This is a genomic window from Streptomyces sp. NPDC001880 (genome assembly GCF_053594575.1).
On sequence record NZ_JBSFET010000001.1, the window covers coordinates 225,787 to 323,277 of the forward strand.

Annotated in this window: 86 protein-coding genes and 3 pseudogenes (1 of these 89 only partly in view); 33 read left to right on the top strand and 56 right to left on the bottom strand. The window is 71.4% G+C overall.

What is annotated here, in order from left to right:
* Both ACWCQ6_RS01065 and ACWCQ6_RS01070 read left to right on the top strand, forming a co-directional pair.
* Positions 1–52, top strand: the 3' end of a protein-coding gene (locus tag ACWCQ6_RS01065) for an acyl-CoA dehydrogenase family protein (protein ID WP_451084650.1). Its footprint begins 1,094 nt before the window's first position; only the last 52 of its 1,146 coding nucleotides appear in the window; the start codon falls outside the window, past its left edge; its stop codon occupies positions 50–52.
* Positions 52–1,041, top strand: a complete 990-nt coding sequence (locus ACWCQ6_RS01070; protein WP_451084651.1) for an acyl-CoA dehydrogenase family protein — start codon at positions 52–54, stop codon at positions 1,039–1,041. The genes ACWCQ6_RS01065 and ACWCQ6_RS01070 overlap by 1 nt, the downstream gene beginning before the upstream one ends.
* An 8-nt stretch (positions 1,042–1,049) precedes the next feature.
* Here ACWCQ6_RS01070 and ACWCQ6_RS01075 read toward each other — a convergent pair whose 3' ends face one another.
* Together ACWCQ6_RS01075 and ACWCQ6_RS01080 are read right to left on the bottom strand one after the other, a co-directional pair.
* Positions 1,050–1,550 (bottom strand): pyridoxamine 5'-phosphate oxidase family protein, encoded by a 501-nt coding sequence (locus ACWCQ6_RS01075; protein ID WP_451084652.1) that lies wholly within the window; start codon positions 1,548–1,550, stop codon positions 1,050–1,052.
* Positions 1,551–1,652: 102 nt separating this feature from the next.
* Positions 1,653–2,216, bottom strand: a complete 564-nt coding sequence (locus tag ACWCQ6_RS01080; RefSeq protein WP_451084653.1) for a HutD/Ves family protein — start codon at positions 2,214–2,216, stop codon at positions 1,653–1,655.
* 246 nt (positions 2,217–2,462) lie between these two features.
* Here ACWCQ6_RS01080 and ACWCQ6_RS01085 point away from each other — a divergent pair, with 246 nt between their 5' ends.
* Positions 2,463–3,386, top strand: coding sequence for a rhomboid family intramembrane serine protease (locus ACWCQ6_RS01085; RefSeq protein WP_451084654.1), 924 nt, complete (start codon positions 2,463–2,465; stop codon positions 3,384–3,386).
* Positions 3,387–3,509: 123 nt separating this feature from the next.
* On the opposite strand, the gene ACWCQ6_RS01090 is transcribed toward ACWCQ6_RS01085, so the two are convergent.
* The 3 genes from ACWCQ6_RS01090 to ACWCQ6_RS01100 all read right to left on the bottom strand — a co-directional run bounded on the left by ACWCQ6_RS01090 (position 3,510) and on the right by ACWCQ6_RS01100 (position 10,688).
* Positions 3,510–4,970: a glutamate synthase subunit beta gene (locus ACWCQ6_RS01090; protein WP_451084655.1), complete on the bottom strand. Its 1,461-nt coding sequence runs from the start codon at positions 4,968–4,970 to the stop codon at positions 3,510–3,512.
* Complete coding sequence (gene gltB, locus ACWCQ6_RS01095; RefSeq protein ID WP_451084656.1) at positions 4,963–9,540, bottom strand: glutamate synthase large subunit; 4,578 nt, start codon at positions 9,538–9,540, stop codon at positions 4,963–4,965. The genes ACWCQ6_RS01090 and gltB overlap by 8 nt, the downstream gene beginning before the upstream one ends.
* Positions 9,541–9,953: 413 nt before the next feature.
* Complete coding sequence (locus tag ACWCQ6_RS01100) at positions 9,954–10,688, bottom strand: VIT1/CCC1 transporter family protein (RefSeq protein ID WP_451084657.1); 735 nt, start codon at positions 10,686–10,688, stop codon at positions 9,954–9,956.
* 280 nt (positions 10,689–10,968) lie between these two features.
* Here ACWCQ6_RS01100 and ACWCQ6_RS01105 point away from each other — a divergent pair.
* The 7 genes and pseudogenes from ACWCQ6_RS01105 to ACWCQ6_RS01135 form a co-directional block, all read left to right on the top strand.
* Positions 10,969–12,019 (top strand): annotated as a pseudogene (locus ACWCQ6_RS01105) (ADP-ribosylglycohydrolase family protein); the annotation flags it as partial.
* A 5-nt stretch (positions 12,020–12,024) separates the two neighbouring features.
* The gene (locus tag ACWCQ6_RS01110) at positions 12,025–13,404 is read left to right on the top strand and encodes an ADP-ribosylglycohydrolase family protein (protein ID WP_451084738.1); all 1,380 of its coding nucleotides are present in this window, start codon (positions 12,025–12,027) and stop codon (positions 13,402–13,404) included.
* A complete protein-coding gene (locus tag ACWCQ6_RS01115) occupies positions 13,346–14,533 on the top strand; it encodes an ADP-ribosylglycohydrolase family protein (RefSeq protein WP_451084658.1) in 1,188 nt (395 codons plus the stop codon). Before ACWCQ6_RS01110 ends, ACWCQ6_RS01115 begins: the two co-directional genes overlap by 59 nt.
* Positions 14,530–15,903 carry an ADP-ribosylglycohydrolase family protein gene (locus ACWCQ6_RS01120; RefSeq protein ID WP_451084659.1) on the top strand — a complete coding sequence of 458 codons (1,374 nt, stop codon included), beginning with the start codon at positions 14,530–14,532 and terminating at the stop codon, positions 15,901–15,903. The genes ACWCQ6_RS01115 and ACWCQ6_RS01120 overlap by 4 nt, the downstream gene beginning before the upstream one ends.
* Entirely contained in the window at positions 15,900–16,784 is an 885-nt protein-coding gene (gene rbsK, locus ACWCQ6_RS01125; RefSeq protein ID WP_451084660.1) for a ribokinase, read from the top strand. Before ACWCQ6_RS01120 ends, rbsK begins: the two co-directional genes overlap by 4 nt.
* Entirely contained in the window at positions 16,781–17,980 is a 1,200-nt protein-coding gene (locus ACWCQ6_RS01130; RefSeq protein WP_451084661.1) for a CaiB/BaiF CoA transferase family protein, read from the top strand. The genes rbsK and ACWCQ6_RS01130 overlap by 4 nt, the downstream gene beginning before the upstream one ends.
* Positions 17,977–18,783, top strand: a complete 807-nt coding sequence (locus tag ACWCQ6_RS01135; RefSeq protein WP_451084662.1) for an HpcH/HpaI aldolase/citrate lyase family protein — start codon at positions 17,977–17,979, stop codon at positions 18,781–18,783. The genes ACWCQ6_RS01130 and ACWCQ6_RS01135 overlap by 4 nt, the downstream gene beginning before the upstream one ends.
* Before the next feature lie 58 nt (positions 18,784–18,841).
* Here ACWCQ6_RS01135 and lgt read toward each other — a convergent pair whose 3' ends face one another.
* From lgt to hisI, 10 genes are all read right to left on the bottom strand, one after another.
* Complete coding sequence (lgt, locus tag ACWCQ6_RS01140; protein WP_451084663.1) at positions 18,842–19,855, bottom strand: prolipoprotein diacylglyceryl transferase; 1,014 nt, start codon at positions 19,853–19,855, stop codon at positions 18,842–18,844.
* A gap of 129 nt (positions 19,856–19,984) precedes the next feature.
* Positions 19,985–20,809, bottom strand: coding sequence for a DsbA family protein (locus ACWCQ6_RS01145; protein ID WP_451084664.1), 825 nt, complete (start codon positions 20,807–20,809; stop codon positions 19,985–19,987).
* Positions 20,810–20,883: 74 nt separating this feature from the next.
* Positions 20,884–21,696 carry a tryptophan synthase subunit alpha gene (gene trpA / locus ACWCQ6_RS01150; RefSeq protein WP_451084665.1) on the bottom strand — a complete coding sequence of 271 codons (813 nt, stop codon included), beginning with the start codon at positions 21,694–21,696 and terminating at the stop codon, positions 20,884–20,886.
* The gene (trpB, locus tag ACWCQ6_RS01155) at positions 21,693–22,973 is read right to left on the bottom strand and encodes a tryptophan synthase subunit beta (protein WP_451084666.1); all 1,281 of its coding nucleotides are present in this window, start codon (positions 22,971–22,973) and stop codon (positions 21,693–21,695) included. The genes trpA and trpB overlap by 4 nt, the downstream gene beginning before the upstream one ends.
* 414 nt (positions 22,974–23,387) lie before the next feature.
* Positions 23,388–24,197 (bottom strand): indole-3-glycerol phosphate synthase TrpC, encoded by an 810-nt coding sequence (trpC, locus tag ACWCQ6_RS01160; protein WP_451084667.1) that lies wholly within the window; start codon positions 24,195–24,197, stop codon positions 23,388–23,390.
* 114 nt (positions 24,198–24,311) lie between these two features.
* On the bottom strand, positions 24,312–24,767 hold the full coding sequence (locus ACWCQ6_RS01165) for a DUF2752 domain-containing protein (RefSeq protein ID WP_451084668.1): 456 nt from the start codon (positions 24,765–24,767) through the stop codon (positions 24,312–24,314).
* 79 nt (positions 24,768–24,846) lie between these two features.
* Complete coding sequence (locus tag ACWCQ6_RS01170) at positions 24,847–25,095, bottom strand: HGxxPAAW family protein (protein ID WP_451084669.1); 249 nt, start codon at positions 25,093–25,095, stop codon at positions 24,847–24,849.
* A 284-nt stretch (positions 25,096–25,379) separates the two neighbouring features.
* Positions 25,380–26,033, bottom strand: a complete 654-nt coding sequence (locus ACWCQ6_RS01175; protein ID WP_451084670.1) for a TIGR02234 family membrane protein — start codon at positions 26,031–26,033, stop codon at positions 25,380–25,382.
* A gap of 14 nt (positions 26,034–26,047) precedes the next feature.
* Entirely contained in the window at positions 26,048–27,541 is a 1,494-nt protein-coding gene (locus tag ACWCQ6_RS01180) for an anthranilate synthase component I (protein ID WP_451084671.1), read from the bottom strand.
* Between the two features lie 11 nt (positions 27,542–27,552).
* The gene (hisI, locus tag ACWCQ6_RS01185) at positions 27,553–27,936 is read right to left on the bottom strand and encodes a phosphoribosyl-AMP cyclohydrolase (RefSeq protein ID WP_451084672.1); all 384 of its coding nucleotides are present in this window, start codon (positions 27,934–27,936) and stop codon (positions 27,553–27,555) included.
* A gap of 84 nt (positions 27,937–28,020) precedes the next feature.
* On the opposite strand from hisI, the gene ACWCQ6_RS01190 reads away from it, so the two are divergent.
* The gene (locus ACWCQ6_RS01190) at positions 28,021–28,653 is read left to right on the top strand and encodes a TIGR03085 family metal-binding protein (RefSeq protein ID WP_451084673.1); all 633 of its coding nucleotides are present in this window, start codon (positions 28,021–28,023) and stop codon (positions 28,651–28,653) included.
* A gap of 17 nt (positions 28,654–28,670) precedes the next feature.
* Here ACWCQ6_RS01190 and ACWCQ6_RS01195 read toward each other — a convergent pair.
* From ACWCQ6_RS01195 to hisD, 9 genes and pseudogenes are all read right to left on the bottom strand, one after another.
* Positions 28,671–29,498 (bottom strand): annotated as a pseudogene (locus ACWCQ6_RS01195) (MFS transporter); the annotation flags it as partial.
* 79 nt (positions 29,499–29,577) lie between these two features.
* Positions 29,578–30,333: an imidazole glycerol phosphate synthase subunit HisF gene (hisF, locus tag ACWCQ6_RS01200; RefSeq protein WP_451084674.1), complete on the bottom strand. Its 756-nt coding sequence runs from the start codon at positions 30,331–30,333 to the stop codon at positions 29,578–29,580.
* Complete coding sequence (locus ACWCQ6_RS01205; RefSeq protein WP_451084675.1) at positions 30,330–30,728, bottom strand: RidA family protein; 399 nt, start codon at positions 30,726–30,728, stop codon at positions 30,330–30,332. Before ACWCQ6_RS01205 ends, hisF begins: the two co-directional genes overlap by 4 nt.
* A complete protein-coding gene (gene priA / locus ACWCQ6_RS01210) occupies positions 30,725–31,450 on the bottom strand; it encodes a bifunctional 1-(5-phosphoribosyl)-5-((5-phosphoribosylamino)methylideneamino)imidazole-4-carboxamide isomerase/phosphoribosylanthranilate isomerase PriA (protein ID WP_072483180.1) in 726 nt (241 codons plus the stop codon). The genes ACWCQ6_RS01205 and priA overlap by 4 nt, the downstream gene beginning before the upstream one ends.
* The gene (gene hisH, locus ACWCQ6_RS01215; RefSeq protein ID WP_259931117.1) at positions 31,450–32,091 is read right to left on the bottom strand and encodes an imidazole glycerol phosphate synthase subunit HisH; all 642 of its coding nucleotides are present in this window, start codon (positions 32,089–32,091) and stop codon (positions 31,450–31,452) included. The genes priA and hisH overlap by 1 nt, the downstream gene beginning before the upstream one ends.
* Positions 32,092–32,102: 11 nt before the next feature.
* Positions 32,103–32,270: a hypothetical protein gene (locus ACWCQ6_RS01220; RefSeq protein ID WP_451084676.1), complete on the bottom strand. Its 168-nt coding sequence runs from the start codon at positions 32,268–32,270 to the stop codon at positions 32,103–32,105.
* Entirely contained in the window at positions 32,267–32,863 is a 597-nt protein-coding gene (hisB, locus tag ACWCQ6_RS01225) for an imidazoleglycerol-phosphate dehydratase HisB (RefSeq protein WP_451084677.1), read from the bottom strand. Before hisB ends, ACWCQ6_RS01220 begins: the two co-directional genes overlap by 4 nt.
* A 115-nt stretch (positions 32,864–32,978) precedes the next feature.
* Positions 32,979–34,106 (bottom strand): histidinol-phosphate transaminase, encoded by a 1,128-nt coding sequence (locus ACWCQ6_RS01230; protein ID WP_451084678.1) that lies wholly within the window; start codon positions 34,104–34,106, stop codon positions 32,979–32,981.
* Positions 34,103–35,425 carry a histidinol dehydrogenase gene (gene hisD / locus ACWCQ6_RS01235; protein ID WP_451084679.1) on the bottom strand — a complete coding sequence of 441 codons (1,323 nt, stop codon included), beginning with the start codon at positions 35,423–35,425 and terminating at the stop codon, positions 34,103–34,105. Before hisD ends, ACWCQ6_RS01230 begins: the two co-directional genes overlap by 4 nt.
* A 138-nt stretch (positions 35,426–35,563) precedes the next feature.
* Here hisD and ACWCQ6_RS01240 point away from each other — a divergent pair, with 138 nt between their 5' ends.
* The 4 genes from ACWCQ6_RS01240 to ybaK all read left to right on the top strand — a co-directional run bounded on the left by ACWCQ6_RS01240 (position 35,564) and on the right by ybaK (position 39,758).
* Positions 35,564–37,165, top strand: a complete 1,602-nt coding sequence (locus tag ACWCQ6_RS01240) for an oxidoreductase (RefSeq protein ID WP_451084680.1) — start codon at positions 35,564–35,566, stop codon at positions 37,163–37,165.
* Between the two features lie 269 nt (positions 37,166–37,434).
* The gene (locus ACWCQ6_RS01245) at positions 37,435–38,472 is read left to right on the top strand and encodes a hypothetical protein (RefSeq protein WP_451084681.1); all 1,038 of its coding nucleotides are present in this window, start codon (positions 37,435–37,437) and stop codon (positions 38,470–38,472) included.
* 5 nt (positions 38,473–38,477) lie between these two features.
* Positions 38,478–39,221: an LON peptidase substrate-binding domain-containing protein gene (locus ACWCQ6_RS01250; protein WP_451084682.1), complete on the top strand. Its 744-nt coding sequence runs from the start codon at positions 38,478–38,480 to the stop codon at positions 39,219–39,221.
* A gap of 30 nt (positions 39,222–39,251) precedes the next feature.
* A complete protein-coding gene (gene ybaK / locus ACWCQ6_RS01255) occupies positions 39,252–39,758 on the top strand; it encodes a Cys-tRNA(Pro) deacylase (protein WP_451084683.1) in 507 nt (168 codons plus the stop codon).
* A 282-nt stretch (positions 39,759–40,040) separates the two neighbouring features.
* Here the strand turns inward: ybaK and ACWCQ6_RS01260 are convergent, their stop codons facing one another.
* The 4 genes from ACWCQ6_RS01260 to ACWCQ6_RS01275 all read right to left on the bottom strand — a co-directional run bounded on the left by ACWCQ6_RS01260 (position 40,041) and on the right by ACWCQ6_RS01275 (position 44,166).
* The gene (locus ACWCQ6_RS01260; protein WP_451084684.1) at positions 40,041–40,808 is read right to left on the bottom strand and encodes an ABC transporter permease; all 768 of its coding nucleotides are present in this window, start codon (positions 40,806–40,808) and stop codon (positions 40,041–40,043) included.
* Positions 40,809–40,842: 34 nt separating this feature from the next.
* Entirely contained in the window at positions 40,843–41,694 is an 852-nt protein-coding gene (locus ACWCQ6_RS01265) for an ABC transporter permease (RefSeq protein ID WP_451084685.1), read from the bottom strand.
* A gap of 67 nt (positions 41,695–41,761) precedes the next feature.
* Positions 41,762–42,736: an ABC transporter ATP-binding protein gene (locus ACWCQ6_RS01270; protein ID WP_451084739.1), complete on the bottom strand. Its 975-nt coding sequence runs from the start codon at positions 42,734–42,736 to the stop codon at positions 41,762–41,764.
* Between the two features lie 155 nt (positions 42,737–42,891).
* Positions 42,892–44,166, bottom strand: a complete 1,275-nt coding sequence (locus ACWCQ6_RS01275) for an NYN domain-containing protein (RefSeq protein WP_451084686.1) — start codon at positions 44,164–44,166, stop codon at positions 42,892–42,894.
* A 226-nt stretch (positions 44,167–44,392) separates the two neighbouring features.
* On the opposite strand from ACWCQ6_RS01275, the gene ACWCQ6_RS01280 reads away from it, so the two are divergent.
* On the top strand, positions 44,393–44,572 hold the full coding sequence (locus tag ACWCQ6_RS01280; RefSeq protein WP_451084687.1) for a hypothetical protein: 180 nt from the start codon (positions 44,393–44,395) through the stop codon (positions 44,570–44,572).
* A 97-nt stretch (positions 44,573–44,669) separates the two neighbouring features.
* On the opposite strand, the gene dnaE is transcribed toward ACWCQ6_RS01280, so the two are convergent.
* On the bottom strand, positions 44,670–48,209 hold the full coding sequence (gene dnaE / locus ACWCQ6_RS01285; RefSeq protein ID WP_451084688.1) for a DNA polymerase III subunit alpha: 3,540 nt from the start codon (positions 48,207–48,209) through the stop codon (positions 44,670–44,672).
* A gap of 229 nt (positions 48,210–48,438) precedes the next feature.
* Between dnaE and ACWCQ6_RS01290 the strand changes: the two genes are divergently transcribed.
* The 6 genes and pseudogenes from ACWCQ6_RS01290 (at position 48,439) to ACWCQ6_RS01315 (ending at position 53,454) form a co-directional block, all read left to right on the top strand.
* Positions 48,439–49,764: a DUF2252 domain-containing protein gene (locus ACWCQ6_RS01290; RefSeq protein ID WP_451084689.1), complete on the top strand. Its 1,326-nt coding sequence runs from the start codon at positions 48,439–48,441 to the stop codon at positions 49,762–49,764.
* A gap of 81 nt (positions 49,765–49,845) precedes the next feature.
* Complete coding sequence (locus ACWCQ6_RS01295; RefSeq protein ID WP_451084690.1) at positions 49,846–50,565, top strand: hypothetical protein; 720 nt, start codon at positions 49,846–49,848, stop codon at positions 50,563–50,565.
* 48 nt (positions 50,566–50,613) lie between these two features.
* Positions 50,614–51,429, top strand: a complete 816-nt coding sequence (locus ACWCQ6_RS01300) for a thioredoxin domain-containing protein (protein WP_451084691.1) — start codon at positions 50,614–50,616, stop codon at positions 51,427–51,429.
* Between the two features lie 99 nt (positions 51,430–51,528).
* Positions 51,529–51,959: pseudogene (locus ACWCQ6_RS01305) on the top strand (PhoD-like phosphatase N-terminal domain-containing protein); the annotation flags it as partial.
* 4 nt (positions 51,960–51,963) lie between these two features.
* The gene (locus tag ACWCQ6_RS01310) at positions 51,964–52,170 is read left to right on the top strand and encodes a hypothetical protein (protein ID WP_451084741.1); all 207 of its coding nucleotides are present in this window, start codon (positions 51,964–51,966) and stop codon (positions 52,168–52,170) included.
* Between the two features lie 315 nt (positions 52,171–52,485).
* The gene (locus tag ACWCQ6_RS01315) at positions 52,486–53,454 is read left to right on the top strand and encodes a zinc metalloprotease (protein WP_451084692.1); all 969 of its coding nucleotides are present in this window, start codon (positions 52,486–52,488) and stop codon (positions 53,452–53,454) included.
* A 51-nt stretch (positions 53,455–53,505) separates the two neighbouring features.
* On the opposite strand, the gene ACWCQ6_RS01320 is transcribed toward ACWCQ6_RS01315, so the two are convergent.
* Positions 53,506–54,084 (bottom strand): dienelactone hydrolase family protein, encoded by a 579-nt coding sequence (locus tag ACWCQ6_RS01320; RefSeq protein WP_451084693.1) that lies wholly within the window; start codon positions 54,082–54,084, stop codon positions 53,506–53,508.
* A 37-nt stretch (positions 54,085–54,121) separates the two neighbouring features.
* Between ACWCQ6_RS01320 and ACWCQ6_RS01325 the strand changes: the two genes are divergently transcribed.
* Complete coding sequence (locus ACWCQ6_RS01325; protein ID WP_451084740.1) at positions 54,122–55,246, top strand: mechanosensitive ion channel family protein; 1,125 nt, start codon at positions 54,122–54,124, stop codon at positions 55,244–55,246.
* Positions 55,247–55,490: 244 nt separating this feature from the next.
* Here ACWCQ6_RS01325 and ACWCQ6_RS01330 read toward each other — a convergent pair whose 3' ends face one another.
* From ACWCQ6_RS01330 to ACWCQ6_RS01345, 4 genes are read right to left on the bottom strand one after another with little or no spacing between them, the layout of a single operon-like run.
* The gene (locus ACWCQ6_RS01330; protein ID WP_451084694.1) at positions 55,491–55,973 is read right to left on the bottom strand and encodes a GNAT family N-acetyltransferase; all 483 of its coding nucleotides are present in this window, start codon (positions 55,971–55,973) and stop codon (positions 55,491–55,493) included.
* Complete coding sequence (locus ACWCQ6_RS01335; protein WP_451084695.1) at positions 55,970–56,911, bottom strand: RluA family pseudouridine synthase; 942 nt, start codon at positions 56,909–56,911, stop codon at positions 55,970–55,972. The genes ACWCQ6_RS01330 and ACWCQ6_RS01335 overlap by 4 nt, the downstream gene beginning before the upstream one ends.
* A gap of 23 nt (positions 56,912–56,934) precedes the next feature.
* Positions 56,935–57,525 (bottom strand): signal peptidase II, encoded by a 591-nt coding sequence (lspA, locus tag ACWCQ6_RS01340; protein ID WP_451084696.1) that lies wholly within the window; start codon positions 57,523–57,525, stop codon positions 56,935–56,937.
* Positions 57,526–57,583: 58 nt separating this feature from the next.
* The gene (locus ACWCQ6_RS01345) at positions 57,584–58,375 is read right to left on the bottom strand and encodes a TraR/DksA family transcriptional regulator (RefSeq protein WP_451084697.1); all 792 of its coding nucleotides are present in this window, start codon (positions 58,373–58,375) and stop codon (positions 57,584–57,586) included.
* A gap of 540 nt (positions 58,376–58,915) precedes the next feature.
* Here ACWCQ6_RS01345 and ileS point away from each other — a divergent pair.
* Positions 58,916–62,098, top strand: coding sequence for an isoleucine--tRNA ligase (gene ileS / locus ACWCQ6_RS01350; protein ID WP_451084698.1), 3,183 nt, complete (start codon positions 58,916–58,918; stop codon positions 62,096–62,098).
* A gap of 270 nt (positions 62,099–62,368) precedes the next feature.
* On the opposite strand, the gene ACWCQ6_RS01355 is transcribed toward ileS, so the two are convergent.
* The 16 genes from ACWCQ6_RS01355 to rsmH all read right to left on the bottom strand — a co-directional run bounded on the left by ACWCQ6_RS01355 (position 62,369) and on the right by rsmH (position 80,231).
* Positions 62,369–63,499 (bottom strand): DivIVA domain-containing protein, encoded by a 1,131-nt coding sequence (locus ACWCQ6_RS01355; RefSeq protein ID WP_451084699.1) that lies wholly within the window; start codon positions 63,497–63,499, stop codon positions 62,369–62,371.
* A gap of 49 nt (positions 63,500–63,548) precedes the next feature.
* Entirely contained in the window at positions 63,549–63,833 is a 285-nt protein-coding gene (locus ACWCQ6_RS01360) for a YggT family protein (protein WP_114244063.1), read from the bottom strand.
* A gap of 70 nt (positions 63,834–63,903) precedes the next feature.
* Entirely contained in the window at positions 63,904–64,521 is a 618-nt protein-coding gene (locus ACWCQ6_RS01365) for a cell division protein SepF (protein ID WP_451084700.1), read from the bottom strand.
* Between the two features lie 125 nt (positions 64,522–64,646).
* The gene (locus tag ACWCQ6_RS01370) at positions 64,647–65,366 is read right to left on the bottom strand and encodes a YggS family pyridoxal phosphate-dependent enzyme (protein ID WP_451084701.1); all 720 of its coding nucleotides are present in this window, start codon (positions 65,364–65,366) and stop codon (positions 64,647–64,649) included.
* Between the two features lie 6 nt (positions 65,367–65,372).
* On the bottom strand, positions 65,373–66,113 hold the full coding sequence (pgeF, locus tag ACWCQ6_RS01375; protein WP_451084702.1) for a peptidoglycan editing factor PgeF: 741 nt from the start codon (positions 66,111–66,113) through the stop codon (positions 65,373–65,375).
* Positions 66,110–67,327 (bottom strand): cell division protein FtsZ, encoded by a 1,218-nt coding sequence (ftsZ, locus tag ACWCQ6_RS01380; protein ID WP_451084703.1) that lies wholly within the window; start codon positions 67,325–67,327, stop codon positions 66,110–66,112. The genes pgeF and ftsZ overlap by 4 nt, the downstream gene beginning before the upstream one ends.
* A gap of 277 nt (positions 67,328–67,604) precedes the next feature.
* A complete protein-coding gene (locus ACWCQ6_RS01385) occupies positions 67,605–68,399 on the bottom strand; it encodes a cell division protein FtsQ/DivIB (protein WP_451084704.1) in 795 nt (264 codons plus the stop codon).
* 50 nt (positions 68,400–68,449) lie between these two features.
* The gene (gene murG, locus ACWCQ6_RS01390) at positions 68,450–69,544 is read right to left on the bottom strand and encodes an undecaprenyldiphospho-muramoylpentapeptide beta-N-acetylglucosaminyltransferase (RefSeq protein WP_451084705.1); all 1,095 of its coding nucleotides are present in this window, start codon (positions 69,542–69,544) and stop codon (positions 68,450–68,452) included.
* A gap of 6 nt (positions 69,545–69,550) precedes the next feature.
* Complete coding sequence (ftsW, locus tag ACWCQ6_RS01395; protein ID WP_451084706.1) at positions 69,551–71,011, bottom strand: putative lipid II flippase FtsW; 1,461 nt, start codon at positions 71,009–71,011, stop codon at positions 69,551–69,553.
* Between the two features lie 84 nt (positions 71,012–71,095).
* Entirely contained in the window at positions 71,096–72,529 is a 1,434-nt protein-coding gene (murD, locus tag ACWCQ6_RS01400) for a UDP-N-acetylmuramoyl-L-alanine--D-glutamate ligase (RefSeq protein ID WP_451084707.1), read from the bottom strand.
* Entirely contained in the window at positions 72,511–73,581 is a 1,071-nt protein-coding gene (mraY, locus tag ACWCQ6_RS01405) for a phospho-N-acetylmuramoyl-pentapeptide-transferase (RefSeq protein ID WP_451084708.1), read from the bottom strand. The genes murD and mraY overlap by 19 nt, the downstream gene beginning before the upstream one ends.
* Positions 73,578–74,984, bottom strand: coding sequence for a UDP-N-acetylmuramoyl-tripeptide--D-alanyl-D-alanine ligase (locus tag ACWCQ6_RS01410; RefSeq protein WP_451084709.1), 1,407 nt, complete (start codon positions 74,982–74,984; stop codon positions 73,578–73,580). Before ACWCQ6_RS01410 ends, mraY begins: the two co-directional genes overlap by 4 nt.
* Before the next feature lie 4 nt (positions 74,985–74,988).
* Positions 74,989–76,716: a UDP-N-acetylmuramoyl-L-alanyl-D-glutamate--2,6-diaminopimelate ligase gene (locus ACWCQ6_RS01415; RefSeq protein ID WP_451084710.1), complete on the bottom strand. Its 1,728-nt coding sequence runs from the start codon at positions 76,714–76,716 to the stop codon at positions 74,989–74,991.
* A gap of 18 nt (positions 76,717–76,734) precedes the next feature.
* On the bottom strand, positions 76,735–78,717 hold the full coding sequence (locus ACWCQ6_RS01420) for a penicillin-binding transpeptidase domain-containing protein (protein ID WP_451084711.1): 1,983 nt from the start codon (positions 78,715–78,717) through the stop codon (positions 76,735–76,737).
* Positions 78,718–78,721: 4 nt separating this feature from the next.
* A complete protein-coding gene (locus ACWCQ6_RS01425; RefSeq protein ID WP_451084712.1) occupies positions 78,722–79,216 on the bottom strand; it encodes an FtsB family cell division protein in 495 nt (164 codons plus the stop codon).
* Between the two features lie 49 nt (positions 79,217–79,265).
* Positions 79,266–80,231: a 16S rRNA (cytosine(1402)-N(4))-methyltransferase RsmH gene (gene rsmH / locus ACWCQ6_RS01430; RefSeq protein WP_451084713.1), complete on the bottom strand. Its 966-nt coding sequence runs from the start codon at positions 80,229–80,231 to the stop codon at positions 79,266–79,268.
* A 381-nt stretch (positions 80,232–80,612) separates the two neighbouring features.
* Here rsmH and ACWCQ6_RS01435 point away from each other — a divergent pair, with 381 nt between their 5' ends.
* From ACWCQ6_RS01435 to ACWCQ6_RS01450, 4 genes are all read left to right on the top strand, one after another.
* Positions 80,613–81,164: a beta-class carbonic anhydrase gene (locus tag ACWCQ6_RS01435; RefSeq protein WP_451084714.1), complete on the top strand. Its 552-nt coding sequence runs from the start codon at positions 80,613–80,615 to the stop codon at positions 81,162–81,164.
* A gap of 243 nt (positions 81,165–81,407) precedes the next feature.
* Entirely contained in the window at positions 81,408–82,457 is a 1,050-nt protein-coding gene (locus tag ACWCQ6_RS01440) for an AAA family ATPase (RefSeq protein ID WP_451084715.1), read from the top strand.
* Positions 82,457–83,833, top strand: a complete 1,377-nt coding sequence (locus ACWCQ6_RS01445; protein WP_451084716.1) for a DUF58 domain-containing protein — start codon at positions 82,457–82,459, stop codon at positions 83,831–83,833. Before ACWCQ6_RS01440 ends, ACWCQ6_RS01445 begins: the two co-directional genes overlap by 1 nt.
* Positions 83,830–86,319 (top strand): transglutaminase TgpA family protein, encoded by a 2,490-nt coding sequence (locus ACWCQ6_RS01450; protein WP_451084717.1) that lies wholly within the window; start codon positions 83,830–83,832, stop codon positions 86,317–86,319. The genes ACWCQ6_RS01445 and ACWCQ6_RS01450 overlap by 4 nt, the downstream gene beginning before the upstream one ends.
* 164 nt (positions 86,320–86,483) lie before the next feature.
* Here the strand turns inward: ACWCQ6_RS01450 and ACWCQ6_RS01455 are convergent, their stop codons facing one another.
* The 3 genes from ACWCQ6_RS01455 to ACWCQ6_RS01465 form a co-directional block, all read right to left on the bottom strand.
* Entirely contained in the window at positions 86,484–86,876 is a 393-nt protein-coding gene (locus ACWCQ6_RS01455) for a DUF3040 domain-containing protein (protein ID WP_451084718.1), read from the bottom strand.
* 293 nt (positions 86,877–87,169) lie between these two features.
* Positions 87,170–87,928, bottom strand: coding sequence for a class I SAM-dependent methyltransferase (locus tag ACWCQ6_RS01460; RefSeq protein ID WP_451084719.1), 759 nt, complete (start codon positions 87,926–87,928; stop codon positions 87,170–87,172).
* A 102-nt stretch (positions 87,929–88,030) separates the two neighbouring features.
* Positions 88,031–88,558 (bottom strand): SAV_6107 family HEPN domain-containing protein, encoded by a 528-nt coding sequence (locus ACWCQ6_RS01465; RefSeq protein ID WP_451084720.1) that lies wholly within the window; start codon positions 88,556–88,558, stop codon positions 88,031–88,033.
* Between the two features lie 167 nt (positions 88,559–88,725).
* On the opposite strand from ACWCQ6_RS01465, the gene ACWCQ6_RS01470 reads away from it, so the two are divergent.
* The 5 genes from ACWCQ6_RS01470 to ACWCQ6_RS01490 all read left to right on the top strand — a co-directional run bounded on the left by ACWCQ6_RS01470 (position 88,726) and on the right by ACWCQ6_RS01490 (position 94,749).
* Positions 88,726–89,517 (top strand): ATP-binding cassette domain-containing protein, encoded by a 792-nt coding sequence (locus ACWCQ6_RS01470; RefSeq protein WP_451084721.1) that lies wholly within the window; start codon positions 88,726–88,728, stop codon positions 89,515–89,517.
* Entirely contained in the window at positions 89,489–91,576 is a 2,088-nt protein-coding gene (locus ACWCQ6_RS01475) for a YhgE/Pip family protein (RefSeq protein ID WP_451084722.1), read from the top strand. Before ACWCQ6_RS01470 ends, ACWCQ6_RS01475 begins: the two co-directional genes overlap by 29 nt.
* Before the next feature lie 29 nt (positions 91,577–91,605).
* On the top strand, positions 91,606–92,217 hold the full coding sequence (locus ACWCQ6_RS01480) for a TetR/AcrR family transcriptional regulator (RefSeq protein WP_329815393.1): 612 nt from the start codon (positions 91,606–91,608) through the stop codon (positions 92,215–92,217).
* A gap of 366 nt (positions 92,218–92,583) precedes the next feature.
* Positions 92,584–93,201: a DUF4126 domain-containing protein gene (locus ACWCQ6_RS01485; RefSeq protein WP_451084723.1), complete on the top strand. Its 618-nt coding sequence runs from the start codon at positions 92,584–92,586 to the stop codon at positions 93,199–93,201.
* Between the two features lie 30 nt (positions 93,202–93,231).
* Positions 93,232–94,749 carry a phytoene desaturase family protein gene (locus ACWCQ6_RS01490; RefSeq protein ID WP_451084724.1) on the top strand — a complete coding sequence of 506 codons (1,518 nt, stop codon included), beginning with the start codon at positions 93,232–93,234 and terminating at the stop codon, positions 94,747–94,749.
* A gap of 40 nt (positions 94,750–94,789) precedes the next feature.
* On the opposite strand, the gene ACWCQ6_RS01495 is transcribed toward ACWCQ6_RS01490, so the two are convergent.
* The 3 genes from ACWCQ6_RS01495 to thiE form a co-directional block, all read right to left on the bottom strand.
* Complete coding sequence (locus ACWCQ6_RS01495) at positions 94,790–95,698, bottom strand: hypothetical protein (RefSeq protein WP_451084725.1); 909 nt, start codon at positions 95,696–95,698, stop codon at positions 94,790–94,792.
* Between the two features lie 50 nt (positions 95,699–95,748).
* Positions 95,749–96,666 carry a methylenetetrahydrofolate reductase [NAD(P)H] gene (metF, locus tag ACWCQ6_RS01500; RefSeq protein WP_451084726.1) on the bottom strand — a complete coding sequence of 306 codons (918 nt, stop codon included), beginning with the start codon at positions 96,664–96,666 and terminating at the stop codon, positions 95,749–95,751.
* A gap of 101 nt (positions 96,667–96,767) precedes the next feature.
* Entirely contained in the window at positions 96,768–97,421 is a 654-nt protein-coding gene (gene thiE, locus ACWCQ6_RS01505) for a thiamine phosphate synthase (protein WP_451084727.1), read from the bottom strand.
* Between the last annotated feature and the right edge of the window lie 70 nt (positions 97,422–97,491).

Genomic DNA, 97,491 nt, shown 5'->3' on the forward strand with positions numbered 1-97,491 from the left:
GCGCGACATCATCGCCGAGCGGCTGCTCGGCCTGCCGAAGGGACGGCGCTGATGCGTTTCCTCCTCGACGACGAGCAGCGGGAGTTCGCCCGTTCGCTGGACGCGATGCTGACCGCCGCGGACACTCCTTCGGTGGTACGGGCCTGGGCCGCCGGGGACCACGGACCGGGCATGGACCTGTGGGCACGACTGGCGGGGGCGGGGGTCTTCGCCCTCGCGGTGCCGGAGGCGTACGAGGGCGTCGGCCCGCTGCCGGTCGAACTCGCGGTTGCTTTCACCGAGTTGGGTCGGCACGCGGTGCCGGGGCCGGTGGTGGAGACGGTCGCCGCCGCGGTGCTGCTGGCGGACGTGGGGGGTCCGGCGGCCAGGGAGTGGCTGCCCCGGCTGGCGTCCGGCGCGGCGTCGGCGACGCTGCGGATGGCGGGGTACGGACCGTACGCGCTGGACGCGGACGCGGTGGACGCCGTGTTCACGGTGAGCGGCGACGAGTTGCGGCTGGCGCCGGGCCCCGGAGAGCTGAGCGTCTCGTCCGACCCGGCCCGTCGGCTGCTGCGCCCCGGGCCGGGCGGTGAACTGCTCGCGTCGGGGGTCCGGGTGACGCGGGCGGCGGTGCGGGCGGCCCGGTGGGCGGCGTTCGCGACAGCCGCCCAGGCGCTCGGCACGGGCGAGGCGCTGCTGCGGACCACGGTTTCGTACGTGGGGCAGCGCACCCAGTTCGGTACGGCCATCGGTTCCTTCCAGGCGGTCAAGCACCGCCTCGCGGACACCCTGATCGGGCTGGAGTTCGCCCGCCCGCTGCTGTACGGGGCGGCGCTCGCGCTCGCCGAGGGGTCGCCGGACGCCGGGGCGGAGGTGGCGGCGGCCAAGGTGACGGCGGGCGAAGCGGGGTACGCGGCGGCGCGGACCGCGCTGCAGCTGCACGGGGCGGTGGGTTACACGCAGGAGCTGGACCTGTCGCTCTGGCTGCGCAAGGCACGCCCCCTGCGCGATGCGTGGGGGACACCGGGGGCGTGCCGGGCGCGGGTGCTGGCCGGGCCCTGACGGGAGACCTACTTCTCGTACGGGGGACTGTCGTCCCCGGACCGGCGGATCTCGCGCACCAGCTCGCCGGGCCGCCACACCTGAAGCACCACTTCCTCCGCGTCCACGGAGGTGCGGACCACCTCCTGGAGGTGCGCGCGGAAGAGGTGGAAGGGCTCCGGCGGCTTCGCCTCCTTGATGAAGCGGGCCAGGACCGCGGGGTCGGTCTCCTCCACGGCGCGGCCGGAGATCCGTACATCGCCGTCGGCCATCTCGGCATCCGGACCGGGGTTGGCCTGCACCGCGAACCGCGGATCGCGACGCAGGTCCAGCGCCTTGCGCGAGTTCGGCATCGTGCCGAGCCACAGTTCACCGAAGTGGAAGTCCACCTCCAGCCCGGTCACGCGCGGCGATCCGTCCTTGCGCAGGGTCGCGAGGACGTGGTGCCTGTACTGCTGGAAGCGGGTCCGGACGGTGTCGGCGAAGGCCGGCTCCGCCGAGCGGAAGTCTTCCCAGGAACTCGATGTCATGCATCCATGGGATCCTGGAAATCCGACATCTCCTGTCTGCTTTTCCCGGCCGCGTCCGATCGGCCGCGGCCGGGCCTGGATCCCGCCACCCGCGGGGGCCCGTCAGCCGTCCGACAGGGTGATCAGCAGGGCCCAGCCGTGGGTCCGGAGCACGTCCGGCTCCTCCCCCTGCGTCAACAGCGCGTCGTAGCGGTCGAGTTCGATTTCCGTGCCGTCGAGCACCGCACCGTCCTCCAGCGCGATGGCCAGGACCGCCCCGCCCGGGGGCGCCGCGAGCCGGACGGTGCCGCGCACCACCGCGACCGCCGCACTGGTCCGCCCCCTGCGGCACATCACATTGACGTTCACGACCGGGCCTCCGAGGAGTCTGCCGTCGGTCTCCGGGTCACCGGGGAAGTCGTGCGGCCAGTACGGCTCGTCGACGATGTGGTGCTCGCCGCCCACCATGAGGTCCATGCCGGCGCCCTCGACCACGGTCAGGGTGCGGTCGACGCCGGGGAACGAGGAGAACGGCCCGTCCTCGGTCACATCGGCGAGGCTGACCCGCCAGTCGAAGGCGTCCAGCGGCGCACCCTCGGGGTGTGCCGCGATCTCCCGGGTGACTCCCCCGCCGTTCTTCCAGTCCGTGGCCGTTCGGCCGGCCGCCCGCAGCACCCGCGCCGTCACTTGACGGTCCCCTGGGCCCTGGCCGCGGCCGGCCACTGCGGGAATTCGGCGACGAGCAGGTCGGCCGCACCTGCTGCGGCGGCGGCTGAACCGGCCATGCGGATTCTCCGATCCTCGATGTTTCGGAACCTGCCAGAGCCTTGAGCGTAGGCCACCCGGGTATGCCCGCGGCGGGCGGCGTTCGCTATCTTGATCTGCCGCCGACCCCACCGGCCGCTCGTGTCCGCCCGTGTGAAGGAGCCTGCCGTGGAAGCAGCGGCCACCACCTGTTATCGCCATCCGTCGTACGAGACGTATGTCAGCTGCATCCGCTGTGAACGGTTCATCTGCCCCGACTGCATGCGCGAGGCCGCGGTCGGCCACCACTGCGTGGAGTGTGTGAAGGAGGGGCAGCGTTCGGTCCGCCAGGCGCGCACGGCGTTCGGCGGCACGGTCGCGCGGTCCGCGGTGCCGCTCGTCACCTATGTGCTGATGGGCCTCAACATCGCGGCGTACCTGGGTGAGTTGATCCGTCCGGGGATCATCGACCGGTTCGCGATGCTCGGTGCGGGGCTGACCGGCCCGGACGGCGGCCAGTATGTCTACGAGGCCGGGGACTTCCCCGGTTTCGAGGTGGTCGGGGTGGTGGGCGGCGAGTGGTACCGGCTGCTGACCGGCGCCTTTCTCCATCTTCCGCCGGACGGGTCGTCCTTCGGTCCGCTGCCGTTCGGGGTGCTGCACATCGTGTTCAACATGTACGCGCTGTGGAACCTGGGCCGGGTCGTGGAGGAGCAGCTGGGCCGGGCCCGTTATCTCGCGCTGTATCTGCTGTCCGCGCTGGGCGGTTCGGTGCTGGTGTACCTGATCGCGCCGTCGGACGGCACGGTGGGCGCCTCGGGTGCGATCTTCGGTCTCGGGGCGGCGTTCTACGTCATCAACCGACGGCTGGGCCGTGACATGCGGGCGGTGAACCGGTTCATGGCCGGCTTCCTGATCTGGATGCTGATCTCGGCCGGATTCGCCTCGTGGCAGGGCCACTTGGGCGGGCTGCTGACGGGCGGCATCGTCACCGTCGCGTACGCCTACGCCCCGGCGAAGCGCCGTACGACGGTCCAGGCCGCCGCGGGTGTGGTGGTGTTCGCCGTGCTGGTGCTGCTGGTGGTGCTCAAGACGTCCGCGCTGACGGGCTGAGCCGGGGCCGGCGGGACCGGCCCCGAACGCACCGCGGCGCCTGCCGAATCGTCCGGTCGGGGACGGGCAGGCGCCGCGTTCGGTTCCGCACGCCGTTGTGCGGGACGTCTCCGTGTGCCGTGATCAGACCGTCAGTGCTCGGTCCGTCGGGCGGATCGGGGCCGGCAGCGCGCTGGCTCCGGTCAGGTAGCGGTCCACCCCGCGTGCCGCGGAGCGGCCCTCGGCGATGGCCCACACGATGAGGGACTGGCCGCGGCCGGCGTCGCCGGCGACGAAGACCCCGCCGACGTTGGTGGCGAAGTCCGCGTCGCGCGCTACGTTGCCGCGCTCGTCGAGCTCCAGGCCGAACTGCTGGACCAGACCGTTGGCCTGGTCGGTGCCGGTGAAGCCCATGGCGAGGGTGACCAGCTGCGCGGGGATGGACCGCTCGGTGCCGGGCTTCTGTTCCAGTTTGCCGTCCTTGAACTCCACCTCGACCAGGTGCAGCGACTGGACGTCGCCGTTCTCGTCGCCCTCGAAGTGGGTGGTGGAGACGGAGTACACCCGCTCGCCGCCCTCCTCGTGGGCGGAGGTGACCTTGTAGAGCATCGGGAAGGTCGGCCAGGGCTGGTTGGCGTTCCGGTCCTCGCCGGGCCTGGGCATGATCTCCAGCTGGGTGACGGAGAGCGCGCCCTGGCGGTGGGCGGTGCCGACGCAGTCGGCTCCGGTGTCACCGCCGCCGATCACGACGACGTGCTTGCCCTCGGCGGTGATCGGGGAGACCGTCAGGTCGCCCTCCTGCACCTTGTTGGCCAGCGGCAGGTACTCCATGGCGAAGTGCACGCCGTTCAGCTCGCGGCCCGGGACGGGCAGATCGCGCGAGACGGTGGCACCCGCGGCGATGACGACGGCGTCGTACCGGCGGCGGAGCCTGGCGGCGTCGACGTCCCTGCCGATCTCCGTCTCGGTGCGGAACTTGGTGCCTTCCGCGCGCATCTGCTCGATGCGGCGGTTGATGTGCGACTTCTCCATCTTGAACTCGGGGATGCCGTACCGGAGAAGACCTCCGATGCGGTCCGCGCGCTCGTAGACGGCGACCGTGTGGCCGGCCCGGGTCAGCTGCTGGGCCGCGGCGAGACCGGCCGGACCCGAGCCGATCACGGCGACGGTCTTGCCGGAGAGCCGCTCGGGCGGCTGCGGGGTGACGTCACCGCTGCCCCACGCCTTGTCGATGATGGAGACCTCGACGTTCTTGATGGTGACGGCCGGCTGGTTGATGCCGAGCACGCACGCCGACTCGCACGGGGCCGGGCAGAGCCGCCCGGTGAACTCCGGGAAGTTGTTCGTGGCGTGCAGCCGTTCGGACGCGGCCGACCAGTCCTCGCGGTAGGCGTAGTCGTTCCACTCGGGGATGAGGTTTCCGAGCGGGCAGCCGTTGTGGCAGAACGGGATGCCGCAGTCCATGCAGCGGCCGGCCTGCTTGCTGATGATCGGGAGCAGCGAGCCCGGAACGTAGACCTCGTTCCAGTCCTTGACGCGCTCGCCCACGGGGCGGGTCTCGGCGACCTCGCGCCCGGTGGTCAAAAAGCCCTTGGGGTCAGCCATTGATCGCCGCCTCCATCATCTTCTCGGTGGTCTCCTGCTCGGAGAGACCGGCGAGCTCAGCGGCGTCCTTGGCGGCGAGCACTGCCTTGTAGGCGGACGGGATGATCTTGCTGAAGCGGGAGACACCGCCGTCGGCACCGTCCCACTCGGCGAGCAGCTTCTCGGCCACCGTGGAACCGGTCTCCTCCCGGTGGCGGCGCACCACGTCGTGCAGCCACTGCTTGTCGGCCTCCGAGAGCTCCTCGATCGCGCCGAGATTCCCGGCGTTGACGTTGTCACGGTTCAGATCGACGACGTACGCGACGCCGCCCGACATGCCGGCCGCGAAGTTGCGTCCGGTCTCGCCGAGCACGACGGCGTGACCGCCGGTCATGTATTCGCAGCCGTGGTCGCCCACACCCTCCGAGACGACCGTCGCGCCGGAGTTGCGGACGCAGAACCGCTCACCGGTGCTGCCGCGCAGGAACAGCTCGCCGCCGGTGGCGCCGTAGGCGATGGTGTTGCCCGCGATGGTGGAGTACTCGGCGAGGTGGTCGGCGCCGCGGTCCGGGCGGACGACGACCCGGCCGCCGGAGAGGCCCTTGCCGACGTAGTCGTTGGCGTCGCCCTCCAGGCGCAGCGTCACACCGCTCGGCACGAACGCGCCGAAGGACTGGCCGGCGGAACCGGTGAAGGTGATGTCGATGGTGTCCTGCGGCAGACCTTCGCCGCCGAACTTCTTCGTCACCTCGTGGCCGAGCATGGTGCCGACGGTGCGGTTGATGTTGCGGATCGCGATCTGGGCCCGGACCGGCTGGGCGGTCTCGGCACTGTCCGCGTTCAGGGCGTCGGCGGCGAGCCTGATCAGCTCGTTGTCGAGGGCCTTGGCCAGGCCGTGGTCCTGCTCGATCCGCTGGTGGCGGACCGCGCCCTCGGGCAGCTCGGGGACGTGGAACAGTGGCTCCAGGTCGAGGCCCTGTGCCTTCCAGTGCGTGATCGCACGGTCGGTGTCGAGCAGCTCGGCGTGGCCGACGGCCTCTTCGATCGTACGGAAGCCCAGCTCGGCGAGGATCTCGCGGACCTCCTGGGCGATGAACTCGAAGAAGTTGACGACGTACTCGGCCTTGCCGGAGAAGCGGTCCCGCAGGACCGGGTTCTGGGTGGCGATGCCGACCGGGCAGGTGTCCAGGTGGCAGACGCGCATCATGACGCAGCCGGAGACGACGAGCGGCGCGGTGGCGAAACCGAACTCCTCGGCGCCCAGCAGCGCGGCGACGACCACGTCGCGGCCGGTCTTCAGCTGGCCGTCGGTCTGGACGACGATGCGGTCGCGCAGGCCGTTGAGCAGCAGCGTCTGCTGGGTCTCGGCGAGGCCGAGCTCCCAGGGGCCGCCCGCGTGCTTCAGGCTCGTCAGGGGGGAAGCGCCGGTGCCGCCGTCGTGGCCGGAGATCAGGACGACGTCCGCGTGCGCCTTGGAGACACCGGCGGCTACCGTGCCGACCCCGACCTCGGAGACCAGCTTCACGTGGATGCGGGCCGCCGGGTTGGCGTTCTTGAGGTCGTGGATCAGCTGGGCCAGATCCTCGATGGAGTAGATGTCGTGGTGCGGCGGCGGCGAGATCAGACCGACACCCGGGGTGGAGTGCCGGGTCTTCGCGACCCACGGGTAGACCTTGTGGCCGGGCAGCTGCCCGCCCTCGCCGGGCTTGGCGCCCTGCGCCATCTTGATCTGGATGTCGTCCGCGTTGACCAGGTACTCGCTGGTCACACCGAAGCGGCCGGAGGCGACCTGCTTGATGGACGAGCGGCGCGCCGGGTCGTAGAGCCGGTCGGCGTCCTCGCCGCCCTCACCGGTGTTGGACTTGCCGCCCAGCTGGTTCATGGCGATGGCGAGGGTCTCGTGCGCCTCGCGGGAGATCGAGCCGTACGACATGGCGCCGGTGGAGAAGCGCTTGACGATGTCGGAGACGGACTCGACCTCGTCGACGGAGACCGGCTCGCGGTCACTCCTGAAGCCGAACAGGCCGCGGAGCGTCATCAGCCGCTCGGACTGCTCGTTCACCCGGTCCGTGTACTTCTTGAAGATGTCGTAGCGCTTGTTGCGCGTGGCGTGCTGGAGGCGGAAGACCGTCTCCGGGTCGAACAGGTGCGGCTCGCCCTCGCGGCGCCACTGGTACTCGCCGCCGATCTCCAGCGCGCGGTGCGAGGCGGCGATGCCGGAAGCGGGGTAGGCCTTGGCGTGCCGGGCCTCGACCTCCCTGGCGATGACGTCGAGGCCGGCGCCGCCGATCTTGGTGGCGGTGCCGTTGAAGTACTTCGCGACGAATTCCTCGTCCAGGCCGACGGCCTCGAAGACCTGGGCGCCCCGGTAGGAGGCGACCGTCGAGATGCCCATCTTGGACATGACCTTCAGGACGCCCTTGCCGAGCGCGTGGATCAGGTTCCGGATGGCGTTCTCGGGCTCGATGCCCTCGATGAACGTACCGGCGCGGACCAGGTCCTCGACGGACTCCATCGCGAGGTACGGGTTGACCGCGGCGGCGCCGTAGCCGATGAGCAGCGCGACGTGGTGGACCTCGCGGACGTCCCCTGCCTCGACCAGCAGACCCACCTGGGTGCGCTGCTTGGTGCGGATGAGGTGGTGGTGGACGGACGAGGTGAGCAGCAGCGACGGGATCGGGGCGTGCTCGGCGTCGGAGTGCCGGTCGGAGAGGACGACCAGGCGTGCGCCGTCCTCCATGGCGGCGTCGACCTCGGCGCAGATCTGCTCGATCCGGGCGGCGAGGGCTTCGCCGCCACCGCCGACCCGGTAGAGGCCGGAGAGAGTGGCGGCCTTCATGCCCGGCATGTCGCCGTCGGCGTTGATGTGTATCAGCTTGGCCAGCTCGTCGTTGTCGATCACCGGGAACGGCAGCGTGACACTGCGGCACGACGCGGTGGTCGGCGCCAGCAGGTTGCCCTGCGGGCCGACCGTGGAGCGCAGCGAGGTGACGAGCTCCTCGCGGATGGCGTCCAGCGGCGGGTTGGTGACCTGCGCGAACAGCTGGGTGAAGTAGTCGAAGAGCAGCCTGGGGCGTTCGGAGAGCGCGGCGATCGGCGAGTCCGTGCCCATGGAGCCGAGCGGCTCGCCGGCGGTGCGGGCCATCGGCGCGAGGATGACGCGGAGCTCTTCCTCGGTGTAGCCGAAGGTCTGCTGGCGGCGGGTGACGGAGGCGTGCGTGTGCACGATGTGCTCCCGCTCGGGGAGGTCCTCCAGCTCGATCTCGCCGGTCTCCAGCCACTCCTCGTACGGCTGCTCCGCGGCGAGGGCGGCCTTGATCTCGTCGTCCTCGATGATGCGGCCCTCGGCCGTGTCGACGAGGAACATCTTCCCGGGCTGGAGGCGGCCCTTGCGGACGACCTCGGCGGGGTCGATGTCCAGGACACCGACCTCGGAGGAGAGTACGACGAGGCCGTCGCCGGTGACCCAGTAACGGCCGGGGCGCAGGCCGTTGCGGTCCAGGACCGCGCCGACCTGGGTGCCGTCGGTGAAGGTGACGCAGGCCGGGCCGTCCCAGGGCTCCATCATCGTGGAGTGGTACCGGTAGAAGGCGCGGCGGGCTGCGTCCATGGAGTTCATCGATTCGGGGCTCTCCCACGCCTCGGGAACCATCATCAGCACCGAGTGCGGCAGCGAACGGCCACCGAGGTGGAGCAGCTCCAGGACCTCGTCGAAGGAGGCGGAGTCGGAGGCGTCGGGGGTGCAGACGGGGAAGATCCGGTCGAGCTGGGCCTCACCGAACAGGCTGGAGGCGAGCTGGGACTCGCGGGCCTTCATCCAGTTGCGGTTGCCCTTGACCGTGTTGATCTCGCCGTTGTGTGCGACGAAGCGGTACGGGTGGGCGAGCGGCCAGCTCGGGAAGGTGTTGGTGGAGAACCGTGAGTGGACCAGGGCGACCGCGGTGGCGAAGCGGCGGTCGGAGAGGTCCGGGAAGAACGGCTCCAGCTGCCCGGTGGTGAGCATGCCCTTGTAGACGATCGTGCGGGCGGAGAGCGAGGGGAAGTACACCCCGGCCTCCCGCTCGGCGCGCTTGCGCAGCACGAAGGCCTTGCGGTCGAGGGCGATGCCGGTGTTCTCGCCGTCCGCCACGAAGAGCTGCCGGAACTCGGGCATGGTGGCGTGGGCGCCCTTGCCGAGGATGCCGGGGGTGACGGGGACCTGGCGCCAGCCGAGGACCTTCAGGCCCTCCTCGGTGGCGATCTTCTCCAGCTTGCGGACGGCCTCGGTGGAGTCGTCGGCGGGCAGGAAGGCGATTCCGACGGCGTAGCGGCCGGCCTCGGGTAGGTCGAAGGCGGCCTCTTCGCGCAGGAAGGCGTCCGGCACCTGGAGGAGGATCCCGGCGCCGTCGCCGGAGTCGGGCTCGGATCCGGTGGCACCGCGGTGTTCGAGATTGCGCAGTACGGTCAGCGCCTGCTCGACCAGCTCATGGCTGGCCACACCGGTCAGAGTGGCCACGAACCCGACACCACAGGCGTCGTGCTCGTTACGGGGGTCGTACATCCCCTGCTGGGCGGGGCGACCGTCCATGGGCGACCAGGCGTGGATGCGCATCGGCTCTCCCGTCGTCGTCGTGGCATGTGCAGTGCCGAGGGACGACGTTGGCCCTCTGCGAAATTTCGTGCAGGTTACATAATGGGGCGCTTCTCAAGAAGCGGATAGTTCGTTCCAACATGCGGACACCGCCCGAAACGGTGGGGGTGGGTCGCATTCGGAGGATCGGCGCCCTGGGGGACCGCAGAGAGCAGGCGTCGTTGCCCGCGGTGTCTACGGATTGCCCGGCGGTGAAGGAAATGAAACCGCCGGATAGTGGCTACTTATGTGCAGCCCTGCATAAGGACTCATTTTATGCCCGCGGGAGCCGCTCCGCCCAGAGTCAGTCACCAAGACGTACATCACACGGATGGCGGACGCGTTACGGGCACCCACGCCCGCCTGCCGGAATGGGTGCCCGGACCTTCGAGGGATCAGCCCCCGACGGCCACACCGAACAGCGTGCCCAGACCGTAGGTGATGGCCGCCGCGGCCCCGCCGAGCGCCAGCTGACGCAGTCCGCTGTACAGCCAGCTGCGGGCCGTCACCCTGGCCACCACCGCGCCGCAGGCGAACAGCCCGAGCAGCGCGAGCAGCACGGCCGGCCACAGGGCGCTCGCCCCGAGCAGATACGGCAGCACGGGCAGCAGGGCGCCCAGCGCGAAGGCGCCGAACGACGACATCGCGGCGACGAGCGGCGAGGGCAGATCGCCCGGATCGATGCCCAGCTCCTCGCGGGCGTGTATCTCCAGGGCCTGCTCCGGGTCGCGCGACAGCTGCCGAGCGACCTCGCGGGCGAGCCCGGACTCCACACCGCGGGACTCGTAGAGCTCGGCGAGCTCCCGCTCCTCGTCCTTGGGGTGCTTGCGCAACTCACGCCGCTCGACATCGAGTTCGGCCTCGACGAGTTCGCGCTGCGAGGCCACTGAGGTGTATTCGCCGGCCGCCATGGAGAACGCACCGGCGGCCAGGCCCGCCAGACCGGTGATCACGATCGTCTGCTGGGAGACCGAGCCGCCCGCGACGCCGGTCATCAGCGCGAGGTTGGAGACCAGCCCGTCCATGGCACCGAACACCGCCGGACGCAGCCAGCCGCCGTTCACATCACGGTGGGTGTGGTTGTCACGGTGTGCTTCGTGCAGTACGGCGTCGGTCTCGATGATGGACACAGCTCTCCCCTTCTCCGGCGGCGGAATCCGCTCGCCCCGACCCCGCTCGACACCATCGAAAGTACGCACGAAAAACGGCCCCCGCCAGCAAGGCAGGCCGTACTTACCACCCTCCGTGAGCAGCTGCCGGGAGGCCCGGGTACGGCCTGCCCCGCCGCATCCGGCTCTTCATCCGACTGGCCCTTTTGTTGTGATGGTCGGCCTCCGAACGGGCTCCGCGTGGCACAGATCGAACGAGGGGGTACGAGAACTGGCTCGGCGCGAGCGAAGGGTCGACGCGATGGAGTTGATCACAGGAGATCCGGCGGAGCCGCGGACGGGCGGCACCGGCCGGCCCGAGGTGCCCCGGGGAGACCTCGCCGGCCGGGCCCGCGGCTGCTTGCTCGGTCTCGCGGTCGGGGACGCGCTGGGCGCACCGGCGGAGAATCTGCGGCCGTCGGAGATCCGCCGCCGCTGGGGCCGGATCGAGGGCTTCGTGAGCGACGACCCCGCGGGCACGGACGACACGGAGTACGCGATCTTCTCCGGGCTGCTGCTCGCCCGGCACGGCTCCGCGCTGACCGTCACGCATGTGGAGCGGGCCTGGCATCTGTGGATCGCCGATCTCGACGAGGTGCAGTTCCGCGGTGCCGGGTTCAGCGAACGGGGGACGCTGGAGAATCTGCGCCGGGGTCTCGCCGCCCCGATCTCCGCCCAGCACCGGCACGCCTGGAGCGACGGCCTGGCGATGAGAGCGGCGCCGTTCGGGGTCTTCGCGGCCGGCCGGCCGGACGAGGCGGCGCGGCTGGTCGCGGTGGACGGGCGGGTCAGCCATGACGGGGAGGGCATCTACGGCGGCCAGGCGGTGGCGGCCGGGGTGGCCGCCGCGATGACGGGTGCCGGGGTCGCGGCGGTGATCGCCGCCGCGCTGTCGGTCGTCCCCATGGACTCCTGGACGGCGCGTTCGCTGCGGCGCGCGGTGGCCGCGGCGCAGCGCGCCCACCCCGACCGGCTCACCATGGAACGCGCGGTGCGCTCCGCGGTGGTGATCGGCGGCTACCCGTGGACGGACCTGGCGCCCGAGGCGGTGGGCCTGGCCTTCGGGGCGTTCGCGGCGGCGCGCGGCGACTTCCGTACGGCGGTGCTGACGGCGGTCAACATGGGCCGCGACGCGGACACCACGGCCGCGGTGGCGGGTGCCCTGGCCGGTGCCCTGAACGGGGAGTCGGCGATCCCGCCGCAGTGGGGGGACGCGATCGGCCCGGTCCGGGGCAGCTGTCTGCCGGCCATGCGGGGCCATCACGTGCTGGACGTCGCGGAGTTGCTCACCCCGGACGAGGCCGACGACGCGGGCGGGGTGTACGCGGCGGGCGGAACGCACAAGAACGCCACGCCGCGCGGCGGCGGCCGCACCGACGACGAGGCCCCGGCCCGGCACCGTTCACGTACGGACGCGGGAGCGCGGCAGGCGCGGCCCTCGGACGCCGGCACCCCCCGCACCCCCGCGTCCCCGGCCGCCCGCCCCCGTACCCGCTCCGCCGCCGGGCACCGGGCCCGGATCGAGGGGCTGTTGCTCGGGCTCGCCGCCGGGGACGCCGCCGGGTGGCCCGCCGCACGGCACCGGGCGGCCCGGATGCCCGAGTGGACCCGGCGGCTCACCCGGGAGCTCGACACCTTTGCCGAGCAGAACGCCACGACCACGCTGCCCGTGCCCATCGCACTCAACCAGCCGCCCGAGCCGCTGCGGCTGGGGCCCTCCGACGACGCCGAATGGGCGGCCTTCGCCGCCGGGACCGTGCTCGCATCGGCGGCCGGTCCGCTGCACGGGCTCTCCCCCCAACGCCGGGTGCGGGCCGCCGTCGACGTCGCCTGGAACGCCCTGGCGGCCGAGGTCGCCGCGGCCGCCGCCCGTGCCCCCGAGGTCGAATCCGCGGTGCTCCCGCTGCGCGCCCGGATCTCGGTACGGGCCGGGCTCGGCAATCTCGCCGCCGGGCTGCGCCCGCCCGCCACCGGCCACGACAACCCGCACTATTTCGACGACGCGGCCTGCGTACGGGCCGCCGTGCTCGCCGTCGCCCACCCCGCGGACCCGGCCGCCGCCGCCGACCTCGCCGAGTTCGACGCGCGCTACACCCAGGACGGCGACGGGGTGCACGGGGCCCGCGCGATGGCGGCGGCGATCGCCGAGGCGCTCGGCGGCGCGGACGTGGACACCGCGGTGAACGCCGCGCTCGCACAGCTCCCCGACGGCACCGAGATCGCGCGCAACGCCGCCCACGCCGTCCGGATCGCCCGCGACTTCGTCGGGGAGGCGACGGGCGCCTTCGCCCTGGTGCCGGTGCTGGAGCATCAGATCGTCGACCATGTCTACAGCTACGGGATCGCCGCCGCCGAGACCGTCCCGGTCGCCCTCGCCCTGGCCACCGCCGCCCGCGGCCGGATCGCCCAGGCCGTTCCCGCGGCTGCCTGCCTGTCCCGGGTGGCCGACTCCGCGCCCGCCCTGGCCGGCGCGCTGACCGGTGCGCTCGGCGGAATCGGCGCTGTCCCGGACGGCTGGCGCGAGGCCTGCCGCACCCTCGCGGGCTGTGCGCTGCCCCGGCTCGCGGGGACCGACCTCGTCGAACTCGCCGGGCTGCTGGCAGACACGGAACCGAAGCCCCTGGGTGGACAATTCGGACATGACATCCACGATGCCCCTACGGCCCGAGGCCGGACCCACGACACTCACACTCGATGAACGGATCACGGGCGCACTCGTCGGCTCCGCGGTCGGCGACGCGCTCGGCGGTCCGGTGGAGGGCCGGTCCCCCGAGCAGATCGTGGCCCGCCACGGCGGGCGGATCGACGGCATCGTGGGCCCGTGGGACGGCGAGAACTGGCGCACCGCGCGCCCCATCGCCCCGTACCACAAGGGCGACGGACACGTCACCGACGACACCTTGATGACCCACGCGCTGGTGCGGGTGTACGGCGCCGTGCGCGACCATCTCGACGCCTACGCGGTCGCCGGGCATCTCGTGCCCGAGCTGATCTCGGGCCCCCGCTGGATCCCGGAGCTGGAGGCCGAGGCGCTGCCGCTCCAGCGGATCTTCCTCGCCGAGAAGTGGATCGTCGCCCGGCTGCACTACGGCCATGTCGATCCGCGCGAGGCGGGCAACGGGAACATCGTCAACTGCGGTGCGGCGATGTACATGGCCCCGGTCGGCCTGGTCAACGCCGCCCACCCGGAGGCCGCTTACGCCGAGGCGCTGGATGTCGCCGGTGCCCACCAGTCGAGCTACGGCAGGGAGGCAGCCGGGGTCTTCGCGGCGGCCGTCGCCGCCGCCTGCGTCCCGGGCGCGACCCCGACGAGCGTCGTCGACACCTGTCTGGCGCTCGCCAAGGACGGCACCCGCTCCGCGATCGAGGCGGTGTGCGAAGTGGCCTGTGGACACAGCGACTTCGAGTCGGCGCTGACCCCGCTGCGTGCCGCGGTCGCCCCCTTCGACACGGTCGGACCCGACTACCGCGAGCCGTCCCTCGGTGCCCGCCGGCCGTCACGGCTGCATGCCATCGAGGAGCTGCCGATCGCGCTCGGGATGCTGCTCGTCGCGGACGGCGACTACCGGCACACGGTCCTCGGCTCGGTCAACTACGGCCGGGACTGCGACTCGATCGCCACGATGAGCGGCGCCGTCGCGGGCGCGCTCCACGGCGAACGGGCGATCCCCGCCACCTGGGTGAAAACGGTCGCCGAGGCCAGCCGTCTCGATCTGCGCACACCCGCACGGACCCTGGCGGACGTCGCCCGCGAGGTGTTCGTACGGGACACGGCCCGGCGCCGCGCGCACGAATCGGCGTTCACCGCGCTGGCGGGTACGCCATGACCGTACGGGTGACATGGGTGCAGCCCGAGGACCTCGTCGGGCACGAGTTGCGGCAGGCGGCCGAGGACGGTCGGGACGCACGAGCCGTCGCGCGCCGGTGGTACGAAGCGGGCGGCGCCCCCGCCCCGGAGCGCGCGGGCGCCTCCACCCCTCCGGCGCCGGAGCTGCGTGCGCTGGCCGAGCGGCTGCTCGACGAACTGGCTCTGCTGGAGTCGCCGTTGGCGATCGACGAGCCGACGGAGTTCGCCGCGATCCGGGCCGCCTGCCCGGACTGGCCGGCGCCCCGCCCCCACGCGCCGCCGGTGAGCCGGGACCGGCTGCACGCCGCCTGGCTGGGCCGGGCGGCCGGCTGCCTGCTCGGCAAGCCCGTCGAGAAGCTGCCGCTGGACGGCATCCGCGCCCTGGCCCGCGCCACCGGCAACTGGCCGCTCGCCACCTGGTTCACCGCCGAGAACCTGCCCGCCGCACTGGCCGCCACCTACCCCTGGAACCGCCGCTCCGCACCCAACTCGCTGGCCGAGAACATCGACGGCATGCCCGAGGACGACGACCTCAACTACCCCTTGCTCACTGTGCTGTTGCTCCAGCGGTACGGCCCGTCCTTCAGCACCGGAGATCTCGCGAGGCTCTGGCTCGACGAACTGCCGGCCGGCCGGACCTTCACCGCCGAGCGGGTCGCGTACCGCAACCTGCTGGACGGCATCGAACCCCCGTGCACCGCCCGCTACCGCAACCCCTTCCGGGAATGGATCGGCGCGCAGATCCGGGCCGATGTGCACGGCTGGACCCATCCGGGCGACCCGTCGGCCGCCGCCGAGCAGGCGCACCGGGACGCCGCGCTCAGCCACACCGCCAACGGGGTGTACGGGGCGATGTTCACCGCAGCGGCGCTCGCCGAGGCGGCCGGGGGCGAGAGGGATGTGCACGGGTGCCTCGCCGCCGGGCTGCGGGTCGTACCGCCGCGTTCGCGGTTCGCCCACGCGGTGCTCTTCGGTGTCGAGGCGGCCCGGAGCGGCGCCGGTTTCGACGCGGTGGCCGACCGGCTGCACGCCGAGTACGGCAGGTACCACTGGGTCCATGTGCTGCCCAACGCCGCACTGCTCGCCGCCGCCCTCACCCATGCCGACGGCGACTTCTCGCTCTCCATCTGCCGCACGGTGTCGGGCGGCTGGGACACCGACTCCAACGGCGCGACCGCCGGTTCGCTCACCGGGCTGCTGGCCGGGGCCCCTTCCCTGCTGCCCGGCCGCTGGACCACCCCGCTGAAGAACCGTCTCGCCTCGTCCGTCCCCGGCTTCGACTCCATCGGCTTCGACGAACTGGCAGAACAGACCCACCGACTCACCCAGAAGGAGGCGTTGTGCCCATGACCCGCATCGCGGTGCTCGGCAGCACCAATATGGACCTCGTCGCATACGTCGCACGGGCTCCGGAGCCCGGAGAGACCGTCACCGGGCGGGAATTCCGCACCGTCCCCGGCGGCAAGGGCGCCAACCAGGCCGTCGCCGCCGCCCGCGCGGGCGGCGATGTGACGATGATCGGCGCGGTGGGCGACGACGTCTACGGCTCGCAGCTCCGGGCCGGTCTGGAGCATGCGGGCGTCGACACCGATCTGCTGCACACCGCCGAGGGCCCCAGCGGCACCGCGCACATCGTCGTCGACGACACGGGCGCCAACTCCATCGTGGTGATCCCCGGCGCCAACGGCACCGTCACCGCCCTCGGCCCCGGCGAGATGGCCGCCGTCGCGGGCGCCGATCTGCTGCTGCTCCAGCTGGAGCTGCCGCTGTCCGCGGTGATCGAGGGCGCACGGGTGGCGCACGCCCAGGGCGTACGGACCATCCTCACCCCCTCCCCCGTGCAGCCCTTGCCCACCGAACTCCTGGACTGTGTCGATCTGTTGATCCCCAATGAGCACGAGGCGGCCGCGCTGACCGGCTTCGCCGATCCCCATGCGGCGGCGCGCCATCTGCTCAGCCAGGTCCCCGCGGTGATCGTCACGCTCGGCGCGAAGGGCTGCCTGTACGCGGCCCGGGGCGGGGAGCCCGTCGTCTTCCCGGCCCCCGAGGTCACCGCCGTCGACACCACGGGGGCGGGCGACACCTTCGTCGGCACGCTCGCCGTCGCGCTCGGCGAGCGACGGCCCGTACCGGAGTCGCTGGCCTGGGCTTCGTCGGCCGCCGCGCTCTGCGTTCAGCGGCCGGGCGCCTCGACCTCCATGCCGTACCGCACCGAGATCGACGCCGCATGACCGCGCCCGCGCAGGCCCCCCTGACCGGGCTGCGGGTCGTCGACCTCGCCACGCTCTTCGCCGGTCCGCTCTCCGCCACCCTGCTCGGCGACTTCGGCGCCGAGGTGATCAAGGTCGAGCATCCGCGCAGGCCCGACCCCTCGCGCGGGCACGGTCCCACGAAGGACGGCGTCGGCCTGTGGTGGAAGCTGCTCGGCCGCAACAAGCGCAATCTGGCCCTCGACCTGTCCACCCCCGGCGGCCGTGACGTCCTGCTCCGGCTCGCCGCCGAGACCGATGTGATCATCGAGAACTTCCGGCCGGGGACGCTGGAGCGCTGGGGGCTGGGCTGGCCGGAGCTGCACGCGGTCAACCCGCGGCTGGTCCTGGTCAGGGTCACCGGTTTCGGACAGTTCGGCCCGTACGCGAACCGCCCCGGCTTCGGCACCCTGGCCGAGGCGATGAGCGGGTTCGCCGCGATCACCGGGGAGCCGGACGGGCCGCCCACGCTGCCGCCGTTCGGGCTCGCCGACTCGATCGCCGCGCTGGCCACCGCGTATGCCGTGATGGCCGCGCTCGCCGGGCGCGAGCGCACCGGTCAGGGGCAGATCGTCGACATGGCGATCATCGAGCCGATCCTGACCGTGCTCGGCCCGCAGCCCATCTGGTACGACCAGCTCGGCTACGTACAGCCGCGCACCGGCAACCGCTCCCGCAACAACGCCCCGCGCAACACCTACCGCACCTCGGACGGGCGCTGGGTGGCGGTCTCCACCTCCGCGCAGTCGATCGCGGAACGGGTGATGCACCTGGTCGGCCGGGCCGAGCTGATCGACAAGCCCTGGTTCACCTCCGGCACCACCCGCGCCGAACACGCCGACGAACTCGACGAGGCGGTCGGCAACTGGATCGCCCGGCACACCCGGGACGAGGCGGTCTCGGCCTTCGAGAAGGCGGAGGCGGCCATCGCACCGATCCACGACATCCAGGACGTGATGGAGGACCCGCAGTACCGGGCGCTGGACTCCGTCACCGAGGTCGACGATCCGGAGCTGGGTCCGCTGAGGATGCAGAACGTGCTCTTCCGGCTCTCGGCGACGCCGGGCGCGATCCGCTGGGCGGGCCGGCCGCACGGCGCGGACACCGAGGAGATCCTGACCGGGCTGGGCCTGTCGGCCCCGGAGATCGCCGCGCTGCGGGCCCAGGAGGTGCTGTGACGGCTGCGGTCCCGCTCACCTGGCTGTACGTCCCCGGGGACCGGCCGGAGGTGGTGCGCAAGGCGCGGGAATCGGGCGCGGACGTGGTGATCGTGGATCTGGAGGACGCGGTGGCGCCGGACCGCAAGGAGTACGCGCGGTCGGCCACCGCCGAGCTGCTGTCCGAAGCGGCCGGGGACGGAGCCGTGCCGATCCATGTCCGGGTCCACACCGAGGCGGACATCCTCGCTCTGGCCGGGCTGCCGGGCCTCGCCGAACTGCGGCTGCCCAAGATCACGCATGCGGCGTCCGTCCATCACATCGCGGCCGTGGCGCCGGGCGTCGCGCTCTGTCCGCTGCTGGAGTCGGCGCTCGGCATCGAGCACGCGTACTCGGTCGCAGCCGCCCATCCCCAGGTGCGCTCCATCGCCCTCGGCGAGGCGGACCTCCGGGCCGACCTGGGGGTACGGGAGGACGCCGGGCTCGACTGGTCGCGCAGCCGGGTGGTGGTCGCCGCCCGCGCGGCCGGACTGGCCCCGCCCGCCCAGTCGGTGTTCCCGGACGTCCGGGACCTGGACGGCCTGTGGATGTCCTGCGCACACGGCCGTGCGCTGGGCTTCCTGGGCCGGGCGGCGATCCATCCCCGCCAGCTCCCGGTGATCGAGCGGGCGTTCCGCCCGACGCCGAAGGAGATCGCGGCGGCACAGGAGATCGTGGCGGCGGCCGTGACGGAGGAGGGCGCGCTGGCCCTGCCGGACGGCCGGTTCGTCGATGCGGCGGTGGTGGCCTCGGCCCGCAGGACGTTGGCGCTGGCCGATGCGTGAACAAGTGCGCGGGCCCCGGACCGGGTCGGTCCGGGGCCCGCGCACGGGTTCACACGGCTCAGCCGTTCTTGGCCGCCTCCGCGGTGTCGCTCTTCTCCAGGGTCTTGGCGGCGGCCGCGGGCCCGGCGTCGCCGTCGGCCTCCGGGGCCCTGTCCGCGTCACCCCCGGCAGCCTTGGAGCTCTTGGAACCCTCGGCGTCCTCGACGCCGTCGGTGTCACCGGCCTTCGCCGCCTCCGCTGCCTCCGCCGCTTCCTCGGCGGCGCCCGGCTCCACGACTTCCTCGCGCCCCGGCCGTACCTTCGCCGAGATCACCATGTACGTCACCGCCAGCACGAACACGATCAGCGCGGTCCACACATTCAGGCGCAGCCCCAGGATGTGGTGGGCCTCGTCGACCCGCATGTACTCGATCCAGGCCCGCCCCGAGCAGTACGCGGCGACGTACAGCGCGAACGCCCTGCCGTGTCCGAGCTTGAAGCGGCGGTCCGCCCAGATCACCAGCACGGCGACGCCGATGCACCACAGCGACTCGTACAGGAACGTCGGGTGGTACGTACCGGCGACCCGGTTGGGGCCTTCACTGATCTCCAGCCCCCACGGCAGATCGGTCGGCTTGCCGTACAGCTCCTGGTTGAACCAGTTGCCCCAGCGGCCGCAGGCCTGGGCCAGGACGATGCCGGGAGCGAGCGCGTCGGCCAGGGCCGGCAGCGGGATCCCGCGGCGGCGGCAGCCGATCCAGGCACCCACGGCGCCGAGCGCGATCGCGCCCCAGATACCGAGGCCGCCCTCCCAGATCTTGAAGGCGTCGACCCAGTTCTGGCCCTCGCCGAAGTACAGCTGGTAGTCGGTGATGACGTGATAGAGCCGGCCGCCGACGAGGCCGAAGGGCACGGCCCAGACGGCGATGTCGGCAACGGTGCCGGGTCTGCCGCCCCGGGCGACCCAGCGCTTGTTGCCGAGCCAGACGGCGAGGAAGACACCGATGATGATGCAGAAGGCGTAGCCGCGGAGCGGGATCGGGCCGAGATAGATCACGCCGGTCGACGGGCTGGGAATGAAGGCAAGGTCCATGGCAGGGTCGACGCTACCTTGCCGGGTGGGGCGTACGGCAACCCACCCGGCAACGTGTGGGTAACGGGCAGGTCATTTCCCCTGCCTGGCTCCGCGCGCCCCCTGCCGGAATCGGCGCGCGGGTACCGGTCAGGACCCGGACGGGGCGGGGGTGACCGTGCCCGGCTTCTTGCCCTTGTTGGCCTCGGCCACCCACTTCTTGAGGTTCGCCTCGGTGATCGGCTCGTTCCCCTTCTTCGGGAAGATCGGCTCGCCGTTGAGCAGCACGGTCGGTGTGCCCTGGAATCCGCCGTTCTGGAACGCCGTGTTGGACTTCTTGACCCAGCTGTCGTGCGTGCCGTCCTCCACGCAGCTGCGGAATCCGGGGGTGTCGAGCCCCGGGACCTTCCCCGAGAGCTCGATCAGCTTGGCGTTGTCACCGAAGGCGTCGTCGGTCTCCTGCGGCTGGTTGCGGTAGAGCACGTCGTGGTAGGCGGAGAACTTGCCGGCGTCCTGGGCACAGGCCGCGGCGTTGGCCGCGCGCAGCGAGCCGCTGCCGCCGAGATTGCCGTCGATGAGCGTGGCGAGGTGGTACTCGATCTTGATCTGCCCGCTGCTCTCCAGCTGGTGGAACGTGTCGCGGAACGCGTTCTCGAGCTGGGCGCAGACCGGGCAGCGGAAGTCCTCCCAGATGGTGAGCGTGGACGGGGCGTTGTCCGCGCCGGCCTGGATGGCCAGGCTGTCCTTCCCGGTCGCGCCGGACGGTGCGACGAGGGGGCCCGCCTCGCTCTTGTCGCTCTTGCCGCCCGAATTCGCGGCGATCACGCCGACGACGGCGGCCAGCCCCAGCACACCCACCACCGCACTGGCGACGATCAGCGTGCGCCTGCGGCGCTCGCTCGCCTTCTGGCGCTCACGCTGCTGGACGAGCCGGTCTCGCGCGGCCCTTTTTCCCTGTTCGTTCTTCTCGCTCACACCCGCAGCAACGAACCGGGGAGGCACACGCGTGCCTCCCCGGTCCAGGTCCACCCGTTTGGGTTACACCCGATTCAGCGCTTTCGAACGCCTTCGGCGAGCTCGCCCGCCAGGGAGCGGACGGCGGCCAGGCCGGCCGCCTCGCCGGGGGCGTCCAGCATCGCCTTGACGAAGGCGGAGCCGACGATCACGCCGTCCGCGAAGCCCGCCACCTCGGCGGCCTGCCGGGCGTTGGAGACGCCGAGGCCGACGCAGACCGGCAGGGCCGTCGTGGCGCGGGTGCGCCGGACCAGGTCCTGGGCCTGGTCGCCGACCGACTCGCGGGTGCCGGTGACACCCATCAGCGAGGCCGCGTAGACGAAGCCGGAGCCGGCCGCGGTGATGGTGGCGAGGCGCGCGTCCTTGCTGCTGGGCGCGACGACGAAGACGGTCGCGAGACCGTGCTTGTCGGCGTGCTCGCGCCACAGCGCGGACTCCTGGACCGGCAGGTCGGGCAGGATGCACCCGGCGCCGCCCGCCTCGGCGAGCTCCGCGGTGAAGCGCTCGACGCCGTACCGGTCGATCGGGTTCCAGTACGTCATGACGAGGATCGGGACACCGGTCGCCTCGTACGCCTCACGGACCGTGCGCATGACATCGGCGATCTTCACACCGCCGCGCAGGGCGATGTCGTCGGCGGTCTGGATGACCGGTCCGTCGAGCACCGGGTCGCTGTGCGGCAGCCCCACCTCGACGATGTCGGCGCCGCCCGCCACGACCGCCTTCACGGCCTCGATCGCGCCGTCTACGGTCGGGAAGCCGGCCGGGAGGTACGCGATGAGTGCGGCCCTGTTCTCCGCCTTCGCCTGTGCGAGGGAGGAACTCAACAGCTCCACATTGCCGCTCACTTGGTGATCTCCTCTTCCCCATCGGCCACATCGGGCTCGACGACCCCGTCGGTCGCGTCGTACAGCCCGAAGTAGCGGGCTGCCGTGTCCATGTCCTTGTCGCCGCGGCCGGACAGATTGACCACGAGCAGTCCGTCCTTGCCGAGCTCCTTCCCGACCTCCAGGGCTCCGGCCAGCGCGTGGGCGCTCTCGATGGCCGGAATGATCCCTTCGGTACGGGAGAGGAGTCGCAGCGACTGCATGGCGGCGTCGTCGGTGACCGCGCGGTATTCACCGCGGCCGATGTCCTTGAGGTACGCGTGTTCCGGGCCGATGCCCGGGTAGTCGAGACCGGCCGAGATGGAGTACGGCTCGGTGATCTGGCCCTCGTCGTCCTGGAGGACGTAGCTGCGCGAGCCGTGCAGGATGCCGGGCTCGCCCGCGGTCAGGGTCGCCGCGTGCTCGCCGGTCTCCACGCCGTGTCCGGCGGGCTCGCAGCCGATCAGCCGTACGTGCGCGTCCGGGATGAAGGCGTGGAAGAGCCCGATGGCGTTGGAGCCGCCGCCGACGCAGGCGATGGCGGCGTCCGGCAGCCGGCCGGTCCGCTCCAGGATCTGGCGGCGGGCCTCGACACCGATGACCCGGTGGAAGTCGCGGACCATGGCCGGGAAGGGGTGCGGTCCCGCGACGGTGCCGAAGAGGTAGTGCGTGCGGTCCACATTGGCGACCCAGTCGCGGAACGCCTCGTTGATCGCGTCCTTCAGGGTCCTGGAGCCGGACTTCACGGCGATGACCTCGGCGCCGAGCATCCGCATCCGCGCCACGTTCAGCGCCTGCCGCTCGGTGTCGATCTCACCCATGTAAATGGTGCATTCGAGGCCGAAGAGCGCGCAGGCGGTCGCGGTGGCGACGCCGTGCTGGCCGGCGCCGGTCTCGGCGATGACCCGGGTCTTGCCCATGCGTTTGGTCAGCAGCGCCTGGCCCAGCACGTTGTTGATCTTGTGTGAGCCGGTGTGGTTGAGGTCCTCGCGCTTGAGGAAGATCCGGGCGCCGCCCGCGTGCTCCGCGAAGCGCGGGACCTCGGTCAGGGCGCTGGGCCGGCCGGTGTAGTTGACCATGAGCTCGTTGAGCTCGGCGGCGAAGGCCGGGTCGGCCTTGGCCTTGTCGTACTCGACGGCGACCTCGTCCACGGCGGCGACGAGCGCCTCCGGGATGAACTTGCCGCCGAACGCACCGAAGTACCCCTCGGCGCTGGGGATCAGACCCTCCGGGTCCGGGATGAAGAAGTCAGATGACATCCGACGTGCTCCTCGACATCGCAATGGGTGGATTCACCGTATGCGCCGTGAGCGGAGCGCCACCGCGACCGTTGATCGGTCGGGCGGTGCGGTCGTACGTACGAAGGGAGTGGTGCGGTACGTCGGCCGGGGCTCGCTACAGCGCGTTCCCCGTGCGCCATCGCATGCCGTTGACCTGGCCGGGCTCGTCGCCGATCACGTACCGCACCCGCCGGCCGTGCACGCGGCGCGCCGGGGCGCGGCAGCCGCGATGCCAGAAGGGCGGCGCGCAGCGCCTCGCCTGAGGGTGGTGGCGGGCGTCGGGCGGGAGGCAGCCGCGCGCCGGCGGCGCGTACGGAACCCGGGCCGTGGCTCCGGTGGAGCACAGGCCCCGTCGGAGACGGGACGCGGGACGGTCGGCGGACACGGGCCGGGTCAGCTCCGTCCGTGCCGGAGCGCCGGGTGGGCGCCGGCGGCGACCAGGTCGGCGACGGCGGCCCGCGGGTCGCGGCCGGTGACCAGCGACTCGCCCACGAGCACCGCGTCGGCGCCCGCGTTGGCATACGCGATCAGGTCGTGCGGGCCCCGGACGCCGGACTCGGCGACCTTGACGATGTGGGCCGGGATCTCGGGGGCGACGCGCTCGAAGGTGGACCGGTCGACCTTGAGGTCCTTCAGGTTGCGCGCGTTGACACCGATGACCTTCGCCCCGGCGTCCACGGCGCGCTCGGCCTCCTCCTCGTCGTGCACCTCGACCAGCGGCGTCAGTCCGATGGACTCGGCGCGCTCGATCAGGGAGACCAGGGCCTCCTGGTCGAGGGCGGCGACGATCAGCAGGGCGAGGTCGGCACCGTAGGCGCGGGCCTCCCAGAGCTGGTACGAGGTGACGATGAAGTCCTTGCGCAGGACCGGGATGTCGACCTTGGCGCGGACGGCCTCCAGGTCGGCGAGCGAGCCGCCGAAGCGGCGCTCCTCGGTGAGGACCGAGATGACGGACGCGCCGCCCGCCTCGTAGTCCGCGGCGAGCGCGGCCGGGTCTGCGATCGCGGCCAGGGCACCCTTGGAGGGGCTGGAACGCTTGACCTCGCAGATGACGGTGACGCCCTCGCCGCGCAGGGCGGCGGCTCCGTCCTTGGCTCCGGGAGCGCGCGCGGCGCGCTTCTTCAGCTCGTCGAGGCTGACGCGCGCCTGCCGCTCTGCGAGGTCGGCGCGTACGCCGTCGATGATCTCGTCGAGCACACTCACGCGAGCGGCCCCCTTCCTGGAGGTGATGAGGGAACAGGATCAGCCATGTCAATGCTATCCGCAGGAGGGCGAAGGGCCCGAATCCGGCGGGTGAATGTCCCACTACCTGGGCATTCAAGGTGCCAGAAACGAACCGATCGGTAGATTCCGGACGACCGAGAAGACCAGCAGCACGGCCCCGATTCCCCACCAGACAACGGGTTTCGCGGCGAGACTCATGGGCCTGCCCCGGACTGCGCGGACCATCCAGACGGCCCACAGCACGGCGAGGGCCCCGTAGCCGGCGACGGCGAGCGCGTTGGAGCCGAGGGCGGCGGCGATGTCGCCGTGCGCGACGGCGTGGGCGCTGCGCAGTCCGCCGCAGCCCGGACAGTAGAGCCCGGTGAACCTCAGCAGCGGGCAGAGCGGGTAGTGGCCGGGCTCGTTGGGATCGACGGCACCGACGTAGCCGAACGCGCCGACGACGACGGCCATGACGCCGACCGGCGTGGCCAGCCGCCGGATGCGCGAGGCGGGTACGGGGGCCGGGGGGAAGACCGGCGGGGCGACGGGGGTAGGCGATGCGTCCACCCGCTGATTGTCCCCGCTGACGCGGAAAGGCGCAGCCCGGCCGGGCTGCGCCTCGCATTCGTACGGGTGCCGCGTGGCGTCAGGAGACCTGGGCCTGTGCAGCGCGGGCCCGTGCCTGGGCCATCTCCGCGGATTCCTTCGGCATACCGAGACCAGCGGCCTTCATCGCGAGGCCGACGATCCCGCCGAGGAAGACGACGGCGATTCCGGCCCAGAAGCCGACGGGGTTGGCCGCGACCATGAAGAGGCCTGCGACGCAGAAGCCGATGAAGGAGATGATGACACCGGTCCAGGCGGCCGGGGTGTGTCCGTGGCTGCTGCCCGCCATGAGTTGCTCCTTGTTGGTGATGCGCTGTTGGTATCGCTGTACGCAAAGCTGGTGCCGCTGTTGGTGCCGCTGTGCTGAAAGCTCAGCTTCATTGTCCCGTACGTGCGGGTAGGACGTGAGCTGGGGGTCACACCCCGATAGGGCGCTGGAGGCATCGGCCGGGCTCGCGACGCCCGGCACGCACATCTGCGTTGCCGAATCAGCCTAGTAGCTCCGCCAAGAGGCCGCTTCGGCAACTCGCAGCAGCACGCACCGGACGCCGCTCCCTGATCCCGGCCGATGCCTTAGCGCGTCGGGTCCTCACCGCGGTCCAGGGCCTTCCAGAGGTCCTCGGGCCGGTCCGGGTCCGGGGCGGTGCGGGCGGCATTGCGGGGGCGGGGGGTGCCGTCCCGTTCGTACCGTCCCGACATGGTGGGCCAGCGCTTCCCGTAGCGCAGGGCGAGCAGCCCGGCGAGCAGGATCAGCAGGCCGCCTGCCGCAGTGACGTAGGGCCACCCGGTGTGAACGAGCGCGCCGACGGTCGCCGAGGCGTCGCCGGTGGACTGGGCGGCCTTCTCGTCGAGCGCCGTGCTGTCGGAGGCGCCGAGGCAGGCGCTCAGGCCGGCGCCGAGGCCACTGAGGGCGAGGAGCCCGGCGACGACCAGCCGGCCGGTGCCGCGGACCGCGAAGACGGCGACGAGGGCGGCCAGGCCGACTATGGCGAGGGCCGCCGGGAGGCCGGTGACGTCCTGGCCGTCGGCGGTCAGGGGCAGCACGCCGCCGACGGCGGACGCCTCGCCCTCGGCCCAGGTCTGGCCGGAGGCGAGCAGCACGACGGTGGCGCCGACCGCCCCGAGGAGCAGACTGGCGGCCAGGCTGCGACGGCTTCCCGGGGCGTCGGGCGCGGCGACGGCCTGGGCGCGGGGCTGGGGTACGGGGACAGCAGTCACGTACTCCACTATCCCCTACCGCTTCAGGCGCCGTGGAGCCGGTTGGCCGTATGCACCGCGCGGAGCACCGCCGCGGCCTTGTTGCGGCATTCGGTGTCCTCGGCGACCGGGTCGGAGTCGGCGACGACGCCCGCCCCGGCCTGGACGTACGCCGTGCCGTCGCGGAGCAGGGCGGTGCGGATGGCGATGGCGGTGTCGGAGTCCCCGGCGAAGTCGAGATAGCCGACGCAGCCTCCGTACAGTCCGCGGCGGGTCGGTTCCAGCTCCTCGATGATCTGCATCGCGCGGGGCTTGGGGGCGCCGGAGAGGGTGCCCGCGGGGAAGCAGGCGGTGAGGACGTCGAAGGCGGTGCGGCCCTCGGCGACGCGGCCGGTGACGGTGGAGACGATGTGCATCACGTGCGAGTACCGCTCGATCGACATGAAGTCGACCACCTCGACGGTGCCGGGTGCGCAGACCCGCCCCAGGTCGTTGCGGCCGAGGTCGACCAGCATCAGGTGCTCGGCGCGTTCCTTCGGGTCGGCGAGGAGTTCGTCGGCGAGCGCCTGGTCCTCCTGCGGGGTGGCGCCGCGGTGCCTGGTCCCGGCGATCGGGTGGACCATGGCGCGTCCGTCCTCGACCTTGACGAGGGCCTCCGGGCTGGAGCCGGCGACGTCGAAGCCGTCGAAGCGGAAGAGGTACATGTACGGCGAGGGGTTGGTGGCGCGCAGTACCCGGTAGACGTCCAGCGCGCTTGCCGTGCACGGGGTTTCGAAGCGCTGGGAGGGGACGACCTGGAAGGCCTCACCGGCCCTGATGCGCTCCTTCACGTCCTCGACGGCGTCCTGGTACGCCGTGCCGCCCCACAGCGCGGTGTACGGCGGCAGTTCGGACGGGGGGAGGGTGGCGGGGGCGTTCTCGACGGGGCGTGAGAGGTCGCGTTCCATGGCGTCGAGGCGGGCGACGGCGTCCGCGTACGCCTCGTCGACGCCGGTCGAGAGGTCGTTGTGGTTGATCGCGTTGGCGATCAGCAGGACACTGCCGTCCCAGTGGTCCAGCACGGCCAGGTCCGAGGTGAGCAGCATGGTCAGCTCGGGTACGTGCAGGTCGTCCTCGACGCTGTCGCCGATCTTCTCCAGGCGGCGGACGACGTCGTAGCCGAGGTAGCCGACCATGCCGCCGGTGAACGGGGGCAGTCCGTCGTCGACGACCAGGTCGTGCGGGGTGTGCAGGGTCTCGATGGTGGCGCGCAGGGCCTCCAGGGGGTCGCCGTCGACGGGGACGCCGACGGGCGGGTCGCCCAGCCAGTGGGCGCGTCCGTCGCGTGCGGTGAGGGTGGCGGCGCTGCGTACCCCGATGAAGGAGTAGCGCGACCAGGTGCGCCCGTTCTCTGCGGATTCCAGGAGGAAGGTGCCGGTGCGCTCACCTGCGAGCTTGCGGTAGAGGCCGACCGGGGTGTCGCCGTCCGCGAGGAGCCGGCGGCTGACGGGGATGACGCGGCGGTCGACGGCCAGCTTGCGGAACGTATCGAGATCCATGGCGGCTGACCCTACTGCGCGAGTGGGAGGACATCGGCGTCGAAGCAGGTGCGGTCGCCGGTGTGGCAGGCGGCACCCGTCTGGTCGACCTTGACGAGGACGGTGTCGGCGTCGCAGTCGAGGGCGACGGACTTGACCCGCTGGATGTGGCCCGAGGTGTCGCCCTTGACCCAGTACTCCTGGCGACTGCGGGACCAGTAGGTGCAGCGGCCGGTGGTGAGGGTGCGGTGCAGGGCCTCGTCGTCCATCCAGCCGAGCATCAGCACCTCGCCGGTGTCGTACTGCTGGGCGATGGCCGGCATGAGTCCGTCGGCACCGCGCTTGAGGCGGGCCGCGATGGCCGGGTCGAGGTTGCCGGACGGCGGCGGAGTGCTGGGCGTGGGCGCGCTGGTCATGCGCCCATTGTGCCGTGGCCGCGGGGCCGTTCCGGTGCGGCGTCCACTGGGCGGACCGGGTGCGGCGGTCGTACGCTGGCGACCATGTCGACCCATGCGAAGCGCGAACGACTTCTGCTCGCCGACCTGTTGGAGGCGGCGGGGCCTCAGGCACCGACCCTGTGCCATGGTTGGACGACCCGGGACCTGGCCGCCCATGTGGTGGTCCGCGAGCGCCGGCCGGACGCGGCGGGCGGGATCCTGCTGGGCGCGCTGAAGAACCGGCTCGAACGGGTGCAGGCCGAGTTCGCCGCGAAGCCGTACGAGGAGCTGATCCAGCTGATCCGTACGGGGCCGCCGAGGTTCTCCCCCTACGCCGTGAAGCAGGTCGACGAGGCCGCCAACACCGTCGAGTTCTACATCCATGCGGAGGACGTCCGCCGGGCGCAGCCGGACTGGTCGCGGCGCGAGCTGGACCCGGTCTTCGCCGATCTGCTGTGGTCGCGCGCCGAGAAGACGGCCCGGCTGCTGGGCCGCAGGTCCCCGGTGGGGCTGGTGCTGCGCCGCCCGGACGGCCAGACGGCGGTGGCGCACAAGGGCACCCCGGTGGTGACGGTCACCGGCGAGCCGGGCGAGCTGCTGCTCTTCGCGTTCGGGCGGCAGGACTCGGCGACGGTGACGCTCGAGGGCGACAAGGAGGCGGTGGACCGGCTGCACACGGCGGAGCTGGGGATGTAGGGCGTACGGGGGCGGGTTCAGCGCGGGAGTTCCGCGCGGCGCAGCCCGGCGATGGCCAGTCCCGTCACCGCCCCCGAGGCGCACACCGAGGCGCTGGCGACGAAGACCGGGCCGGTCCCCCAGACCGCGACGGCGGCTCCCGTGACCGGGTAGCCGAGCGGGGCGATCGCGTGGGTGAAGAGCGTCGAGACCGAGGTGACCCGGCCGAGGTAGGCGGGTTCGGTGACGGTCTGGATCAGTGCCCCGCACAGGGAGCCGCCGAGGCCGGCGAAGAGCCCGACGCAGACCGCCGCGGCGGCGGCGAGGGCCATCGAGGGCAGGTACGCCAGGGCTCCGATGGCGACCGCGCCGCTCAGCACCGTCAGGCACATCACCAGCCCGGCGCGCGGCACCCGGCCGCGCACGGCGAGCAGCAGCGCCGACGCGCCGGCGCCGATGCCGAAGGCGGCGATGATCCAGCCCATGCCGGACGCGCCCCAGTCACGCTCCCGGGCGAGCAGGACCAGTCCGAGGTTGAGCGGCCCGACGAAGCCCGGCTCGCTGACGGCGACGACGAGCATCAGCGGCCCGAGCAGCAGGTGGCGGCGCAGCCCGTCGGCCAGGTCGTGCCAGGCGGTGCCGGACGGTTCGGCGCCCTTCTGGCCGGGCAGCGGGCGGATCCGCAGGGACAGCAGCAGCGGCAGCGACACGGCGAAGAGCACCCCGGCCGCGGCGAAGGCGAGCGCCGGTCCGCCGAGGGCCACCGCGACGCCGCCGAGCGGGGCTCCGACGACATTGGCGGCCCGGGTGGCGAGCCCGCGCATCCCCTGGACGCGGGCCAGCTCACCGGCGGCGGTAATCCGGGGGACAGCGGAAAGCCCGTCGCCGGGCGGGGCCGATGGAGCGGCTCCGCCCGGCGACGGGCTCGGTGGGTGCTGCCGCGGGTCAGCGGACCGGGTGTCCGGCCTCCCTGAGCGCGTCCTTGACCTCGGAGATCCGCAGATCGCCGAAGTGGAAGACGGAGGCGGCGAGCACCGCGTCGGCGCCCGCCGCGATGGCGGGTGCGAAGTCCGCGAGCCGGCCGGCGCCGCCGGAGGCGATGACGGGGACGGTCACGTGCTTCCGTACCGCCGTGATCATCTCGGTGTCGTAGCCGTCCTTGGTGCCGTCCGCGTCCATCGAGTTGAGCAGGATCTCGCCCGCGCCCAGCTCGGCGGCGCGGTGCGCCCATTCGACGGCGTCGATGCCGGTGCCCCTGCGGCCGCCGTGCGTGGTGACCTCGAAGGTGCCCGCGGGGGTGCGCCGGGCGTCCACGGAGAGCACCAGGACCTGACGGCCGAAGCGCTCGGCGATCTCCCGGATGAGGTCGGGGCGGGCGATGGCGGCAGTGTTGACGCCGACCTTGTCCGCGCCGGCCCGCAGCAGTTTGTCGACGTCGTCGGCGGTGCGGACGCCGCCGCCGACCGTGAGCGGGATGAAGACCTGCTCGGCGGTGCGGCGCACCACGTCGTAGGTGGTCTCCCGGTCGCCGCTGGAGGCTGTGATGTCCAGGAAGGTCAGCTCGTCGGCGCCCTCGGCGTCGTACAGCTTCGCCATCTCGACGGGGTCGCCGGCGTCGCGCAGGTTCTGGAAGTTCACGCCCTTGACGACCCGGCCGTTGTCGACGTCCAGGCAGGGAATGACGCGTACCGCGAGGCTCATCGCGCACCTGCCCGGTAGGCCTCGACCTCGACCTCGACGACCAGGCTCGGGTCCGCGAAACCGGACACGATGATCATCGAGGCGGCGGGGCGCACGTCGTCGAAGATCTCCTTGTGGGCGCGGCCGACCTCGTCCACGTCCCGGGCGTGCGTGAGGTACAGCCTGGTACGGACGACGTCCTCGCGGCCCAGGCCGAACTGCTTCAGCGCGTCGAAGGCGACCTTGAAGGAGGTGACGGTCTGCTCGTACGGGCCGCCCGCGGAGATCTGGCCGTTCTCCACCGAGGTGCAGCCGGCGACCAGGACGAGGCCGTTCGGCAGCTCCACCGCGCGGGAGTAGCCGAACTTCTCCTCCCACGGGGCGCCGGAGGAGACACGGTTGACGGAGTCGCTCATCCGGAGACCACCTGCAGCGCTTCTTCGAGGGTGAACGCCTTCGCGTACAGCGCCTTGCCGACGATCGCGCCCTCGACGCCGTCCGGGACGAGCGAGGCGATGGCGCGCAGGTCGTCCAGGGAGGAGACGCCGCCGGAGGCGACGACGGGCTTGTCGGTGGCGGCGCAGACGTTTTTCAGGAGCTCCAGGTTGGGGCCCTGGAGCGTGCCGTCCTTGGCGATGTCGGTGACGACGTAGCGGGCGCAGCCCTCGGAGTCGAGGCGGGCGAGCGTCTCGTAGAGGTCGCCGCCGTCGCGGGTCCAGCCGCGGCCGCGCAGCGTGGTGCCGCGGACGTCGAGGCCGACGGCGATCCGGTCGCCGTGCTCGGCGATGACCTTGGCGACCCACTGAGGGGTCTCCAGGGCGGCGGTGCCGAGGTTGACCCGGCGGCAGCCGGTGGCGAGGGCGGCGGCCAGCGAGGCGTCGTCGCGGATGCCGCCGGAGAGCTCGACCTTGATGTCCATGGCGCCGGCCACCTCGGCGATCAGCGCCCGGTTGTCCCCGGTGCCGAAGGCGGCGTCCAGGTCGACGAGGTGCAGCCATTCGGCCCCGGCGCGCTGCCAGGCGAGGGCGGCCTCCAGCGGGGAACCGTAGGAGGTCTCGGAGCCGGACTCGCCATGGACGAGGCGGACGGCCTGGCCGTCGCGGACGTCGACGGCGGGGAGCAGTTCAAGCTTCGGCATCAGAGTGTCTCGATCCAGTTGGTCAGCAGCTGGGCGCCGGCATCGCCGGACTTCTCGGGGTGGAACTGAGTGGCCCACAGGGCACCGTTCTCCACGGCGGCGACGAACGGCTCGCCATGGGTGGCCCAGGTGACCCGGGGGGCGCGGATCTTGGGGTTGGTGACTTCCAGGCTCCAGTCGTGCACCGCGTAGGAGTGCACGAAGTAGAACCGGGCCTCGGGGTCGAGACCGGCGAAGAGCTGGGAGTCCTCGGGGGCCCGCACGGTGTTCCAGCCCATGTGCGGGACGACCGGGGCCTTCAGCGGGGCGACGGTGCCGGGCCATTCGTCCAGGCCCTCCGTCTCCACGCCGTGCTCGATGCCGCGCTCGAAGAGGATCTGCATACCGACGCAGATGCCCATGACGGGGCGGCCTCCGGAGAGCCTGCGGCCGATGATCCATTCGCCGCGGGCCTTCTTCAGCCCGTCCATGCAGGCGGAGAACGCACCGACGCCGGGCACCAGCAGCCCGTCGGCGTTCATCGCCTTCTCGTAGTCGCGGGTGATCTCGACGTCCGCGCCGACGTGGGCAAGGGCCCGCTCGGCGGAGCGGACGTTGCCGAAGCCGTAGTCGAAGACGACGACCTTCTTGTTGTCGCTCACAGCTCGTTTCCTCAGTCCCAGAGTCCCTGGATCCGCAGAACGCCTGCCACCAGGCACATCACGGAGGAGATCGAGAGCAGGACTATGACGCCCTTGGGCATGCCCTGCTTCGCGAAGGAGTAGACGCCCCCGGCCAGGAAGAGGCCGAGGACGATCAGGATGGTGTTGAGGCCGGTCACAGCGCACCCTTCGTGGAGGGAATGATCCCGGCGGCGCGCGGGTCGTGCTCACTGGCGTAGCGCAGGGCGCGGGCGAGCGCCTTGAACTGGCACTCCACGATGTGGTGGGCGTTGCGCCCGTACGGCACGTGGACGTGCAGCGCGATCTGTGCCTGTGCGACGAAGGACTCCAGGATGTGCCGGGTCATCGTCGTGTCGTACGCGCCGATCATGGGCGCCATGTTCTCCGGCTCGGTGTGCACCAGGTAGGGCCGGCCGGACAGGTCGACGGTGACCTGGGCGAGCGACTCGTCCAGCGGGACGGTGCAGTTGCCGAAGCGGTAGATCCCGACCTTGTCGCCGAGGGCCTGCCTGAACGCGGCACCGAGGGCGAGTGCGGTGTCCTCGATGGTGTGGTGCGAGTCGATGTGCAGATCGCCGTCGGTCTTGACCGTGAGGTCGAAGAGCCCGTGCCGGCCGAGCTGGTCGAGCATGTGGTCGTAGAAGCCGACCCCGGTCGACACATCGACCTTGCCGGTGCCGTCGAGGTTTATCTCGACCAGTACCGAGGTTTCCTTGGTGGTGCGTTCCACGCGGCCTGTGCGGGGGCTCATGCGCTTGCTCCTTGGTTGTGCTCGACTCGCCGGGCCGGATCGCGGTAGGCCCCGCGTCGGCCGGGGGTCCGGGGGTCGTCCCCCGGACCATGCGGTACGCGGCCTGCGCGGGGGCTCATGCGTCGTGCTCCTTCTTCAGTTCGCGTACCGCATCGAGGAACGCGTCGTTCTCTGCCGGGGTGCCCGCGGAGACCCGCAGCCATCCCGGTACGCCGTTGTCCCGGACCAGGACGCCCCGGTCGAGGATCCGCTGCCAGGCGGTGTGGCTGTCGGCGAAGCGGCCGAACTGGACGAAGTTGGCATCCGAGTCGGTGACGTCGTAACCGAGAGCGCGCAGCCCGGTGACGATCCGGTCGCGCTCGTTCTTGAGCTGCGCGACGTATCCGAGCAGCGTATCGGTGTGCTCCAGGGCGGCGAGCGCTGTGGCCTGGGTGACGGAGGACAGGTGGTACGGCAGTCGCACCAGCTGGACCGCGTCCACCACGGCCGGGTCGGCGGCGAGGTAGCCCAGGCGCAGTCCGGCGGCGCCGAACGCCTTCGACATGGTGCGCGAGAGCACCATGTTCGGCCGGCCCTCGATCAGTGGGAGCAGCGAGGCGTGGTGGCTGAACTCGCCGTACGCCTCGTCGACGACGACCATCGACGGCTTGGCCGCCTGGGCGGCTTCGTAGAGCGCGAGCACGGTCTCCGCGTCGACGGCGGTGCCGGTGGGGTTGTTGGGGGAGGTGATGAAGACGATGTCGGGCCGGTGCTCGGCGACGGCCTCGCGGGCGGCCTCGACGTCGATGGTGAAGTCCTCGTTGCGTGGTCCGGAGATCCAGGCGGTGCCGGTGCCGCGGGCGATGAGGGCGTGCATGGAGTACGAGGGCTCGAAGCCCATAGCGGTGCGGCCCGGGCCGCCGAAGGTCTGGAGGAGCTGCTGGAGCACCTCGTTGGAGCCGTTGGCCGCCCAGACGTTGGCGAGGGCGACCTCGTGCCCGGCGGTGCGGGTGAGGTAGCGGGCCAGTTCGGTACGGAGCTCGACGGCGTCCCGGTCGGGGTAGCGGTTGAGGTCGCGGGCGGCCTCGCGGACCCGCTCGGCGATCCGGTCGACGAGCGCCTCGGGCAGCGGATAGGGGTTCTCGTTGGTGTTCAGCCGCACGGGCACGTCGAGCTGCGGCGCCCCGTAGGGGGACTTGCCGCGCAGCTCGTCGCGGATCGGGAGATCGTCGATACGGGTGCGAGGGGTGTTGCTGTGCGTCACTGCTGCGGGACCTTCCAGCCGAACCTGGCCTTGAGCGCGGCGCCGTGGGCGGGGAGGTCCTCCGCCTCGGCGAGGGTCACGACGTGGTGGGTGACCTCGGCGAGCGCGTCGCGCGTGTAGTCGACGATGTGGATGCCGCGCAGGAAGGACTGCACGGACAGGCCCGAGGAGTGGCAGGCGCAGCCGCCCGTGGGCAGGACGTGGTTGGAGCCGGCGCAGTAGTCGCCGAGCGAGACCGGGGCCCAGGGGCCGACGAAGATCGCACCGGCGTTGCGGACCCGGTCGGCGACGGCGGCGGCGTCGGCGGTCTGGATCTCCAGGTGCTCGGCGGCGTACGCGTCGACGACCTTGAGGCCGTCCTCCAGGTCGTCGACCAGGACGATCGCGGACTGACGGCCGGCCAGGGCGGGCTCGATCCGGTCGGTGACGTGCTTGGTCGCGGCGATCTGCGGCTTCAGCTCGGCCTCGGTGGCCTCGGCCAGCTCCGCGGAGTCGGTGACGAGGACCGCGGCGGCCATCGGGTCGTGCTCGGCCTGGCTGATCAGGTCGGCGGCGACGTGCACCGGGTCGGCGGTGGAGTCGGCGAGGATCGCGATCTCGGTGGGGCCGGCCTCCGCGTCGATGCCGACACGGCCCCTGAGGAGGCGCTTGGCGGCGGCGACGAAGATGTTGCCGGGGCCGGTGACGAGGTTCACCGGAAGGCATTCGGCCGTTCCGTACGCGAACATCGCGACGGCCTGGGCGCCGCCTGCCGCGTACACCTCGTCGACGCCCAGCAGGGCGCAGGCGGCGAGGATGGTGGGGTGCGGCAGGCCGCCGAAGTCCTTCTGCGGCGGGGAGGCGACGGCGATGCCCTCGACGCCCGCCTCCTGGGCCGGTACGACGTTCATGACCACGGACGACGGGTAGACGGAGCGCCCGCCCGGGACGTACAGGCCGACGCGCTCGACCGGCACCCACTTCTCTGTGACGGTGCCGCCGGGAACGACCTGGGTGGTGTGCGTGGTGCGGCGCTGCTCGCTGTGGACGAGACGGGCCCGGCGGATCGACTCCTCCAGGGCGGCGCGCACGGCCGGGTCGAGCCGCTCGACGGCCTCGGCGATCGCCGAGGCCGGGACCCGGATCGAGTCGATCCGCACGCCGTCGAATTTCTCCCCCCACTCGATCACTGCCGCCGAGCCACGATGGCGTACGTCCTCGCAGATGGGCCGCACCGTCTCCAGGGCGGCTTCCACGTCGAACTCGGCACGGGGCAGCAGGTCGCGCAGGGCTCCACCCTCGGGGAGGGCGTCGCCGCGCAGATCGATTCGAGAGATCACACCGCAATTCTCGCAGACCGCCTGCGGCGTCCGGTCGCCCGTATCACTGGCTGATACATCTCCTGGACGTCATTGCTGACCAATAGCGTTCACGTCGTCACCCACGGGGAAGAACAGCTCCGAGCGGAAGGGGCACCCGTGACCGAACCGCAAGACGGCGATTTTCCGGATGGTCTGAGCGCGGCCGAGCTGGGCATGTGGCAGGCCTTCCGGAACGGAAGCACCTACGATCTGCGCGCCCGCGACCCGGCGCGGGACGATCCGTTCGCACCGCGTGTCTGGGGACCGGAGCGCAGTGTGGACGGGCGAGTCGTCGCCCGCCTGCTGCTCTCGGGTCCGCCGCCGCGGCCCGGCCGGGTCGCGGCGCTGAAGCTCCGGGGCGTGCGGATCACCGGGACGCTCGATCTCGCGGGCGGGCGCGTCGCGCCGTACGTCGAGATGACCGGCTGCCGCTTCGAGAGCGAGGTGGTACTGCCGGAGTGCCATTTCACGACGTTGCGGATCGTCGGCTGCTCGATGCCGAGGCTGGAGGCGGCCCGGCTGCGCACCGAGGGCGATCTGCATCTGCCGCGCTGCCGCATTCCGCGCGGGATCCGGCTCACCGACGCCCAGATCGGCACCGATCTGCTGATCAACCAGATCGAGATCGGCCCGGACCGGGGCGGGCGGGCGCTGGCCGGCGACGGGCTGGCGGTCGCCCAGGACCTTCAGGCGGAACTGATCGAGGCGCGCGGCGAGCTGAGTCTGCGCGGGGCGAAGGTCGGCGGTTCGCTGAGCCTGCGCGGCAGCCGGCTGCGGGGCAGGGAGGGGCGGCGCGCGCTGAACGCCCCGCAGCTGACCGTGGAGCGGACGCTGTACATGAGCGAGGCGTGGGTGAGCGTCGACACCGGGATCCAGGGCACCACTCCCCCGTTCGGCATCGTCATGGCGTCGACCCCGGCGAACGGCACGCGTGCGCAGGGGTTCGAGTGCCGGGGCGGGGTGCGCCTGGACGACGGACGGTTCGGCGACGCGGTCGACCTGCACAAGGCACGGTTCGTGCTGGGCCGGCACGAGGAGCTGTCGCTGCGCCGGATCGTCACCCCGGAGCTGCGGTTCAACGTGGAACGGCCGGAGGAGGGCCGGGTCGTGCTGAACGGCGCGAAGGTCGTCACGCTGATCGACGTGTCGACCAGCTGGCCGGGGCCCGGCGGGCTGGCGATGGGCGGTTTCGTGTACGAGAACCTCGTCCCGTACGGGCACTTCCCGCTCTCCCGGCGCCTGGAGTGGGTGGCGGCGGCGACCCCTGAGTACGTCCCGGAGCCGTACGAGCGGCTCGCGACGGTGCTGCGCAACTGCGGGGAGGACGCGGACGCCCGGGAGGTGCTGCTGGCCAAGCAGCGGCGGCGACGCGAGACGCTGCCGCTCGCCGCGAAGCTCTGGGGCTTCCTCCAGGACTGGACGGTGGCATACGGCTACCGGCCGGGGCGGGCCGCCGTGTGGATGGCCCTGCTGTGGGCGGCGGGGGCGGTGGCCTTCTCCCAGCACGTCCCGGCGGCGATCAAACAGGACGAACATCCGCAGTGGAACCCGGCGCTGTACGCGCTGGACCTGCTGATCCCCGTGATCAATCTGGGCCAGGACGGCTACTGGCGGATGGAGGGCGGCTGGCAGTGGGCGGCGGCGATGCTCGTTCTGCTGGGCTGGATACTCGCGACGACCGTGGCGGCGGGCGCCTCACGGCTGCTGCGCAGGGGCTGACGCGAAATCCGGCCACGGCCGACCGGGCGCCGGCCGTCGGACCGCTCATGGCCTCCGCTGCCGAACGGTCCGCGCGGCGCCCGCAGGCCGTGGTCGAACGATCACCCGAGCCGCGCCCGTACTGCCGGAGGTCATCAGCCGGAACAACAGGAACAAGCCAGATTCCACATTTTCCTTTACCCCTTCTTGACTCGGTCCGATACAACCCATTCACTCGGCACCAAAACTTCACAGAGAGCCTCTGGCGCCGTCCCGACCAGCGCTTTTCAATGGTCTGCACCATGCCGAACCTTCGTGCCCTGTTCCGTGTCGCGTGCACGTTCCGGCGCCCCGCACGGGGCTCTGCCGGACTGCCGGTGGACGACGAGGTGCTGCTCGACGCCCCCGACGAGCGGCTCTCCCCTGCCCTCGTCGCCGCCGCCCTCGGGGAGTACGGACCGGCCGCGAAACTCCTCGCCACCACCCGGGACGGCGCCGAGTGGGAGAACCGCGACCGCTACCTCGGCCGGCTCGTCGCCTTCGCCCGCAGCCGCGACGGCTGGCTGACCGACTGGCTCGCCGCCGCCCCGCACGACCCGGACGCGCTGCTCGTCAAGGCCCAGCTGGCGGTCCGGCGGGCCTGGGAGTCGCCCGCCCGGTCCGAGCGACTGCGCGAGGTGGGACCGCTGATCACGGCGGCGGCCGAGAGCGATCCGCGCGACCCGGTGCCCTGGCGCCTCGCGCTCGACCACGCGCGCGGCACCAACGCCACGCACACCATGTTCGAGGCGCTGTGGGAGCAGGCCATACGGCGTTCCCCGCACCACTACGGCTGCCATGTCGCGGCGCTGCGGTACCTCTCCGCGGCCTGGTACGGCTCGCACCGCGAGTGCTTCGACTTCGCCGAGCGGGCGGCCGAGGACTCGCTGCCCGGCTCGCTGGTGCAGGCGCTGCCGCTGCGGGCCGCTTTCGCCCTGCTGATCGAGGGGCCCGGCGCCCGGACCACCTCGGTGCAGGAGGAACGGATCGACGCCGCGGCGGATCTGGCCATCGCGCTGTCCGCCACCTTCGCGCCGGGCGACCCCTGGCCCGCCGAGGTCCGCAACCTGCTGGCGTTCGTGCTGGTCACCCGGGGCCGCTGGGACGAGGCGCTGGAACAGTTCCGGCAGATCGGGCCCCACGCGACGTCGTTCCCGTGGTCGTCGGTCTCCGAGGATCCGCTCGGCCGGTTCCTGGAGACGCGGGACGAGACGCGGCTGCGGGCGGCCTGTGCGACACCTATCCCGGGACGGGCCGACCGGAGCGGGCCCGGCGGCCATTACGCTTGACCGTTGTGACCACCGCCCGCCTGCCTCTGTTCCCGCTGAACGCGGTGCTGTTCCCCGGCCTCGTGCTGCCGCTGAACGTCTTCGAGGAGCGATATCGCGCCATGATGCGCGAGCTCCTGAAGACCGACGAGGACGAACCCCGCCGCTTCGCCGTGGTCGCGATCCGCGACGGCCGCGAGACCGCCCGGACGGGTGCCGGAATGCCGGACGCGGGGAACGTCCCCGCCGAGCGCGGCCCCGCCGACGGCTTCGGCCCCGACCCGGTCCAGACCTTCCACCGGGTCGGCTGCATCGCCGACGCGGCGAAGATCCGGGAACGGCCGGACGGCAGCTTCGAGGTCCTGGCGACCGGCACCACCCGGGTCAGGCTGCTCTCCGTCGACGCGAGCGGCCCCTTCCTGACGGCCGAGCTCGAAGAGCTGGACGAGGGACCCGGCGAGGAGGCCGGGGCGCTCGCCGAAGGCGTACTGCGGGCCTTCCGCACCTACCAGAAGCGACTGGCCGGGGCGAGCGAACGCACCCTCACGACCGGCACGGACCTGCCCGACGACCCCGCCGTCGTCTCCTACCTGGTCGCGGCGGCGGCCGTGCTCGACGTACCGACCAAGCAACGGCTGCTCCAGGCGCCCGACACCGCGACCCGGCTGCGCGAGGAACTGACGCTGCTGCGCTCCGAGACCGCCGTCATCCGCCATCTGCCGTCGCTGCCCGCGTCGGACCTGACCCGCGCCCCGACCCACCCCAACTGACCCGGCCGACCGATCGAGGACCGTTCCCCCGTGGCGAAGAAGCCGAAGAAGCAGCAACAGTCCGGCGGCACCCCGGCAACGGTCGCACTGACCGCGTCCAAAACGGCGTTCACCGTCCACTCCTACGACCACGATCCGGCATCCGCCTCCTACGGCGAGGAGGCGGCCCAGGCGCTGGGCGTCTCCCCCGACCGGGTCTTCAAGACCCTGGTCGCGGATGTCGACGGCACCCTGACCGTGGCGGTCGTCCCGGTGGCCGGCACCCTGGACCTCAAGGCCCTGGCCTCCGCGGTGGGCGGCAAGCGGGCCACCATGGCCGACCCGGCGGCCGCCGAACGCACCACCGGCTACGTGCGGGGCGGCATCTCCCCCCTGGGCCAGCGGAAGCGGCTGCGTACGGTGCTGGACGCGTCGGCACGGTCCCACAGAACGATCTGCGTCTCGGCGGGCCGCCGCGGCCTGGAGGTCGAACTCGCCCCCGCGGACCTGGCGTCACTGACGGGCGCGGTGTTCGCGGAGATCGGCCGGGACAGCTGAGCCCGCCCGGCGACCGAGACCGATCCGGGAAGGGGCGAGCCCCGCACAACGGCCACCCCCACCCGCACCCGCGCGACCAGGGCGTGTTCCGAAAGTGACGTCGTCCGCCCGGAGGGCGGGGTCGAGGGCGTCCGGTGCGTGTGATCGCGAGGCGGGGGGAGGAGAGGGCTGCGCCGACGACCGGCAACGCGGCGAGCGAGGGGGTCTCCCCTGCTCGAGTGAAGCCGAGAACTTGGGGAAGTGCCGGGCGTTCCCGGCCAGGCGGGACTTTCGGAACACGCCCTACGACTGCGCCGGCGGCACCGACGCCCCGGACCCAGGCGCACCAGGGGCCTCGGGAGCACCCGGAGCACCCGGAGCACCCGGAGCACCCGGCGCACCGGGGAACACCCCCCACTCAGGCTCCGGGTCCCTCGGCCCGAACAGCGCGGTCAGCCCGAGATGCACCGCCATCGCCCCCAGCGGCCACGCCAGCAACGCGCCCTTCGCCCGCAGCTGGAGCGGCGCGTCGAAGACCACCCCCTTGCCTACCGCCCGCGCGTGCGCGACCACGTCCTGGGTCGGCCCGAGCCACACGCCCAGCCGCCAGGCCAGCAGCGAACCGAGCAGCCCGCCCAGCGCGAGCCCCACCACCAGGGCGATCCCGCCGCGCCGCTGGAACCAGAAGACCAGCGCCGCGGAGACCGCCCCGAAGACCAGGGCCAGCAGCACGAACGTACCGTCGGCGCCGATCGCCTCCTCGCCCTCGCTGTCGCTCAGGAAGACGGCGGTGCTGTCGGAGATCAGCGGGACCCTCGGCGCCAGCCACAGCCAGCAGAGCCCGAGCGCGACGCCCGAGAGGGTCACGAGAGCGGTGACGACCGCGGCCCGCCGCAGATCCGACCGGAGGTCCTTCTCCTGACCCGACTCCAGCGGGGCTCCCGGGTAGTGCCCACCGGCGCCGTGCGAACCCCCGGGTCCACCGGATCCACCCGGACCGCCCCAGTTCGGCGGGGTCTGCCAGGGATCGTTGGACGAGGGCTGGTGCGGCGGTGTCAGAGGTGCGGTCACCGTGCCATCGTGCCAGGCGTCCCCGTGCCGCGCCTCACCGGACCGCTGCCCTGCGGTACGCCCAGGTCGCCACGGCCAGTGAGAGGACGCCGACGACGGCACAGACGGCGAGGTCCAGGGCGACGACCGCCCAGTCCGGGCGGGCGTCGAAGGACCGCGAGAGCGCCTCGACACCGTAGGTCGAGGGCAGCAGATCGCGCGCCCAGCCCACCGGCGCGGGCAGCCGGTCGGCCGGGAGCACGCCGAGCAGCAGCGCCGCCGACATGCCCAGCTGGCCGAGGAGCGTGGCCAGCTCCTGCCGGGGCGCGAGCAGCCCCAGCGCCGCGCCGAGCCCGGAGAGCGCCGCCCCGGAGAGCGGGATGACGGCGACGAGCACCCACAGGTGCGTCAGCGGCAGCCCGAACAGCACACTGCCGGCCACGGCCGTGACGATCGTGCCGGGCACGGTGAAGGAGGCGTACGCCCCGGCCGCGCCGAGCACCACCGCGGCGGGCGGCACCGGCAGGGTGGCGTAGTGGTCGAGCCCGCCGCCGGCCCGTAGTTGCCCGAAGTACTGGGCAAGGAGATTGAGGGCCACGAAGGCCACGACGAGAACGCTGGAGCCGGCGACGACGGCCCGCGCCTCGGAGCCGCCGTCGACGACCCCGCGCATCAGCACCATGATCCCGACGGACTGGAACGTCGCGACGAAGAGCAGCGGGATCCGGGCGACCCTGGCCCTGGACAGCTGGGCGCGGTAGACGGCCGCGAGCGCGGGGAAGAGCCGGGCCCGCGGCGCGAGCGGCGCCCCCTCGTCGGCAAGGCCGTCGCCGAAGGGACCTGCCCGGCCGTCCTCCGCGGCCCGGACGGGTCCGGTCACCGCGTGCTCGGGAACGATGCTCGTCACCTGGCGCTGCTCCTGTTCGCTCCCTGCCCGGCCGCGCGCCCGCGCCCGGTCGTCCCGCTCGCCCCGGTCATGACTTCACCAGTCCCTTGATCGCGTTCCCGCCGAGCGCGAGATAGACGTCCTCCAGGCTGGGCGTCGCCAGCGTGAAGTCGTCGAGTGCGGCGAAGGCCGCGCCGCCGGTCACCGCGGCGACCGCCGCCCGCGCCTCGTCGGGGCCGAGCCGCAGCACCCAGCGCCGCCCGGACTCCTGGGCCGAGGCGCGCAGCGCGGCCACCTCGGGTACGTCCAGGGGCGCCCGTTCGCGCCACACCAGCTCGACCCGGACCTCGCGCGCGACGCGTTCCTTGAGCCCGGCCGGCGTGTCGCAGGCGATGACCCTGCCGCGTTCGATCACGGCGACCCGGTCGAGGACCGTCTCGGCCTCGATGACGTTGTGGGTGACGAGCAGCACCGTCGTGCCGCGCTCGGCCCGGCGCCGGTCCACGGCGGCCCAGACGGCGCGCCGCGCGACGGGGTCCATGCCGGTCGTCGGCTCGTCCAGCACCAGCAGCGGCCGCTCACCGACCAGCGCGGCCGCGAAGCAGGCGAGCCGCCGCTGCCCCCCGGAGAGCTTCTTCAGCGGGCGCCCTGCGATCTCGGTGAGGCCGAGTTCGTCGAGCACGGCGTCGCGCTCGGCGCGGGCGTTCGCCGCCGTGAGGCCGCGCAGCCGCCCGGTGGTCTCGGCGGCGAGGGACACGGTCAGCTCGTCGAGGGCGGTGGACTCCTGCCCGAGGTAGCCGATCAGCCGGGAGGCCCGCTCCGGGTGGCGTACGAGATCGTGGCCCAGCACGGTGACGCTGCCGGAGTCGGGGCGCATCAGCCCGGTGAGCTGCCGTACGAGGGTGGACTTGCCGGCGCCGTTGGGGCCGAGGAGTCCGAAGATCTCGCCTCTGTGCACGTCCAGGCAGATCCCGTCGGTGGCGCGCACCTCGGGTGTGGCGGGTGCACCGCGGCGGCCGCCGGCGGCGGGATAGGTCCTGACCAGATCACGCACCGCGCACACGGTTTCGGTTGCCGGCTGCGCCTGTGCTGTGCCCGTACTCACGAGGTATGAGAGTACGGGGTCGGATGCCCCGTATTGCGCCCGGGGCACCACCGGCCGGGCGCCGCCGGGGCGATCGGCGCCCGGGGCGCCCAACCCGCGGCGGCGCCCGGCGGTCAGCCGGCGGACGGGGTCGTCCGCTCCGCCGCGGGGGTGTGTTCGGCCGCGGCGCGTACATCGATCTCCCGCCAGAATCCCGCCCGGATCGCGTAGCGGTCGTGCTCGTCGATCTGGTCGTCCTTGTGGGCGAGCAGGCCGAACCGGGCCGCGTAGCGCAGCAGTTCGCCGTCGATGCGGTGCGGGATGCGCGGATACATGGTCGACAGCTTCTGCAGATGGGCGGTCTCCGGAAGCCGCTCCATCCAGCGACGGGCGAAGACCTGGCCCACCTCGAAGGGGTCGCCGCCGACGGTGGTGATGTCCTCCTCGCGGTCCGCCCAGCGCTGCTCGGCGCTGGTGAGCTGGGCCAGCGTCGGCAGTGATGCGGTCTCGGCGGGCTCGCCCAGCGGTCCGCCGCGATCCGCCCAGCTCTTGTCGGAGGACCAGCGCAGGGTCGCACCGGCGGGCGCGGGCGGGAGGTTCCGGTCGGGCTGGGCGCCGGGACCGCGCAGGCTGCCCGCCAGGTCCTTGGGGGTGGGTACGCCCTTGGAGACGTGCACGGGGCGGTCGGTGGCGGCGCTCTGCTCGGGCGTCGGGGCCGCGCCGTCGGCGTCCGCCGCCCGGGCGTCGGAGGCCCGCTCGGCGGAGGCGGCGAGGGCGGCCTCGGGCAGCGGCGCGGAGAGGATCGCGGCGATCTCCGGGCCGGGCGCAGGCGGCGGGGCGCAGACGCCGGTCTCCTTGGGCCGTACCGCCTGGGTGATCCAGGCCCGGTCGAGCACCCTTCGTTCGTCGGCCTCGGCCACCAGGTCCTCGGACTGGTTGTAGTCGCCGTCGGCGGCCTGGACGGCCCACAGGTGGACGGCGACACCGTGCTCCTTGGCGGACATCAGGCCGGGCAGCAGATCGCCGTCGCCGGTCACCAGCACCACGTCGGAGCACGCCCGGTTCCTGGCGAGCTCGGTGAGCTCGGCGTGCATCGCGGCGTCGACGCCCTTCTGCGCCCAGCGTCCGTCGCTGCGGGTGAGGGCGCCGAGCCGGACGGTCACCCGGGGCATCACGCGCAGTCTGCGGTGCTCGGGCTGGGGCACGCGGTCGGGGGCGCCGTCGAACCAGTAGATCCGCAGCAGAGGCTGCTGCGTATCGGCCTCGGCGCGCTCGCGCAGCCCCCGGATGAGGGCCGCGTGGTCGACCGAGATACGGGAACGGGCGGGCTCCCCGGCCAGCAGACTCGCGGCTGCGCCCAGCAAGTACCCGGCGTCCACCAGAACGACGCAACGGTCCACGCGGTCCACCCTCTTCCGGAAGTTCGGGTGCGGTCTTTGCCATGGGTTTCCTTCGAGTCTGCCCGACCGCGCAGGGGTTGACGTCCGGAACTCGATCATCGGCGTGGCGGATCGGGAAAACGGCGCATCCCGCCCCGTCACTACGCACGGTAATGATCCAACATGCATGGTTTACCCCACTATGTGAATCTGAACGCGGTCCTGGCCCCGAGATTCCCCACAGGAGGAACACACCATGGCCAAGAACAAGAACCGCAAGCAGGGCAGCCAGCAGAACCGTGCGACGGGTCCGGAGCGCGGCACGGAACAGGCCAAGGCGACCGCGTACGAATCGCAGATAGAGCCGCAGTCGCAGGCCCAGGGCAGCCCTGCCGATGTTGCTCGTAAGCACCAGCGGCGCTTCGGCCACAACTGACCGGAGCCGTCTTCGGTCCGGACTGCGGCCCGATGACCGAGAGGGGCGCTCCCGCTTTCGCGGGGCGCCCCTCTCGTACGTCTGCGCGGGAACCGGCTCAGCCGGCCAGGCAGGACGGGCCGAGCAGCACCTTCAGGTCACCGAAGAGTGCCGGGTCGGGCTTGACCCGGTGCCGGTCGAGCCGGAGCACTGTGGTCTTGCGGGGGCCCTGGAGCTTGATCCGTACCTCGGTGTCGCCCCGGTGGCTGCTGAGGACCTCGCCGAGGCGGCTGACCATCGGCGGCGTGATCTTGACGGTGGGGATGGTGAGGATCACGGGGGCGTTGGTGCCGGCCGACGAGATGTCGGGGACCTGCATCTCCATGGCGACCAGCCGGGGCACGTCCTCGCGCTTGTCGAGGCGTCCCTTGACGAAGACGACGGTGTCCTCGACGAGCTGGGTGGAGACCAGCTGGTAGGTGGCCGGGAAGAACATGCACTCGATCGAACCGGCCAGGTCCTCGACGGTGGCGATGGCCCAGGCGTTGCCCTGCTTGGTCATCTTTCGCTGGAGGCCCGAGATGATGCCGCCGACCGTGACGATGGCGCCGTCGGCGTGCTCGCCGCCGGTCAGCTGGGAGATCGAGGAGTCGGCCTTGTCGGACAGTACGTGTTCCAGGCCGAAGAGCGGGTGGTCGGAGACGTAGAGCCCGAGCATCTCGCGCTCCTGGGCGAGCAGATAGGACTTCTCCCACTCGATGTCGGAGAACTCCACGTCGAGCCCGAAGCCCGGCTCGTCGCTCTCCTCCTCGCCCATGCCGCCGAAGAGGTCGAACTGTCCCTCGGCCTCCTTGCGCTTGACCTGCACCACGTTGTCGATCATCGGTTCGTGGTGGGCCACCAGGCCCTTGCGGGTGTGGCCCATCTCGTCGAAGGCGCCGGCCTTGATCAGCGATTCGACGGTGCGCTTGTTGCAGACGACCGCCTCGACCTTGTCCAGGAAGTCGGGGAAGGAGCTGTACTTCCCCTTGGCCCTGCGGCACCGGATGATCGAGTCGACGACGTTCTGGCCGACGTTGCGCACGGCGGTGAGGCCGAAGAGGATCACGTCGTCGCCCTGGGCGGCGAAGTTCGACAGGGACTCGTTCACATTGGGCGGCAGCACCTTGATGCCCATGCGGCGGCATTCGTTGAGGTAGACGGCCGACTTGTCCTTGTCGTCCTTGACCGAGGTCAGCAGCGCCGCCATGTACTCGGCGGGGTAGTTCGCCTTGAGGTAGGCGGTCCAGTAGGTGACCAGGCCGTACGCGGAGGAGTGCGCCTTGTTGAACGCGTATCCGGCGAACGGGACCAGCACGTCCCACAGGGCCTTGATCGCGGCATCGGAGAAGCCCTTCTCCTTGGCCCCCGCCTCGAAGAGGACGAAGTTCTTCGCCAGCTCCTCGGGCTTCTTCTTGCCCATCACCCGGCGCAGGATGTCGGCCTCGCCGAGCGAGTAGCCGGCGACGATCTGGGCGGCCTTCTGCACCTGCTCCTGGTACACGATCAGGCCGTAGGTGAGGCCGAGGACATCCTTGAGGGGCTCCTCCAGCTCCGGGTGGATCGGGGTGATCTCCTGGCGGCCGTTCTTGCGCTCGGCGTAGTTCGTGTGCGAGTTCATGCCCATCGGGCCCGGCCGGTACAGGGCCGAGACGGCGGAAATGTCCTCGAAGTTGTCGGGCTGCATCTGGCGCAGCAGGGAGCGCATCGGGCCGCCGTCGAACTGGAACACGCCGAGCGTGTCACCGCGGCAGAGCATCTCGTACGTCTTGGGGTCGTCCAGCGGGAGACCGAGCAGGTCCAGCTTGATGCCCTTGTTGGACTCCACCATCTTCACGGCGTCGTCCATGATGGTGAGGTTTCGCAGGCCCAGGAAGTCCATCTTCAGCAGGCCGAGCGACTCGCACTGCGGGTAGTCCCACTGCGTGATGGTGACGCCGTCGGTGTGCCGCACCCAGATCGGGGCGTGGTCGACGATCGGCTCGCTGGACATGATGACGCCTGCGGCGTGCACGCCCATCTGCCGGACCAGGCCCTCGACGCCCTTGGCGGTGTCGATGACCTTCTTGACGTCCGGCTCGTTCTCGTACATCCCCCGGATCTCGCCCGCCTCGCTGTAGCGCGGGTGCTTGGGGTCGGTGATGCCGTTGAGGTCGATGCCCTTGCCGAGGACGTCGGCGGGCATGGCCTTGGTGAGCCGGTCGCCCATCGCGTACGGGTAGCCGAGGACCCGGGCGGAGTCCTTGATGGCGTTCTTCGCCTTGATCTTTCCGTACGTGCCGATCATGGCGACCTTGTCGGCGCCGTACTTCTCCGTCACGTACCTGATCACTTCGACGCGCCTGCGCTCGTCGAAGTCGATGTCGACATCGGGCATGGAGACGCGCTCGGGGTTGAGGAACCGCTCGAAGATCAGTCCGTGCTCGATCGGGTCGAGGTCGGTGATGCCCATCGCGTACGCCACGATCGAACCGGCGGCGGAGCCTCGGCCGGGGCCGACCGCGATGCCGTTGTTCTTCGCCCACATGATGAAGTCGGCGACGACCAGGAAGTACCCCGGGAACCCCATCTGGATGATGATGTCCATCTCGTACTCGACCTGCTTCTGCCGGTCCTCGGGGACGCCGCCCGGGAAACGCCGGTTCATGCCGGCGCGGACCTCTTCCTGGAACCAGGTGATCTCCGTGTAGCCGTCCGGGATGTCGAACTTCGGCATCAGGTCGCGCTTCTCGAACATGCCGGTGGTGTCGATCTGCTCCGCGACCAGCAGGGTGTTGGCGCAGCCCTCCTGCCAGGCGTCGGAGGAGTCGACGGCGTACATCTCCTCGGTCGTCTTGAGGTAGTAGCCGGCGCCGTCGAAGCGGAAGCGGTCCGGATCGGAGAGGTTCTTGCCGGTCTGGATGCAGAGCAGGGCGTCGTGCGCGCCGGCCTCGTGCGCGTACGTGTAGTGCGAGTCGTTGGTCACCAGCGGCGGAATGTTCAGCTTCTTGCCGATTTCGAGGAGCCCGTCGCGGACCCGGCGCTCGATGTCGATGCCGTGGTCCATCAGCTCCAGGAAGTACTTGCCCTCGCCGAAGATGTCCTTGTAGTCGGAGGCGGCCTGGACGGCCTCGTCGAACTGGCCGAGCCGCAGCCGGGTCTGCACCTCGCCCGAGGGGCAGCCGGTGGACGCGATCAGGCCTTCGGACCACTGGGCGATGGTCTCCTTGTCCATGCGCGGCCACTTCTGGAGCCAGCCCTCGGCGTACGCGTCGGAAGAGAGCCGGAAGAGGTTGTGCAGCCCGGTGTTGTTCGCCGCCCAGATCGTCTTGTGGGTGTAACCGCCCGAACCCGACACGTCGTCGCGCTTCTGGTGCGGCTGGCCCCACTGGATCTTCCGCTTGTGCTTGCGCGACTCGGGGGCGACGTACGCCTCGATGCCGATGACCGGCGTCACACCCGCCTTCTTGGCCGAGTGGAAGAAGTCGTAGGCGCCGTGCAGGTTGCCGTGGTCGGTCATCGCGATGTGCGTCATGCCCATCTCGTTGCACGCCTCGAACATGTCCTTGAGCCGCGCGGCACCGTCCAGCAGCGAGTACTGGGTGTGGACGTGAAGGTGCGTGAAGGGCGGCTTGGTCACGGCGGTGGGCCTCCGATGTGCAGGCGCGGCGCGGAGCGCCTCGATGAGAGACGGCGGTCGGGCGACGGGCGGGCGATGACTGACCGGGGGGTCAGCGTGGAAGTCTACGTCTCCGAGCTCACGACCGACGGGCACTCCGGGATACGGTCGCGCGTTGGAGGGGCGAGGAAACTCGTCCCATTTGTCATGTACTTCGTCATGCACGCCAGGTACCAGGAGGCACCCAGAGATGTCGGAAGCGCAGACCGGCGCGGCTCAGCGCGGGGAGCAGATTCTTGAGGTCTTCGACACCGCTTTCGGGGAGCTGCTGGCCGCCGATCCGGCTGCCTTCCGGGTCAAGTTCCGCAAGATGGCGGGCTCGGCCTTCGCCTTCTACCGAGGCACGGCGTGCCTGTTCTACAACGACCTGGAACGGGAGCGGCACGGCGGCCCGTACCTGGACGAGCGGACCGGCCGGGTGTGGATCCACGGCGATCTGCACGCGGAGAATTTCGGCACGTACATGGACGCCAACGGCCGTCTGATCTTCAACGTGAACGACTTCGACGAGGCATACGTCGGCCCGTTCACCTGGGACCTGAAGCGGTTCGCCGCCTCCGTCGCCCTGATCGGGTACGCGAAGGCGCTGAGCGACGACCAGATCACCGAGCTGGTCCAGGTCTACGCGGCGGCCTACCGTGAGCGGATCCACGCGCTGGCGACGGGCGCGAAGAACGCGGAGGTGCCGCCCTTCACGCTGGACACGGCACGGGGCCCGCTGCTGGGCGCGCTGCGCGACGCCCGGTCGCTGACCCGGTTCTCGCTGCTGGACTCGATGACGGAGATCCGGGACTTCGAGCGCCGCTTCGCCCCGGGCGGCGGCTCGATCGATCTGGACGCGGCGACGCGCTACAAGGTGCTGGCCTCCTTCGACGGCTATCTGGAGACGCTGCCGGAGTCGAGCCTGGCCCGCCCCGACTCGTACCGGGTGAAGGACGTCGTCGGCCGTCGCGGCATCGGCATCGGTTCGGCCGGGCTGCCCTCGTACAACATCCTTCTGGAGGGCAACAGCGACGCCCTGGAGAACGATGTGGTGATCTACCTCAAGCAGGCGCAGACCCCCGCCGTCTCCCGGCACATCACCGACGCTGCCGTGCGCGGGTACTTCCAGCACGAGGGCCACCGCACCGTGATCTCCCAGCGCGCCCTGCAGGCGCACGCCGACCCGTGGCTCGGCTGGACCGAGCTGGACGGGGCGGGCCAGCTGGTCGCCGAGGTGTCGCCGTACGCGGTCGATCTGGACTGGTCCGACATCGACGAGCCGGAGGAGATCGCGGCGGTCGTCGCCGATCTCGGCCGGGCGACGGCGACGATGCACTCCGCGGCGGACGACGAGAGCGGCCACTCGCTGGTGCCGTTCTCCACTGAGCGGGCGATCGACGCGGCGATCGCGGCCGACGAGGAGGGCTTCCCCGCTCTGCTGGTGGACTTCGCCCACAGCTACGGCGCCCGGGCCCGTGCCGACCACCAGATCTTCGTGGATCTCTTCCGCAACGGCCGTATTCCGGGGCTGTAGCCCCCCGTTCCGGGGCTGCGGCTCCCCGATGTCCGTCCCTTTGGGGATCACTTACAGGTTGGCATGCGACACTCCTCGGCGATGGACATATCCGGGACGCAGCTCAGAGTCGTTCGCGCGGCGCTTTTCACAGCGCTCGTCGTGACGCTCTCCGTCGCGTCCCATGTGCTGCTCTCCCGGGCCCCGCTGCCGCTGACCGCCGTCGCCCTGCTGGCCGGCGCGGTCTTCGCCGTGGCGTACGCGCTGGCCGGCCGGGAGCGCGGCTTCGGGGCGATCGCCGGACTGCTGGTCCCGCTGGAGCTGGCCGCCGACACCTTCTTCACCACCGGTCAGCACGTCTGTTACGGCGCGGCCGGCGGCCCGATCGCGGGGCCGCTGCGCTCGGTCGGCGTCGATGTGCTGTGCGGCGGCGCGATCGGCACCGGGGCGGCGCGGGCGGGTGCCGATGTCACCCCGCTCGCCTCGGTGACCGATGCCGGACACACCACGGCCGCGCTGCTGACCTCGCCCGGCCCCGCGGTGCCGTGGCTGCTGCTCGCCGCCCACGTGACGGTCGGGCTGCTCGCCGCGGCCTGGCTCCGGCGGGGCGAGTCGGCGCTGGCCCGTCTGCTGGAGGCGGCCGCCGCCCTGGCGTTCCGGCCGCTGCTGATCGCGGTCGCCGTCGTCGGCACGGCCCGTCGTCCGGTTCGCCACCGGGTGCGGCCCGCCGGACACGGCCCGCACCTTCTCGTACACGCCCGTCTGCTCGTGCACTCCGTGGGACGGAGGGGACCGCCGCACTCGGCCCATGCCTTCGCCTGAGCACGTGGTTTCCCGACGACACACCCCTCACACCATGGAGATACGGACATGAGCAAGCGCAACAGCCAGGCCAACAAGGCAGCGGCCCGCGAGCGGCTGCGCGCCGAGCGCGAGCGCCAGGCCAAGAAGGACAAGGCCCGCCGGCAGATCGTCGTCGGCGTCTCGATCGTCGGCGTCCTGGCGGTCGTGGGCCTCGGCACCTGGGGCATCATGCAGCTGAACAAGCCGTCCCAGTGGGAGGCGGCCAAGGACGCGAAGAGCGTGACCGCGCCCAAGAACACCTCGGGCAAGGACGGCACCACGGTCGTCATCGGCAAGCCGAGCGCCAAGAAGACCCTGGAGGTGTACGAGGACTCGCGCTGCCCGATCTGCGCGACGTTGGAGCAGTCCCTCGGCGAGACGATCCGCAAGGACGCCGACGCCGGCAAGTACAAGGTCCAGTACATCGGTGCCACGTTCCTCGACGACATGGCCGGCGGCGAGGGCTCGAAGAACACGCTGAGCGCGCTCGGCGCCGCGCTCGATGTCAGCCAGGACGCCTTCCTCGACTACAAGGCCGCGCTCTACTCCGCGAAGTACCACCCGCAGGAGACGGACGACAAGTTCAAGGACGACTCCTACCTGATCGAGATCGCCGACACGGTGGACTCGCTCAAGGGCAACGCCGCCTTCCAGAAGAACGTCGAGGACGGCACGTTCGACAACTGGGCGATGAAGATGTCGGCGAAGTTCGAGGACAGCGGCGTGAAGGGCACCCCGACCCTGAAGATGGACGGCAAGACGCTCACCGACGGAAAGAGCGAGAACGCTCCGATGACGGTGGAGGACTTCAACACCGCGATCACGGCCGCGCTGAAGGGCTGACCGGCCGGCGGCCTCACGGCGGCGGCTCCCCGACGGGCAGGCGAACTTCTCTCGTTCGCCTGCCCGTTCGCTTTGTCCGCCAAGTTGGATTTTTTGTCCGTGCCCAGTCAAACGCGCTTCTCGCCGCCCTCCTCCCCCAGCCGCCGCACGGCCGTCAAGGCCGCTGCCGCCACCACCGTCGCCGTTCCCGCGCTGGGCTCCGCCGCCACCGCACGCGCCGCGGACGGACCCGCCTTCCTGCACGGCATCGCCTCCGGCGATCCCCTTCCCGACGGCGCCCTGCTCCGGACCCGCGTCACCCCGACCCCGACGCGGCGCCCGGTTCGGGCCGCGGCGCCGATACGACGGTGCGCCGAGAGGTCGCCGAGGACAAGGAATTCGCCCGGGTCGTGCCCCGGGGCACGACCGTCACGAAAGCCGCGTCCGACCACACCGTCAAGGCCGATGTGCGGGGCCCGGCCCCCGCCACCGCGTACTGGTTCCGCTTCACGGCGGGCGACGGCACACAGACCGTCTCGCCGTCGGGCCGCCGCGGTGAAGGCCGCCAACCGCCATGTGAAGTGGGTGGACATGGACTCGCACGGCTACGGCGTCCTCGATGTGACCGCCGAGCGCTCACAGATGGACTACAACGCGGCCTCCGACCGGACCCAGCGGGACGCGACCTCCGCCTGGACGCGTTCGTACCGGACGCTCAGCGGAACGCAGAAGGTCGAGCGGTTGGACAGCCCGGTGCACTGAGGGATCATTTTCGGCCACCCCCGCATATGCTGACGGTGCATTACATCGCTACGGCGGGTGGCGTGCCCCAAGGCCCGAATGGGGACACACCACCCGCCGGGGTGACGCCTACGGCTACGTCGCCACCCCAAACTCTGGAACACGAAGAAAGATTTGCCCCGTTTTCCACTCTTTGGCGAATGCTTGATTGGGCCTGATCATTCCTCCTCCAGGGGTGACATGCGCACGTAATCTCCCGGCGGCAGGTGAGGAAACGCCTCCCCCACACATCCGCGAGGAGTCCCCGTGCGCGCTCTTGCCCGTATATCGCCACGTATGCGTAACCGTGCGATCGGCACCGCCGTTCTGGCCGGAACATTGGCCCTGGCACCCCTCTCCGCTCCCTCAGGCTCCGCCGCTTCCGCCGCTTCCAAGGTCTCCGCCCCGTCCGCCCAGAAGTGCGCCGACGACGCGGGCACCAACGCCACGGCACGGGAGGCCCGCCCCTCGGGCGCCGCCCACACCGACGACCCCAATGAGCTGACCGCGGCCCAGGCCAAGGCCATGGACGCGCAGTTGAAGCAGAGACTCGCGGACCGCCGGCTCAGCGGCCCCTCGCTCGCCGCGGGCGCGACGATCCCGGTCTACTTCCACGTCGTGCACTCAGGGACGACCGGCAAGCTCAGCTCGTCCGCGATCAACAGCCAGATGAACGTCCTGAACGCCGCCTACAGCGGACAGGGCTCGGGCAACACCGACTCCGGCTTCCGGTACACGCTGGCCGGCACGGACTACACGGACAACAGCTCCTGGTACAACGGCGTCTCCCCGGGCTCCGCCGCCGAGAAGGCCATGAAGTCCTCGCTGCGCAAGGGCGGCGCGAACGCCCTCAACATCTACACCGCCAACCTCGGCGGCGGTCTGCTGGGCTGGGCCACCTTCCCCAGCTCGTACAAGTCGAACCCCTCGGACGACGGCGTCGTCATCCTCGACGCCTCGCTGCCCGGCGGCTCCGCCACCAACTACGACGAGGGCGACACCGCCACCCACGAGGTCGGCCACTGGATGGGCCTGTACCACACCTTCCAGGGCGGCTGCAACGGAAACGGCGACTACGTCGCCGACACCCCGGCCGAGAAGAGTGCCGCGTACGCGTGCCCGACCGGGCGCGACACCTGCACCAACAAGACCGGGGTCGACCCGATCCACAACTTCATGGACTACACCTACGACTCGTGCATGACCCAGTTCACCGCGGGCCAGGTGCAGCGGATGAGCGACAGCTGGACCGCCTACCGGGGCTGATCCGCCCCGTCCGTACGAAGGGCCCCGCGCTGCGCGGGGCCCTTCGCGCGGTCACAGCGTGGCGAGGAAACCGAGCGCGACCTTCCAGGCCAGCTCGGCCGAGGCCCGGTCGAAGTCGGGCAGTTCGGCGTCCGTGAAGAGATGGCCCGCGCCCGGGTAGCGGTAGACCTCCACATCGGCACCGGTCCGCCGCATCTGCAGATACCAGGAGTTCAGCCAGTCGTGCGTCTCGAACGGGTCCGGGTCGGCGACATGCAGCTGTACCGGCAGTTCGTCCACGGAGGCGTTCTCGGCGATGTCCGAGGTGCCGTGGAACATCAGCAGGCCGCGAGCCTTCTCGTCGCCGAGCGCCAGGGTCTGTGCGGTGGCGGCGCCGAACGAGAAGCCCGCGTAGACCAGGCCCCGGTCGGAGTAGGGGGCGGCGGCCAGCACGGCCCGCTTGAGCAGCTCGTCCTTGCCGACCTCCTCCTTGAAGGCCAGGCCTTCCTCGACGGTGTCGAACGTGCGCCCCTCGAAGAGGTCGGGCACCTGCACCTCGTGCCCGGCGGCGCGAAGCCGGTCGGCAGCGGCGTGCACCGCGGGGCGCAGACCGTACGTCGAGTGGAAGAGCATGATGTTCATGGGCTCCATGGTGCCAGCTACGGTCGGGGGCATGGAGAACGACGGGATGGAGAACATACTGCGCCCGCTGATCGTCGTCGGCGGCTCGGTCGTGATCACGCTGCTGGTCGGCGCGCTGGTGGATCTGCTGCTCAGACGGGCCGACGGCCGGCACCACGAGACCCCGCTGTGGGGGCTGCTGCGGCGCTGCCGGATACCGCTCCAGCTGACGCTCTGCACGGCGCTGCTGCGGGGCTCGTACACCCACACCCGGCTCGCGGTGATCCAGGACCACCGGGCGGGGATCGGCCAGGTCCTGACGCTGGCGCTGATCGGGGCCTCGGCCTGGCTGGTGGTGCGGATCGCGACGGCCGTCGTCGACTCCCTCTACGCGCGGTACGCCGCGAACACGGCCGATCCGGCGCGGGTGCGGCGGGTCCGCACCCAGGTGACGCTGATTCAGCGGGTGGTCACCGCGATCGTGGCGGTGGTCGCCGTCAGCGCGATGCTCCTGACGTTTCCGGGGATGCGGACCGTCGGCACCTCGATGCTGGCCTCGGCGGGTGTGCTCGGCATCGTCGCGGGCGTGGCCGCCCAGTCGACGCTCGGCAATCTCTTCGCGGGGCTGCAGATCGCGTTCGGCGACATGGTGCGCATCGGTGACACGGTGGTGGTGGACGGCGAGTGGGGCACGATCGAGGAGATCACGCTGACCTTCCTCGCGGTGCGGACCTGGGACGAGCGGCGGATCACGATGCCGGTCTCGTACTTCACCAGCAAGCCGTTCGAGAACTGGTCGCGCGGCAGCGCGCAGATGACCGGCTCGGTCTTCTTCCACCTCGACCACTCGGCCCCGGTCGACGAGATGCGCGAGCAGCTGCGGGACATCCTGGGCGAGTGCGCCGCCTGGGACGGCCGCGACTGGTCCCTCGCCGTCACGGACACCACACCGTCGACGATCCTGGTCCGCGCGGTGGTCACCGCGAAGGACCCGAGCGACATCTGGACGGTGCGCTGCGCCGTACGGGAGCAGCTCGTCGGCTGGCTGCGCGACCACCATCCGTACGCGCTGCCGAGGGTCGCGACGGCGCCCGCGTCGCTGCCGCCGCACACCGAGCGGCCGCATCTGCCCGGCCCCGCGCACGAGAAGCCGTCGGACCGGGACAGGTCCCCGCGCACGGGACGCGGCTGACCGGCGGCGCGGCCGCCCACCACCTCACCGCAGACTGCGGACGTCCAGCTGCTGCAGCACCCGGCCGACGACCTCCGGATCGGAGACCGGCCTGCGCGGCAGCCCGGCCGAACCGGCGACGGCGGCTCCACGGCGGTGGTCACCCCACAGGGTTCGCGCCGCCCCCGGAAGGGCCCGCGCGACGTGCCGCCGAACGGCAGCTGGACCCGCTGGGGCCTGCCCGGCTGAACCGACCCCGGCGGCCTCAGTCCCGCAGAGCGCGGCGCATCGCCCGGTGGGGCATGCCCGCGTCCAGGAACTCGGGGCCGTACGCCACATAGCCGAGGCGCTCGTAGAAACCCAGCGCATGGGTCTGGGCGTGCAGGTCGACGGCGGCCAGCCCCAGCCCACGAGCCGCGTCCTCGATGGCCCGGACCAGCGCCGCCCCGACGCCGAGGCCGCGTGCCTCCTTGGTCACCGCGAGCCTGCCGAGCGAGCCGACGGCCGGGTCGTCGCCGGTCCTGGCCGCGGCGGCCGGGCCGTGCAGCAGCCGCCCGGTGCCGAGCGGCGAGCCGTCCGCCGCGACGGCGACGACGTGCAGGGCGACCGCGTCGTACTCGTCGTACTCGATCTCCTCGGGCACGTCCTGCTCGCCGACGAAGACGTCCTTGCGGACCAGGAAGCAGGCTGCGCGGTCCTGCTCGTCGACGGCGGTACGCGTCGCGTACGGGGCGGGCGAGCCGGTCATTCGCTCTCCGCCGCGATCTTGTCCAGGGCCCGCTGGAGGTCGTCCGGGTAGCTGCTGGTGAACTCCACCCAGCTGCCGTCGGAGGGGTGCTCGAAGCCGAGCCGGACGGCGTGCAGCCACTGCCGGGTCAGACCGAGACGCTTGGCCATCGTCGGGTCGGCGCCGTAGGTGAGGTCACCGACGCAGGGGTGGCGGTGGGCGGACATGTGCACCCGGATCTGGTGCGTACGGCCCGTCTCCAGCTTGATGTCCAGGAGGCTGGCGGAGCGGTAGGCCTCGATGAGGTCGTAGTGCGTCACCGAGGGCTTGCCCTCGGCCGTGACGGCCCACTTGTAGTCGTGGTTGGGGTGGCGCCCGATGGGGGCGTCGATGGTACCGCTCATCGGGTCCGGGTGGCCCTGCACCAGCGCGTTGTACTTCTTCTCGACGACCCGGTCGCGGAACTGCGCCTTCAGCAGGGTGTAGGCACGCTCGGACTTGGCGACGACCATCAGGCCGGAGGTGCCGACGTCGAGACGGTGGACGATGCCCTGGCGCTCGGCGGCACCGGACGTCGAGATCCGGTACCCGGCGGCGGCCAGACCCCCGATGACGGTCGTGCCGGTCCAGCCGGGGCTCGGGTGGGCGGCGACCCCGACCGGCTTCACGATCACGACGATGTCGTCGTCGTCGTGCACGATCTCCATGCCCTCGACGGGCTCGGCGACGATCTGCACCGGAGCGGGGGCCTGCGGCATCTCCACTTCCAGCCAGGCACCGCCCCGGACCCGCTCGGACTTCGCGACCACCGAGCCGTCCACCTGCACCTTCCCGGCGGCCGCCAGCTCTGCGGCCTTGGTGCGGGAGAAACCGAACATCCGGGAGATGGCGGCGTCGACACGCTCGCCCTCCAGACCGTCGGGTACGGGCAGGGTGCGGACCTCGGGATACGTACTCACCGTTCGAGTATGCCTTGCGGGATCTAGTCCTTGTGCACGGTGCCGTCGGGGTCCAGACCCTTGAAGGAAAGGATCACGACCAGGATCCCGCCGCAGACGATCGCGGAGTCGGCGAGGTTGAAAACGGCGAAGTGCGCGGGGGCGATGAAGTCCACCACCGCGCCCTGGAAGGCGCCGGGGGCGCGGAAGATGCGGTCGGTGAGGTTGCCGAGCGCGCCGCCGAGCATCAGACCGAGCGCGATGGCCCACGGCAGGCTGTAGAGCTTGCGCGCGAGCCGGGTGATCACGACGATGACGCCCGCCGCGATGCACGTGAAAATGACGGTGTACGCCTCGCCGATGCCGAACGCGGCACCGGAGTTGCGGATCACGCTGAGCTGCAGCCAGTCGCCGATGATCTCGACCGGTTCGTGGTGCTCCAGCTTCGCGACCACGATCATCTTGCTGATCAGGTCGAGGAGGTAGGCGCACACGGCCACGGCGAAGAGCACCTTGACCTTCCGCCCGCCCGTGCTCGGGACGGCTTCCCCGCCCCGGTCCGCCGCCTCGTCCTTCTCGGCCCCCTCAGCATCGGGGATGTCCGGCGTACCGATGATGCGCTCCGCCTCTGCCACGTGAATCCCTCAACCTAGGTTCCAGACTGAGGACGAGGGTACGGCACGCCGCCGGGGATCAGCCGCGTCGCTCCTGCTTCTGTTTGTCCTCGACACAGAGCGTGGCGCGGGGGAACGCCTGCATCCGCGCCTTGCCGATCGGATTGCCGCAGATCTCGCAGAGTCCGTACGTCCCGGCGTCGAGCCGGGCCAGGGCCCGCTCGGTCTGGTCCAGCATCTCCCTGGCGTTGGCGGCGAGCGACATCTCGTGCTCGCGGGTGATGTTCTTGGTGCCGGTGTCCGCCTCGTCGTCACCGGCGCCGTCGCCGGAGTCACGCATCAGCCCGGCGAGCGCGGCGCTCGCGGCCTCCAGCTCACTGCGCAGCCGCAAGGTCTCGCTGCTCAGCCCGGCCCGCGCCTCGGCGACCTCCTCCGGGGTCCAGGGGTCCTCACCCGGCCGGACCGCCAGCTCGCCCGGGGCTGTCGTGGCCAGCCCGCCGGCCGGGGGCACGGGCGCCGCACCTGTGTCCGCCGTGCGGGTCCGGGCCGCGCTCTTCTTGGCTACCACCGTGTGGGCTCCCGTCTTCCCGGCGGCCTCGGCCGCCTCCTGGGCCGCGTCCGCGGCCTTCTTCGAAGCCTTCTTGGCCGCGCTCTTCCTCGCAGCCGCCTTCTTGGCCGGCGCCTCGTGCCCGGCGGAGGCCGCCTCCGTGCCGGCCGCGGTCTTCTTGGCCGCGGTCCTCTTCACGGCGACCGGCGCCGCACCGGCCTCCGGGACGGTCTCCATGCCCGCGTCGCCGTCCGGCTCCCCGGTCGGCGCGCACGTGTATCCGGGCGACGCCGTCTTCTTTGCGGCGGTCTTCTTCGCCACCATGGCCGCGGCCCCTTCACATATTGTGATCTTGCACGCGAATCATGCTGGGACGATAAATCGACCCCAGCCCCGCAGCAACGGGGCACGCCGCCGAATCGATCCTCCCCGCGTCCGGACAACGACCTGCCTGCCTCCGTTGTGCCCAGCTCACCACCGGGTAATCCGCCTCCCGGTCCCTGCCGGGACTCCGCACCCCGCCGCCTGCCCATTCGGGTCACACCCCGCCCCTCGGGTTAAACCGGTCGGCCGTCCCCCGTACGGGCCCGTACACTGGCCCCAGCGAGAGGCGTGGATGGGACGAGTAGCGTCGTACGCAGCCAGGAGCGACCCGGGGACGGTGGAAGCCCGGGGGCGAGCGCGCCGTGAAGATCACCCGGAGCCGTCGGAAGAAAGCCTCAGGGCGAGTAGAACCGGCATCGCGACCCCAATGAGGGGGCCACGGGCACGCGCCCGGGGCCAAGGAGGGTGGTACCGCGGGAGCCGATGAGGCCCTCGTCCCTCCGACGGAAGTGAAAAACGTCCGCCGGAGGAAGTCCGCCCATGACATCGCCGCAGTACCGCCAGGTTCCCGCCCAGGTCGACCTGCCCGCGCTGGAGCACGCCGTGCTCGATTTCTGGCGCGAGAGCAAGGTCTTCGCCAAGAGCCTCGAACAGTCCGAGGGCCGCCCCGAGTGGGTCTTCTACGAGGGCCCGCCCACCGCCAACGGCATGCCCGGCGCCCACCACATCGAGGCCCGCGTCTTCAAGGACGTCTTCCCCCGCTTCCGGACCATGCAGGGCTACCACGTCGGCCGCAAGGCCGGCTGGGACTGCCACGGACTGCCGGTCGAGCTCGCGGTCGAGAAGGAGCTGGGCTTCAACGGCAAGAAGGACATCGAGGCGTACGGCATCGCCGAGTTCAACGCCAAGTGCCGCGAGTCCGTGACCCGGCACACGGACGCGTTCACCGAGCTCACGACCCGCATGGGCTACTGGCTCGACCTCGACGACGCGTACCGCACGATGGACCCCGAGTACGTCGAGTCGGTGTGGTGGTCGCTCAAGGAGATCTTCGACAAGGGCCTGCTGGTCCAGGACCACCGCGTCGCCCCCTGGTGCCCCCGTTGCGGCACCGGTCTCTCGGACCACGAGCTGGCCCAGGGCTACGAGACGGTCGTCGACCCGTCGGTCTTCGTCCGCTTCCCCCTCACGTCCGGCCCGCTGGCCGACGAGGCGTCCCTCCTCGTCTGGACGACCACCCCCTGGACCCTGGTCTCCAACACCGCGGTCGCCGCGCACCCCGACGTCACCTACGTCGTCGCGACGAACGGCGAGGAGAAGCTCGTCGTCGCGCAGCCGCTCGTCGAGAAGGCGCTGGGCGAAGGCTGGGAGCCCACCGGCGAGACCTTCACCGGCCGCGAGATGGAGCGCTGGACCTATGAGCGCCCCTTCACCCTGGTCGACTTCCCGAGCGCCGGCGAGGGAAGCGACGGACACAGCCCTGCCGAGGCGCACTACGTCGTCAACGCCGAGTACGTGACGACCGAGGACGGTACGGGTCTGGTCCACCAGTCCCCCGCCTTCGGCGCCGACGACCTCCTGGTCTGCAAGGCGTACGGCCTCCCGGTCGTGAACCCGGTCCGCCCCGACGGCACCTTCGAGGAGGACCTGCCGCTGGTCGGCGGTGTCTTCTTCAAGAAGGCCGACGAGACGCTCACCGAGGACCTGGCCGCCCGCGGCAAGCTCTTCCGGCACGTCCCGTACGAGCACAGCTACCCGCACTGCTGGCGCTGCCACACCGCGCTGCTCTACTACGCGCAGCCGTCCTGGTACATCCGTACGACCGCCATCAAGGACCGGCTGCTCCAGGAGAACGAGAAGACCAACTGGTTCCCGGACTCCGTCAAGCACGGCCGCTTCGGTGACTGGCTGAACAACAACGTCGACTGGGCGCTGTCCCGCAACCGCTACTGGGGCACCCCGCTGCCGATCTGGCGCTGCGAGGACGGCCACCTCACCTGTGTCGGCTCCCGCGCCGAGCTCGGCGAGCTCGCCGGCACGGACCTCTCGGGCCTCGACCCGCACCGCCCGTTCATCGACGAGATCACGTTCACCTGCTCGCACGAGAACTGCCAGCTGGAGGCGTACCGCGTCCCCGAGGTCATCGACGCCTGGTACGACTCGGGCTCGATGCCGTTCGCGCAGTGGGGCTACCCGTACAAGAACAAGGAACTCTTCGAGAGCCGCTACCCGGCGCAGTTCATCTCGGAGGCCATCGACCAGACCCGCGGCTGGTTCTACACACTGATGGCGATCGGCACCCTGGTCTTCGACAAGGCGTCCTACGAGAACGTGGTCTGCCTGGGCCACATCCTCGCCGAGGACGGCCGCAAGATGTCCAAGCACCTGGGCAACATCCTCCAGCCCATCCCCCTCATGGACCAGCACGGCGCGGACGCGGTGCGCTGGTTCATGGCGGCCGGCGGCTCCCCGTGGGCGGCGCGCCGCGTCGGCCACAACACGATCCAGGAGGTCGTCCGCAAGACCCTCCTCACGTACTGGAACACGGTCGCCTTCCAGGCGCTGTACGCCCGTACGTCCGACTGGGCCCCCTCCGCGGCCGACCCGGCCCCGGCGGACCGCACGGTCCTGGACCGCTGGCTGCTGAGCGAGCTGAACGCGCTGGTGGACCAGGTCACGCAGGCCCTGGAGGGCTACGACACCCAGCGCGCCGGCAAGCTGCTGTCCGCCTTCGTCGACGACCTCTCCAACTGGTACGTGCGCCGCTCGCGCCGCCGCTTCTGGCAGGGCGACAAGGCGGCGCTGCGCACCCTGCACGAGGTCATCGAGACGGTGACCCGGCTGATGGCCCCGCTCACCCCGTTCATCACCGAGCGGGTCTGGCAGGACCTCGTCGTCCCGGTCACGCCGGACGCCCCCGAGTCGGTCCACCTCTCCAGCTGGCCGAAGGCGGACCCGGCGGTGATCGACCCGGCCCTCTCCACGCAGATGGCGCTGGTGCGCCGCCTGGTCGAGCTGGGCCGGGCCACCCGTGCCGAGTCCGGTGTGAAGACCCGTCAGCCGCTGTCCCGGGCGCTGGTCGCCGCGGTCGGCTTCGAGTCGCTCTCCCCCGAACTGCACGCCCAGATCACCGAGGAGCTGAACGTCTCCTCGCTGGCCTCTCTGTCCGAGGTCGGCGGCTCGCTGGTCGACACGACGGCGAAGGCGAACTTCCGGGCGCTGGGCAAGCGGTTCGGCAAGGGCGTGCAGGCGGTGGCCAAGGCGGTCGCGAACGCCGATGCGGCAGCCCTCTCCCTCGCCCTGCGCGAGGGCACGGCATCGGTCGAGGTCGACGGCGAGACGGTCACCCTCGCCCCCGACGAGGTGATCATCACCGAGACCCCGCGCGAGGGCTGGTCGGTCGCGTCCGACTCGGGCGCCACGGTCGCCCTGGACCTGGAGATCACCCCGGAACTGCGGCGTGCGGGCCTCGCCCGTGACGCGATCCGCCTCATCCAGGAGGCCCGCAAGAACAGCGGCCTGGACGTCGCCGACCGCATCGCCGTCCGCTGGACGTCCGCCTCCCCCGCCACGGCGGAGGCGCTGACCGAACACGCCGCCCTGATCGCGGACGAGGTCCTGGCCCTGGACTACGCCCAGGGAGAGGCGGACCCGTCGTACGGCGAACCGTTCGAGGACGAGGGCCTGTCCCTGACGTTCCGCCTCCGCAAGACGGAGCAGTAGCCCACGCAGAGAAGGAGGGCCCGGCCGGACACCACCACTCCGGCCGGGCCCTCCTTTTGGCTCCCAGCCCCTCCGGCGATTGAGGAGCGGTCCGGGGCAGAGCCCCGGGTTCGGGAAGGGGCGGGCAGGGAACAGCCGGCGCAGCGGCCCCGCCCACAGCGCCCACCCTCGAACCCGCACCGCGCACAGCAAAAGGGCCGGGCCCCGGGGTATCCCCGGGGCCCGGCCCTCAGCCTGCCGACGGCTACGCGCTCACCGCGCGCACCCGGCTCAGTTGTCGTCCTCGTCGATCAGGAACCCACGCATCGGCGAAGGAGCCTGCTGCATCGGCTGCGGCGCCTGCGGCCGCACCGGCGCCATCGGCTGGGTCATCGCCGGCGACATCTGCTGCTGGCCGCCGTACGAGGGCCCACCGCCCATGGACGGGGTGCCGCCCATCGGCTGGTTGCCGTGGTTGCCGCCCATGCTGTGGCCCATGGCCCCCGCACCGGCCGGGGCCAGCGAGGGCGACGGCGGCAGCGAAGCGGTCGCGGGCGTCCGCGGCGGAGCCAGCGAGTCGTCCGCCTGGGTCTCCAGCTGACGCAGCTGGCTCTCCAGGTAGGACTTCAGGCGGGTCCGGTACTCACGCTCGAAGCCACGCAGATCCTCGACCTTGCGCTCCAGCGTCGCGCGGGCCGACTCCAGGGAGCCCATCGCCACACGGTGCTTCTCCTGCGCGTCCCGCTCCAGGGCGTCCGCCTTGGCGCGGGCGTCCCGCTCCAGGCCCTCGGCACGGCTGCGCGCCTCACCGACGATCTTGTTGGCCTCGGAACGGGCCTCCGCGATCGCCTGGTCGGCGGTCTGCTGTGCGAGCGAGAGGACACGGGCGGCGCTGTCGCCACCGGGGCCCTGACCGGGCTGCTGCATCTGCGGCTGCTGCATCTGCTGCATCTGCTGCTGCGGGGCGTGACCACCCATGGGGCCGCCCATCGGGCCGCCCATGGGACCGCCCTGCATCGGACCGGGGCCGTGCGGGCCCTGCGGACCGGGGCCGTGCGGGCCCTGAGGACCAGGACCGTGACCGCTGGGACCGGCGGGCAGCTGCGGAGCACCACCGGGCAGCTGGGGCGGACCCATCTGCGGGGGCTGCTGCTGGACCGGCGGACCCGATATGGCGGCGGGCACAGGTGCCCCGGGCCGGTCCTGCGGCTCCGGCTTGCGCATGCCCTGCTGCTGGTTCTGCGCGGCGGCACGCGTGGCGGCGGCCAGCTTCGCGCGCAGGTCCTCGTTCTCACGGAGCAGGCGGGTCAGCTCGGACTCGACCTCGTCGAGGAAGGCATCGACCTCGTCCTCGTCATAGCCTTCTCGGAGGCGGACGGTCGTGAACTGCTTGTTCCGCACGTCCTCAGGAGTCAGCGGCATCTCTTCTTCACCTCTACGTAGTCGTCGGCAGTCGGCAAGACCGTATCGCTCACAGCCTGATCACGATGCCGATCAGGATGTAGACGATGATCATCAGAACGAAGAAGGACAGGTCGAGTGCCACGCCCCCGAGACGCAGCGGCGGGATGAACCGCCGCAGAAGCTTGAGCGGTGGATCGGTGACAGTGTAGGTGGCCTCAAGTATGACCACCATCGGCTTGCCGGGCTGCCATGAACGCGCGAACTGGAAGACGTAGTCCATGACCAGCCGGAAGATCAGCACGATGAGGAAACACATCAGCGCGATATAGACAACCTGCAGTGCGACGCCCATTTCGCGCTTCCCTCTCCCCTGGCTCTCGTAGCTCCGGCCTCGCGGCCGGGTTGTTCCCGGTGTCGTGCTCTCAGCTCTGGTTGAAGAATCCGCCCTCAGCGATGCGGGCCTTGTCCTCCGCCGTGACATCGACGTTAGCAGGCGACAACAGGAACACCTTCTGCGTCACGCGCTCAATGCTGCCATGGAGACCGAAGACGAGGCCTGCAGCAAAGTCGACAAGTCGCTTTGCGTCCGTATCGTCCATCTCCGTGAGATTCATGATCACCGGAGTGCCCTCGCGGAAGTGTTCCCCGATGGTACGGGCCTCGTTATAGGTCCTGGGGTGCAGCGTGGTGATGCGGTAGGGCTCCCGCTCGGACACGACCTTGGGCATGATCACCGGTGCGTTCTTCTCCATGTTCGGACGTTCAGGTGTGATGGATGCCACGGGTGCGATCCGGGCGGGTCGTTCTCTTTCCACCGGGATCTGAACCGGCTCCCGCTGTGCGGGAGGCTGCACCGCTCGTACCGGTTCCTCCCGCTCCCGTTCCCGCTCCACCTGATGCGCGGGCTGGTGCCGCCGCCGGTCACGCTCGGGCTCCGGCTCGGGTTCGAATTCGTCATCGGGGTCGAACCCCGGACCGTCGTACCCATCGTCCTCCACGAGGCCGAGGTAGACCGCCATCTTGCGCATCGCGCCGGCCATGCTCTGAGTCCTCCGCTCTGTGGTGGATCGGCATTGTCACCAAGTGCCCCGCGATCCACTGAGGCCTGCCCGCCATGGGCGGGAATGACCATATTTTCTGCTGTGGTCCGACCTGCTTGGCGACGTTACCCGAGCCCGGGTCGGACTCCGAGTACCGCCGTACCGACGCGCACATGTGTCGCCCCGGCCGCGACCGCGTCCTCGAGGTCCGCGCTCATCCCTGCAGAGACCATGTTCGCAGCCGGATGGTTCCCGCGCAGGCGGGATGAGAATTCCATCAGCCGGTCGAAGGCGGCCCGTTGCCGTCCCGCGTACGGTCCGGCGAGCGGTGCCACGGTCATCAGACCGCCGAGCCGCAGCCCGGGCGCGGCGTCGACCGCGGCGGCCAACTCCTCGATCCCGTCCGGCGCGACGCCACCCCGGTCGCCCCGCTCACCGCTCTCCGCGTCGAGCGCCACCTGGATGAGACAGCCGAGTTCACGTCCCTCGCGCACGGCGGCGGCCGAGAGTGCCGTGACCAGTCTGGCCCGGTCCACCGACTGCACGACATCGGCATAACCCGCCACAGAACGAACCTTGTTCGTCTGCAATTGACCGACAAAGTGCCATGTGAGCGACAGATCCGCACATTCGGCTGCTTTGGGGGCCGCATCCTGGTCACGATTCTCCGCGACATGACGTACACCCAGTTCGTGCAGAATCCGCACATCGCTCGCGGGGTAGGTCTTGGTGACCACGATGAGGGTCACTTCCTCCCGCCCGCGACCGGCAGCAGCACAGGCGGAAGCAATGCGTTCCTCCACCCGCGCCAGATTTACGGCGAGTTGAGCCTTACGGTCCGTCATGCCCTATCAGTCCAACCAGACATATCCGGCGAGCCGCCCGGTGGTGCGGTCGCGGCGGTACGAGAAGTGGTCGCTCGATTCGAGGGTGCAGACCGGCGAGGCCTGCCGGTCCTCGACCCCGAGCGCTTCGAGCTGGGCATGGACCCCGGCGGTGACGTCCACGGCCGGAGTGCCCCAACTGGTCTCGGACCAGGCGGCCGGGACACTCCGGGCCACTTCGGCGCGCATGTCGGCCGGGACCTCGTAGCAGCGTCCGCAGACCGCCGGTCCGGTACGGGCGACGATCCGGGAGGTGTCGGCGCCGAGCCCGACCATGGCCTCGACCACTGCGGGGACGACCCCGGCGACCAGGCCCGGGCGGCCGGCGTGCGCCGCGGCCGCGACCCCGGCGACCGGGTCGGCCAGCAGTACGGGGGTGCAGTCGGCGGTGAGCACTGCGAGCGGGAGCCCGCGCCGCGAGGTCACCACCGCGTCCACCGCGGGGATCTCCGAGGCGTCCGCCCACGGCCCCTCGACGACCGCGACGTCCCGCCCGTGCACCTGGTTCATCCACACGACCCGCGCCGGGTCCAGGCCGAGGGCCCGAGCGGCGCGTTCGCGGTTGGCCAGAACGGCGGCGGGGTCGTCTCCGACCGCGCCGCCGAGGTTGAGCTCCTCGTACGGAGCGGCGCTCACTCCGCCCCACCTGTCGGTGAAGGAGAAGTGGGCGCCGCCCGCCGAGGACCGTGCGTGGTGCTGAGCTATCACTTCAGGAAGTCCGGAACATCCAGCTCTTCGGCCTGCGAGTCCTGGTACGCGGGACGGGCCGGCGGGACGTGCGGCGAGGCGACCGGCGGCAGGTGGGTCTCGCTCGCCACCGGTACGGGCTCCGCCTGGGCCGGCGACTCCTCGCGGGTGGGCACGGAGCCCAGTCCACCGCTCTGACGCACGGGCTCCGGGGTGCGGACCGGCGCGGCGGACTCCTCGCGCTTGGCGGGGTTCGCACCCAGGACGTTCTCGCGCCGGGCCGGCGGCTGTCCGCCGTCGAAGCCCGCGGCGATCACGGTGACGCGTACCTCGTCGCCCAGCGCGTCGTCGATGACCGCACCGAAGATGATGTTCGCCTCGGGGTGCGCCGCCTCGCTCACCAGTTGGGCGGCCTCGTTGATCTCGAAGAGACCGAGGTCGCTGCCGCCGGAGATGGAGAGCAGGACACCGCGGGCGCCGTCGATGGACGCTTCCAGGAGCGGCGAGGAGATCGCCATCTCCGCGGCGGCCACCGCGCGGTCGTCGCCGCGGGCGGAGCCGATGCCCATGAGCGCCGATCCGGCCTCGGACATGACCGACTTGACGTCGGCGAAGTCGAGGTTGATCAGACCCGGGGTCGTGATGAGGTCGGTGATGCCCTGGACACCCGAGAGCAGCACCTGGTCGGCCGACTTGAAGGCGTCGAGCACGCTGACCTGGCGGTCCGAGATGGACAGCAGCCGGTCGTTGGGAATGACGATGAGGGTGTCGACCTCTTCGCGGAGCTCGGCGATGCCGTCCTCCGCCTGGTTCGCGCGTCGCCGGCCCTCGAAGGTGAACGGGCGGGTGACCACGCCGATCGTCAGGGCGCCGAGCGAGCGCGCGATGTTGGCGACGACGGGTGCACCGCCGGTGCCGGTGCCGCCACCCTCTCCGGCGGTGACGAAGACCATGTCGGCCCCCTTGAGGACCTCCTCGATCTCCTCACGGTGGTCCTCTGCCGCCTTGCGACCGACTGCCGGGTTGGCGCCGGCGCCAAGGCCGCGGGTGAGTTCGCGGCCGACGTCGAGCTTGACGTCGGCGTCGCTCATCAACAGGGCTTGCGCATCAGTGTTGATCGCGATGAACTCGACGCCCTTGAGACCGACCTCGATCATTCGGTTGATGGCATTGACACCACCGCCGCCGACACCGATGACCTTGATGACTGCGAGGTAGTTCTGCGGTGCTGCCACGTCGAAGGCCTCTCGCCTCGAGTTACGTGTCGTCGCTTCGCGGTAGTCCCGCCGCGACGACGGATGCCGATTGGGACGGTCCGAAATGCCGACCCGAACCCTAACGTTGAAGTTTAGGGTTACCAGTGTGTCTGCTTCATGGACTCTTCCGAACAGGACACTAAGTCGACAAGTGGCGCACGTTCAACGAACACGCCGAACCTCCCGTTTTTCTTTTCACCCTATGTGATCACCCGTAGCGCTGACCAACCAGGGTGGTGGCCAGGCCAAATGTGCGTCAACTGCCCGATGCGGCAGGGGCGGTGGGTGCACTCACGTCGAAGTGTCCCGCTTTGGGCTCAGCTTTCATGAGAGCGGTGAGAACTTTTGCCTTCACCGGACCTCCTTCACCACTGCCCCAGATCACCGTGCGCCCCCGGGTGAGTTCCAGGGAGATCGAGTCGTACGAGGTGACCCGTACGACCTCGGTTTCCTTGGCGACAGCACTCGGAAGTTCGCCCGCGACCCGGACCGCTTCCCGCACCAACCGGTCCTTGCCGAAGCGGCGCAGACCGGCGGACTGATCAGGTTTCAGTTCCAGCACGGGTACACGCCCAGGCGATTTGTCCACCTTTGCGAAATGCACGCCTTTTGCATCCACTTCAATGAACTTTGCGCCCTTTTTCACCAACAGAACCGGCTGTCGTTCCGTCACCTTAAGTCCGATTCCGTGCGGCCATGACCGTACGACATCCACGGAATCGATACGAGGCAACTTCTGGCGCAATCGCTCGGCGATGGCGTCGGTGTCGACGGAGATCAGCGGGGCCCCGATCGGAACCGCCGCGGCGGCCTCCACCTCGGCCGGAGTCAGTACGTCGACACCGGTGGTCCTGACCTGTTCGGCCCGGAGCCAGGAGGAGCCGTAGAGCACCCAGACGGCACCGGCGGCGAGCAGCAGCGCCAGTACGCCGATCACGATCAGCGTTCTGCGGCTGGGCAGTCGGCGCCCTTCCGGGTGCGGGCGCGGCGGGCGGGCCGGGGAGTCCTTCCGCTGCCCTGTTCCGCGCTGGGCGGTCGTCGGTCCGGCCACGCTCGCTCCTTACGCCGGGTCCGGGGGCGCCGCCCCCGGACCCGTCCGCCTCACACGCCTCGGCGTGCGGCAATCGCCTCGTACACCATGCCGACGAGCAGATCGTCGGCGTCCCGACGGCCGAACTCGGCGGCAGCGCGGGACATCTCGTACAGCCGGTGCGGATCCGCGAGCACCGGGAGGACGTTGCCCTGCACCCACTCGGGGGTGAGCGCCGCGTCGTCCACCAGCAGACCACCGCCGGCGTTGACCACCGGCTGGGCGTTGAGCCGCTGTTCGCCGTTGCCGATGGGCAGCGGGACGTAGGCGGCGGGGAGCCCGACGGCGGAGAGTTCGGCGACGGTCATCGCGCCGGCACGGCAGAGCATCATGTCGGCCGCGGCGTACGCAAGATCCATCCGGTCCACGTACGGTACCGGGATGTAGGGCGGCATCCCGGGCATGTTGTCGACGCGCGGCAATTCGTTCTTCGGTCCGACCACGTGCAGGATCTGGATGCCGGAGCGCTGCAGCAGCGGGGCGACCCGCTGGACCACCTCGTTGAGGTGGCGGGCGCCCTGCGAGCCGCCGGAGACCAGCAGTGTCGGCAGGTTGGGATCGAGGCCGAAGGCTGCACGCGCCTCGGGGCGGACCCGGGCCCGGTCCAGGGTGGCGATGGTGCGGCGCAGCGGGATGCCGATGTAGCGGGCACCGCGCAGCTTGCTGTCGGGGGTGGAGACGGCGACGCCGTGGGCGTACCGCGAGCCGATCTTGTTGGCCAGGCCGGGGCGGGCGTTGGCCTCGTGGACGACGATCGGCACCCCGGCCCGCTTGGCGGCGAGGTAGCCGGGCAGGGCGACGTAGCCGCCGAAGCCGACGACGCAGTCCGCCTTGGTGCGTTCCAGGACCTGCTCGGCGGCCTTGATGGTGCCGCGCAGCCGTCCCGGGACGGTGATCAGTTCCGGGGTGGGCTTGCGCGGCAGCGGCACGGCCGGGATCAGGGCGAGTTCGTACCCCCGCTCGGGTACGAGCCTGGTCTCGAGTCCGCGCTCCGTGCCGAGGGCAGTGATCCCCACGGCCGGGTCCTGCCTGCGCAGGGCGTCCGCGAGGGCAAGCGCGGGCTCGATGTGGCCGGCGGTCCCCCCACCGGCGAGTACGACATGCACCGAAATTCACCGCTCTCCGGACGGACGCTTCTTGACGCGCCGTCTCATCGTCTTCCATCTCACCCCGGGCCTCCGCACGGCCAGGGCCGCCTTCGCCGCGGGATCCTCTCGCGCGAACGCGATCAGCAGCCCGACGGCGAACATGGTCGGCAGCAGGGCCGATCCTCCGTAGGAGAACAGCGGGAGCGGGACACCGGCGATCGGCAGCAGGCCGAGCACCGCACCGATGTTGATCACGGCCTGCACCGTGATCCAGGTGGTCACGCCTCCCGCGGCGTACCTCACGAAGGGGTCCTCCGTACGTCCGGCCACGCGGATACCCGCATAGCCTAGAGCCGCGAAGAGGGCGAGTACCGACAGCGTCCCCGCCAACCCCAGTTCCTCCCCGGTGATGGCGAAAATGAAGTCGGTGTGCGGTTCAGGTAGTTGGCCCCATTTTTCCACACTTGCACCGAGCCCGGAACCGAACCATCCGCCGGACGCCAGAGCATAGATTCCGTGCACCGCCTGCCAGCAGGAGTCCCCCGGTCCGGGCTCGCTGGCGCCGATGCAGGCGAGCCTGGACATCCGGTTCGGGCTGGTCTTGATCAGCACGAAGGCGATCAGCGCGGCGAAGCCGAGCACCGCGCCGAAGAGCCGGGTGGGCGCCCCGGTCAGCCAGAGCAGTCCGAACAGGATCGCGGTGAGAATGATCGCAGTTCCCATGTCGCCACCGAGCATGATCAGCCCGAGAAGCATGAAGGCGACGGGGACGAGGGGCACGAGCAGGTGCTTCCACTGCGTCAGCAGCCGCTTGTCCTCTTTGCGGGCGAGCAGGTCCGCGCCCCACAGCACCAGGGCGAGCTTGCCGAATTCGCTGGGCTGGAGCTGGAAGGGGCCGCCCAGGTAGAGCCAGTTCTGGTTGCCGTTGACCGACACCCCTATCCCCGGCACCTGGACCAGCACCATCAGGAAGACGGTTCCCATGAGCAGCGGGTAGGCGAACGCCCGGTGCAGCTTGACGGGCATCCGGGCGGCGAGCGCCATCAGTCCGGCGCCGATGACGGCGGCGAGGAATTGCTTACGGAAGAAGTAGGTGCCCGGTTTGTCCAGCTCCAGGGCCTTGATCATCGAGGCGGAGTAGACCATCACGAGGCCGAGCACGGTGATCAGCAGGCCCGCGCCCAGGATCAGGTAGTACGCGGTCAGAGGGCGGTCCCAGGCCCGTCGTACCCGCTCGTGGATCCGCCGCACGCCGCCGCGGGGCGGGCGTGGAGTGCGGGGACTGCCGGTGGAGCGCCCCTTGGAGCGCTCCACCGGGGGGCGCCGGGAGCCGGTGGCCGACCGGACCCGCAGGGCGGGGCCGAGCGCCGCCTGGGCGCCCGCTGCCGCTCCCGCGAGCAGCGGTGGGGTGAGTGCCCGGCTGATCGCCTCGGTGGCCCGTGAGCGGCCCCCACGGGGCCCGGCAGAGCTCTCTTCGGCCGGCATGGTCGCTGTCCCCTCCACTGCTCGTGCCCACGGCCGCCGCCGAGGGCCGACAGCCGTGACGGGGCGGCGCGGGGGCCGGGCCCGTCAGGCGCTCTCGGCGGCGAGCGCGCGAACCGCGTCCGCGAACGCCTCGCCCCGCTTGTTGTAATTGACGAACATGTCCATCGAGGCACAGGCCGGGGCCATCAGTACGGTGTCTCCCGGCCTGGCGAGCCGTGCCGCTTCGCGGACCGCCTCGGACATCGCCCCAGTGTCGGTCCGGCCGAGGTCGACCACCGGGACCTGGGGGGCGTGTCGCGTGAGGGCTTCGCGGATCAGCTCCCGGTCCCGGCCGATCAGTACGACGCCCCGCAGCCTTCCCGCGGCCCCGGTCACCAGCTCGTCGAAGGTGGCGCCCTTGGCGAGGCCGCCGGCGATCCAGACGATCGGGTCGTAGGCCGCCAGGGATGCCTCGGCGGCATGGGTGTTGGTGGCCTTGGAGTCGTCGACGTACGCGACCCCGGCGACGTCCGCGACGTGCTCGATGCGGTGCGGGTCGGGGCGGAAGGCCCGCAGTCCGTCGCGCACGGCCGCGGGCTCGACGCCGAAGGCGCGGGCCAGGGCCGCCGCCGCGAGGGCGTTGGCGATGTTGTGCGGGGCGGGTGGGTCGATGTCCTTGACCTCGGCGAGCTCCTGGGCCTGCTTCTGCCGGTTCGCCACGAAGGCGCGGTCGACGAGGATGCCGTCGACGACGCCCAGTTGGGACGGGCCCGGGGTGTTCAGGGTGAAGCCGATGGCCCGGCAGCCCTCCTCGACATCGGCCTCGCGGACCAGGTCCTCGGTCGCCGGGTCGGCCGCGTTGTAGACGCAGGCGACCCGGTTGCCCTCGTAGATCCGGCCCTTGTCCGCGACGTACGCCGCCATGGAGCCGTGCCAGTCGAGGTGGTCCGGGGCCAGGTTGAGGACGGCGGCGGAGTGGGCGCGCAGCGAGGGCGCCCAGTGCAGCTGGTAGCTGGACAGCTCGACGGCGAGCACGTCGTACTCCTCGTCGCCGAGGACGGCGTCCAGGAGGGAGATGCCGATGTTGCCGACGGCCGCGGTGCGCAGCCCGGCCGCCTCCAGGATCGAAGCGAGCATCCGTACGGTCGTGGTCTTGCCGTTGGTGCCGGTGACCGCGAGCCACGGAGCCGCACCGGGGCCCCGCAGCCGCCAGGCGAGTTCGACGTCGCCCCAGACGGGGACGCCCGCCTCGGCGGCCGCGGTGAAGAGCGGCTTGTCGGGCTTCCAGCCCGGGGCGGTGACGATGAGCTCGGTGGACTCGGGCAGGGTCGCCCCGTCGCCGAGGCGCACGGTGATCCCCTGCGCCTCCAGCTCCGCGGCCTGCGCACGGGAACGCTCGTCGTCCCCGTCGTTGACCACCGTGACGACGGCCCCGAGGCCGTGCAGCACCCTGGCCGCCGGGATTCCGGAGACCCCGAGTCCCGCGACGGTGACGTGCTTGCCCTGCCAGTCCTGGTTGCTCACTTCTCGGCTGCCCATCCCGCGTAGAAGAGTCCGAGTCCGACGATCACGCACATGCCCTGGATGATCCAGAAGCGGACCACCACAAGGACTTCCGACCACCCCTTGAGTTCGAAGTGGTGCTGGAGCGGCGCCATTCGGAAGACCCGCTTGCCGGTCATCTTGAAGGAACCGACCTGGATGACCACGGACATGGTGATCATCACGAACAGGCCGCCGAGGACGGCCAGCAGGAACTCGGTGCGGGAGCAGATCGCCAGACCGGCGAGGGCGCCGCCGAGGGCCAGGGAGCCGGTGTCGCCCATGAAGATCTTGGCGGGCGAGGTGTTCCACCACAGGAAGCCGAAGCAGGCGCCCATCAGCGCCGAGGCGACGACCGCGAGGTCGAGCGGATCGCGTACCTCGAAACAGGCGTTGGGGTTGGTCAGGGTGTCCGCGTTGGCGCAGGACTCCTGGAACTGCCACAGCCCGATGAAGGTGTACGCGCCGAAGACCATCACCGACGCGCCGGTGGCCAGGCCGTCCAGACCGTCTGTCAGGTTCACGCCGTTGGACATGGCCAGGATCATGAACAGTGCCCAGACGACGAACAGCACCGGGCCGATCGACCAGCCGAAGTCCGCCACGAACGACAGCTTGTCGGAGGCCGGGGTGTTGCCGCGGGCGTCGGCGAACTGGAGCGAGAGCACCGCGAAGGCGATACCCACGATCAGCTGGCCGGCCATCTTCGCCTTGGCCCGCAGCCCCAGCGAACGCTGCTTGACGATCTTGATGTAGTCGTCGAGGAAGCCGACGAGGCCCATGCCGGCCATCAGGAAGAGCACCAGCACACCGGAGACGGTCATCTCCTCGCCGGTGATCAGCTTCGCCGCGAGGTACGCGAAGATCGTCGCCAGGATGAAGGCAATACCGCCCATGGTGGGCGTGCCCTTCTTGGACCCGTGGGTGCGCGGTCCGTCGTCCCGGATGAACTGGCCGTATCCCTTGCGGGCCAGCAGCTTGATCAGCAGCGGAGTTCCGACCAGGGTCAGGAAGAGCCCGATGGCCCCCGCGAAGAGGATCTGCCTCATCGGCCGGCGACCTCGCCCTCGGACGCGTTCTCCAGCAGTGCCATGGCGACCTGCTCCAGGCCGACCGACCGGGACGCCTTCACCAGCACGACGTCTCCCGGGCGCAGTTCACTGCGCAACAGGTCGACCGCAGCCTGTGCGTCGGACACGTGCACCGACTCCTCACCCCACGAACCCTCGTTGTATGCGCCCAGTTGCAGCCAGGAGGCCTCTTTGCCCCCGACCGCGACGAGCTTGCTGACGTTGAGCCGGACGGCGAGCCGTCCGACCGCGTCGTGCTCGGCGAGCGAGGCGTCGCCGAGCTCGGCCATCTGGCCGAGCACCGCCCACGTACGACGGCCCTTCCCCATGGCGGCCAGCGCGCGCAGCGCGGCTTTCATGGATTCGGGGTTCGCGTTGTAGGCGTCATTGACGAACGTCACGCCGTCCGGACGCTCGGTGACCTCCATGCGCCAGCGGGAGAGGGTGCCCGCCTCGGAGAGCCCTTCGGCGATCTCGTCTGCGGACAGGCCCAACTCATGGGCGACGGCGGCCGCGGCGAGCGCGTTCGACACGTGGTGCTCACCGTACAGGCGCATGGTCACGTCGCTGCACCCGGTGGGTGTGTGGAGCCGGAATGCGGGGCGTCCGTCGTCGGTGAGACGGACCTTCTCGCCCCGTACGTCCGCTTCCGCGGCTTCCCCGAAGAGCAGCACCCGGGCCTTGGTGCGCGAGGACATGGCGCGTACCAGCGGGTCGTCGGCGTTGAGTACGGCGACGCCGTCCTCGGGCAGCGACTCGACCATCTCTCCCTTGGCCTGTGCGATCTGCTCCCGGCCGCCGAACTCGCCGATGTGGGCGGTGCCGACGTTGAGGACGAGGCCGACGCGGGGCGGGACGAGTCCGGTGAGGTAGCGGATGTCGCCGATGTAGCGCGCACCCATTTCGAGGACGAGGTGGCGGGTTTCCTCGGTGGCGCGCAGCGCGGTGAGCGGCAGGCCGATCTCGTTGTTGAGGTTGCCCGCCGGGTAGACGGTGGGCCCCTTGCGTTCGAGGAGTTGGGCGATGAGGTCCTTGGTGGAGGTCTTGCCCGCGGAACCGGTGAGCGCGACGACGGTGGTGCCGAGGCGGCCCACGACGGCGCGGGCGAGCGCGCCGAGTGCGGCCACGACGTCGTCGACGACGATCGCCGGAACACCGACGGGGCGGGCGGCCAGCACGGCTGCCGCGCCCGCCTCGACGGCGCGCTGCGCATAGTCGTGGCCGTCGACCCGCTCACCGGCGAAGGCGGCGAACAGACTGCCTTGCTTCACCTCTCGGGAGTCGATGACGACGGGCCCGCTGACGACTGCTGCCGGATCCGGTATGTCGTGCGACTGCCCGCCGACGATTTCGGCGATCTCGGCGAGGGAAAGGGCGATCACTTGGTCATCCCTGACTGTTGTTCTCGTGGGTGTGGGCGCGGTGGTCGGAGCTCTTGGTGCGCTCGTGCCCCGTGGAGCGCTCGATGGCCGCGCGCAGGACCACGCGGTCGTCGAAGGGGCGTACCACGCCGTGGATGTCCTGGCCCTGCTCGTGGCCCTTGCCGGCGATCAGCACGGTGTCACCGGGCTCGGCGCGGGCGACCGCGGCGGCGATGGCGGCGGCCCGGTCGGCGTCGACCAGGACGTCGCCCCGCTCGTCGACGGGCACCTCGGCGGCGCCCGCGAGCATTGCGGCGAGGATTTTGAGGGGGTCCTCGGAACGGGGGTTGTCGGAGGTCAGTACGGCGGTGTCGGCGAGGCGGGCCGCGGCGGCGCCCATCGGGCCGCGTTTGGTCGTGTCGCGGTCACCGCCGCAGCCGAGGACGATGTGCAGCCTGCCCTTGGTGACCTTCCGCAGGGAGCGCAGCACGGAGTCGACGGCGTCGGTCTTGTGCGCGTAGTCGACGACCGCGAGATACGGCTGTCCGGCGTCGACCCGCTCCAGCCTGCCGGGTACGCCCGGAACGGCCGCGACGCCGTCGGCCCCGGTCTGCGGGTCGATGCCCGCGACGGCGAGCGTGACGATCGCCGCGAGGGTGTTGGCGACGTTGAACGGGCCGGGCAGCGGGGCCCTGGCGGCGATCCGCTCGCCCTGGGGACCGATGGCGGTGAACGTCGAGCCGAGCGGCCCGGTCTCGACGTTCTCGGCTCGCCAGTCGGCGTCCGGGTGGCCCTCGGCGGAGAAGGTGACGACCGGGACGGACGCCTCGCCGATCAGCCTGCGGCCGTATTCGTCGTCGAAGTTGACGACGCCCCGCCTGCTGCGCCGCGGGGTGAAGAGCTGTGCCTTGGCCTGGAAGTAGTCCTCCATCCCGGAGTGGAACTCCATGTGTTCCGGGCTGAGGTTGTTGAAGACCGCGACATCGAAGACGCAGCCGTCGACCCGGCCGAGCACCAGGGCGTGGCTGGAGACCTCCATGGTCACCGAGTCGACGCCGCGCTCGCGCATGACGGCGAACAGGGCCTGCAGATCGGTGGCTTCGGGGGTGGTGCGCTCGGACTTGATGCGCTCGTCGCCGATCCGCGTCTCCACGGTGCCGATGAGCCCGGTGGCGCGCCCGGCGCCGCGGAAGCCGCCCTCGATCAGGTAGGCGGTGGTGGTCTTGCCGGAGGTTCCGGTGATGCCGATCTGGAGGAGGCCGGCGCCGGGCCGCCCGTAGATCTCGGCGGCGAGCTCGCCCATCCGGCCGCGCGGGTCCTCGGTGACCAGCACCGGGAGTCCGGTGGCCGCGGCGCGCTCGGCGCCCGCCGGGTCGGTGAGGATCGCCGCCGCGCCGAGACCGGCCGCCTGGGCCACGAAGTCGGCGCCGTGGAGGCGGGCGCCCGGCAGGGCCGCGTAGACGTCGCCGGGTCGTACCGCCCGCGAGTCGTGGGTGATGCCGGTGACTTCTCCGGTTCCCGGCGGCTCGACTCCCAGCCGGGCCGCAAGTTCGCCGAGCGAGGTCGGTCCGATCCGGTCCGGGCGGGGCGCTCCCGGGTAGTTCACAGGGGCGGCCTTCTGGGTGGTTTGGAACTGATCAGCGTGGGGCACGGCGGTGAGCGTACCGGGCGCACCCGGCCTCTCGCGAAGTGAGGGGCCGGGGTTCCGGTGGTTCCCGTTCCGGTTCCCGGGATCGGGCGTGATGGTTGTCACTGGATGATTTCCCCGAGTTCACTCGCCGGGATCGAAGGACACCGGCAGCCGGGCTGGCCCGCTGCCGGACGGTGGGGTCTGGAGGGTCTTGAGCGCGAACTCCATGACCTGCTTGTAGATCGGTCCGCAGATCTGGCCGCCGAAGTAGCTGCCCTTGGTCGGGTTCTGGATCGCGCAGTAGACGGTGATCTGCGGGTTGTCGGCGGGGGCGAAGCCCGCGAAGGACGCGGTGTAGCCGTGGTAGCCGCCGTGTACCGGGTCGACCCGGTTGGCCGTACCGGTCTTGCCCGCCACCCGGTAGCCCGGGATCCTGGCCTTCGTTCCGGTGCCCTCCTCGTCGCCGACCACCGACTCCAGCATGGCGGCGAGCGACTTGGCGGTCTTCGCGCTGACCACCCTGGTCCGCTCGGGCGGGTCGGCGGCCTTGAAGCGGCCGTCGGCCTCTCTGGTGCCGCGTACCAGCGTGGGCGCGACGCGGACCCCGTCGTTGGCGATCGTCGAGTAGATGGAGGCGGCCTGCATGGCGTTGAGCGAGAGGCCCTGGCCGAACGGGATCGTGTACTGCTGAGAGGTCGACCAGTCCTCGGGCTTGGCAAGGATGCCGGAGGTCTCACCCGGGTAGCCGAGCCCGGTCGGCGAGCCGATGCCGAACTTGCGCAGGTAGGAGTAGAGGACCTTGTTGGCCTCGGCCTGGGTCCTGCCCAGTTCGCCGGTGGCCAGGATGGTGCCGATGTTGCTGGACTTGGCGAGTACCCCGTTGAGCGTGAGGTACCAGGTGGGGTGGTCGATGTCGTCCTTGAAGAGCCGGTCGCCGCGGTGCAGCCGGTTGGGGACGGTGACATGGGTGCCCGGGGTGGCGACCCCCTCCTCCAGCACGGCGGCCATGGACATGACCTTGCTGGTGGAGCCGGGCTCGTAGACGTCCTGGAGGGCCGCATTGCCCAGCGAGGCCGCGTCGGCCTGAGAGAGGTCGTTGGGGTCGAAGCCGGGCGCGTTGGCCATGGCGAGGACCTCGCCGGTCCGGGCGTTCTGCACGACGACGTAGCCGCGATCGGCCTTGGACTTCTTCACCTGGTCGGTGATGGCCTTCTGGGCGGCCCACTGGATGTCGCGGTCGAGGGTCAGCTCGATGTCGGCCCCGGGAACGGCCGGGACCTCCTCGGTGCCCGCGGTGGGCACCCGCCGGCCGCCCGCCTGGGCGTACCTGATCCGGCCGTCCTCGCCCGCGAGCTCCTTGTCCAGCTGCGATTCGAGGCCGCCCGCGCCCTTGCCGTCGGCGTTCACGTAGCCCAGTATCCCGGCGGCGAGCCCCCCGTTGGGGTAGACCCGTTTGGTGGTCGCCTCCTGGAAGACCCCGGCAAGCACATTGGCCCCCGGGCCGCCGCTCGCCCGGTCCTTGCTCGCCTTCTCGGCGAAGACGGACTTGAGGTCCTTGATCTGGTTCCAGACCTGCGGGGTCTGGCGGCGGGCCAGGACGACGTAGCGGCCCTTCCGGGACAGCTTCCGGGTCAGCTCGGTGGCGTCGGTGCCCAGGATCGGGGCGAGGAGCGCCGCCGCCTGCTGGGGCGCGTCCGGGGCCTTGCTGAACTCGGGCGTGAACATCGAGGGGTCGGCGGTGATGTTGTACGCGTCGACGCTGGTGGCCAGGGCGATCCCGCTGCGGTCGGTGATCTCGCCGCGCTCGGCGGAGATCGTGTAGCTGAGGTAGCGGTTCTCCTTGGCCTTGGCCGCGTACGCGCTGGCGTCGACGGCCTGGACCTGGAGCAGCCGGACGACGAACACCAGCATGACGAGGGTCAGGGCGACGCTGACCAGGCGGAGCCGGGGGCGCGGGTTGCCGAGCCGCAGCGGGCGCGCGGTCCGGCCGCGGGACGGGTGGGGGCGTCGTGCCGGGGAGGACGGGCGGCGGGCCGCCGGCCTCGGGCGCCCCTGCCCGCCTGCGGCGCTGCGCGGGCGCGCGGGGCCGGGAACCCGGCGGCGCGGTGGATCCTTGGGCGGCACTGCGTCACCTGCCGGGGCTCGTCGAGGGCTGATCTGCCGAGGTACGCGGCCCGGCGGGCGGGGCCGGGGCGGTGGCAGGGGGCGCCGCCGGCGTACTGCTCTTCGGCTCGGACGGGGCCGGGACGGGCTCGGCGGTGGTCTCGGAGGGTACGCCGCGGACCGTGCCGTCCGGGTTCAGGAAGGCGGGGCTGCCGCCGGGCACCATGCCCAGCTCGCGGGCGCGCCGCTCCAGGGCGTCCGGCTTGGAGTAGTTGTCGACGTCGCGCTGGAGGGCCTGCTGCTCGTCGGTGAGCTCGGTGGTCCGCTTCTTCAGCTCGCTCAGCCGGAACGACCCTTCGTTGAGAGCCGAGTTGAGCACCAGGAGCGTGATCAGGCCGCCGCCGAGCAGCACGACGACCAGCAGGACGAAGGGGGTACGGGCCGCGTTGCTGGGCCCGGACGGCATCAGCCGGGCGAGCCGCGCGGCCCGCCCTTTCAACTGCCCTGCCGGCCTGCTCACCGCGCTGCCCCGGAAGCCGCCGGTTTCCGGCTCCCCGGACGCCGGACGCTCATCGTTCCTCCTCGCGGATCCGCTGCGCGCCGCGCAGCCGGGCGGGGGCGGCACGCCGGTTCTCGGCGACCTCCTCCTCCGTGGGCAGTTCCGCGCCGCGGGTCAGCAGCTTCAGCCGGGGCTGGTAGCGCTCGGGGACGACCGGCAGTCCGGGCGGCGCCGTGGTGGCGGCGCCCGCCGCGAACACCTGCTTGACCAGCCGGTCCTCCAGCGAGTGGTACGAGAGCACGGCGATGCGGCCGCCGACCGCGAGGCTCTGCACGGCGGCCGGAATGGCCCGCTCCAGGACGGCGAGCTCGCCGTTGACCTCGATGCGCAGCGCCTGGAAGGTCCGCTTGGCGGGGTTGCCGCCGGTGCGCTTGGCGGCCTGGGGCAGCGCGTCGCGGATCAGCTCGACGAGCCGGGCGCTGTTGCTGAACGGCTCCTTCTCGCGCTCGCGCACGATTGCCGAGACGATCCGCTTGGCCTGCTTCTCCTCGCCGTACGCCCGCAGGATCCGGACCAGCTCGCCCGGCGGATAGGTGTTGAGCACCTCGGCCGCGCCGATGCCGGTCGTCTGGTCCATCCGCATGTCGAGCGGGGCGTCCTGGGCGTACGCGAATCCGCGGTCGGCCTCGTCCAACTGCATGGAGGAGACACCGAGGTCGAACAGGACGCCCTGGACCTTCGGAACGCCGAGCCTGTCGAGCACCTCGGGCAGTTCGTCGTAGACCGCGTGCACCAAAGTGGCCCGGTCGCCGTACGGGGCGAGCCGCTCGCCGGAGAGCCGCAGCGCCTCCCTGTCCCGGTCCAGCCCGATCAGCCGTACGGAGGGGAAGGCGGAGAGCAGCGCCTCGCTGTGGCCGCCGAGGCCGAGGGTGCAGTCGACGACCACGGGCGCCTGCGGGCCCGGCGCCTCCAGAGCCGGGGCCAACAGGTCCAGGCACCGCTGGAGCATCACCGGGACGTGTCGGGTCTGGCTCATGCGCCCTCTCAGGCTCAGGTCCCGTGTGGCCGCACGTACGGCCTGGTCCCCGCCCGCTCAGAAGGGGAGGTCGGCAGGCGCCGGGGAAGGAGCGCCGGCCGACCGGCGAGCGGGAGAGGGCCGGGCCCGTACGTACGCCGCACACACAGGGGAAATCTACGGAATGTGCAGGGTGTCGGTAACTTCCCGTCACTTTAGTCCACCCTGCCATTCGATCGATTCCCGATCAATCAACCCGGCTGCGCGTCGCCCCGCCCCCCGCCCACCCGCCCGGACGCACGTCTGTGAGGCTTGTGGGTTAGCTCACAACAAGTCTCGTTGACGTTCTTTGTCCCTTCTCACAGCACGCCGAACGCGGGGGCGGAGGATAACGTCATAGCCATGTCGACTTCCGCGCAATCCCCCGCCGGGCTCGCCGCCCCGGCCCGCCCCGGAGAAACGGTCACCGACCGCCTGGTCGAGGCGAACGTCCGGTACGCCGCCGATTTCGAAGACCCGGGCATGGACGCCAAGCCGGTGCTGCGCGTCGCCGTGGTCGCCTGCATGGATGCCCGGCTCGACCTGCACGACGCGCTCGGCCTGGCGCTCGGCGACTGCCACACCATCCGCAACGCGGGCGGCGTGGTCACCGACGACGTGATCCGTTCGCTGACCATCAGCCAGCGGGCCCTCGGCACGCGCAGCGTCATCCTCATTCATCACACCAACTGCGGCCTGGAATCGATCACCGAGGAATTCCGCCAGGAGCTGGAGGCCGAGGTCGGCCAGCGTCCGGTCTGGGCGGTCGAGGCGTACACGGACGCCGACCAGGACGTACGCCAGTCGATGCAGCGCGTACGCACCTCGCCGTTCCTGCTGCACACGGACGACGTCCGTGGCTTCGTCTTCGATGTGACCACCGGTCTGCTGCGGGAGATCCTCCCCGCCTCCTGACCGGCCGGATCCCGCCCTCCCGAACCGAAAAAACCGCCGAATCCGGCATTTTGCCCCCACTTGTCCACAGGCAAGTGACACGAAGCGGTAACGGCAACAAGAATGCCCGTGTGGCATCCCGCCGGACGTGTCCGGAAGGGGTGTCCGTGTTTCGGGGTGGGCCGGACCGCTGTGTGCGCGTCGGCCCGTGAATGGGGTATCCCCTGCTCCTGGTGAGCGTGGGGCAGGGCCGAGGAGGGCCGGGTGACGACCTATGACGATCGAGCGAGCCTCACAGATCTGACCACGACTGCGGAGCGGGTGCGCAGGTCGGTGGAGAGCGTGATCGAGGGCAAGCCCGAGGTCGTACGGCTTTCGCTGACCGTACTGCTGGCCGAGGGGCATCTCCTCATAGAGGATGTCCCCGGAGTCGGCAAGACGATGCTGGCCAAGGCGCTGGCACGGTCCATCGACTGCTCGGTGCGGCGGATTCAGTTCACGCCGGACCTGCTGCCCTCGGACATCACCGGTGTGTCCATCTTCGACCAGCAGCGGCGCGACTTCGAATTCAAGCCGGGCGCGATCTTCGCCCAGATCGTGATCGGCGACGAGATCAACCGCGCCTCGCCGAAGACCCAGTCGGCGCTGCTGGAGTCCATGGAGGAGCGCCAGGTCACCATCGACGGGCACAGCTACGAGCTGCCCGACCCGTTCATGGTGGTGGCCACCCAGAACCCGGTGGAGATGGAGGGCACCTATCCGCTGCCCGAGGCCCAGCGCGACCGGTTCATGGCACGGGTGTCGATCGGCTATCCGACCGCGGAGGCCGAGCTGCAGATGCTCGATGTGCACGGTGGTCTCTCGCCACTGGACGACCTTCAGCCGGTGGCGCACGCGCACGAGATCGTGAAGCTGATCGACGCGGTGCGGACGGTCCATGTGGCGGACGCCGTGCGGCGGTACGCGGTGGAGCTCGTCGGGGCCACCCGCAGCCATCCCGATCTCCGGCTCGGCGCCTCGCCCCGGGCCACCCTGCATCTGCTGCGCGCGGCGAAGGCCTCCGCGGCGCTGAGCGGCAGGGACTACTGCCTGCCGGACGATGTACAGGCGCTGGCGGTCGCGGTGCTCGCGCACCGGCTGCTGCCGACGGCCCAGGCCCAGCTCAACCGTCGTACCGCCGAGCAGGTCGTGCTGGAGATCCTCCGGCAGACTCCGGTCCCGACCGCGAACGGCGGCGTCACCCAGGTGCAGCCGCAGCACCGGCCGGCCCGTCCGGCGTACGGCCGGCAGCAGCCCGGCGCGCGGCGGGTGTGATGACCGCCGGGGGGCCGGCCGCGATGGACGACGGCGACGAGAAGGGCGGTCTGCGGGCCGCTCTGAGCGGGCTGACCACCCGTGGGCGGTCCTTTCTGGCTGCCGGGATCGCCGCGGCGATCTGCGCCTATGTGCTCGGCCAGGCGGATCTGCTGCGGGTCGGGCTGCTGCTCGCGGTGCTGCCGCTGGTCTGTGCGGTGGTGCTCATGCGCACCCGCTACCGGGTCGCGGGCACCCGGCGGCTCACGCCGTCCCGGGTCCCGGCGGGCACCGAGGCCCGGGTCCATCTGCGGATGGAGAACGTATCGCGGATGCCGACCGGGCTGCTGATGCTCCAGGACCGGGTGCCTTATGTGCTCGGCCCGCGGCCCCGGTTCGTGCTGGACCGGGTGGAGGCGGGCGGCAGCCGCGAGGTGTCCTACCGGGTGCGGTCGGATCTGCGCGGGCGCTATCCGCTCGGGCCGTTGCAGCTGCGGCTGAGCGATCCGTTCGGGATGTGCGAGCTGACCCGTTCGTTCAGCGCCCATGACACCCTCGTCGTCATTCCGCGGACCGAGCCGCTGCCGCCGGTGCGGCTGGCCGGCGAGGCCCCGGGGTACGGCGAGGGACGACAGCGTTCACTGGCACTGGCCGGTGACGACGACGTGATCCCGCGCGGCTACCGGCACGGCGACGATCTGCGCCGGGTCCACTGGCGCTCGACCGCGCGCTACGGCGAGCTGATGGTGCGCCGCGAGGAGCAGCCGCAGCGGGCCAGGTGCACGGTGCTGCTGGACACCCGGCGGATCGCCTACCAGGGGGCGGGGCCCGACTCCGCCTTCGAGTGGGCGGTGTCCGGGGCCGCGTCCGCTCTGACGCACATGCTGGAGCGGGGCTTCGCCGTCCGGCTGCTGACCGACGACGGCAACGTGGTCCCCGGCGAGGGCGCCGGCGGTTTCGCCGGATCGACTCAGGAGTCCGCCGAATCCGCGGGGCTGATGCTGGACACCCTGGCGGTGGTCGACCACTCCGACGGCAGCGGCCTGTCGCGCGCGTACGACGTGCTGCGCGGGGGCAACGAAGGGCTGCTGATCGCCTTCTTCGGTGATCTGGACGAGGAGCAGGCGGCGGTGGCGGCACGGATGCGGCAGCGCAGCGGCGGCGCCGTCGCGTTCGTACTGGACAGCGCGGACCGGGTGCAGGGCGATGTCCCGCGCGCGGGGGCGCGGGAGGCGTCCGAGCGGCGACTGCGGCTGCTGCGGGAATCGGGCTGGACGGCTGTGGCGGTGGCGCCCGGGACCGGCCTTTCCCGCTACTGGCAGCAGGCGGGGCACCAGGACGTGGCGGCGGGCGGCGCCGCTGACGGCACGACAGGTTTCTCCGGGGGATGGTCATGAGCAGTCGTGGTCGGCTGGCGCTCTGCGCCTTTGCGGCGACACTGATGGCGGCGGCCGCGATGCTGCCGCTGGTCGAGCCGGCCGGGTGGATCCTGCAGGCCGCGTTCCTGCTGGCGGTCCAGAGCGGGACGGGGGCGCTCGTCCGCCGGGCGCCCGTGCCCCGTGTGCTGATTGTCGCGGCGCAGGCGCTGGTCACGCTGGTCGTGCTGACGGTGGTCTTCGCCGGGCAGCAGGCGGTGGCCGGTCTGCTGCCCGGCCCGGAGGCCGTCCAGCGGCTCGCGCATCTGCTGACTTCGGGCGCCGAGGACGTCGGAAGGTATGCCGCTCCGGCGCCCGTGACGGACGGTATCCGGCTGATGCTGATCGGCGGTGTGCTGCTGGTCGGGCTGGCGGTGGACGCCCTCGCGGTGACGTTCCGCAGCGCGGCCCCGGCCGGTCTGCCGCTCCTCGCGCTCTACTCGGTGGCCGCGGGGCTGTCCGAGGGCGGGGCGGACTGGCTCTGGTTCCTGCTGGCGGCCACCGGCTATCTGCTGCTTCTGCTGGCCGAGGGCCGGGACCGGCTCTCCCAGTGGGGGCGGGTCTTCAGCGGCGGGGCCGCCAGGTCCCCGGGGGGCCCGGCGGTCGGTGCGGCGCTTTCGAGCGGGCGGCCGACGGCCCCGGTCCGCACCGGGCGCCGCATCGGCGCGCTGGCACTGGGCGTCTCGCTGGTCGTCCCGGCGGCGCTGCCGGCACTCGACGGCGGACTGCTGGCCGGTACGGGCGGCGGCGGGAACGGCAAGGGCGGCGGCGGCACCATCTCCGCGGTGAACCCGCTGGTCTCGCTGCAGGACAATCTGAACCAGCCGGAGAACCGGCAGGTGATGTCCTACCGCACCAATTCCGGCGCCCCGCAGGACTTCTATCTGCGGATTCTGGCCCTGGACCAGTTCAACGGGAGCGAGTGGCGGCCCTCCACGCGCCGTCTGAGAGACGTGCCGAAGCGGCTCCCCGATCCGGCGGGCCTCGGCCCGGACGTGGCGGTCACGGAGATCAAGACAAACGTCTCCGCCTCCGGCTCCTACCAGCAGACCTATCTGCCGCTCCCCTACCCGGCGACCGAGGTCAGGATCAACGGGCGCTGGCGGTACGAACCGGAGGGGCGGACGCTCGTCGGTGACCGCGGGGAGACGACCCGCGGTGCGCAGTACCAGGTCTCCAGTCTGGTGGTCGAGCCGACCGCCGAGCAGCTCGCCGCGGCGGGCCCCGCGCCGGCCGCCCTGCGACGCGAGTACACCCGCGTACCCGCCTCCCTGCCGAAGGTGGTCGAGGAGACCGCGGACAGGGTGACCCAGGGCGCCGCCAACGATTACGAGCAGGCGGTGAAGCTGCAGGACTACTTCGCCTCGGACGGCGGCTTCACCTACGACACCTCGGTGAACTCGGGCACCGGAAGCGCGGCGATCAGCCGGTTCCTCAAGGACAAGCAGGGCTTCTGCGTCCACTTCTCCTTCGCGATGGCCGCGATGGCTCGGACGCTGGGCATTCCGGCCCGGGTCGCGGTGGGCTTCACGCCCGGCACCGGACAGTCGGACGGTTCGGTCTCGGTGGGGCTGCGCGACGCGCATGCCTGGCCCGAGCTCTACTTCGAGGGCGTCGGGTGGACCCGCTTCGAGCCGACTCCGACGCGGGGCAGCACCCCGTCGTACACCCAGCAGGCCGTCCCCTCGGGCGACACGAACGCCCCGGCTCTGCCGGAGAAGGAATCCTCGGCGGCTCCTTCGGTCGCGCCGTCCGCCCCGGACAACTGCCCGGCGCAGATGCGCAAGCAGGGCGAGTGCGGCAGCACGGCGGCGCCCGGGGCGACGACGCCAAAGGCCCCCGGGACGCCGGCGGGCACCGTCGTCGGTCTGGTCCTGCTCGCCGTGGTGGTCCTCGCGCTGCCGCTGCTGCCGCTGCTCTGGCGGCTCCGGACCCGCAGGCGCAGGATGGGTCTCTCCACCGGGCGTACGCCGCCCACCGGGCGGTACACCACCGGCACCGGCCTGGACCACAGCACCGAACCGGGCCGCGCACCGGTGCGCGCGACGTCCGGCACGCTCGCAGCCTGGCAGGAGATCACCGACACGGCCTGGGACCACGGAATCGAGCCGGACGACTCCCGGACCCCGCGCAAGGCGGCGGCCCGGGTGGTCCGGCTGGGACGGCTCGGACCCGATGCGGCCGCCGCGGTGCACCGGATCGCCGGCGCGGTGGAGCAGGTTCTCTACGCCCCCGAGCCCCGGCCGGGCACCGGGCTGGCCGAGGACGTGGAGACGGTACGAGCCGGTCTGCGGGCCTCTGCCGACCGGCTCACCCGGATCCGGGCCGTCGTGGCACCGCGCTCGGCCATTCGGGTGATCTGGGCGGCCTCGGACCGGTGGGCGGCAGTCACCGGCGGCTGGACGGCGCTCCGGCGCCAGGACCGGTGGGCGAGCCTGCTGCGGCGGCCGTCGCGGCCGCAGGGGTGACCGACCGGGGCGTGACCCTCGCGAAGGCTTGCGGGAAAGCCGCTCGCGAGGGTTACGCCCGCGAGGAGGCCGGGCGGGTGGCCGCCCGTGGTGGCCTGTGCAGCGCACGCATGAGGGGCAGCCGCGAAGTCGCGGCCGCCCCTCATCCAAGTGTGTCCGAGGGCCTACTGGCCCTGCTCGTCGCGGCGGCGCTGCCACCGCTGCTCGATGCGGTTCATCACGGTCCGGCGCTGCCTGGGCCGAGCGCGCTCGCCGACGCCTCCGGCCGCCGGATGCTCGCCCGGTTTGGGCGCCTTGCGCCAACCAGTGACCGCAAGGACCGCACAGCCCAGCATGACGAGAAAACCCACCACGCTGATCCAGATGAGCTGGGCGACCATTCCGGCCATGAGGAGCGCGATACCCACAAGGAAGCCTGCGACCGCCTGGTAGACCCGTCGCCGGGTGTACGTACGCAGCCCGCTTCCCTCGAGCGCTGTCGCGAACTTGGGATCTTCGGCGTACAGCGCTCGCTCCATTTGCTCGAGCATTCGCTGCTCGTGCTCCGAGAGCGGCACGGAGTCCTCCTCGTCGTCGGCCGCGGGGGGCGGCCGGTATGCGGCCCTTCCAGGATAGGCAGGGAATCGCCCCCGTGAAACCCGCCTTCTTGCCCATCAACCAGTCCGGGCCGCCACAACGGCTCAGCTGCTGAGGCGTTGATTCCCCAGCCTCCGATCCGTCATGCCGGATGGTGTCCCCCGATCATACGGGGCGAAGCGCCCGATCGGGGGGCCTGGTGCGTACTCCGTCTGCCGCTGCGCCGCTGATCAGCCGTGCTGCGTCCGGAGCGCCGGACCGGACCGGCTCGCGCTCAGACGCGCTTCGTGCCCAGCACGTGCAACTGCGTCGCGACCGAGTGGAAGGCGGGCAGTTCGGCCGCGGCAGCCTCCAGCTTGAGCAGGGCCTCCATGGCACCGGGCTCCGTGTCCACCAGGACGCCCGGCACCAGGTCGGCGAAGACCCGTACGCCGTGGACCGCGCCGACCTCGATGTCGGCCCCGGAGACCAGCTCGGTGAGCTGCTCCGCGGTGTAGCGCCGGGGCATCGGGTCACCCTCGCCCCAGCGGCCCGCCGGGTCGCCGAGCGCCTGCCGGGCCTCGGTGAAGTGACCGGCGAGCGCCCGTGCCAGGACGGCACCGCCGAGCCCGGCGGCGAGCAGGCTGAGCGCACCGGACGGCCGGAGCGCCGCCACCGCGTTGCGCACGCCCTCGGCGGGGTCGTCCACGTACTCCAGGACGCCGTGGCACAGGACCGCGTCGTACCCACCGCGCTCGACCACCTCGAACAGGCCGTGGATGTCGCCCTGGACGCCGCGGACCCGGTCGGCGACCCCGGCCTCGGCTGCGCGGCGCTCCAGCGCGAAGAGCGCGTTGGGACTGGGGTCGACGACGGTGACGCGGTGGCCGAGACGGGCGACGGGCACCGCGAAGTTGCCGGTGCCGCCGCCGGTGTCCAGGACGTCCAGGGCGCCCCTGCCGGTCGCCTTCACCCGCCGGTCGAGGGCGTCCTTGAGGACCTCCCAGACCACGGCGGTACGGAGGGAGGCGCGGGGGCGCAGCTGGTCCGACACGGCAGATGACTCCTCGACACGGCGCCGCCTCTGACGGCGGAGCGTGAACAGTGCAGGTGGTACGAGCGCTGTCCACCCTATTGCCTCGCGCCGCCGCTGCCGTCATCCCTCGTCGGACCGCTCCCTTCTGGCCTGCGGGAGCACCGGCTGGAGCACCAGCAGCCGCTCGACCAGACGCAGGAACATCGCCGCGTCACGCAGCAGGTCGTCGGCGTCCCGCCGACTGGCCGCACCGGGGATACCGGCTTCGGCACGGGCCCTGCGGCGGGCGCCGGAGGCGAACAGAGCGCTCCACTCGGTCAGCTCGGGAGCTATTTCGGGCAGGACCTCCCAGGCACTGCGGATGCGCTCCCGGCGCCGCCTGGACGTCTCCGGGCGGCCCCGCGCGGCGAGCACCGCGGCCGCAGTACGCAGCGCTGCGAGGTGGGCGGTGGCATACCGCTCGTTCGGCGCATCGAGAACGGCGGCCTCGTCGAGGCCGACGCGGGCCTTCGCGAGCAGGTCGAGGGCGGCGGGCGGCGCCGTGGTGCGGCGCAGAACGGGGTGGACATCGCTTGCCGGGCCGGTCAGTGAGGGGGCAGGGCCGTCTGCGCGGCGCCGGGGTGCGGCTGCTGCGGACGAGTGGGCCATGACGAAACCTCCTGTCTCGTGTAACGGCTCCGTGGCCGTATGTATCCATCGTGAGGGGCACCACTGACAATCGACCCGAATCCCCCCTGACCTGCGCTTTTGCTTCGTTCGCAGGTTCGGGCTACCTTTTTGAACTGACTGGTCAGTTCAAAATAAGGGGAGGGCCTGTGGAAAGCCCGTACGGGGCATCCGTCATCGCCGAGAATTTCGGCCTCAAGGGGCCGCGCGGCTGGGCCTTCCGGGGCCTGGGCATCGATGCGGGACCCGGCTCGATGGTGGCGATCGAGGGCCCGTCCGGCTCGGGCCGCACCTGCCTGCTGCTCGCTCTCACCGGCCGGATGCGCCCCACCGAGGGCCAGGCGAAGGTCGGCGGGCTGCGTCTGCCGCGCAAGATGGCCGCCGTGCGCCGCATCGCCGCACTGGGCCCGGTCCCCGGCGTCAGCGAGCTGGACCCTGCCTTCACCGTCGACGAGCACCTGCGCGAGCGGGCCCTGCTCCAGCGCCGCTTCGACGGCTCGCTGCGCGCCCTGCTGCGCCCGCGTGCCGAGCGGGTCGCCGCCACCCGGGCCCGGATCGACGCGGCGCTGGACGCCGCCGGGCTCGATCCCGCCACTCTGCCCAAGGCCGGGCGGACATCCGTACGCGATCTGGAGCGGCTGGAGGCGCTGCGGCTCTCCGTCGCCCTCGCGCTGATCGGCACCCCCCGGCTGCTCGCGGTGGACGACACCGATCTCAAGCTCTCCGACCCCGAACGCGCCGAGGCCTGGGGACTGCTGCGGTCCGTCGCAGACAGCGGCACGACCGTGCTCGCCGTCTGCAGCCAGGCACCCGAAGACGCGATCACGCTGCATACGGAGAACACGGACGACGCAGACGGCGCTGCCGCGAGCACCACGACCGGGGAAACCACGACCGAGGAAGGAACGGCCGATGCGTTCGCCGAGACTGGCCGCGCTTGAGCTCAAGCGTTTCGGCCGGGGAAAACTTCCGCGCGCCGCACTGGTCGCGCTGCTGCTCCTGCCCCTGCTGTACGGCGCCCTGTATCTGTGGTCCTTCTGGGACCCGTACGGCCGCCTCGACAAGATCCCCGTCGCACTGGTCAACAACGACAAGGGCGCCACCGCGGCCGGCAAGCACGTCGCGGCCGGTGACGAGATCACCGGCAAGCTGCTGGACTCCAAGGTCTTCGACTGGCACGAGGTGAGTTCCGCCGAGGCCGACAAGGGGGTCGAGGACGGCACGTACTACCTCTCGCTCACCATGCCTTCGGACTTCAGCAAGCGGATCGCGTCCAGTTCGGGCGACTCCCCCGAAGCCGGCGCCCTCCAGGTGCAGACCAACGACGCCAACAACTACATCGTCGGGCAGATCTCCCGCTCGGTCTTCTCCGAGGTGCGCACCGCCGCATCGACCACCACCTCGCGCGGCTTCTACGACCGGATCTTCATCAGCTTCTCCGACCTCCACGACGCAACGGCGAAAGCCGCCAAGGGCGCCGACGACCTCAAGGGCGGCATCGGCAAGGCCACGAAGGGCTCGCAGGACCTCGCGGACGGGCTGAAGGACGCCAAGGCCGGAAGCAGCGAGCTGGCCGGCGGCATCGCCAAGCTGGACAAGGGCGCGAGCGACCTCGAAACCGGCTCCCGGCAGGTGGCCGAGGGCACCCAGCTGCTCGCCGACAAGGTGAACGGGGTGGCCGGGGACGTCCGCCCGTTCCTGAAGGACAACGGCAAGTCGATCGGCGACACCGCCCGGCTGGTCTCCGACTCCTCGAAGACCGTGCGGGACAACCTCGACCTGCTGGTGAAGGCCGCGCCCACCGCGGCCACCGCCGCCCGCACCGCCTCCGACGACCTGGCCGAGGTCTACCGCACGAGCTGCACGGAAGAGCCGGTCCCCGACTCCACCGTCTGCCCGCCGCTGGAGCGCGCCAGGACCGCGGCGTCCGACGTCGCCGACGTGGCCGACGACGTCAACGCACTGGTCACCGGCCAGAACGGTGATCTGAAGAAGCTGCGCACCCAGCTGACCACCCTTCAGCGGCAGGCCGACGACCTGGCCGAGCGCGCGCCGCACCTGGACGAGGACCTGGAATCCGCCGTCAAGCAGGTCAACGCGCTCAACACCGGCGCCCACAAGGTCGCGAAGGGGGCCGACGACCTGCACACCGGCCTGGCCACGGCCAGGACCGGCTCCGCCGACCTGAACAGCGGCGTGGGCGACCTCAAGAAGGGCGCGGCGAATCTGGACGGCGCGCTGATCCGGCTCAGCGACGGCTCGACCACCCTCGCCCAGGGACTCAACGACGGCGTCGGCGAGATCCCCGACTACGACAAGAAGGACCGCGACGCCCGTACCGGAGTCATGGCCGACCCGGTGCGGCTGGCCTCCCAGTCTCTGCACACGGCCCCCAACTACGGCACGGGTTTCGCGCCCTACTTCATCCCGCTCTCCCTCTGGGTCGGCGCGATGGTGGCCTACATGCTGATCCAGCCGCTCAACCGGCGCGCGCTCGCCGCCGGGGCCTCCGCCTGGCGGATCGCCTTCGCGGGCTGGCTGCCGGTGGCCGCGATCGGTCTGCTCCAGGTGGCCGCCCTGATGTCCGTACTGCACTGGGGGCTCGGTCTGCAGATGACCCGTGCCGCCGGGACGGTCGGCTTCCTGGCGCTGGTGACCTGCTGCTTCGCGGCGATCGTGCAGTGGCTGAACGCCCGGTTCGGCGCCGCGGGACGGATTCTCGTACTGGCGGTGCTGATGCTCCAGCTGACCTCGGCCGGGGGAACGTACCCCGTCGAGACCAGCCCCGGGTTCTTCAACGCGATCCACCCCTACCTGCCGATGAGTTACATCGTCGAGGGGCTGCGCCGGCTGATCACGGGCGGCGGCCTGGGCCCGGTCTGGCAGGGCAGTGCGGTGCTGCTGGCCTTCACGGCGGGGGCGCTCGCGCTGACCGCGGTGGCCGCGCGCCGCAAGCAGGTGTGGACCCTGGACCGGCTCCACCCGGAGCTGAGCCTGTGAGCACGCCGGAACCTGTGAGAATCGGAGGCATGGAAAGCAGTAGCACCACGCGTCGCCGGGCCACCCGGCAGAAGCTCTACGAGGCGGCCGTGACCCTCATCGCGGAGAAGGGCTTCTCGGCGACCACGGTGGACGAGATCGCCGAGCGCGCCGGCGTCGCCAAGGGCACGGTCTACTACAACTTCAAGAGCAAGACCGAGCTCTTCGAGGAGTTGCTGCGCCACGGCGTCGGCCTGCTCACGGCCTCACTGCGCACCGCGGCCGAGGAGACCGGGGAGCGCGGCGGCACCCGGGTCGAGGCCCTGGACGCGATGATCCGGGCCGGTCTGGTCTTCATCGACCGCTATCCGGCCTTCACCCAGCTGTACGTCGCCGAGCTGTGGCGCACCAACCGGGCCTGGCAGGGAACCCTTCTGGTGGTACGTCAGGAGGCCGTCGCGGTGGTCGAGGGGGTGCTGCGCGAGGGTGTGGGCAACGGTGAGCTCAGCGAGGAGATCGACATCCCGCTGACGGCCGCCGCACTCGTCGGCATGGTCCTGGTGGCGGCCCTGGACTGGCAGGCATTCCAGCCGGAACGTTCGATCGACGATGTGCACTCGGCACTCTCGCTGCTCCTGCACGGGCGGGTCAGCGGGCGCTGACCGTCCGGGACCAGGGCCCGGCAACGCAGAAAAACGCCGGTCCGGTGAGGCTCGATCCCCCCGAGCCTGCGCCGGACCGGCGTCTTCCGTACTGCCGGAGAGCCTTCCCCCGTGACCTTCGATCCCCCCGTGCGGTCCCCCGGGCCCTCCTTCGTGCTCCCCCCATGCGGAGCGAGCGCCGCGACCGTTCCGCCGCCCCGTGCCGGCGGTGCGGAGCCGCGTCCCTCTCCGTGCGCTCCACTCTCCCGCCCGCACAAGTGGAAGCCCATCCGCGCACCTACTCATCTCTTCCCCTAGGTACGGATACTCAGAGCTGTGCACCCGACCCGGCCCCGGGCGCTGCTCCATCTGGTTACGATCGCGCCCGTGTCCGTACTCCCCCTGGTGTTCACAAGCGGCTGGGCGAGCGGGATCAACGCCTACGCGGTGGTCCTGCTGCTCGGTGTCTTCGGTGCGACCGGCCTGGCCGACGAGGTGCCCGCGTCGCTGCAGCGCACCGATGTCCTCGTGGTGGCCGGCGTTCTCTTCCTGTGCAAGGTGGTGGCCGACAAGATCCCGTACGTGGACTCGGTCTGGGACTCGGTGCACACCGTCATCAGACCGGTCGCCGGTGCCGTCGTGGCCGCGCTGCTGGCCGGCGAGAGCGGTTCGCTGCAGCAGCTCGCTGCCGCGGCGGTGGGCGGTTCCACCGCGCTGATGAGCCATCTGGTGAAGGCGGGCACCAGAATGGCGGTCAACTCCTCCCCCGAGCCGTTCAGCAATGTCGTGGTGAGCATCGCGGAGGACCTGGGTGTCGCCGGGATCGTCACCTTCGCGATATTCCATCCGGTGGTGGCCGCGGTCATCGCGGGGACGCTGTTGCTGCTGGGCATCGTCACAGTGGCCTTCCTGGCCTCCAGAATCCGCCGTCATCTGCGCCGCAGGGCTCAGCGACGGGAGGAGAAACGCCTGGCCGGGACGGGTTCGCACTGGCCGGCGGAGTGACTGTCGGTGGTGGCCGCTAGGGTCACTGCCATGGCACGTATTGCGGTGATCGGCGCCGGGATGGGCGCGATGGCGGCGGCCGCCCGGCTCGCCGTGGCAGGCCACCGGGTGACGGTGTACGAGCGGTCGGAGACCTTCGGCGGTTCGGTCGGCCGGTATGCCCATGAGGGTTTCGCCTTCGACACCGGCCCGGCGCTGCTGCATCTGCCCGCCGTCTACCGCGACTTGTTCGTGAAGACCGGCAAGGAGCCGCTGGAGCGGTGCGTCACCATGACGCAGGTCGATCCGGCGAGCCGCCATCTGTTCGCCGACGGCACGGCGGTCTCGCTGCCGAACGCCTCACGGGCCGGGGTCGTCTCCGCACTGGACGGCGCGCTCGGCGGCGGTGCGGGGGCGGCCTGGGGCGAGTTCCTGGACCGGGCGCGCGATGCCTGGGACCGGTCCCGGCGTCCGCTCCTGGAGGAGCCGCTGCGCTCCGACTGGCAGGTGCTGGGCCGTGATCCGTATCCGGCGCTCCGGCAGCGCCGCCTGTTGCGCTCCGCCCGGCAGGCGGGCACGGTCGCGGAAGTCGGCGCGTGGGAGCTGGCGGACCCCCGGCTGGCCGCGCTCCTCGACGGATACGCCCTGTCGTACGGGCTCGATCCGCTGCGCGCCCCGGCGGCGGCGGCCCTGCTGCCGTACATGGAGGAGACGTTCGGCAGCTGGTACGTCTCCGGCGGGATGCGGGCCCTGGCGCAGGCGGTGTACGAGCGGTGCCTGGCCCGGAGGGTGGAGTTCGTCTTCGGCGCCGAGGTGACCAGGATCGTCGAGAAGGACGGCCGGGCGGCGGGCGTCGAGCTCATGGACGGCACGGTCGCCGAGGCCGGCCATGTGGTGCTGGGAATCCGGCCGCGGCCGGAGCTGGTGCCCGGTCAGGAGCTGTGGCAGGACGGGGACGTGGCGGTGCAGCCCCGGCCGGGGCAAGGCGTGGTCCCGGGGCGCTTCCTGGTCCTGCTCTCGCTGCGCGGCGCACGGCCCGCGGATGCCGTGCACCGGACGCTGGTGCATCCGCAGGACGGCGCGGCGGAGCGGGAGGCGGTGTTCGGCGGAAGGCTCGCCGAACACCCCACGGTGACGGTGCTGCGCCCGGACGACCCCTCGACCCGCCCCGACGAGGCGCACGAGGCGGTGACGCTGACGGCGACGGTAGCCCCGCACGGAGCGGTGGACTGGACGGACCCGGTGGTGCGCGAGCGGTGCGCCGCTGCGCTGATCGATGCGGCGGCCGCCGCCGTGCCCGGGATACGGGAGCGGCTGCTCCGTGCCGAGGTGCGGACGCCGGCCGAAACGGCCGCCGACACCGGCGCGGAGGGCGGTTCGGTGCCCGCGCCCGCGCTGGCCGGGGCGGGTGGCGCACATCTGCACCCGGGCAATCACACCCGGCTGCCGGGGCTCTACGCCGCGGGCGGCTGGTCGCACCCGGGCGGCGGGCTCGCCCACGCGGGTATGTCGGGAGCGCTGGTCGCCGGGCTGATCGTGGAGGGCGACGGCTTCCGGGGCTCCCAGTGACCCGCGGGGCGGGTGGCCGGGCCCGGCCACCCGCCCGTCGTCAGTAGCGGTACTGCTGCTCGTCGTACCCGTTGCCGTTGTTGTAGCCGTTCGGGTACGGGGCCGGGCGGGCGGGCTCCGGCGGGGCGACCGGGTACTGCTCGCCCTCGCGCTGCAGAGGCACCCAGACGCCGCCCGGCGGCGTCTCGGAAGCGTACTGCTGAGCGTACGGGTCGGCGTCCTGCTGGCGGCCGCCGAAGCTGTCGTAGCCGTTGCCGTAGCTGTCGTACGCGTCGTACTGGTCGGGACCGCCGGCGGTGCCGGTCCCGACGTACGGGTCGGAGTACGCGGCGTACTGCTGCCGCTCGGTGCCGTAGTCGTACTGCCCGGCGAGCGGGTCCTGACCGGCGTACGGATCCTGGCCCGGCGCCCCGTACGCGGGAGCGGGGTACGGGTCGTACGCGGCGTACTGCGGCTGCTGTTGGTGCCCCGCCCGGCCCGCCTCCTGCTGCGACCGGTGATGGTCGGAGTAGACGCCGTACTGCCCGGTGTCGTCCGGCAGCGGCTCGGGCTCGTAGACCGCGGCCGCCGGAGTCTCGGCGTCCGCCCGCTGCGGGGCCTGCTCGTCGTGCGGCGCCATCTCCAGGTCCGACACCTGGAGCGCGGGCCCGCGGCCCTCCCGGTCGCCGCCCCGGCGACGGCGGCTCGCACCGGGCTTGCCCCCTATGGCCCAGCCGGTGGAGAAGCCGCGCCGGAAGGAGAGCGTGACGTAGGTCTGGCCAGTCGCGAAGGCGATCGTGCCGAGGACGATGACGAACACCGACGGAATCAGCACGCCGACAACCACACAGCCGAAGCCGCCGAACGCGAGCAGACGCCAGCGAAGGCGCGCCTTGTACTGCAGAAGCACCTCGCCGAGCAGCCACAGCGCGACGATTCCGAACGCGATGTAGAGGACCGTCCAGCCCATGCCCGCCCCCTCCTACGGCCACCGCCCCGGGTCATGGCGGGTACGGCCGGTCACGACTGCTTGTGCAGTCCGAGATTCTCGTAGATTTCGAGCGTCGCGGTCGAGTTGTTGAGCGTAATGAAGTGCAGTCCGGGCACACCCTCGGACTGCAGCCTCGCGCAGAACTGCGTTGCGAAGTCGATACCAATGGAGCGTACAGCGGCGGGATCGTCCTTGGCGGCGAGGATGCGTTCTTTCAGGGACGAGGGGAAAGAGGCGTTGCTGAGCTGCGCAAACCTGTCCAGCTGTTTGACGCTGGTCAGCGGCATGACCTCGGGAATGATCGGGGTTTCGCAACCCGCAGCGACCACGCGGTCACGCATACGCAAATAGTCCTCCGGATTGAAGAACATCTGGGTGATCGCATAGTCGGCGCCGGCGCGGCACTTGTCCACGAAATGCCGGATGTCGGTGTCCCAGTCGGTCGAGCGCGGGTGCATCTCGGGAAATGCCGCGACGCCGACACAGAAATCGCCGGATTCCTTGATGAGCCGCACGAGATCGGCCGCGTACCGCACACCCTGCGGGTGCTTGACCCACTCGCCCATCGGGTCGCCCGGCGGATCTCCGCGCACGGCGAGGATGTTCCGGATCCCGGCGTCCGCGTACTGCCCGATCATGTTGCGCAGCTCGGCGACGGAGTGGTTGACCGCCGTGAGGTGGGCGACCGGCGTGAGGGTGGAATCGGCCGCGATCTGCTCGGTGGCCTTCACCGTCCCGGCCCGGGTGGAGCCACCGGCCCCGTAGGTCACGGAGACGAAGCTCGGCCGCACCGCCTCGACCCGGCGCAGCGCGTTCCAGAGGTTCCGCTCACCCTTCTCGGTCTTGGGCGCCCAGAACTCGAACGAATACGAGGTCTTGCCGGTCGCGAGGAGCTCACGCACCGTACGCGCGTGATCTGTCCTGGTGGATGGTGTGCCAAGGGCCATACGGGCAGGTTAACCAGAGCACGACGACCGAAGGGCCGGACCAGTACGAATTGCCCGAACTGACCGATTATCTGTCCATCCTTCGGACACTTTGGCCGGGATCACTCCGCGGCGCGCGCCCGGAGCCTCCCGGCCAGCTCGGCGGTGGCGGCGGCCGGGTCGGCGGCCTCGGTGATCGCCCGTACGACGACGACCCGGCGCGCTCCGGCGTCCAGCACCTCGTCGAGATTGCCGGCGTCGATCCCGCCGATGGCGAACCAGGGGCGCGGCTGGTCGAGCGAGGCGGCGTATCGCACCAGGTCCAGGCCCGGGGCGTGCCGTCCGGGCTTGGTCGGGGTGGGCCAGCAGGGGCCGGTGCAGAAGTAGTCCACGCCGGACTGGGAGACCGCCGCGTCGACCTCGGACCGGGCGTGGGTGGAGCGGCCGATCAGCACGCCCTCGCCGAGGACGGCGCGGGCGGCGGGCACCGGCAGGTCCCCCTGGCCGAGGTGGAGCACGTCGGAGCCGATGGCATGGGCGACGTCGGCCCGGTCGTTCACCGCGAGGAGCTTGCCGTGGCGCCGGCACGCGTCGGCGAGAACGGCCAGGTGGTCGAGCTCCTCGGCCGCCTCCATGCCCTTGTCGCGGAGCTGGACGATGTCCACCCCGGAGGCGAGGACGGCGTCGAGGAACGCGGGAAGGTCGCCCTGGCGCCTGCGGGCGTCCGTGCACAGATAGAGCCGGGCGTCGGACAGCAGCGCGCGAGGCGTGGACATGGTGCGGTTCCCCCTGGGAGAGCGTCGTGGAGCGGCCGGCGCCGGACGGTGCGGGGGCGCGGGCCGCGCG

What these genes read in the sequence shown, in the direction of transcription:
- ACWCQ6_RS01370 (WP_451084701.1), bottom strand. Translation starts at nt 65,366, where the DNA reads ATGACGGACCGTAAGGCTCAACTCGCCGTAAATCTGGCGCGGGTGGAG.
- ACWCQ6_RS01345 (WP_451084697.1), bottom strand. Translation starts at nt 58,375, where the DNA reads ATGGTGGCGAAGAAGACCGCCGCAAAGAAGACGGCGTCGCCCGGATAC.
- ftsW (WP_451084706.1), bottom strand. Translation starts at nt 71,011, where the DNA reads ATGCCGGCCGAAGAGAGCTCTGCCGGGCCCCGTGGGGGCCGCTCACGG.
- mraY (WP_451084708.1), bottom strand. Translation starts at nt 73,581, where the DNA reads ATGAGGCAGATCCTCTTCGCGGGGGCCATCGGGCTCTTCCTGACCCTG.
- ACWCQ6_RS01480 (WP_329815393.1), top strand. Translation starts at nt 91,606, where the DNA reads ATGGAAAGCAGTAGCACCACGCGTCGCCGGGCCACCCGGCAGAAGCTC.
- ACWCQ6_RS01205 (WP_451084675.1), bottom strand. Translation starts at nt 30,728, where the DNA reads ATGAGCGACTCCGTCAACCGTGTCTCCTCCGGCGCCCCGTGGGAGGAG.
- ileS (WP_451084698.1), top strand. Translation starts at nt 58,916, where the DNA reads ATGACATCGCCGCAGTACCGCCAGGTTCCCGCCCAGGTCGACCTGCCC.
- priA (WP_072483180.1), bottom strand. Translation starts at nt 31,450, where the DNA reads ATGCCGAAGCTTGAACTGCTCCCCGCCGTCGACGTCCGCGACGGCCAG.
- ACWCQ6_RS01280 (WP_451084687.1), top strand. Translation starts at nt 44,393, where the DNA reads ATGGCCAAGAACAAGAACCGCAAGCAGGGCAGCCAGCAGAACCGTGCG.
- lgt (WP_451084663.1), bottom strand. Translation starts at nt 19,855, where the DNA reads ATGGACCTTGCCTTCATTCCCAGCCCGTCGACCGGCGTGATCTATCTC.
- metF (WP_451084726.1), bottom strand. Translation starts at nt 96,666, where the DNA reads ATGGCCCTTGGCACACCATCCACCAGGACAGATCACGCGCGTACGGTG.
- gltB (WP_451084656.1), bottom strand. Translation starts at nt 9,540, where the DNA reads ATGCGCATCCACGCCTGGTCGCCCATGGACGGTCGCCCCGCCCAGCAG.
- hisB (WP_451084677.1), bottom strand. Translation starts at nt 32,863, where the DNA reads ATGAGCCCCCGCACAGGCCGCGTGGAACGCACCACCAAGGAAACCTCG.
- murD (WP_451084707.1), bottom strand. Translation starts at nt 72,529, where the DNA reads ATGGGCAGCCGAGAAGTGAGCAACCAGGACTGGCAGGGCAAGCACGTC.
- ACWCQ6_RS01360 (WP_114244063.1), bottom strand. Translation starts at nt 63,833, where the DNA reads ATGGGCGTCGCACTGCAGGTTGTCTATATCGCGCTGATGTGTTTCCTC.
- trpB (WP_451084666.1), bottom strand. Translation starts at nt 22,973, where the DNA reads ATGTCATCTGACTTCTTCATCCCGGACCCGGAGGGTCTGATCCCCAGC.
- ACWCQ6_RS01495 (WP_451084725.1), bottom strand. Translation starts at nt 95,698, where the DNA reads ATGGGCTGGACGGTCCTCTACATCGCGTTCGGAATCGTCGCGCTGTGG.
- hisF (WP_451084674.1), bottom strand. Translation starts at nt 30,333, where the DNA reads ATGAGCCTCGCGGTACGCGTCATTCCCTGCCTGGACGTCGACAACGGC.
- ACWCQ6_RS01115 (WP_451084658.1), top strand. Translation starts at nt 13,346, where the DNA reads ATGACATCCACGATGCCCCTACGGCCCGAGGCCGGACCCACGACACTC.
- ACWCQ6_RS01355 (WP_451084699.1), bottom strand. Translation starts at nt 63,499, where the DNA reads ATGCCGCTGACTCCTGAGGACGTGCGGAACAAGCAGTTCACGACCGTC.
- ACWCQ6_RS01295 (WP_451084690.1), top strand. Translation starts at nt 49,846, where the DNA reads ATGGACATATCCGGGACGCAGCTCAGAGTCGTTCGCGCGGCGCTTTTC.
- ACWCQ6_RS01435 (WP_451084714.1), top strand. Translation starts at nt 80,613, where the DNA reads ATGTCGACTTCCGCGCAATCCCCCGCCGGGCTCGCCGCCCCGGCCCGC.
- ACWCQ6_RS01475 (WP_451084722.1), top strand. Translation starts at nt 89,489, where the DNA reads ATGCGTTCGCCGAGACTGGCCGCGCTTGAGCTCAAGCGTTTCGGCCGG.
- ACWCQ6_RS01290 (WP_451084689.1), top strand. Translation starts at nt 48,439, where the DNA reads ATGTCGGAAGCGCAGACCGGCGCGGCTCAGCGCGGGGAGCAGATTCTT.
- ACWCQ6_RS01180 (WP_451084671.1), bottom strand. Translation starts at nt 27,541, where the DNA reads ATGGATCTCGATACGTTCCGCAAGCTGGCCGTCGACCGCCGCGTCATC.
- ACWCQ6_RS01090 (WP_451084655.1), bottom strand. Translation starts at nt 4,970, where the DNA reads ATGGCTGACCCCAAGGGCTTTTTGACCACCGGGCGCGAGGTCGCCGAG.
- ACWCQ6_RS01365 (WP_451084700.1), bottom strand. Translation starts at nt 64,521, where the DNA reads ATGGCCGGCGCGATGCGCAAGATGGCGGTCTACCTCGGCCTCGTGGAG.
- thiE (WP_451084727.1), bottom strand. Translation starts at nt 97,421, where the DNA reads ATGTCCACGCCTCGCGCGCTGCTGTCCGACGCCCGGCTCTATCTGTGC.
- ACWCQ6_RS01450 (WP_451084717.1), top strand. Translation starts at nt 83,830, where the DNA reads ATGAGCAGTCGTGGTCGGCTGGCGCTCTGCGCCTTTGCGGCGACACTG.
- ACWCQ6_RS01445 (WP_451084716.1), top strand. Translation starts at nt 82,457, where the DNA reads ATGACCGCCGGGGGGCCGGCCGCGATGGACGACGGCGACGAGAAGGGC.
- ACWCQ6_RS01245 (WP_451084681.1), top strand. Translation starts at nt 37,435, where the DNA reads ATGGTCTGCACCATGCCGAACCTTCGTGCCCTGTTCCGTGTCGCGTGC.
- ACWCQ6_RS01325 (WP_451084740.1), top strand. Translation starts at nt 54,122, where the DNA reads ATGGAGAACATACTGCGCCCGCTGATCGTCGTCGGCGGCTCGGTCGTG.
- ACWCQ6_RS01075 (WP_451084652.1), bottom strand. Translation starts at nt 1,550, where the DNA reads ATGACATCGAGTTCCTGGGAAGACTTCCGCTCGGCGGAGCCGGCCTTC.
- hisI (WP_451084672.1), bottom strand. Translation starts at nt 27,936, where the DNA reads ATGACCAGCGCGCCCACGCCCAGCACTCCGCCGCCGTCCGGCAACCTC.
- ACWCQ6_RS01120 (WP_451084659.1), top strand. Translation starts at nt 14,530, where the DNA reads ATGACCGTACGGGTGACATGGGTGCAGCCCGAGGACCTCGTCGGGCAC.
- ACWCQ6_RS01300 (WP_451084691.1), top strand. Translation starts at nt 50,614, where the DNA reads ATGAGCAAGCGCAACAGCCAGGCCAACAAGGCAGCGGCCCGCGAGCGG.
- ACWCQ6_RS01070 (WP_451084651.1), top strand. Translation starts at nt 52, where the DNA reads ATGCGTTTCCTCCTCGACGACGAGCAGCGGGAGTTCGCCCGTTCGCTG.
- ACWCQ6_RS01320 (WP_451084693.1), bottom strand. Translation starts at nt 54,084, where the DNA reads ATGGAGCCCATGAACATCATGCTCTTCCACTCGACGTACGGTCTGCGC.
- ACWCQ6_RS01330 (WP_451084694.1), bottom strand. Translation starts at nt 55,973, where the DNA reads ATGACCGGCTCGCCCGCCCCGTACGCGACGCGTACCGCCGTCGACGAG.
- ACWCQ6_RS01315 (WP_451084692.1), top strand. Translation starts at nt 52,486, where the DNA reads ATGCGTAACCGTGCGATCGGCACCGCCGTTCTGGCCGGAACATTGGCC.
- ACWCQ6_RS01130 (WP_451084661.1), top strand. Translation starts at nt 16,781, where the DNA reads ATGACCGCGCCCGCGCAGGCCCCCCTGACCGGGCTGCGGGTCGTCGAC.
- ACWCQ6_RS01190 (WP_451084673.1), top strand. Translation starts at nt 28,021, where the DNA reads ATGTCGACCCATGCGAAGCGCGAACGACTTCTGCTCGCCGACCTGTTG.
- rsmH (WP_451084713.1), bottom strand. Translation starts at nt 80,231, where the DNA reads ATGAGCCAGACCCGACACGTCCCGGTGATGCTCCAGCGGTGCCTGGAC.
- ACWCQ6_RS01465 (WP_451084720.1), bottom strand. Translation starts at nt 88,558, where the DNA reads ATGGCCCACTCGTCCGCAGCAGCCGCACCCCGGCGCCGCGCAGACGGC.
- rbsK (WP_451084660.1), top strand. Translation starts at nt 15,900, where the DNA reads ATGACCCGCATCGCGGTGCTCGGCAGCACCAATATGGACCTCGTCGCA.
- ACWCQ6_RS01490 (WP_451084724.1), top strand. Translation starts at nt 93,232, where the DNA reads ATGGCACGTATTGCGGTGATCGGCGCCGGGATGGGCGCGATGGCGGCG.
- ACWCQ6_RS01170 (WP_451084669.1), bottom strand. Translation starts at nt 25,095, where the DNA reads ATGGCGGGCAGCAGCCACGGACACACCCCGGCCGCCTGGACCGGTGTC.